Source organism: Nakamurella sp. GG22 (assembly GCF_052976845.2).
In genome coordinates, this window is the sequence record NZ_JBRIIO020000007.1 from 57672 (window position 1) to 170034 (window position 112363).

Sequence of the window (112363 nt, forward strand, 5' to 3'; positions counted from 1 at the left end):
CTGCCGCCTCGCTATCGTCTGGACGGCCCCGGCGCCCGCGCCGACGCCTCGGAGGCCTTCCGCGACCAACTGGCAGCCTCCCCACGACCGGCCGTGGAGCCCGAGGACATAGCAGCACTCGCCGGGGTCGGGTACGGCGATCTGCTGCCCGTGATCACCACCGCGCCTGGGTTCAGTGGTGCCTGAACTGGCTGGCGGTGCCTGATTGTCGCGGTGACAAGAACGACGGCGCAATCGCTTTCGAAGGCAACGAGCCACTACCGGAATCATCGCGTGCGATCGACACGAGGCAACCGCGTTGGGCTAATCGACTCCATACGTCGTCAACGTTCGTGCGGTGCACACAGTCGGGGCGTTCAGGTAGCCGATAGCGATCTTGACTGCATGTCCACATTCGACGCCGCGTGTGCGCTTGTAGTTTTAGTCGTCCGACAAAAGGTGCGTTGCAATTCTTCTTGACCAACGCCGCATCGTGCCTTGACGGATGGCGCGCCGGTATGGGTCTGGCGCTCAGCGATCAAAGTTGCGTGCGCGATCAGAAGGGACACTCGACGATGACCACAGCATCGCGTAAGAGATTTCTGAACGTCGATGAGGCGGCGGAGTATCTCCAGACGACGAGGAGGAACATTTATCGACTGGCCGAACAGAATAGACTTGCGCACCACAGGATCGCCAGACGGCTCCAGTTCACCGTGAGTGATCTCGAGAAGTACATTGAGTGTCAACGGGTCGAGGCCCGGTCGTGGGACGTCTGAGCGGACAGATAATTGGCGGCTCCTTCGTGAGCCTTGCAGGAAAGTCAGGGGTCCACACAATTTCTTGCACCGGCCACCTTGCCAACGACACGTTGAGCTGCTTACCGAGCCCAGTCGCTCCGTTAAGACCCCGTGGCTTTGAAACGGCTCGTGTCCGACTTCCAGCCGGCTCTGAGTGCGGTCACGCAGCATCCATAAATCCCAACATCGCTCGGTCACGACTCATTTAACCCGAATCCACCGACCGGCTTGTTAGTTGATCATGGGGTTGGGGAGTTGATCTTGGGCTGGGTTTGATTCTGGTTCGGGCGTGCCTGGTCTGCCGGTCTGCCGGCTTCTCCTGTTTCTGATAGGGAAATGGGCGGGTTGTCAGGCGGCTGTGGCGGGTGGTCCGCAGGTTCGGGTGAACAGTTCGGTCCAGCTGGTGTGCCAGGGCCACCGGGTCGGTAGGTGCAGGGTCAGCGTTCGTGCGGAGCCGGCGATCCGGGCCGGGACGACGATCAGGGTGCGGCGGATCGTGCCGGTGGTCGCCTTCGCCAACTTTGGCCCGGACAGGGCTGCCGCCGCCCTGGTCAGGTTGAAGGCGATGACGGCCAGCACCAGCCAGGCGGAATTGGCTGCGAACGATTTCGACGGTAAATGGGCCAAGGCCGAGCCCTTGAGGTCGGCGTGGACCTGCTCGATGATCGCGTGCCTGCGGTGGGTCTTGTCGGCGGTCACGGTGTCCAGGGTGCTGGTGGTGAAGAACGCGTGGAACCGCCACGTGTCGAACAGGGTGGGTTGCCCCGCAGTGGCTTTCGGGTTGAGGTCCGGGATCCTGCGGACCACCAGGCGGCCCGGGACCTGCTCACTGTTCTTCCTCGAGGTGAACGCGGTGAACCCGATCTCGGCGACCTCGGCGCGGGAGATCCACCGACCCGAGGGTTCGTCGAACACTGCTTGCGGGTACTTGATCGTCGCCCACGCACCATCTGGGATGGTGCTGATCGCGGCTTTGATGTGTGTGCTCTGCCGCACCGTGATGGACACGTCGGCCTTCGCGCGGCGGGCCGCGGCGACCACTTTGTGGCCGTAGAACGCCGAATCCGCCCGCAGCAGCACCGGCCCGGCGGCGCCGGCGCTGCGGAGCCGTTTCACGGTGGCCAGGGTGTCGGCGACCAGCCGGGCCGCGCCGCGGGCGGACCCGCAGGACCCTTTCCGTAGGCGTTGCGCAACGATCACCGGCGCCGCTGTCGGCGTGCTGACCGTGCCGATGACGCAGTTCAATCCCCGCACCTGGGTGTAGCCGAACCCGGCGCCCTGCTTGGCGTGCCCGTGGACCTCGATGATCGAGTCGTCCATATCGGCCAGCGCGTACTCATCGATACCCGGCAGCAGCGGTACCAGCTGACCCAGCCCGATCAGAGTGCGGGACGCGACCGCGTCCAACTGCCGGACGTGACCGAACCGGAATGTCCGCAGGAACGACCCGAGAGTCGACGGTGCGTAACAGGCGTCGAAGACCCGGCGCATCCCACCGTGCCGAAGGATGGCCATGTCGTCGATGCTGTCCGCCCCGGCGACCATCCCCGCGACCAGCGAGGTGACCTTCACACCAGCGTTCGCGCCCTTGTCCGTCGGTACCGTCAACAACCGATCCGCCAGCGCTTGCAGACCCGCCCGGTCGGCCAAGGCGACCACCGGGACCAACCCGGCCGCGGCCAGCAGATTCGGCTCATCGAACACCGCGCGGCGCACCGGCCGAGCATGAGATGCTTTCACCTGCGAGATGCCCTTCGTGACGCTCGAACCGGGTCCTAGACAAATCCGATTCTTCCAGCGCACAAGGGCATTTCGCCTGTCCAGCCCACGACAACACCCAGGTCAATCGGTGGATCCAGGTTTAGCAGGGCGTCCAGCTTGGACGCCAGGTCTTCCGACCGTCCGGGGCGGACCTTGGCGTAGATCGTCATGGTGGTGACCACCGATGAGTGACCCAGATGGTGTTGGACGTCCTTGATGCTGGCACCGGCGTCGATGAGCAGTGATGCGCAAGTGGAGCGGAGGTCGTGGGGGGTCGCGGCGACCTCGGCCTGCTTGATTGCCTTGTCCCAGCTGTCGCGCATCCAGATCCGGTACCGGCGGTGAGTGCCGTGCTTGTTGGCGAAGATCACGGTGTCCGGGTCAGCCGGGCGGTCTGCCAGCCGCTGTGCCAGCTCGGCGCTCAGCGACGCCGGAAGCGTGATGGTGCGGACGGCGTAGGTTTTGGTCGGCCCGACAACCAGCCGGCCGTGCACTTCGCCGGCGCTCTCCCGGATGGTGAGGGTCCGGCCGACGGGGTCCAGGCTGCCTCGCCGCAGCGCCAGCGCCTCGCCGATCCGAAGGCCACCGTAGGCCAACAGCCGAACGATGGTCCTGTCGTCGTCCCGCTTCATCGCGGCGGCGATTTTCTCCACCTGGGCGGGGGTCAGCACGGGATGCTCACGGTGGGTCTTACGGGGCAGCGCTCCCCGTCGCAGCACGGCCGGATTGGTGGCGATGACTCGGTCCCGCACGGCCCGGTCGAGGACCCTGCGAAGCACGCCGTGGGCGCCGCCGATCTTGGCCGCGGACACCCCTTGAGCCGACATCTCGGTGATCCATTTTTCGATGTGGCCGGGGCGGATCCGCCGCACGCTGATGTTGCCGAAGGTGGGTTCGACCCGCAGTCTCCATGCGGTTTCGTAGTTCACCACTGTCGAGGCCTTGAGGCCGGCGATGCTGTGGATGTACCCGGGCCACCACTCGCGGAGTGGACGATTGCCGGCCCTGTCGTCGATCGCGAGCCCGCGGTCGAGGTCGGTGCGCTTGGCGTCCAGCCAGCGGCCGGCTGCGGTCTTGGTGGCGAACGTCTGGGGTGCGGGGGTGAGTAGATGCGTCTCCGGGTTGAGCCACTGGGCCTGATAGCGCCCTGACGGAAGCCGGCGGACAGCGCCCCAGCTCCGGCGTCCAGCCACGTAAGCTCTCCTGTGCGTGTCCGATGCTGCGTCCGATTGACCGATGCGAATTGCACGATAGTTGCACGACGTCGAGGTCGCTAGGGTAGCATCGAAGTATTAGTGCAGGTCAGAGGCACTGGCGCTCGTAGCTCAGCTGGATAGAGCAGGGGACTTCTAATCCTCAGGTCGCAGGTTCGAATCCTGCCGGGCGCGCTGCACCCGGGTCCCCGGTCGGCTGATCGCCGGAGCGCACCGATCGACGGCAGGGTCCGCGTTGTCACGGTGATCACGGCCACCAGGACGGCCAGCACGCCGGCCGTCAGGTACAGCGGTGCCGGCACCAACGAGTCCGCCAGGATCAGCACCGCCGCAACGCCTGTCGCCCAGGAGATGATCTTCGGTCGACCCGGATGCGCATGCAGGAAAGCGACGGCGACTATGTAAATCGCCACCGATACCGTGATCGCCATCGCGGAGACGGCCTCACTGATGCCTTCCGTCTCGCCCTGCTGGTACGACACCGCGACGACCAAGCCGGCCCCGGCGGCGGCGGCGGACGCAAACACGACGTAGTGGCCGTAGCCCCACAGGAACGTCGCTCTCGCCGAGTCGACCGCCCGACCTCGTGGTCGAAATACACCCACCACAGGCAGAACAGGATGACGACACCGGCCACCGCCCTGCCGATCAGCGTTCCGGCGTCGTCGTTCTCCTCGAGGGCACCCTGGAAGGCCAGCGTGGCCGCCGTCACCGACTCCCCCAGCACGATGACGGTGAACAGCCCGTACCGCTCCGCGATGTGGTGCGGGTGGAAGTTCGTCTGGAGGCCCGTTCGGCGACTGCGGGTACGGCGAGTTCGGCAATCCCCGCAAGAACGAACCCAAGGAAGAACAGCCCCTCCGGGGCGAGCAGCAGGAGCAGCCAGAACAGTTGGACCAGCGTCGCTCCGGCTGCGTACCGGCGGTTGGTCGCCCGTCTCGCCGGATCCGAGGCGGCCGCGCGCAGCCACTGGCTCACCAGCGCCAACCGCATGATCACGTAGCCGACGACGATGACGATGTTGCCACCGTTCTCGAATCCCAGCGGGATCCCGGCGGCCAGGACGAGCGAACCCGCGATCTGCACGAGCACCGTCAGCCGGTAGGGCACGTCATCGTTGTCGTAGGCCGATGCGAATCAGGTGAAGTTCATCCAGGCCCACCAGATGGCGAAGAACACCATCAGGTACTGCAGAACCCCTGTCGCGACATGGTTCTCGATGAAGACGTGATCGAGACTGGCCGCCGCCTGGACGGCACCCCACGCATGCGGCCAGCAGGCGGCCGCGGCTCAGCAGCTAAAAACCGCCGAAGTCACCGCCGCCGCCGAAGTCGCCACCGCCACCGAAGTCGCCACCGCCGCCCCAGTCGCCGCCACCTGAGGAGTCGCCGCCGGAGTAATCCCCACCCGAGTAGTCGCCTCCAGCGTCACCTGAGGCGTCGCCGCCACCATCACCGGCATCGGCCTGACCTGCGTCGTACCCCGCTTCATACCCACCGCCCCAGCCGATCCCGGCCATCCCGGCGAACAGCGTGGAGGCCACCAGGTAGGTCCCGACACCCCAGGCACCTGCGACCAGCGCGGGCTTCCACCACGGCTCGGAGTACCAGCCGCGGGGCACCGGCCGGCCGGCCACCATGCCGCCCGGGTAGTAGTGCCTGGTGCGGTCGCCGGGCTGCGGCGACGCCTCGTACTCGTGTCCTTCGACAGTGACGGCCCGGTCCTCGGACACCGCGCCGGCCTGCTGCTGGCCCGGGATGGCCGGCAGCTCCGGACCCGGGTCAAGACCGAGTGACGTCCGCGCCGCCCTGACGAAGTACAGACCCTCGTAGGCGGTCTGCTGGGCCAGCCGGTACTGCTGGATGGACTTGGCCTGTTCGACCTGCGAGCCGGCGGCGGTGAACCGCTCGGCGGCGTCCGCGAGCGCCTGGCGCGCGGCCGGATCGTCCTTGGGGTCGAGTGCGTACACCTGGCCGCCCAGCCGCTCGACCCACCGGCGGGCCTCCGCCTGCGCGTCCTCGAGGGACCTTGCGGTGCTCGCCCCCCGCTGGCGCTGGTACCAGATGAATGCCACCGCGAGGGCGGCGATGATGACAACCCACAGGAGCGTGTCCACGGACGTTCGTTCCCTTCTCAATGATGTTCTGCGGCGATGTGCTGCTGCGGCGCCCGGCACTGGGTGAGCGCACGGGGGCCGCTCGTCCAAGAACAACGACCGCACCGGGGCAATCGTTCCAGTCGCCGGGCCGCCCCGCCGGGGCGGACCCATCCGGCGGAACGCACAATCAGTCAGCGACGCCGTTTCCGGGTACCGAAGACCGAACGTCCGAGCGCCCCACCCAGCGATGTCCCCAGAGACTTCATGAACGAGGTCACCACCGGGTTGCTCAGGACGTCGCCGAGACCGGATGACGGCCGCTCCCAGCCGGTGCCCGGCGCCGGCGCTGCCACCGGAGGCTCGTCGAGGTAGGGGTTGTACGGCTCGGGCGTCAGCGACGGCCAGCCGTCCGGACCCAGCGTCGTGGCGGTCGGTCCTGCAGCGGTCCCCGCCGGACCGGGGGCGGGCTGTGCCGGAGCGGGCTGTGCCGAAGCGGGCGAAGTGGGAGCGGGCAGGGTCCCGGGGGCGGTGCCCGGACCGAGTCGCGCGGTGAGCATCTCGTACGCCGAATCCCGGTCGAGGTCCTGCCCGTACGTCGCCATCAGCGGCGACGCGGCGACGGCAGCGCGCACGGCGGCCGGGTCGGACGGTGCCATGAGGGACCGGGGCGCCCGCATCCTCGTCCAGGCAACGGGCGTCGGTGCGCCCTTCTCGGACAGCACGGTGACGATCGCCTCGCCGGTGCCAAGGCTGGTGAGAGCGCTGGACAGGTCGTAGTCGTCGGTGACGGGGTACGTCTTGACCGTCGCCGACAGCGCCTTCTGGTCATCGGGGGTGAATGCCCGCAGAGCGTGCTGGATGCGGGCGCCCAGTTGGGACAGCACCGGACCGGGCACATCGGTGGGCAGCTGCGTACAGAAGAAGACGCCCACTCCCTTCGACCTGATCAGCTTGGCCGTCTGCTGGACGGCCAGCAGAAACGCCTTCGACGCGTCGGCGAAGAGCAGGTGCGCCTCGTCGAAAAGGAAGACCAGCTTGGGTTTGTCGAGGTCGCCGACCTCCGGCAGCTCCTCGAAGAGCTCGGCCAGCAGCCACATCAGGAAGGTCGAGAACAGCACCGGATTCGTCTGCAGTTCCGCGACCTCGAACAGCGTGATGACGCCGCGGCCGTCTTCGGTCAGCCTCAGCAGATCTGTCACGGCCAGTTCGGGCTCGCCGAAGAAACGGTCGCCTCCCTGCGCGAACAGGTTGGTCACCGAACGCAGGATGACGCCGGCGGTGGCCTTCGACACGCCGCCGAGATCGCGCAGGTCCTGCTTCCCCTCGTCGCTGGTCAGGTGCATGATCACCGCCCGCAGGTCCTTGAGGTCCAGCAGCGGCAACGCCCGCGAGTCGGCCCAGTGGAATATCAGGCCGAGGGTGGATTCCTGGGTGGCGTTGAGGCCCAACACTTTTGAGAGCAGGATCGGCCCGAACGAGTCGATCGCGGCCCGGATCGGGACCGCGGATCCCTGGCCGGCCAGGCTCAGGAATTCGACCGGGAACGCCGCCGCCGACCAGTCGTCTCCGGTCTCCGCCGCGCGTTGACCGATCTTCTCGCCCGGCTCGCCGGGGCTGAAAAGGCCCGTCAGATCGCCTTTGACGTCCGGGATCAGGACCGGGACGCCGGCCGCCGACAACTGCTCCGCGATGACCTGCAGCGTCTTGGTCTTCCCGGTGCCGGTGGCGCCGGCGACCAGACCGTGCCGGTTGAACGTCGCCAGCGGGATGCGCACCAGCGCCGTGGGGTCGGCGACACCGGAGATGACGACCGACCCCAGAGCGACCGCCGCTGCCTGTGTCTGGTAGCCGGCAGCGATCCGTTCGGCGGCGGCCGAAGCCTCGGCCGGTGACGGCGTTGTCATGTTCCCCCCAGATCAGGCATCGCAGGCAGCGTAACGAGGCAGCGTCGTGTCGGCGCGCGCCGCCACCGGTGTCGGTGGGTGCGACTATCGTCCGAAGGGTGAATGACCGACTGGTGTGGGTGGACTGCGAGATGACGGGCTTGAGTCTGCGGACCGACAAGCTGATCGAGATCGCGGCTCTGGTCACCGACAGCGACCTGACCATCCTCGGCGACGGCATCGACGTCGTGATCCATGCCACCGACGAGGAGCTGGCCGCTATGCCGGAGGTGGTGGTCGAAATGCACGCCAAGTCCGGCCTCACCGACCGGGTCCGCGAATCAACGGTGACGCTGGAGCAGGCGGAGCAGCTCGTCCTGGACTACATCCGCCAACACGTCCCCGACCCGAAGACGGCTCCCCTGGCGGGCAACTCCATCGCCACCGACAGGGGCTTCATCAGTCGCGACATGCCTTTGCTGGACGAGCATCTGCACTACCGGATGATCGACGTGTCGAGCATCAAGGAGCTGTGCCGGCGCTGGTACCCGCGGATTTACTTCGGTCAGCCGCCCAAGCAGATGAACCACCGGGCGCTGGCGGACATCACCGAGTCGATCCGGGAGCTTGCCTACTACCGCGGAACGGCGTTCGTCCCGCTTCCCGGGCCCGGCTCGGATCAGGTGCAGGCCGTCGCGACCGAAGTCGCTCAGAAGTACTGAGGTCGTCGCAGACGAGCGCCGGATGCGCGGCGGAATGCCGCGGGTCGAGCATCGGTTAGACTTTCTCGGTCCACGCGCCGCCCAGCCCTCCGGCTCGGAAGCGCGGGGCATGGTGGGCGTAGCTCAGCTGGTAGAGCTCCGGCTTGTGGTGCCGGTGGTCGCGGGTTCGAGCCCCGTCGCTCACCCACCACCGTCAGGCCCCCGACATCGTCGGGGGCCTGACGGCTTTCCGGGCGCAGGTCCGTCCGCCGTCGTCAGACTTGTGAATCTTGCCGACACGCCGGCGTCATCAGCGCCTGGCAGGGTCGCTGGGTCACCATCAGCGTTCACGGCGCCCGCTTGTGGGCACCGCTGCACCGTCACCAACAGCACCGGAGGTCAGCCGTGGTCGGATCCGGCAGCGCCGTCACCGTCATCTCCGGGTGCGCGGTTGCGACGGTGGACGCCAGTGGCACCGAGCACCGAACCGGTCACCTGGTCGTGGAGGGTCGCCGGATCACCGCCGTCGGGGCCGGGCCCGCTGACCCCGTCTGGCGGGCGCGGGCAGATCGATGGGTGGACGGCTCCGGCATGCTGGCCACACCGGGCCTGGTCAACACCCACCATCACCTCTACCAGTGGATCACCAGGGGCTACGCCCAGGACGACACGCTGTTCGGCTGGCTGACCACCCTGTATCCCGTGTGGGCCGGGATCGACGAGGAGACCGTCGAGGCCGCCGCCGCCACCAACCTGGCGTGGATGGCGTTGTCCGGGTGCACGCTGACCACCGACCATCACTACGTCTTCCCGCACGGGGGCGGAGACGTGCTCGGCGCCAGCATCGAAGGGGCGCGAACGGTTGGCCCGCGCTTCCACCCGACCCGCGGCTCGATGGATCTCGGGTCGTCGAAGGGCGGCCTCCCGCCGGACTCGGTCGTCGAGGACACCGACGTCGCGCTGGCTGCCACCGATGACGCGATCGGCAGGTGGCACGACGGCTCACCCGAATCCATGCTGCAGATCGCAGTGGCGCCGTGCTCCCCGTTCTCGGTGACCACCGCACTGATGAAGGGGGCCGCGGAGATCGCAAGATCCCGTGGCGTCCGAATGCACACCCATCTGTGCGAAACGCTGGACGAACAGAGCTTTTGCGTCGAGAAGTACGGCCGCACACCGGGTGAGTACGTCGAGGACCTGGACTGGCTCGGCCCGGACGTCTGGTTCGCGCACGTCGTCCACCCCACCACCGAGGACATCGCCAGGTTCGGCGCGACCGGAACAGCCGTCGCACACTGCCCCACGTCGAACGGCCGGCTGGGGTCGGGCATCGCGCCGATCGCCGACATGCTCGCCTCCGGAGTGCCCGTCGGTCTGGGTGTCGACGGCTCGGCGTCCAACGAGTCCGGGCGGATGGACGAGGAACTGCACCAGGCGTTGCTGGTCGCCCGGCTGCGCGGCGGATCGACCGCGATGAGCGCCCGGCAGGTGCTGAGGATGGCAACCATGGGCGGAGCCCGCGTCCTCGGACGGGACGGCGATCTCGGCTCGTTGGAGGTGGGGAAGCTCGCGGATGTCGCGCTGTGGCGGGTGGACGGCCTCCCGGGTGCCGACATCGACGACCCGGTGTGCACTCTCGTCTTCGGCAGCCGGTCGCAGCTCGAACTGCTGTTGGTCGGCGGCCGGTCGATCGTCGAGTACGACCACCTCCTCACCGCCGACACCCGGGCTCTCGCTCGGCGGTCCGCCGCCGCCTCGGCCACACTCCGGGAGCGCTCCCGACGCGGATAGGCACGCGACCATCACCTTTCGCACCGCGACAGATCACGGTTCGGGCACGTTCAGCTCCGATCACGGCGACTCGGCTACCGTCCGAGGATCGAAGGGAGGTGGGTCGATGACGCTGACGCGCACGCGCCGGACCGCACTGATCTTCGGTGCGGTGTGCGCGGTGATCGCCGGGACCGTGTTCGTCGTGTCCCAGGCGTCCCGGTCGACTTTTCCGGGAACGGACGTCGAGTACTTCAGTGCAACCTCGGAAAGCGACTCCGAGGACTGCGGTCACTATGCAGGCGACCTGGAGTCCCTGGTGAAGGGCACCCAGCTGATCGTTCTCGCGACCGTCACGTCGGAGCAACCGCTCTTCGAAGGCGTTTACGGAACCGACCTGCCCCAGGAGGTGGACGGAGAGTTGCCGGCCCGTCGCGGCGATTACCTGCCGAGGCGGCTACAACTCGACATCGAGCAGGTGCTGTCCGGCTCGGTGCCGGAAACACTCGATGTCCGCGGCGAGGGCTGGGTCGCACGGAACGACAGCGACACCTGGCATCGACACATCATGTACGGCAGTCCCTTCTTGAACGTGGGAGAGCGGGCGGTGGTGCCGATGTACCGTATGGCCGACTATCCGAGCGGGCAGCCCATCTACGCGGTGTCCTGCACCGGCGCCTTCGTCATCGATGACGGCGAAGTCCAGCCCCGGGATCATGGTCTGGAATTCAAGGACGACGGCGTCTATTCGATGACGGAACAGGAATTGGTGGCCGCAATACAGAAACTGGCCGGCTGAGCATCCGGACCGACGAGTACTAGTGCCATCGTCGCATTGTCGTTGCTACCGAGTGTGTTTCAGGCTGAGCAGGTCACGACATCCCGTCGTCAGGCCCACTCAGGAGGAAATGCCATGAAGCTCCCCACCGCTCCCGCCATCATCGTGGCGACCTTCGCTGCAACGCTGTTCGCCGGCGCGTTCGCCGGACCTGCCCTCGCTCAGGGCGGCAGCGGCGATGTACGCGCCTCCGGGCAATGCTCGGCCGCCAGCACCTGGAAGCTGAAGGCGAAGCCCGATGACGGTCGCCTGCAGATCGAGATGGAGGTCGACAGCAACCGGGTCGGTCAGAAGTGGGCGGTCAGCCTCACCGACAACACCGTCCGCATCTTCGCCGGGAACCGGGTCACCACCGCGCCCAGTGGTTCGTTCAGCGTGGAACTGAGGGCCGCGAATCGTGCCGGTTCCGACCGGATCGTCGGTACAGCCCGGAACACCGTCACCGGCGAACGCTGCACCGGCGTCGTGCGGATCTGACGGTCGGACCTGCGGTCCCGGGCGAGCGGGTGTCGCCCGGGGCCGCACTGTCATGCCCGCAACCGTCGGTGCGAACCAATTCGATTCCACCGAAACCCGTGACCCGCCCGACCATTCGGCCTAGGTGGCCTCGGGCGATTCGACCGGCAGGTTGTCGCGGGCCCACATCGCCGCGCTGGTCCGGTCCGCCACGCCGATCCGCCGGAACAGGTGCCCGACGTGCACCTTGACGGTCCGTTCGCTGATGCCGAGCGATCTGCCGATGAGCTTGTTCGGCAGACCTTTCGCGACAAGCTCGAGGACCTGGCGCTCACGGACGCTGAGGTCATCACCCGGTGCCGGCGCCGCAGAGGGCAACAGAACCCGTGCCACCCGTGGATCGATCGGGGCGTGACCCTGCGCCGCCGACCGAATGGCGGACAGGACCTCACGCGGATCGGAATCCTTCAGCAGGTACCCGACGGCACCGGCCGCGAGCGCCTTGGCGACCTGGGCCTGATCGTGGAACGACGTCAGCACGACAACGAACGACTCCGGTCGCCGCTCCAGGACCCGTCGGGTCGCTTCGATGCCGTTCATCCCGGGCATCGACAGGTCCATCAGGATGACGTCGGGTTCGAGCTCGACCGCGAACTCGATCGCCTCCTCGCCACCGGTGGCCTCGGCGACCACGGTCAGATCGTCGGTCGAGCCGATCAACGCACTCAGGCCCGCCCGGACCAGCGGGTGGTCGTCGACCAGCATCACCGTGATCATCAGATCGCCTTCTGTATCGGACGCGCGCGTTTCGGACGAGCCTGTGTCCGTAGAGCTGGGGTCGGTGTTGTTGTCCGGGTGGTGCTGCCGGCGGGCGCGCTCATCGCACCGGCACCGTGAGCTGCCAATGGGTTCCGGCACCAGGCGCACTGGCCAGCCGTAGGATCCCGCCTGCCTCCGCGACAACGTCGCCCATGATCCGCACTCCGAAATGTCCTTCCTCGGGATGAGTCAGCACCCGCTCGGCGTCGAAACCGACTCCGTCGTCCTGGATGTCGAGCAGGACACCCTCCTTCGTCGCCCGCAGGCGCACCGCCACCTCCGTCGCCGCGGAATGCCGCACCGCATTGTGCAGGCATTCCTGCGTCACCCGGAAGATCAAGCGCTCGCCGGTGGCATCGAGCCCGGGTGTCGGGCCGATGTCGACCGACACCGACATGCCGCGCGCACGAACGCTCGCGGCGAGATCTTCCAAGGCCGCGGCCAGTCCCGCGGTCGCCAGGCTGGCCGGGTAGATGTCGACCAGCAGCGAACGCAGGCCGCCGATGCTCGTGCGGACAGTGGCGGCGGCGCCGCGCAATCCTTCTGCCAGCGCGACCTGGCCAAGGGCCGCGGCCCGTTCCGCGGATCCGGCCACGGTGAACGATGTGGCCGCGAGATCTTGGACGACGCCGTCGTGCAGTGCACCGGCAATGCGCCGCCGCTCTTGGGTGGAGACGTCAAGGGCCTGTTGCAGCAACGCTTCTCGCTGCGCCTGGGCCTGGTTGAGCTGATCCAGCAGTCGCCACAGCACCGGCAGCAGGAGCACGACCAGCACCAGGATGCTGCTCAGGGTGATACCGGCAAACCCGCGCCAGAGTTGGCCGCTGCGCTCGGTCACATCGTCGTAACGGAAATAGGTCTCGAACAGCAGGGGCGTACCGGACGGCGTCCACACCGGTCGGTAGGCCTCGAGGAGTTTGCCGTTGCCCTGCTCGTAGCGATTCTCCGGCGCCTGCAGATCCGAGATGTCGGCGCGGGTGGCGGGGGTGGTGAACACCTCCCGCTCCTCCTGCTCCAGGGGGAAGGTCTCCCCGATCAGCGCCGGTTCGTCGGAGTACACGATGCGGCCCTGGGCGTCCCAGATCTTGACCCGGACGATCGAGCCGCCGAGGACGTGTTGACGAACGACGCTGTCCATCGTCGCGATCGCCGCCGGGTCTCCGATCACCAGGCCGTCGGCGAGTTCGGGTTGCACGACGGAGTCCGCCAGGAGGTCTGCGGTCTTCGCGGCGTCGTTGACCGCCTCGGCTTCGGCCAGCCGACGTGCCGCCACCACGCCGACGAGACCGACGGCGACGATCACGATCACCGCGCCGACGATGACCTGGATGATGACGCGTCGCCGGCGAACCGGGACGTCGGGGCGCACGGGACTGCCCGCCGCGACAGTTGTCCACGGCGGGCGGGTCCGAGATTCAGTCGTGCTCATGAATGACCGGCACGGTCATCCCCTCCACGGCGACCGCCGCCGTCATCGTCAGAGCTGTCGTCGGTGCTGTCATCGGTGCTGTCGTGGGCGGCACTATCGTCGCTGCCACTGCCATTGTGACCGCTGTCGTCGCCGCTGCCGTCATTCGTGCTGTCGTCGCTGCCGCCCGAACGGCCGCTGCCGGATCCCGAGCCGTCCCCGTTGCCGCCGCCGTTGTGACCGGATGCGTCATCGCCGGGTTCCACCTCGCCACCGGACCGCAGGCCACCGTGGTCGTCGCCCGGCTCCGCCTCCCGCGAGTGGTCTTCGGTCGATGCCGGGTCGTCATCGGAGCTGGTGGCCATGCTGCTGCCGTGGTGCCGGCCATGGGCTGTCGGTGAGCTGGTCGGTGCAGTGCTGGACGTTTCAGTGGTCGACGGCGCTGTCGTGGTGGACGGCGCGGTGGTCGTGCTGTCGTCCGAGCTGGTGATCTGCTCCGGGGTTCGCGAGATGGAGCTTCCGTGGTCGTCGAGCAGGGTCGCTCTGGACGGTATCTGCACCGGCACGCTCTCCCCGAAGGATGCGTTCCCGATCAGCCCGAGGGCGGCGGGGACGGCGGCGACGATGGCAATTCCGGTGGTCAACAGAAGGCGCTTCATGAGAAATCCTCTCGGTTGTGTGTCTCCTTTCTCCCTCGGCGGATGGGCCGCCCGCCATCGGACCTTGGTACTAGTACCGCATCCCCTGCGCTGCGCCGGGGGGATCGAGGCGGTTCGGGCCCCGGACGGTGCCGAAATAGTTCATCGTCATCGCGGTGCGGACCTCATCGAGCGTCCGGGAGGCCACCGCCGTCGCCCGCGCGACCCCGTCGAGCAGCACGCCGTCCAGGTGTGCCGGGTCGGCCAGCAGCTCGAGACGACGGCGCCGCAAGACGCGCAGGGACTCGTTGACCACCTCGATCACCCTGGCTTTGAGCGCGGCGGCACCACCGTCCCCGATCCCGTCCGCGACCCCCAGCGGCGATGAACCGGACATCGCCGCGACGATCGACAGCAGGTTCGCGACCTGCGGCCGGGTCTGCGGCTCGAAGGTGATCCGCCGGATGCTGTCGGTGCGGGCCGCCCGGATCGCGGCGGCGGTGGCGTCCTCCGAGTCGCCCAGGAGGATGGCGTTGCCGCGGGTCTTCGACATCTTCGCCCCGTCCATCCCGAGCACCAACGGGGTGTCGGACAGCAGTGCCTCCGGCTCGCCGAACACCGGCCCGTACCTATCGTTGAACCGGCGGGCGATCACCCTCGAGAGCTCCAGGTGCGGCAGCTGGTCGCGGCCGACCGGCACGACATCGCCGTGCAGGCCGAGGATGTCGGCCGCCTGGTGCACGGGGTAAGTCAGCAGCAGGGCGCTCAGAGCTCGCCGTGACGCCAACGATTCGGCCTTGACCGTCGGGTTGCGATGCAGCTCGGCGTCACTGACGAGGGACAGGAACGGCAGCATCAACTGGTTCAGCGCCGGGACGCACGAGTGCGGGAAGATGACCGACCGGTCGGGGTCGATACCGGCGGCCAGATACTCGGCGACCAGATTCCGCACCCGCTGGCGGAGCGGGCCGGGCGACTCGCGATCGGTGATCACCTGGTAGTCGGCGATGATCACGGTGACGTCAGCGCCCTGCTCCTGCAGCCGAACCCGGTTCGCCAGCGTCCCGAGGTAGTGCCCCAGGTGCAGCGGACCGGTCGGTCGGTCGCCGGTCACGACGTGGAGGCCCGGCCGCGCGTCGGGGCCCGGGTTGGGCGCCTCGGCGGTCAACATGGTGCTCATCGGTGATGAGATGGTCATGGTCAGCTCCCTGAATCGGGGCTGCCGAACGCGCGGCCGGCTGTCCGACGCCGAACTCGGCGGGACATGGCGCTGGTCGGAGGTCGACCCGGCCGCTCGTGCGGCGGCCGGAGGTCGTGGACATCGCGGAACGCCGTCAGGCGGTCCGCCACCAGTTCAGGTGCGGGGTGAGGTTCCGAGATGTCATGGGAGCGAACGCTATCAGGGCGGGGCAACCCGAACCACACCAATAATCCGGCGAAACCGGACGGGCGGGATCCACCGCTGGACCGCAGACCGTTAACGGCAGTAACCTCGCGCCTTCGGCCGGTTTGTGACCGCGGTCACTCGATCGCCGGCACCCGGCGCCTGGAGGTGACGGATGACCCGTAGTTCGTTCCGGATGCTCCCTGTCCTCGTCGCGATCGTGACCGCACTGGGCACCGCACCATTGCTCTCCGGCACTGCGCAGGCGGTGAATGCGGCGTCCCCGACCACGGCCGGACATGCCCATCCACCTGGCCCCCCGCTGCCGAAGGTGCCGGTGATGACCGGGCGAGGCGGCGCGGTGGCCAGCGTCGACGCCGACGCCAGCCGGGTCGGGATCGAGGTCCTCGCCGCCGGCGGCAACGCCGCGGACGCTGCCATCGCGACGGCGGCCGCACTCGGCGTCACCGAGCCGTATTCGGCGGGCATCGGCGGCGGCGGTTTCCTCGTCTACTACGACGCGAAAAGTCGCGCGGTGCAGACCATCGACGGCAGGGAGACCGCGCCGGCGAGCTTCAACCGTGGCACCTTCACCGACTCGGCGGGCGAGCCGCTCGCCTTCGCCGAGGTGGTCAGCTCCGGCCTGTCCGTCGGCGTGCCGGGGACCCCCGCGCTGTGGCAGAAGGCTGCGCACAAGTTCGGCACCCGGTCGCTGCGGGAGCTGCTGCGACCGGCCGAACGGCTCGCACAACGTGGTTTCATCGTGGACGAGACGTTCGCGCAGCAGACACGTGACAACGAGACGCGTTTCCGCCGCTTCCCGGAAACCGTCCGCACGTACCTGCCCGGCAACGCGGTGCCGGTCGTCGGCAGCACCTTCCGGAATCCCGACCTGGCCCGTGCCTACCGGACGCTGCGACTGAACGGCGTCGACTCCCTGTACGAGGGCCGACTCGGGCGCGCCGTGGTGGACGCTGCTCGCCGGCCGCGCACCGCGGAAGGGGTCGACGTCTTCCAGGGGCAGATCACCCGGCGCGACCTCAGCCGGTACCGGGCACTGCTCCGCGAACCCACCCGCAGCACCTACCGCGGCCTGACCATCTACGGCATGCCGGTGCCCTCGTCGGGCGGCATCACCGTGGGCGAATCGCTCAACCTCATCGAGGCGTACGACCGGCAGACCGGCCAGGAACTGTCCGACGTCGGACAGGTGCAGTACCTGCACCGCCTCGCCGAGGCCAACGCGACCGCGTTCGCCGACCGGAACAGGTGGATCGGCCACGTGCCGCGGGTGCCTACCCGCCAGCTGCTGTCCCAGCGCTTCGCCGACGAGCGCGCCTGCCAGCTCTTCGATCCCGACGTCGCGCATCCCCGTCCCATCCCGTTCGGGCGACCCGACGGTCGGTATTCGGATTGCACCCCTGCGCCCGCCTCGGCGCAGGCGGCCCAGGAGGAGCACGGCACCACGAACCTGACGGTGACCGACCGCTGGGGCAACGTCGCGGAGTACACGCTCACCATCGAGGCGACCGGCGGGTCCGGGATCACCGTGCCCGGCTACGGGTTCCTGCTGAACAACGAGCTGACCGACTTCAACTTCGTCCCGACCACCGCAGGCGTTCCCGACCCGAATCTGCCCGGACCCGGGAAGCGGCCGCGCTCGTCGATGAGCCCGACCATCGTCATGGACCGGCACCGGCCGGTGCTCGCGCTGGGCTCGCCGGGCGGAGCGACCATCATCACCACGGTGACCCAGGTGCTGCTCGGTCATCTCGACCGCGGGCTGCCGCTGGTCGACGCGATCGCGGCGCCGCGGCTGTCGTCCCGGAACGGCGCGAGCAGCCAGGCGGAGCCGGCGATCTTCAACGGCCCGGACGGCGCCGGCCTCGTCGCGTTGGGCCACACCCTGGCGGTGACGCCGGAGATCGGTGCCGCGACAGCGATCCGGCTGCTTCCCGGCGGGCGGTTCGAGGCCGCGGCCGAGACGACCCGGCGCGGTGGCGGGTCGGCGATGGTGGTGCGCCCGGACTGACCTGCGGCGGTCACGGCCGCCGGGGCGCAGACATGGATCGACCGCACCGCCGTGGATGGTTCCACGGCGGTGCGGTCGGGTCATGAGACGGCGGAAGGTCAACCGCCGTGGGTCACCTCGACGAGTTGGGCGGACTCCTCATCGGTGAACAACCGTGACCTGATCAGGAACCGTTGCCCCGTGGGCGATTCCACGCTGAACCCGCTGCCCCGCCCGGGAACCACATCCACAGTGAGGTGCGTGTGACTCCAGTACGCGAACTGCGACTCCGACATCCAGAACGGGATGGTCTGCGGCAGTCCAGCATCCAGCTCTGCCAGCAGCACATCGACTGCGCCCGTTCGGAACTCGCCCTGCGGGTAGCACATCGGCGAGGACCCGTCACAGCAGCCTCCGGACTGATGGAACATCAGCGGCCCATGGGTCTCCGTCAACTCGGCGAGCAGGGCGACCGCCTTCTCGGACAGCTCGACACGAGCGATCCGGGACCCCGACGCGGCCTCCGCCGGCATCAGAAGAAGCCCTGGGCGTTCTGCGAGTACGACACCAGCAGGTTCTTCGTCTGCTGGTAGTGATCCAGCATCATCTTGTGGTTCTCCCGACCGATGCCGGACTGCTTGTAGCCGCCGAACGCGGCGTGCGCCGGATAGGCGTGGTAGCAGTTCGTCCAGACCCGGCCCGCCTGGATCCCACGACCCATGTTGTAGGCGGTGGCGTTGTCGCGGGTCCACAGGCCCGCACCGAGTCCGTACAGGGTGTCGTTGGCAATCTTGAGCGCGTCGGCCTCGTCGTCGAACGAGGTCACCGCGAGCACCGGCCCGAAGATCTCCTCCTGGAAGATCCGCATCGAGTTGTCGCCCTGGAAGATGGTCGGTGTCACGTAGTACCCGCCGGCCAGATCGCCGGACATCTCGGCCCGGTGTCCGCCGGTCAGCACCTTCGCGCCCTCGGCCTTGCCGATCTCGATGTAGGACAGAATCTTCTCGAGTTGGTCGTTGGACGCCTGCGCACCGATCATGGTGGTGGTGTCCATCGGGTTGCCCTGGATGATCTTCTCGGTGCGCGCCACAGCGTCCGTCATGAACTCGGAGTACATCGAGGACTGGACCAACGCGCGGGACGGGCAGGTACACACCTCACCCTGGTTGAACGCGAACAGGTTGAAGCCCTCGAGGGCCTTGTCGTAGAAGGCATCCCGGTCGCGCAGGACGTCGGCGAAGAACACGTTGGCCGACTTGCCGCCCAGTTCGAGCGTGACGGGAATCAGGTTCTCCGACGCGTACTGCATGATCAGCCGGCCGGTGGTGGTCTCCCCGGTGAAGGCGATCTTGCGGATGCGGTTCGACGACGCGAGCGGCTTCCCACATTCGACACCGAAGCCGTTCACGATATTGAGCACGCCCGGCGGCAGCAGGTCGCCGATGATGTCGATCAGCAGCATGATCGATGCCGGCGTCTGCTCGGCCGGCTTGAGGACGATCGCGTTGCCGGCGGCCAGCGCGGGGGCCAGCTTCCAGACTGCCATCAGAATCGGGAAGTTCCAGGGGATGATCTGCCCGACGACACCCAGCGGCTCATAGAAATGGTAGGCGACGGTGTCCTCGTCGATCTGCGACAGCGAGCCCTCCTGGGCTCGGATGACACCGGCGAAATAGCGGAAATGATCGATGGCCAGCGGAATGTCGGCCCCGATCGTCTCCCGGACCGGCTTGCCGTTGTCCCAGCTCTCGGCAACGGCGATCTTCTCGAGGTTCTGCTCGATGCGGTCGGCGATCTTGTTGAGGATGACGGCGCGCTCTGCCGGAGCGGTCTTTCCCCAGGCGGGAGCGGCCTCGTGGGCTGCGTCCAGCGCCAGCTCGACGTCCTCCTTGGTCGACCGGGCGACCTCGCAGAACACCTGACCATTGACCGGGGAGACGTTCTCGAAGTACTGGCCCTTCACGGGGGCGACCCGCTCGCCGCCGATCCAGTTGTCGTAACGGGATTCGTAACTGACGACGCTGCCGGGCTGTCCCGGGGGAACGTAAACGGTCAAAGTCGACCTCCTTGTCGATGCACGGCCCCGATCGAGCCGTCCTGTGCTGTGCACCGTAGGAACCCGACAGTTGCGACAACGTTGCGACGCAGGTCACTGGAGTTGCGGCCTCGACGTATCACGCGGGTGACGCAGCCCCTCTCACCCACTGCTCACACACCATGGGGGGAACCATGACGGCTGCACCAGCTGCCGCGCCATCATTGCGAAGACTGATCGGTGACGACGCGGCTTACGCCGCTGCGGAGCTGGCCGCCGGTCACTCGATCGGCCATGCCTTCGCCAATTTCTATGTCATCACCACCCGCGCCGATCGGGCCACGGTTCGCGGGATCAATCTGATGAAGGGCCGCCCACCGGACCAGGTCGGCAGCATCACCGCTCCGCCGTCCCGGATCCCCGACGTCTGGGACTTCGGTCTGCTGCCGGAGGGCCTGACCCGCCGCTCCGTTCTGCAGGTCATCGACAGCTTCTTCGGGCTGGGACCGTTCGGCTTCCTCGGCCCGGCCGCCCGGCACGTGCCCGACCACCTGACGTTCCCGGTCGGCGACGTCCGGACCGCACAGGTGATCGCACCCGGTTACGCGTGCCCGTCGAACGATCTCCTGCTGCGTTCACTCCAGGAAACCGGGGACGACTTCCTGTACATCACCTCCGCGAACCGCTCCCGGCACCTCACCGGTGCGGATGACTCCCCCGCCCACTGGACGGCCGCGGGGCTCGACGCGGAGTTCGGGGAGGAGCCCGGCTTCGTCCTGCTGGAGCACCCCGACGAGGTGGCGGCGCGAGCGAGATACACGCGCTACCTCCCGATGTCGACGACGATCCTCGGCTTTCAGCGCATCGTCCGGGTGCCCGGCGACCCGCGGCCGCAGCTGATCCTGGAGCGTCACGGGTCGCTGCACGTCGACGACGTGCGGGCAGTGCTCGACGGACTCGGCTTCGGTCTGGTGCTCGGCCCGAAGGCACGGACCCGGCTGACCCAGCGCGACTACAGCGAGCGGTTGTCGGACCGATGAGCCATCGGATCGGCCTGATAGTGCCCAGCTCTAACGTCACGATGGAGACCGAGGTGCCCGAGTTGCTCGGCCGGCGACCGGAACGGTTCACCTTCCATTCGGCCCGCATGCGGATGACGACGGTCAGCGCCGAGGCGCTCGCCGCGATGGACGCCGGGAGCGACCGCTGCGCCGTCGAACTCGCCGACGCCCAGTGCGATGTGCTGGCGTACGCGTGCCTGGTGGCGGTGATGGCCGCCGGACCGGGAGCGCACCTGCGATCCGCCGACCGTCTCCGTGCCGCCTCCGGGGGCACCCCGGTGGTCACCAGTGCCGGGGCGCTGATCGACGGCATCACCGCGCTCGGCGCGCGCAGGGTGGCGATGATCGCGCCGTATGCTCCCCCGCTGACCGCAAAGGTCGTGGACTATCTCGCCCATGCCGGGATCGAGGTCGTCGATGCGATCAGCCTGAACGTGACGGACAACCGGGCCGTCGGCCGGCTGGACCCGCAGCAACTCGTCACCCTGACCGACCGGCTGGACCTGACGAACGCCGACGCAGTGGTGCTGTCGACGTGCGTGCAGATGCCGTCGCTGGCGGCCATCGAGGCGGCGGAGCAGCGAACCGGGCTCTCCACGTTGTCGGCGGCGACCGCGACGGTGCGTTCGTTGCTAGCGGCACTCGATCTCGAACCGTCGGTCCCTGGTGGCGGGGCACTGCTCTCGAGCGGCGTGCCCACGCACGCGTGACCGGCCGGCTCCGCGTTGCCGACCGCTACAGACCGAGCGAGAGGTCCATCCGCCGGAGCTGCTCGGTCAGCACGGGCCGGACCGCGGGATCCGCCAGTTCGACGGCATGCCGCCAGATCAGCACGTCGTCCCGACCGCTGGGGCCTTCGGCGAAGGCGAGCACTGCCGCAGCATCGTCGGAACGCAAGACGGCAGAACGCATCTCGCGTCCCAACTGGTCGCGCTCGGACAGCACTTCCGGCGACTCCGATGACGGCAGGATCGGGCCGGAATACTGTGCAACAGCCCCGGGGACGTCACCGGCAGCCAAGGCCGCGCGGACGGCGCCCGCGTCGGTGCGCAGTCCCGCAGCCACCCGGTACGGCCGCCCGGCAAGCCCGATGCCCGGCAGCAGCGAACGGAGCCGGCTCAATTCGGCGCGGACGGTGACGGCGGGGACGTCACGCTCGTGCAGGGCAACGGCCAGCTGGTCGGCGGTGTAGCCCTCCGGGTGGCGGGCCAGCAGGAAGAGCAATTCGGAGTGCCGGACGGACAGTTCCGTTGCGCCTTCGGCTTCCGCGCCCGAGCCGTCATTCGACAGCAGCGCCCGGTCCCTGCCGAGAACGCGCAGCGAGAACGGCGCCGTCGCCACGGCGGGCGAGGAAAGTCTGGGCGGGGTTGACACCGACACCGGCCTCGCCGGTGTGGACAGTGCGCGGATCCGCAGTTCGGTCTCAGCGGCGGCGACGGCGGCGCGGACCAGGCCCAGCACCGCGGGGGCGGCGACGTCGTCCCGGCCGGTGATGTCCAGGGCGCCGAGAACCCGGCCGGTGGTCGGATCATGGATCGGCGCAGCCGTGCAGGACCAGGCCGCGACATTGCTGGCGTAGTGCTCGCGGGCGAACACCTGCAGCGCGTGATTGAGCCTCATCGCCGCCGCGGGAGCGTTGGTGCCTGTCGTCTGCTCGTCCCAGCGGGAACCGGCCACCCAGTTCATCCGCTCCGCCTCGCGGCGCAGCGCCGCGTCACCCTCCACCCACAGCAGACGCGCGTCGGCGTCCGCGACCACGACGATCGCGCCGGCATCCTCCGCCTCGTCGATCAGCAATCGGCGGATCAGCGGCATCACGGCGGCCAGTGGATGGGCGGAGCGGTACTCCTCCAACTCGCTGTCGACCAGGTCGACAGAAGGCAGCACGCCGTCCGGGCTGACGCCGCTGGCCCTGGACAGCCGCCATGAGTCGGCGACCACCGGACGGAGGGTGGCTACCGAACCGGTGGAGATGAAGGCGTTGTAGGCGCGTTCCAGCGCACCTCGGTGACGGCGCGCGTTCGCACCACTGGGTAGCGCCGAATAAGGTCCGATGGCGCCGGAACTGGTCAACATCCGCGTGGCCCGGGGCGGTCGGCCGATGGAAGTCCGATCGCGACCACCACCTTCCTCGAGCACGGGCAGGCGACAGTGCGCTCCCCGGAGTGACCCCGCTCACCTTACCGTCTGTCCGCTTGATGGGCTCTGGCCTGCGGATTTAGTCGGGCGGGGGCGAGCCTGTACAGTCAGTGCCGGTTCAGCCGCGAGGTCGGGCCATGCGCCATTAGCTCAATTGGCAGAGCAGCTGACTCTTAATCAGCGGGTTCGGGGTTCGAGTCCCTGATGGCGCACTTTTTCTGCAGGTCAGGGGCCACCGATGATCGGCTGGCCACATCACTCGCATTTCAGACCTCACTTTTGATTGAGGCGAACTTCGGCTGTCTCCCAGCCACGAGCCGACGGTTGACCGGCCGCAGCGCCTAGGAACCGATCGTTCAGACTGTTCGCGATCGAGCCGGATTCCTCGCGGGTTACGCCTGACGCCGACGCTCAATCCTGACATCGCGGCCGCGAGCTACCGCTTGACCAGGAACCAGTGCGCGGCGGGCTCCGTGCGCGCCGCAGCAGACTCCGCCCGGTGTTCCACGGTCGCGTCGAAGTCCGTCATCCTGTTCTCGTGCTGTGCGATGTGGTCCGCCCAGGTCGGCACGCTGAACTGCTCGATAAAGGAGTCAGGGTCCCGGCCGTCCCGGTACAGCTCCCAAGTCGTCGCGCCGGTCCGCAGCCTGGACCGCTTCACATCCGTCATCGCGGTGAAGAACTCGAGTTGTCGGTCGGTCGGGACGTGGTAGCGCTGGCTGACGAGCACCGGGTCCGCTTCGGCCCCGTCGAGCAGGGTCACCTCCGGCAGCGGCCACACCTGGCCGGTCTCGCGCGAGCCGATGTCCCGGTCCAGCAGGGGCCAGCGCCGAGCCGTTGCTGCCCCGGCGAGCAGCAGGATGCCGGCGGTGACAAAGGTTGCGGTCAGACCGATCCGGTTGGCCAGCGCACCCCAGGCGATGGCCGCCAGCGTGAAGGTGCCGTACAGCACGACCTGGTAGATCGACAGTGCCCGGGCGCGTACCCAGGCCGGGAGGAACGCCTGGGTCGCGGCATTCATCCCGGCGATCACCGCGATCCAGGCCACCCCGCCGACCAGCAGCGCCGCGATCACCACCGGCGTCCAGCGGACGGTGCCCACGACGATCATCGAGAGCCCGAACACGACGCCCGAGGCCGCGACGATCGCCGTTGCGGAGAGTCTGCGGCGCAGCTGTGGCATCAGTAGCGCACCGGCCACAGAGCCCACGCCCGCCGCGCCGAGCAGTACCCCGTAGCCGGCGGAGCCGAGTCCGAGTTGATCGTGCGCGAGTGGCGCGAGCAGGGACCACACCACGCTCGCCGGGAACGCGAACAGCACCAGTCGCAGCAGGATCCGGCGCACCCGCGGCGCGTTCCGGACATACCGGCCGCCGGCCTGGAGACCGGAAAGGAACGCTTGCCGTGCGCCGGTCGGTACGGGTGGTGCCGGCGTGAACACCAGCGCCACCCCGAAGACGACGAAGGTCAGCACGTTGAGACCGAAGACCCCGCCGACCCCGATCACGGGCACCAGCGCACCGGCGATGGCCGGTCCCAGCGAGCGGGCCAGGTTGATCCCCAGGGAACTCAACGACGCGGCGGCGCGGATCTCGACCCTGGGCACCAGGTCCGGGACGAACGCCTGATACGCGGGGAGTTGCGCGGCGGCACCGCAGCCCAACAGGAACGTGAAGGTCAGCAACAGGATTGGACTGATGGCGCCGGTGATCGTCAACAACGTCAGGGCCGCGGCGATCGCCACCTGGAATGCCTGCAGGTAGATCAGCATCCGGCGCCGGTCGACGAACTCGGCCACGACACCCGCGGGCACGGTGAGCAGCAGGACCGGCAGGCTGGACGCCGTCTGGACCAGGGAGATCACCAGGTTGCTGGCGTCACCCTCGACCAGCAGCCATTGAGCGCCGACGGTTTGCATCCAGGCGCCGAGGTTGCTGACCAGCGACGCGATCCACAGCCACCGAAAGGCGTTGCGGCGCAGCGGCGCCCATGGCGAGTCGGCGGTGGCCGACGGCTCGGGTGGGTCGGCGACAGGAGTTGACATGGGGTGTTCTCCCTTTCCACGCGCGCGCCGCACGTCCCGCACCTCTCAGCCGGCTGAGGGGGATTGCCGAAAGCCGATCAGGTTCCCGAACGGGTCGAGCACCTGGCACAACCGCTCACCGCTGAAGATCGTCTTCGGTCCTCGGTGTGCCACCCCACCGCGTTGGACGCAGTGCGCGACGACCCCGTCCACGTCGTCGACATCCCAGTACGCGACGGACCCCGCGGTGCGCGCCGCGCTGTTGAATTCGTCGGCGACGTGCACGGTCAGCCGGGCGGTCCCCACCTCGAACATGGCCAGCTGTGAACGGGTTTCGACGGGCTCGGTGTTGAGCAGGTCGCGGTACCAGTCGATGCCTGCCGGCAGGTCCGCGACAAAGTAGAAGACATTGACCACGGGCCTGATCAGGGGCATGCGCAGATCGTAAAGTGGGTCCGCGCCGGCTTGACGATCGGGTAAGAAACGTCGGGATCGCCGGACCCGGGCAAATCGCCCACCACCAGGTCGGCATCGTCTCCGGCCGACACCGCAATCGCTCCACCAACAACGCTCACCGCACCGAAGACGGCCGCTGGGTCGCCATCTCGGCCACCACCACCAGACAGACCACTCAGGGCTCCCGCCCCCGGCGCGCACTGTTCCCGGAGTTGAGAAATCGGCCCACCGCGTTGGCCGTGCGGTGGCCAGACGCCATGGCGCCCTGGATAGAGGGCGTGTCCTGGTGGTCGCCACACAGGTAGATACCGTCGCCCAGATCGACGTCACGGCGCAATTGAAGGGGCGGTCTCGTCAACGGTAGGGCGTTCGAGATGTCGTGTCTGACAAGGAGTTCCCACTCCGTGGTCGCGGTTCGCCAGAGGCGGCCGGCCTCGGCGAGAGCTTGGCGATCCGTGACGCCGGCGGCGGTCAGCGCCGTGAGTTGGACGAGGCCTCGGCCGGGTGGGGCATAGCTGGGCGCGGCCGCCGACACGACTGCGGTGTTCGCCACCGGACCGCCGCGGCCGTCGACGCACAGCAGCCGATCGTGCGGGATCCCGGTTGGTGCGCCATCTCCGGGAGTCGCGAACCACCAGGTGGTCAAGCTCCCGGAGATCCGTGCCGGGGTCAGGTTCATCGCGACGGCGGACGGCAGGTCGGTGGCCACGACGACCACCCGAGCCCGCACGGTGCCGTCATCGGTGCGCACCACCGGACCCGGACCGACCCCGAGGACCTCGGTCGCTGTCTCCACCGGGGTGCGCAATCGGCCGGCCAGTTGTTCGGGAAGTGCCTGCATTCCGGCGCGCGGCAGACCCGGTGTGCCCAGCAGGAAGGACCGGATGAGCAGGCGGACGAAATTGGCCGATGCCTGACCCGGATCGTCGGCGAGGACGCCGGAGAGGAATGGTTCGAGGACCTCCCGGCGCAATTTCCCGGTGACACCGACTGCGTCCCAGGCTGCCGAGAGTGACTGGTCACCCACGCGGAGGCTGCGTTGCGGTGCGATCACCGAGCCGGTCGCCCACCGCAGCAACCCCACGATGTCCCGCAGATCCACCAGTCCGCTCCGCAGCGTCGCCGGCAGCAGGCGAGGGGCGCGACGCGGGTCGGCCAACACCACCCAGCGCTCACCCACATCGACGCGGACACCTGCCCCGAACTGTTGCAGTTCCAGAGCAGCAATGTCGATCATGCGCTTGACCTGGGGGTAAGCCGGATTGAGCAGCTGGAATCCGGCGTCGCAGCGGAATCCGTCGATGCAGTCGGTGCGGATGCGGCCGCCAACGTGATCGGCTCGTTCCAGGACCCGTACCTCCAGCCCGCGGGCTGCCAGTTCTGTGGCGCAGACAAGTCCGGCCATCCCTGCGCCCACCACCAGCACGTCCGGCCCAGGTCCCATCGGTCCAGAGTGCCATCGAGCTTCCGGGTAGCAATGGTGACGCCCGGCCGCGATCGCGTGCTCGAGCGGGTCACTGTGCGCCCGGTCGGCCCCCGGCCACCGTCCGCGCCAGGTGGCCAACCCGGTCCCGACCGACGATTCTTGCGGGAGCTGATCGGGATTGTGAGCGGCGCGTGCCGCCGACCACACGTCCCGGCTGATCGAGAGGGGCCGGGGTGCAGACGCTCAGCCGGGCGGCCCGGGTGGCCGTGATCGGTGCCGGCCCGGGTGGTTTGGTGTCGGCGAAGCACGCCATCGAGGCCGGTTTCGAGGTGAGCGTGTTCGAGGCGTCCGATCAACTGGGCGGGCAGTGGAATACTGCCGCAGCGCACAGCGGCATCTGGCCGGGCATGCGCACGAATACCAGCCGGGCAATGACCGCCTTTTCCGATTACCCCCAGCACCTTCACTCGATCTGCATCCCGCCGCCGAACAGATCCACGATTATCCGCGCGCCTACTCCGACGCTTTCGGGGTGACCGACCGCATCCGATTCAATACCCAGGTCGGCGACATCCGGCCGACCTGGTGGGTGGACGGCGAGCCGTTCGATGCGGTGATCGTCGCATCCGGGCGGTTCCGCGCTCCGGTGCTACCGGTCGGCCTGGACGGCTTCACCGGCGAGCTGTTGCACGCCTTCGATTATCCCGGTGCCGATCATTTCCGCGATCGGCGAGTGCTCGTCTACGGCAACGGCGTGAGCGGACATGAGATCGCCTCCGACATCGCGACCGTCACGGATGTTGTCTCCGCGTATCGCAAACCGCGTTACGTCCTGCAGAAGAACGTGGCAGGAGTGTCGTCGGACTGGCAGTGGTACACCCACATCGGGGCGCTGCGGCGCGCTGCCATGCCACCGTCCAGTTACGGATCCCTGCTGCGGGAACGGGTGCTACGCGTCGCCGGAGATCCTGCCGACTTCGGCGCTCCCGGGCCGAGCGCGGATTTTTTTGTCGCCGGACATTCGCTGTGCCAGGACTATCTCGGCCAGGTACAAGCCGGGACAATCCTCTGCCGGCCCGCCATTGTGGAGGCGCGAGGGAATCAGGTGACCTTTGCAGACGGCAGGGTCGAACCCGTCGACGCAATTGTCTGCGCAACCGGCTACCGCCTCGACATCCCCTACCTGTCCCCGGATGTCTGGTCGGTCCTCGGACCCGACCTGAGGCTGCACCACCGCACGATGCATCCGGCCCTGCCGCACTTCGGCGTTGTCGGACAGTTCGCCCTGCAGGGGCCGTACTTCCCTCTGCTCGAACTGCAGGCCCGGTGGATCGTCGGGGCATGGTCAGGGGACGGTCCGGCGCTGGACGAGCGGGCAGCGAATGCCGGCGTTGACTCGCCTCCGCCCGCCGTCGACTCACACAACGTCCTGGCACTGACGCTGGCCGAAGCGGCGGGAGTGGCGCCGGACGTGCGGGGACGTCCTGACCTCGCCGAGCCACTGCTGTTCGGGCCGATGCTGCCGCCTCGCTATCGTCTGGACGGCCCCGGCGCCCGCGCCGACGCCTCGGAGGCCTTCCGCGACCAACTGGCAGCCTCCCCACGACCGGCCGTGGAGCCCGAGGACATAGCAGCACTCGCCGGGGTCGGGTACGGCGACCTGCTTCCCATGATCAACACCTGATCAGGTTCCAGTGATGCCTGAGCGGGCGGGCGGCTACTGGATTCTCGTATGGCGACAACAACGACGTGTCGTCCCCGTCACCCGCAGGCCGCATTCCCTGCGTCGGTCCCGTCAAACCCTCGCGTCGGCCGACCACGCCACACCTCGCGTTAGCGCTGTTAGCAACACGAACTGCTAACCTGCTAACAGTACTTGCGAGGCAATCACCACCCTCTCCAATGACGACGCCGATGTCGGCAGCTACAGCTGCCGGTCCGGCGTCGTTGCTTTTTCACCCGCCTGTGGGCGTCCGCCTGCACATCGACTTGCTTGACGCGCCCCTACTTCCGGGCTTGTCGAGTCCTCGAATCGGCGGCTTTGCCCGACAACCGGAGGACCTCTATGAGCGCGGCCACCAGAACACCCACTGCCACCCTTGCAACAACTGCCATTCGTGCGACAAAAATCGGATCCGCCGCCACGCGCGGACCAGCCGCCACGCCTGACCTGGCCCCGAGCCTGCACGTCCACCGGGTCGGGACCGGTGAACCCCTGGTGTTGCTGCACGGGCTGGGCGAATCCCACATCGGCTGGCGACCGGTGCTCGACGCACTGGCCGAGGAATACGACGTCATCGCCATCGATTTGCCGGGTTTCGGGCGCTCCCCCGCGCTCCCCAGCACCATCTCTCCGACCGCGGTGAACCTTGCCAGGGCCGTCGAACGAACGCTTGATGACCTCGGGGTCGGCAGCTTTCACGTCGCCGGATACTCCCTCGGCGCCCGGGTCGCGATCCAGCTGGCCGATTCGGGCCGCGTCCGGTCCGTGATCGCGATCGCTCCTGATGGGCTCGGCACCCCACTGGAACGCGTTCAGGGGTTCGTCGCGATGCTCGCCGGCCGCGGCGTCGCGATGGCCCTCGCGCCGGTCGACGGTTGGTTCCCGGCCGGCCGGTCGTTGTTCCTGGCCGGCACCCGGAGCCTGCCGTGGCAGATCGGCCCCGCCGACGCGAAGCAACTGCTCGCCGATTTCGCCGATGCACCGGCCTACGACGCCACCAACTGGGCGTCGCTGTTCGACATGCCCACCCACCTCGACACCATCACTCAGCCGGCGTTGTTCCTGCAGGGCACGGCAGACCCGTTGATGGCCCCGCAGATCTCCCGGTACGTCAGCTTCATTCCCGGTGCGAAGCTGATCTACCTTCCCGGGCTCAACCACGTCCCGATCTCCGACGATCCGAAATCCGTTGCGCACCACATGCTCCGATTCCTCAGCGAGGCCGAGGCGCGCACCACCCCGGCCGGCGCATGACGTCACACGCCGGCCTGGTACCGGCAACCGCACCTGGAGATGACATGAGCGTTGCCCAACACGCCGATGCCGCGGTCGACCGCAGGACGGCGTCCCAGGCCTACCGCGCACACGCCGGCCGTTACGACCAACGCACCCGGATTTTTCACCACTGGCGCGAGCAGCTCATCGCCCACCTGCCCGTCGAGCAGGGCGCCACCGTCCTGGACGTCGGCTGCGGAACCGGCCTGTGCCTGCCCGGGCTGCAACAGAAGGTCGGACCCGCAGGCCGCATCATCGGCATCGACGCCTCCCCCGACATGCTGGCCCTCGCTGCCGACAGGATCGCCGACAATGGTTGGCAGAACGTCGATCTCGTCACAGCACCGGTCGACGAAGCGGTCATCAACGGCACCGCGGACGCCGCACTGTTCTGCGCCGTCCACGACATCATGCAGTCACCGGCAGCCATCGCCAACGTCTTCGGGCACCTCCGCCCGGGCGCGGCAGTCGCGGCGATCGGCGGCAAATGGCCCGCCCCCTGGCTGTGGCCGTTGCGCGCCTGGGTGGCGGACCTCCACGCACCCTTCATCACCGATTTCACCGGCTTCGAGGAGCCCTGGCGGCTGCTCGCCGACCACGTCCCGAACCTCACGGTCCGGCAACTCGGAGCGGGCACCGGCTACCTCGCCTACGGGCACACCCCCGGCACCTGACACCTGGCAGCTGACACCTGGCGGAGCGGGATCAGAGGCGAGTCGCGCTGTCCGGCGACGGGACCGCGAAAGCCCGGCGGAAGCGGTCCAGCGCCAGCAGGGAATCTCCGGAGGCAAATGCCTCGAGACCGACTACTCCGTCGTAGCCCAGTCGGTCGAGTGCGACGGCTATCGCGGGATAGCTGATCTCACCCGTCCCTGGTTCGCACCGTCCGGGGACATCGGCGACCTGGATCTCACCCACCACGGGCAGGCAGCGCTCGACGAGTTCGATGAGATTCCCCTCGCCGATCTGTGCGTGGTACAGGTCAAGATTCATTCGCAGGTGAGGACTGTCGACGGCCTCGACCAGGGCGAGCGTGTCCGCTGCCCTGGCGAACGGGGTGCCGGGGTGATCGACCGCGGTGTTCAGATTCTCCAGGGTGAACACTTTGCCGGCCCGTTCGCCGAGCTCGGCCAGCCGGGTCAGCGTGCGCGCCGCGGTCAACCACATCGTCGGGGAGACGACAGCGCTGGAAATGACCGGCAGGCCTTTGTCGTCAAGGCCCGTGCCATGCACGTTGAGTCGCGGGCAGTTCAGCCGCTCCGCAACCTCCAGTGATCGCTGCGCTGTGCGGAGGAGTTCCGCCGCGCCGTCCGCGTCGGCCAGGGTGCCGGTCACATAGCCGGTCATCGAGGAGAACGTCGCGCCGGTATCGGCCAGGGCGTTGATGTCCTTCTTCGTCCAATCCCAGATCTCCACCTCGAAGCCGAGCTCGTCGATACGGCCTATGCGCTCGATGATCGGGAGGTCGAGGAACACCATCTCGGCGGACACCGCGAGTCGGTAGGTCACCGCGCCAACTCCGCGACCGAGACCGGCAGTCCCGACTCCACCGACGCGGCCGCGGCCAGCGCGATCTCCAGTGCAGCGAGTGCATCATCGCCGTCGACCAACGCCACGCCTCGGGTGCGAACGGTCTCCGTGAAGGCTGCCAGCTCTGCGGTGTAGGCACCGGACAGCAACTCTTGATCGCTGCGGACCGTCTCGGCCAGCTCCCCAGCAGCAGCGGAGAACACCATTCCGGTCCGCCGTCCACCGCCCATGGTCGCCATGCCCCCGGAGCCGAAGACCTCCCCGCGGACGTCGTACCCGTAGGCCGCCTCGAAGCAGGCTTCAGCCGTGCCGATCGCGCCGTTGTCGAAACGCACCGTCACCACTGCGGTGTCCAGCAGGCCGCGGTCCTTCCACTCCGGTTCGACCAGAGCCGTTGCGGTGGCGAACACCTCGACCGCATTGGCGCCGGGGTTCAGGAACCGCAGCGCGTCGAAGTCGTGGATCAGCGTCTCGAGGAAGATCGTGTTCGGCGCCACCCGGGCCGGGTCGAACCCGCCCGGATCTCGGGTGACCGACCGCAGCAACCGCGGGGAACCCAGGCGGCCGTCGTCGAGCAATCCTCGCGCGGCCATCCAGTCGGGGGCGAAGCGACGATTGAAGCCCACCTGCAGGACCACGCCCGCCCCGCGGGCGGCCTTGATCGCCCTATCGGCGTCAGGCAGCGTCAGGGCCATCGGCTTCTCGCAGAACACCGACTTGCCGGCGGCTGCGGCCGCCACCACCAGATCGGCATGGAAACGGGCAGGCGCGGCGATGACAACCGCATCGATTCCCTTATCGGCGAAGACACCGGCGGGATCGGTGAAGAACTTCGGCGCCCCCAGCGAGGAGGCAAGCCTTTCCGCAGCGCCAGGCGCGGGATCCGCGACCGCGGCGAGCGCCACACCGGGCAACCTGCGGGCCAGGGTCTCACCGTGGAACGAACCCATCCGACCGGAGCCGATCAACGCCACGCGGAGCGGGCCCTGGTTGATTTCGGACATGCTGTTTCCTCCTTGATTGCGATCAGAACTGCCACGGCCAGGTGCCGCTGCGGTTTCCGGCACCGCCACATAGAACGTCGGTCGCTGTGAGCGGCCGGTGCCGACCGCCTGGAGTGATCGCCGGCCGACCCACATGAACTCATTGGCATAGAACGTTCTATATCGCGCTAAGTTAGATCTCCTGGAATCACTTTGTCAAGACATGCGCAGTGATATCGTCTGCAACGTTCTAGCATGCCGACCGCCGGCCGGGGAGGAGGCAACCAGTGCACAACCCGCGAGGTCCGCGCGCCAAGCGCCCAACGCTTGCAGATGTCGCTGCTGCGGCGGGGGTATCGGTGCCGTTGGTGTCCATCGTGATGCGCGATGTGCCTGGGGCCAGCGCCGTCACCCGGGAGCGGGTACGAAAGGTCGCCGACGAGCTCGGCTATCGCCCTGACCAGCGCGCCCGCCTGTTGCGGCAGCAGCGAAGCAGGTTGCTGGGCGTGACCTTCGAGGTCGAGCAGGCCTTTCATGGAGACCTCATCGGCGGCATCTACGCCGTCGCCGAACCGGCGGGCTACGAGGTGGTCCTCAGCGCCATCGGACCCACGCGGCCCGAGGCCCGGGCGATCGACGCACTTCTCGATGATCGCTGTGAGGCGGTCATCCTTCTCGGGCCCCGGTCGGCCACCCGGGCGTTGGCTGCCTTGGCGGCCAAGCTCCCGGTCGTGACCGTTGCTCGCACCGTCCGATCCGGATCGGTCGACACCGTCCGCACCGATGATCACTCGGGTATGAACGCAGCCGTCGGTCACCTGGTGGAGCTCGGTCACCGGCGCATTGCCTACCTGGATGGCGGTAGCACCCCCGGAGCCCCCGAGCGCCTTCATGCGCTGAACGCGGCTGTCGCCGAACACCTGCCCGCCGACGGCGTGCGGATCGTCCCGGCCGGTCCCGGCGAGGAGGACGGCGTCACCGCGGTCGACCACTTGCTGGCCACCGGAGCACCGCCCACCGCGGTCATCGCCTTCAACGACCGCTGCGCCATCGGCGTCATCGGGGCGCTGAATCGCGACGGAATGAGGGTGCCGCAGGACATCTCGGTCATCGGCTACGACGACAGCAGGCTCGCGCGAATCTCCTACATCGACCTGACGACCGTCGGGCAGAACCCTCGGCAGCTCGCCCAACTCGCCGTCCAGCGAGCGATCGACCGCCTCGACAACCGACCGATCGACCGCCGCGACCAGGTGGTCACACCGCAACTCGTCATCAGGTCCACCACTGCCCCGCCGCGCAGTGGGAACCCAGCTCCGCCCGGCCGGGTGGCTATGCGGCGGCGAGGGCCTTCGCTTTGATGTGATCGAACTCTGCCTGCGTGATCGTCCCGCTGTCCAGCAGGCTCTTGGCCGACACAATCTGGTCGGTCGGATTTGTCGAGGAGCCGACCGCGACGGACTTGATGTAGTCCGCCTGCGCTCGCTGAATATCCTTCGCCTGCTCCAGTTGTCGCTCGTGCATGCCACTTCCGCGCGCGATCAGGTATACCAGGATGCCGAGCCAGGGAACGATGATGACGAAGAGCACCCAGAAGGTCTTGGCCCCACCGCCCATGTCCTTGCTGCGGAAGATGTCGCCGAAAATCCAGAACAGGCACATGAACCAGGCGAAGAACAGGAAGAATTCGAACAGCGCCAGGAGGAACGATCCGTTGTCGTCGAACATCGGTCAGCCTTTCATGGCAGGACAGTGGTCCGCGGATCCGCGGCTTGTCATGTGCATCGGCTGGAACTATGCCACCACAGGTGGGCATTAGGTTGCGATCCGGACGGTGCGTTGCGGCCGGCCCGGAAACCGTGAGCGGGCGAACCATGATGGCCGCCGAGTGACGTCCATCGGTGCCGTCGGTCAGGCCCCGAGGAGATCCCACTTGTTGCCTGCTATGTCACGGAAGACAACGACCCGGCCGTACTGCTCGGACCGTGGCTCGCCCAGGAATTCGACGCCCGCCGTCGCCATCTTCCGGTAGGCAACGTCGAAGTCGTCCACTCGGAGGAAGAATCCGACCCTGTCTGCCACCTGCCGGCCGACAACCGACGCCTGTTCCGCGCCGTCCGCCTTGGCAAGCAGAATGCCCGTGGCCGAATGCGGCGGACGGACGACCACCCATCGTTTGGCCCGCCCTTTGTTGGTCGTCGCCGGCGAATCCTCGACCAGTTCGAAATCGAGAACTCCGACAAAGAACTCGATCGCCGGGTCGTACTCATGGACGACGATTGCCATCAGGTCGATGTTCACCGGTCTCTCCCCGTCTCCCCTGCCGCTCATCCCAGCCGGTCCAGGACCAGATTGTGCAGCGCGTCCATCAGCGCGTCCTCGCGTTCGGTGTGCGCGGTGCAGGTGACCGCGGCGCCCCGTCCCGGGTCGATGATGACGAACTGACCGTACCGGCCGTGCAACTGGTAACGACCGTCCCGCTGCAGCCACACACCGAGGCCGTACCGGCGATCATCCGGTTCACCCGACGATTGGGCCGGCCCCGTGGAGCAGTCGACGGTGTCGGTGCTCATCCGCCGGACGTACGCGGCCGGGATCAGCTGCCGGCCGTCGGTCCAGCGGCCCTCCCGCAGCAAGAGCAACGCGAAGCGGGCCAATTCACCGGTGCGCAGGAACAGGTCACTCTCGGCCAGCGGATAGCCCAGCGGGCAGGTGTGCCAGGCCGGATGCGGCAACCCCAGCGGGGTGAACAGCCTGGGGAGCAGGTAATCGCGCAGGTTGGCGCCGGTGGCCCGGACGATCACCCGGCCGACCGCGTACGGTCCCGACCCCGTGTAGGTGAAGCGGGTGCCCGGTTCGGCGACCAACGGTGCCGCGACGATCTCGGTCAGCAAGTCAGGTGCAAGGACGGGCTGGTCGGCGAACCAGGCATGGCTGGTTCCACTGGTCATCGTGAGCAGCTGGTGCAGGGTGACCCGCTCGAACCCGTCGGCGGCCAGCGGACGCAGCTCCGGGAAATGGTCGAGGAGCCGGTCTTCCAGCGTGAGCCGACCCTCTGCCTCGGCCAGGCCCAGTGCGACGGCGGTGAATCCCTTGGACACCGAGTACAGGTTGACCCGGTCATCGGAACGCATCCGGTGCACCAGCGACGACCCCTTCGCCGGCTGCGCCTCGATCCCGTACACACCCAGGGCATCGGTCTCGTTCGAACGAACGAAGTCGGCCAGCAGATCGGTGCTCATCGGTTCCTCTCGTCTCGTTTCGGTTGGGCAGCCCGGATGCTCCGGCGGAGACGTCAGTATCGGGCGGGAGGACGACACCGGGGAGAGGGGCGTCCGACCCTAACCACACGAAGCGGCGGGACCGCTCGACCGGGCGCCGACGTGGTCACCCCCGGCCCGTCTGCTTGCACCCCTCCCACCGGGGTACATGTCCCTCGACGACATCGCAGCACCGCGACCTCGAATGTGCGTCCCGATGTCGACCCGAAACTGCCTGCTGTCCGGACTGTCTGCTGCCCGTCCAATCGCCGTACAACGCACAAGAATGTGGAGATTCGATGCCGAACGATGCCAGCCCGGCCACCCCCGCGACGGTGACGGACGGGGGTGACGCGACGATTACATCCGCACAGGAAGTCGCAAACGGTTCATCCGGGACACCGGCCGCCACCGCGCCGGCAGCCAGGAGCCTCAGCTATGCGGTCGATATCGTGTTCTGCATCGATGTGACCGGCAGCATGACGCCGATCCTGGATGCCGTGAAGGCCAACGCATTGCGGTTCTACGACGACGTCCAGGCCAACCTGACCGAAAAGGGCAAGAATGTCGACGAGCTCCGGGTTCGGATCATCGCGTTCCGCGACTTCGCCGCCGATCCCGAATCGGCGCTGCAGGAGTCGTCGTTCTTCCAGCTCCCGGATGAGCGGACGATATTCAGCGCCTTCGTCGACAGCCTGATCCCGGAAGGGGGCGGCGACGCACCGGAATCCGGATTGGAAGCCGTCGCGCTGGCCATCAACTCGCCGTGGACGTCGCGCGGGGACCGGCGCCGGCAGGTCATCGTCGTGTGGACCGACCAGCCTGCCCACCCGCTGAACTTTGCGGTCCTACCCGCGGGCCTGGCCAGCTCGGTGCCCACCAACTTCAGCGCCCTCACCGACCTGTGGGAGGACCCGCAGGGACCGCTGGGTGCCAGCAGCAAACGGCTCATCCTGTTCGCGCCGGACGGACCTGGGTGGAGCGACATCTCCGCGAGTTGGGAGAACGTGGTTCACCACCCGTCACAAGCGGGCGGGGGCCTGTCCGACGTCGACTACGGAACCATCATCGACTCCATCGGCAACTCGGTGTGAGTGCCGGCTTTCCTCCGGCCGAATCGGTCGTCCCTGCGAACAGCGACGGGACACTCGAGCCGCCGGTGGTGACGGACGCGCCACTGGGTCGGCTCGTCGACCTCGAGCCCGCCGACGAGACTGCGAGCGCCGCGAGCGCTACGAGCGCCACGAGCGCCACGAGCGCTGCCGAGTCTCGACCAACCGTGGCCTCGCCGTGGTCGATTCCCGGCAATCCGGCTGAACGTGTTGCGTTCAGCTTCAACCTGGGCAAGATCGCCGGCGAGGGCGAGGATGCCGACCCGATTCTGTACGAGGCTCGAGACCTGGGCCTGGTCGGAGTCTTCGACGGTATGGGCGGCGCGGGCGGTACTTCGTACGACACGGCGGAGGGTGCGCGCACCGGCGCCTATCTCGGGTCTCGCACCGCGCGGGAAAGCGTTGCTCAGCGAATGCTGGAGCTGCTGGCGGGCAATGGGCATCTGGACGGACCGACAGTCGCATCGGACCTCCACGACAGTATCGAGGCGGCCCTGCGCACCCGATTGGCAGAACTGCACGCGCCACGCAGCAAGTTGCGGTCGAAACTGTTGCGGGCGCTGCCCACCACGATGGCGATCGCAGCGGTGCGGAGCTCCGGGAGCACAGATCTCTGGGAATGCCGGCTGTTCTGGGCCGGCGATTCCCGGATCTACATGATGAGTCCCGAACGCGGCATCGCTCAGTTGACGACCGATGACATCAAGGACCAGGGCGACGCCATGGCAAACCTCCGCCAGGACTCGACGATCAGCAATGCGATGTCGGCCGACACTGCCTTCGCGGTCCATCACGGTGACCTTGCGCTGAGCGCTCCGTTCGTCGTCGTCGCAGCCACCGACGGCTGTTTCGGTTACCTCCCGACGCCGATGCATTTTGAGTGGCTTCTGCTGTCGACGTTGCGCGACGCGCCGGATCCGGACACATGGTCCCGGTTGCTGCAGGCGCGGATCTCGGCGATCAGCGGGGACGACGCCTCGATGGCCCTGCTCGGCATCGGTACCGACCACCAAGGGTTTCAGTCGATGTTCGCTGATCGCACAGCCCTCGTGGCCGAAAAGTGGGTAACCCCGCTGGACCGATTCGACGCCGACGTCGCCGATCTCGAGCAGCGACTGAACGACCTGAGGGAGCGGCAGGTCAAGCACAGCGCCGAACTGTGGGCCGCGTACCGGCCCGATTACGAGCACTACCTCGCCGTCGACACAACGCCAGCCGTCGACACAACGCCGGCCGTTGACCGAGCCGGGAAGGACTCCTGATGAGGACCGGAGACACCATCGGCGGATACACCCTGCTCGAGGATTTCAGGGTCGTCGGCGCAGGCTTGAGCGAGTGGACATTCGCCGCCCGGGACGGCCGGGAATTCTTCCTCAAGCGATTTCTGAGTCCGACATACCCGGATGACGCGGCTCCGGGCAGTGCAACCACCAAGGCCCGGAAACGCGCACGGTGCGCCGCATTCGAGGCGCATCACCGCGGGATCCAGGCCGCACTCGCTCCGATCACCCGTTACGGGGGCAATCTCGTGGCGACGCTTGATTTCTTCCGGGAGGGCGCGAAATACTACAAGGTCACAGAGAAGATCGACCCCGCCGGCCTGGATACCGCATCCGTTGCCCGCCTGGACTTTCCGGTGAAACTCGTCCTTCTGAAGACAGTTGCACACAGCCTCCGGATCCTGCACGACCTCGACATCGTGCACAGCGACCTGAAGCCGAGCAACGTCCTCATCAAGGCGACGGAATTCGGGTACACCACCAAGTTGATCGATTTCGACAATTCCTACATCGTCGGGAGTCCACCACCACCTGACGAGATCGTCGGCACGATGAACTACTACTCACCCGAACTCGTCCGATACATCCAGGGCGACGCCGACGGAACAGCATTGACCGAGGCCTCCGACGTTTTCGCCTTGGGTCTGATCTATGCCGAATACCTCATCGGTGCACCACCGGCGTTCGATCCTACCTACCGTGGGGCAGCGATCGCGGTGCTGAACGGAGCGACGCTCACGCTTCCGCCGGCAGCGGCCCCGGAACCGATAGCGCGACTGGTTGCGCAGATGCTTCTCGCTGATCCGACCGCACGACCCACCGTCGAACGTGTGCATTCCACGCTGATGGAATGGCGCAGTGGCGTCCCGACCACGGCGGCGCCGTTGAGGCCACCCCCAGCGACTGGCCCGCCCGGCGCTGCGAGTGCGCTCCGCGGAAAGGGCCTGCGCCTCACCGGTATCGGTCGCCGAGCGAGCACCGGCGGGACGTCGCCGGCCACCCCCATCACTGCGTCGCCCGTTCCGGTCCGTGACGCAGATGTCCCGGCTCCCGCGACGGACAGCAGGGCCGCAGGCAGGCTGGGCGGATTGGTCGGCACACTCCTCAGCAAGCTAGAGGAGCGTCGATCCCGGTGAACGCCATGTGGCGCTGCGGAGTGTGCGAAACCGTCAATCAGGGAGGCCGAACCTGCAGCGCCTGCGGTGCGAGCCTGACCCGCCGTTCGACTGTGGCGACGGTCGCGCGGGCCAGAGTGTCGGCGCCCGTTCCACCACCGCATCCTCCTGCACCCGTCCCTGAGCCGGTACGGCGAGCGATCAATCGTGAGCCCGTCGCCGAGGAGGAATGGGAAGAGTACGAGAACAGTGTCGACGTCCTGCCATTTCCAGGCGGCTGCCTCTTCACCGTCGGGCCGAAGAGATCCTCCTGGTGAGGATCGCACCCCAGGGCTGACCGGGGCCAAAGGGAAAAAGATGATTCCCGCACCATCAGGCTCTCGGCCGCGTAACGTGATTGACCGTCTTGTCAGCCGAACGGCACGGCCAGTTGTGAAAATCACGCACACGGGTGAGTGCCGGGTGACAATACCCGCCAAGGCCTACCGGGTACTTACTGCAGGTAAATGGCGGTGCAGAGTCGGGGGTTCCCGGGAGCTCACCTGCAACGATCGGGTGAGACTGGCTCAGAAGAGGATCGACGCGCCGGAGCCTGTTGTATCTTCAGCGAGCCGACAATGCCGGGTCGGGGGCACTGAGATGGTGCCCGCCGCCATCCATTTGGGTTTTGCCGAAACCAGGGACGTCGAGCGACCTCGGCGAGAGGTCGAGAATCGCCGTCGCGGGTGAACCAGAAATGATGGTCGGGTGAACCCGGCCAGATCCGGCTTGTCGTCGTCCTGAGTCAGAACCAATTCCTCCTCCTCCGGCGATCGGAGTGGGGCAGCGAATCGCGTTTCCGCAGGGATCAGTTGCACGAACTCAACTCGATGGCGTCGTATCAGCGCCGCCGCGGGTCGGCCAGGGGAGATCGAATGAGAACGACGTATCGCAGAGCAGCGAAGAGCGCGGCGCTGGGCGCGGCAGCGCTGGTGGTGTTCGCGGTACCGGCCGCAGCGGCAACTGGAACCGTGCAGGCGGATCTGCAGCCGGTGGCGGGAAACGGGGTCGCAGGGAGTGGAACCGCAATGGTCACCATCGAGGACACGATGCTCACCGTGGACATGGGCGCGACCGGTTTGTTGGCCGACCAGCCACACGCGGCGCATATCCACTTCGGCGCCGACGCTCGGCACGAGTGCCCCAGTTCCAGTGACGACACCGACGGTGACGGCCATCTGAACACCACCGAGGGTGGCCCGGCATACGGGGAGATCGTCGTGTCCCTGACGAAGACCGGAGACACCTCGCCCAATTCGGCGCTGGCCGTCGATCGCTTCGACACCGCACCGGGCGGGACGATCCAATACGAGCGCGGCTCGATCTCGGTCACCGAAGCTGTGGCGACGGATGTGATGAGCGGCGAGGCAGTGGTCGTCATCCACGGCGTCGACTACGACGGCGATGGCAAGTACAGCGGCGACAAGAAGTCAGAGCTGGACCCGTCATTGCCCACCGAGGCCACCGACCCTGCTCTCTGCGGGGTGCTCGCCGTGTCGCAGATGGGCGACATGCCGGCCGGCGGTGTCGAGACCGGTGGTGGGTCGACGGCCGGGGTGGAGAACATCGCCCTGATCACCATCGGCGGATTGGCACTTGTCAGCGGGGTGGCGTTGTTCCTCGGACGCCGACGCGCAGGCGGCACCGACAGCTGACCGCACCGGGGGCGCCGGGCGGCAGGGAGTGCTCCTGCCGCCCGGCTTCGCGGCATGGTGCGTCGGCGGCAGGGTGCGTCGGCGGCATAGCGCGTCGGTGGCCGAGTGCGTGGCGGCATGGTGCGTCGCGGCATAGTGGAGTGTCATGCAGACGGCCTGGGATCCGGCGACGCCAGGGACGGTGCTGCTGCCATCGGGCCGGCTGATTCGCGGACGCGGACTGCGCCGGTCCTCTCCCCTCGACCAGGTTCCCGATTTTGCTGTCCACCTGCTCGGCAGACGTCCGGCACCCGTGGAGTGGGAGATGCGCTGGGTGCGCTGGCCTGATTTCTGGATTCCCGTGGATCAGCGGGATGCACGGGATGCGCTGCGAAAGGCCTGGAACCGCGCAGCGGGTGAGCGGGTGGAGATCGCCTGCATGGGCGGGCATGGACGGACCGGCACGGCGCTCGCCTGCGTGGCGGTTCTCGACGGTGTGCCGCCTCAGGAGGCGGTGACCTTCATCCGGGGCCGGTATGACGCACGCGCCATCGAAACTCCATGGCAGCGATGGTTCGTCAGCCACTTCGCGGATCGAGCTACCACCTGATCAGCGACAGAACCGCTCATTCGGGGCTGTCGGAATCCTTGCCGTCGGGCATCTCGGCATCGGAGATCTCCGCGTCGGAGATGACTGTCGGTTCGTCCAGCACGCTGATCGCGATCCCGTACGGCAGGAACCTCACTCGCCGGCTGCTGTCGGTGTTGTGCTTGTTCGCCCGCAGGGCGTCGAGTTCGGTCGCGTAGACCTGCTCGACCTGCGCCCCGCCGCGACCGTCCAGGGAATAGATCGCCCAGACACCGTCGCCGGTGTCGCCAGTGGTCGTGCGCTCCGGCGCGGAGGCCGGGCGGCGGGCGGCCTCGGCGAAGAAGGCCGGGAGCCCGGCGCCTCCACCAGACCCGTCAAACATCTTGCCGAACTGGCCGAGTAGACCCCGGAGCTGCTCGCCGGCCCCCGGGAAGATGCGATCGAGGTCCTCGGGGTCGAATCCGAACGGGTCGTTGTTCGCCATGGCAATCCTCCTGGTGACACCATTCCGCAGCGTCTGCTGCCCCATCCAGTGTGCGCCTCGGCCCGGGCGGTGGACAGGCAGGTGATTCAAGGGCCGACATCGACGCCGCTCATCACGCAAAGTACGACAGCGACGGCCCGGCCATCGTCGGCACCATCGTCGGCACCGTCGTCGGCACCGTCGTCGGCCCGGAGGCGCAGGACGTGACCATTCGCCTGCTCCCCCGCCGTGCCTGAACCTGACGGCACGGGGCGTCCTATCCAAAGGTGAACACGTAGCCGCGAGCCCCGGGCCGGTCGAACGTCACCTGCACGGTGCGTTCGCGGGCCTCGTGCGGTACGCGGATCAGCTGGTACAGCCGACCCTCCAGCAACACGCCATTGCCGTCCCCGTCGACATCGATGCCGTGCGCGGCCCCGGGAGGTTGCCCGTCCAGCAGCACCTGGAACGGGATCGGCTCGCCGGACCCTTCGAGTACCAGATGCACGTCCCGCGCGTCGAAGCGGTACGCGATGCTCCCGCGGGGTCGGGTCAGCGTGACCTTCTCGCGCGCGATCACCCACTCCCCATCGAGCGCCCAATGGTTCACCTCAAGGTCGTCGGGCATCGCGGCGGTGAACGGCTCGTCGAAGACGGCTCCGCCCGCCGACGCCAAACGCTCGCCCCGGCCGTAGCCGAGATAGGTTTCAGGGCTTCGCAAATGCTGCCAATCGGCTTCCGCCTCGACGCCGACCCCGTCGACCGCCACCGGTGCGCGGGCGATGCCGAGCAGCCGTTGGATCATCCTTTCGGACTCCTCGTACCGTCCTTCGCCGAAATGCTGATCGCGGATGACGGCGTCGGTGTCGACGAAGTAGAGCGCGGGCCAGTAGTGGTTGTCGAACGCCCGCCAGACGGCGTAGTCGTTGTCGATCGCGACCGGGTAGTCGATCACCCGGTCCTGCGACGCCCGTCGCACCAGTTCGATGTCGTGCTCGAAGGAGAACTCCGGCGTGTGGACACCGATCACGACGAGACCGTCGTCGCGGTAGGCATCGGACCAGGCGCGGACATACGGCAACGTGCGCAGCCAGTTGATGCACGTCAGGGTCCAGAAATTGACCAGCACCACCCTGCCGCGCAACCCGGCGGCGTCCAGCGGCGACGAATTCAACCATCCGGTCGCACCGTCGAGCGACGGCAACTTCCTACGACCGAACACCACGGGCCTCCACGGTGTCCGACCGGCGCTCGACCGGCCGGCTATTTCCCGGATCGTTCGGGTGCGGCTGCAGCGGCGTGACCTCATCGGTCCGCCATACCCGGAGCGGCATCGAGGCGAGAACGCGTTCCAGCTGATTACTGTCGGTCGCGGCGAACAGGCCGAGTGTTCGCCATTCTCCGGGGTGCAGCGGCGGCCGCCATAGTCGTACGAGGTGCCCTTGGCGAGCCAGTTCGCGCGAGCGGGCTGCCTCCCTGGCGCGGGTGTCGTCCACCTCGGCGGGTGACGTGCCCTCGGGGACAACGGTGGTCATGGTGACGAGGTACTCCATGCTGAGCCGCCTCCTGCGGTGTCTGGCACCGGATCGGTCCACTACGTCCGATACATCGATGGCCCTGTGATCGGCGCTGCCACCGCTGAGGATTCCAGCCGGACCAGGCAGATCGCGCCCGTGAACACCCTGGTCGGCGCCCGGGAGCTTGACAACTGCCGGGTCGATGGGGTCTTTCACCCGAATGTTCCCAGGTCTAAGCTTTCCGGCGATGGCCGCCAACCGGGCGCTGCGTTTCGTGGGTCGGCTCAGCGAGCGGGATGCGCTGAACCGGCTGCTGGCCGATGTGCGGGCGGGCCACAGCGCTGTGCTGGTCATCCGGGGCGAAGCCGGCATCGGAAAGACCTCGCTGCTCCGATACGCGATGGGCCAGGCCGCCGAGGACCGTGTCGCGCAGATCGCCGGCATCGAGGCCGAGATGGAGTTGCCGTTCGCCGGCGTCCATCAGTTGTGCGCCCCACACCTCGACCGGATCGGCGCGCTTCCCGACCCGCAGCGAGCTGCGTTGAGCGTCGCACTCGGCCTGACCGCCGGCGAACCCCCCGATCGATTTCTCGTCGCGCTCGCGGCACTGAGCCTGCTGTCTGATGTTGCCGAGGAGCGGCCGCTGCTGTGTGTCGTCGACGACGCACAGTGGCTGGATTCTGCCTCGGCGCAGGTGCTCGGATTCGTGGCCAGACGGCTGGTCGCGGAGTCGGTGGCGATGATCTTCGCGGTTCGGGAGCCGAGCGAGGAGCCCGAGCTTGCCGGCCTGCCGGAACTCGTGGTCGGCGGCCTGGACGAAGAGGATGCGCGAGCCCTGCTGGCCAGGGTCATCCCCGGCAGACTCGACGAACGGGTCCGCGATCGGCTGATCGCCGAGACCCGGGGAAATCCCTTGGCGCTGCTGGAGCTTCCGCGCGGGATGAGCGCCGCTGAGCTGGCGGGAGGCTTCGCGTTGCCCGACGCCGCCGCCCTCCCGGGTCGGATCGAAGACCATTACGTTCGGCGTGTCCTCGCGCTGCCGGCGAGCACCCAGCGCCTGATGCTGTTGGCGGCCGCGGACCCGGTCGGCGACGCGACGATCCTCTGGCGCGCTGCGCAGGCCCTGGACATCGACAGGGCGGCAGCCGAAGTCGCCGTCCGCGAGCAGTTGCTGGAGATCAAGGGACGGGTGAGATTTCGGCATCCGTTGGTCAGATCGGCGGTCTACCGTGCCTCGCCGCCGGCCGACCGCAAGCTGGTCCACGACGCCCTCGCCGCCGCCACCGATGCCCGTACCGACCCCGATCGGCGGGCGTGGCATCGAGCGCACGCCTCGAACGCTCCCGACGAGTCGGTCGCCGACGAATTGATCCAGTGCGCCGCGGGAGCGCAGCGCCGCGGCGGAATCGCCGCCGCGGCAGCTTTTCTCGAGCGGGCCGTGATGTTCACCGTGGACCCGGTGAAGCGGGCTGCGCGCGCGCTGGACGCGGCACAGGCGGAGGTCCAGACCGGCGACTTCGACGCTGCCGAGTCACTGCTCGCGAGCGCGGAGGCCGGCCCACTGGACGAACTCGGCCTGGCACAGGTGGAACGCATGCGCGCCCAGATCGCGTTCGACATGCGGCGCGGTCGGGACGCCCCCCGGCTGCTGCTGCGGGCCGCCCAACGACTCGAGCCGCTCGACGCCGAACTTGCCAGGCAGACGCATCTGGACGCCCTGGTCGCCGCCATGTACGCCAGCCGGTTCGCCGCGGGCTCCGATGTGACCGACGTGGCGATCGCCGCCCGGTCCGCACCGCTCGGGCCCGAGCCCCTTCCCGCGAGCCAGCTGCTGCTGCTCGGTTTCGCGACCAGGCTGACCGACGGGTGCGCGGCCGCGGCGCCGACCCTGGGCAGGGCCGTCCGCGCCTACCGCCGCGAGGAGCGGCAACTGGACCGGATGTGCCTTGCCTACAACATCGCCGCGGAGGAATTGTGGGACGACGAGGCCTGGCGCGAGCTCGCGTCCAGTCAGGTCGAGCTCGCCCGTGCGACGGGCACATTGCTGTTGCTTCCGTACGCGTTGGACTATCTCGCGGGCGCGCTCACCCAGGCCGGCGAACTCACATCCGCGGCACTGCTGCTCACCGAGGCGGAGGGGCTGGACGGCGACGTCAGGGCGGAGTTCCCGCTTCGGATCGCGGCATGGCGTGGCCAGGAGAGCACCGCGCTCGCACTGGTCGACAGGATGACCCACGGCGCGCACGCCCGAGGTGAGGGCGTCGCGATCGCCGGCGCCGCCTACGATCTGGCCGTTCTCTACAACGGGCTCGGCCAGTACCCGCAGGCACTGGAAGCTGCCCAGCAGGCCTGCGACTCCGACGACATCGTCGTCTCTTCGTGGGGTCTGTACGAGCTGGCCGAAGCCGCCTCCCGATCCGGACGACCGGATATCGCACGGGACGCCGCGCAGCGTCTTTCGGAACGGACCGCGGCGAGCGGAACCCCGTGGGCATTGAGCGCCGGTGCCCGATCGTGTGCGCTGGTCGAGGACGGCGATGCAGCGGAACAGCTCTACCTGCAGGCGATCCTGTTGCTGACACCGACCCGGATGAGGTGGTACCTGGCCAGGGCACGACTGAGCTACGGGGAGTGGTTACGCCGGCAGGGTCGACGGACCGACGCCCGCGAGCAACTGCGGGCTGCGCACCGGATGTTCACCGAAATGGGCGGCGAAGGATTCGCTGAGCGCGCCAGGGTCGAATTGCTGGCCACCGGCGGAACGGTGCGCAAACGCCTGGCCGACACCCGCGATGACCTGACCACCCAGGAGAGACAGATCGCCCAGTTGGCCCGCGACGGGCTGTCGAATCCCGAGATCGGTTCCCGGCTCTTCCTCAGCCCGCGCACCGTCGAGTGGCACCTGCGAAAGGTGTTCACCAAGCTCGGGATCCGGTCGCGCCGGGAGTTGGCCGCGGCCCTGCCCGTTTCCGCATCCGAGATGGCCCACGCCTGAACTCAGCCGTCGGGGGGGCCGTCACAGAAATTGTCGGACAACGACACCCTGTCGACGGCGGACTTTGTCTTGACGATCACGTCATGATCAAAGCGGTCCAATCTGTCCGCCATGGCGGCGACCTCGGCGTCGAGTCGATCGTCGGCGATCAGCCGGTTGACGTACCCGTACCGCTCCGCCCGCGGTCCGTCGAGATCATCGGTCAGCAGCAGGATCTCCAGTGCCCGAGCACGGCCGACCAGACGGGACAGGCTGGCCAGGCCCCCCGTGGTGGCGCCGACACCGAGCTCGAACCGGCCGAGCAGGGTGTTCTCACGGGAGGCGAACCGGAGGTCACAGGCCAGCACGAACTCACTCCCGGCGCCCTGGGCGCGACCCCGGATCGCGGCCATGCTGATGACCGGAGCACGGGAGAGCCTAACCAGCACGTCGACCCACGCCGGCGTCCCGGTTGGGCCGTTGCCGAGTGCTCCCGTCCTGCCCTGGTCGTGCTCGATGTCCTCCTGAGTGAGATAGAAGTCGGGGTTGGCGCTGTCGAAGACGACGACGTTCAGGTCGGGGTCCTGCTCGATCAGGCCGACCAGCTCAGCAAGCTCGGCGACCGTCGTCGCCGTGACGGAGTTGATCGGCACATGGTCGAACGTCACGCGGCAGTAGCTTTTGCTGCGGCGGTCGATGTTCAGGTGCTTCCAGGACCGCGATGCCGGCGCAAGGCCATTGTCGGAATGGCCGGAGATGCTGTAGCTCATCGGTGCACTCCCTGGAGGCGAGTGATGGGTATCCGTCCCGATCACGCGGTCGGGACGACGTGCTTGACCTCGGCCATGTAGCGGCCGGCGATCGCGACGGCATCCTCGGGTGAACGGCCGAGTTCCCGCGCGTTCAGGTAGGCCGCATACCAGTCCCACCAGTTGTGCGGCGGTGTGACGGCCTCGAAAAGGCCGTGCTGCTCGGCTGTCTCGTGCAGTAGATCGGCCAGCGCGGTGACCTCCATGTCAGTCCTCCCAGACCCGGCCCGGCAGCCGGCCGGTGATCTGCTGGAGCAGCCAACCGTTGCCGTCCGGATCGTCGAACGAGGCGTAGGTGAAGTAGGACCCGCCGTGCTCGGTGTCCGGACCGGGCACCCGTGAATCGAATTCACCGCTGTGACCGGGTCCCCGGTCGTAATGAAAGACCTCACTGACGTCGGCGCCCCGGCTGATCAGGTCCGCCCGGGCCGCTTCGACGTCCTCCACCGCGAGATACAACCTGGCCACGGAACCGGGCTCCGCCGTCGTGAGTCCGACGCCGAAATGAATTGAGGTCTGCGATTGGGGCGGGGTGAACTGGACGACGCGGAAGCCGTCGCCGGCGGAGATGTCGGCGTCCAGCCGCCAGCCGAGCCGCTGGTAGAAGCTCTTCGACCGCTCGACGTCGGAGACGGGCAACGTCACGACCTCGAGCCGCAACGGGACGGGTGCGGCGACGGGCTCGGCCGTCGTGCTCTCACTGCTCACCTGCGTCGTGCTCATGGCGACCTCCAGAAGGGTTGTGGTGACGACAGCATCGGTCGCGGCGGCCGCCGGTCGCGCCCGTGAGGTCACTGGTGGACACCCGGGCCGATCCACACCAGTGACCGGACCCGGGTGTCCACGGGCGCGAGCCGGCCACCCGTCACGGCACTGTTCGAGCAGTGTCATCACCAACCGGACAGGAGCTGACCATGCACGACCACTTTCCCGCAGGTGAGGATCCCGCGGAGTACGACGTGATCGTTCTGGGCGGCGGCGCCCCCGGCGAGCACTGCGCCGCGGCGCTGGCTGCCCGCGGACTGCGGGTGGCCGTGGTCGAACGGGAACTGGTCGGCGGCGAGTGTTCCTACTGGGCCTGCATCCCGTCCAAATCCCTGTTGCGACCGGGGGAAGCGGTGCACGGCGCACAGGAGGCCGGTGCCACCGCGCAGGTCGATGTCGAGGCCGTCCTGGCCTGGCGGGATTTCATGGTGTCCAACTACTCCGATGCCGGGCAGCAACGCTGGCTCGCGGAGCACGGGATCGATCTGCTCCGCGGGAACGGCCGGCTGGCCGGACCGGGCGTCGTCGATGTCGACGGAGTCCGGCACACCGCTGCGGACATCGTCGTGGCGACCGGCTCCACACCGATCGTGCCGGCGATACCGGGACTCGCGGATCTGCAGGGGGTTTGGGGCACCCGGGAAGCCACCGGTATGAAGGCCGTCCCGCGCCGCCTGCTGGTGGTGGGCGCCGGGTCGGCGGGAGTCGAACTCGCGCAGGTCGTCCGACGGCTGGGCGGTGAGGTGGTCCTGATCGCGGGCGGCGACCGCATCCTCCCCCGTGAACCCGCACAGGTGGGCGCGGCACTCGGCGAGGCACTGCGCCGGGAAGGCATCGAGCTGATCCTGGGCATCCACGTGAGCGGCGCCCGCCGGGACGGCGACGATTACGTCCTGCGGTTCGACGACGGAACCGAAGTACGCGGTGACAAACTCCTCCTGGCCACCGGGCGACGCCCCCGCGTCGACGGCATCGGCCTCGAGACGGTCGGGGTCGCGGCCGATCCCCGCGGTATCCGGGTCGACGATCACCTCCGGGCCGGTGAGCGAATCTGGGCGATCGGTGACGTCAACGGGATCTGGCCGCTGACCCACGTCGGCGAGTACGAGGGTGACGTGGTCGCGGCCAACATCGCCGGCGCGATGCTGCCGGCGAACTACGAGGCTGTCCCGCGGGTCACCTACACCGACCCGCAGGCGGCAGCGGTGGGCGCCACCGAGGCGAGATACACGGTCACCACGCCGATCTCGGCCGTTCCGAAGATGGCCACCTACACCCACGCCTACGCCGAGGCGTCCGGTTTCCTGACCCTGCTCAGCGACGGCGAGCGACTCACCGGCGCCTACGCGGTCGGACCGGAGGCCGGTGAATGGCTGCAGCAGGCCACGCTCGCCATCCGCGCGCACATCCCGCTGGAGGTGCTGGGCGACACCATCCAGCCGTTCCCGAGCTTCTCCGAGATCTACAACGCAGCCATCAAGGACCTCCGGATGGAGATCGCCGACATGCCGCGGCCGATCCGGCCGATGGACGCCCAGATGGCCGGTCTCCCCGCCTGACCAACGCGCCGCTTGACCAACTCGCCGACTGACCAACCCGCCGCCTGGCCAACTCGCAGCCTGACCAACTCGCAGCCTGACCAACTTCTGGAGGAACCATGAGCAGCGCGACGACCGCCCGATCGACGCCCACCCGATCGACACCGTCTCGATCGACCCCCACCCGATCGACCCGGCACCAACCCGCCCTGTCCGGACAGACCGTCGTCGTCATCGGCGGCAGTGCGGGTATCGGCCTGGAAACGGCCCGCAGAGCCCGTGACGAAGGCGCCGAGGTGCTGCTCACCGGACGTGATCCCGAACGGCTCCGCCGGGCGGCGATCGAGGTGGATGCCCGGGACAGTCGCGCGTTCGACGCCAACGATGCTCCCTCGCTTCAGCGGTTCTTCGAGGAGATACCCGGCCAGATCGACCACGTGATGGTGACCGCCGGCGGCCCGCACTACGGCCCGTTGCTGGGGATGAGCGCCGAAGAGGTACGGCAGGCGCTCGGCGAGCACGTGGTGCTCGCACTCGAGGTCGCACGGCATGCCGTCGACCGGATGCGCCCTGGGGGCACGCTGCTGTTGATGGGCGGGACCGGCGGCCGCCGGGTCAGCCGCGAGCTGGGGATCGCCTCTGCGGCGACCGCGGCGCTGCCGCCGTTCACCGCGGCGCTCGCACTCGAAGTCGCGCCGGTACGGGTCAACCTCATTGCCGCCGGATTCGTCGATACCCCGCTGTCAGCAACCCTTCTCGGCGATGCGCTGGACGACAGGCGGGCGGGGCTGCGGGCGACGCTGCCCATCGGACGGGTGGTGCAGCCGGCCGATGTCGCGGCTCTGGCCGTGCACATCATGACGAACACGGCGCTGACCGGGGCGACCTACGACATCGACGGTGGCCAGCAGTTCGTCGCGGGATGACGGGCCCGACGAGCGTGTGCAGATCTGGGACAACGGCGACGGGAGGAGACGCGGATGCCGTGGTTTCCTGAGTTCTACAGCGCCGTCGAACTGGCACGACGGCAGACGCACGCCGCCGGCCAGGCCGACCCTGTCGGCCAGTACTTCAGCGCGGTGACACGCGGCGACACCCAGCTGCTGGAACGGGCCTGGCCCGGCGAGGTCGTGGTCTTCGATCCGCGGGCCGGAAAGGTTCGCGGCCACCGGCAGCTGCGGCGGTTCATCCACCGGAATCAGCTCTGGCTGTCGGAGCGGAACGCCCGGACCGAAACGATCGCCAGTACCCGCTTCGGGAACCGGGCGGTGGTCGAGTTGCTCGTCCACATCGACGGTGACAGCGGCCGGTCGGAGTGGCCGGTGGCCGTCGTCGCCGAGTCCCCCGACACCCTGTCCGTGGTGTTCCGCACCTATTGCAGTCAATGGCCTGTCGACGGGAGGCGCCATGTGCGGGCGCCGATCCTGACATCAGGACCGACCCGTGCCGGTGATGTCGTCGGCCGATTCCGCGCCGCTCTCGACGCCGGTGACGTCGACGCCGCGGTGAACTGTTTCACGCCGGACGGGTACGTCCGGGAATCCACCGGCCCGCACCCCATTCACCGGGGCAGCACCGCACTCCGCTCCTACTTCGCCGCGGCCTTCAGCGCCGGCGGCGGCATCGGCATGCAGGACATGGCCGTCACCGACGACGGGACACGCTCCGCCGTGGAATACAACTGCGTCCGCTGGGGCAGTGAACCGCTTCCACCGCAGGCGGGCCTGGCCGTTCACCAACGTGGCCCCGGCGACCTGCTGACCGCCGTCCGCATCTATGACGACGTGCAACCACCCAGCGCCCTACGCTGAACGGCAATCCCGATCGAGAAAGGCAGCAATTCTTCGTGAACAATGGCCGACCTGTCGAGAACCCAGCGGAGAGAACGCTCTTCGAGACGATCAGACAGACCTATGCTCTCGCGCTGGAGCCAGAACAGCACGCGATGATCCGGCAGTTGAGGTCTCACCTGCCGACCGTTCCCGTCGACGAACGGAACGCGCTGATCGCCGACATAGAACGGTCGGTCGGCCAGAACATCGAAGAAGAACTGGAGTACTGACCCGGAGTCGGGATCGTCATCCGCGGTAGGCGGTGAGGAACCTGTCGCGGAAGGCGTCCATCGGCCACACCGGCGCGTCCGGTGCGGGCCGGAGGCCGTCCTGCCAGCCCCAGGCGGAGATGCGTTCCAGCACCGCAGGATCGTGGGTGATGATCGAGATCGGAACGTCGTGCGACGTCTTCTCGCCGCTGACGGTGCTCGCCGGCTCATGGTCCCCCAGCACGATCAGCACCAGGTTCTCGTCACCGTAGTTCTGCACGAACGAGATCAGGGTGTTCATGGTGTAGCGAATGGAATCCGCGTAGGCCGCGCGGGTCCGGGCCTGGTCCTTCGAGATGACGTCCGGCGATTCGCCCTGTTCCGGCATGCCGTTGAAGACCGACCCGTCACCCACTTTGCTCCAGCCGATGAGGTGCGGGATAGGCGCCCAGGGCCAGTGACTGGACACCAGATCTATCTCGGCCATCACCGGGCCGCGGTCGGGCCGCGCCAACTCGAGCCGCTGGAATGCCGACAGGACGTACTGGTCGGGCATCGAGGCGTAGCTGAAACTCGGGCCCCGGTAACCGACATTGGTTTCGTCGTAGATTTTGTCGTACTGGTAGAACGCCGCTCCCTCCGGCCATTTCTTCTCATTGGACGGGACGTCGCCGACGGTGCGCCAGCCCGCGCTCTTGAAGGCCGACGCGAGGGTCACCCGTTTGCTCGAGATCAGTTGGTCATAGCGCTGCTGGTTGTCGATCCACAGCCCGGACTGCAACGTCGCATGCGCGAGCCAGCTCAGGCCGCCGAACGTCGGCGAGTGCAGGAACGCGCTCTGCGCGGTGTATCCTGCCTGGCCAAGCGCCTTGGTCCCGGCGTCGAGTGTCGATCCGATCTGCGGCGCCATGGTCGGGTTCTCCAGAGCGACCCGGCCGTAGGCCTCGACGAAAGCGATGATCACGTCCTTGCCCTGCAGGCCCGCAAGCAATTCGCCCGTTCCCGCGGCAGCGGCGGCCCCCGGCGGAGTCGGTGGGGTAGTGGAGGCGCTGCCGCTCGTCGGCGGGGCCGCGGACGTCGTCGCGGGCGCCGCTGCAGGGCGGACCGGGACGGCCGGCGCGGCTGTGCCGAACTGGTCGTCCGCGACGGCCGCGGCGAACACGTCGTGATCGGCGATGCCGGCGCGGACGAGGTTGACCTGTTCCACGGCGAAGTCTGCCGTGGCGGTCGAGGCGATCGACGTGCCCGAAATGATCTGGACGCCGAGCACTGCGCAGAGCACCCACACCGTGCAGGCAGCCGTCACAGTCCGGATCGACGCCGCGCGGTGGCCGGCCACGACGCGCGAGAGCCGCATCGCGGCGAGCGGAGTCAGCACGATGACGGCAACGACCAGCAGCACGACGAGCACGACACCGATCTGACCCATCCCGTCGCTCAGCAGACCGGCCGCGGATGCGAGATAGCCCCAATCGGTCACCGGGTTGAACGGCCTGTCCAGCGCCACCGAGAAGCCCACGTCGATCAGCTTGACGATGATCAGCACACCCAGGACGGCACCCAGGACAAGGGCAACCGGCCTCCTCGCCCTCGCCGGCAGGACGAGGATCAACGCGGCGAGCAGTAGTCCTTCGAGCGGCAGGCGAACAAACGCGCCGAACGTCAGATCATGCATCTCGCTCGGCGCGACGAGGGCGAACCAGATGAGCAGCGCGGCGAGCACCGTCGTCACGGCAGCCGCCACCCGACGGGCCGGACCACGCTCCATTGCCACCCGCCGCCTCCGAAATCACCATGGACAGCGATGACACGTCGCCGGCGGCCATCCGGTTCAGTTCATCGCGGGCCGGGTTCGCGTTGCGACGAATCTTGCCAGTTGCTGCACGAACTCGTTCGGTCGCCGCAGGCGGACGGGGCCGATACCGGTCAGCAGCGCGTGCACCCCGCTCGGGTCGATGTACCGCAGTGATGCAACGTCGAGGTCCCGTGCGCCCGTCGCGGCGGCGTGTTCGACCACCGCCAGCGCGGCAGCATGGTTGTTGGCGTCCCATCGGCCGGCCAACCTCAGCCATCCAGCGCGCGGCTTCGTGATCCGCAGCGACCCGTCGTCGAACACCGCGGTATCGGGAATCTCCTCGGCGTGCACCACCCTGATCTGCTCGACTTCCTGGAAGGTGAGCTCGTCGCGGAGGTACGGGCACAACACGCTCAGCGGAGTGTTCCGGACCAGGTCTTCCAGAGCCCGCTCGTGCGGACCGATACCCACCCCGGTGTAACGGCCGGTCAGCCGGAGCCCCCGGTAGCCAGCGTCCAGCGCTTGCTCGACCTGATCGGCGAGTTGACTGATCGCCGTCTCCGTCGGCATCTCGAAGAATGCCCGCGCCGCCGCCTCGCCCATGACGACGAGTTGCCCGTCAGCCATGGCGGGGTCGGGATCGACCCCGTCCTCCTCGCGCAGGCGGCGCAGCAGGTCGGTCAGTTCGTTCGGCCGCAACCCTGCCAGGACCACCTGCTCCTGACCCTCGATGCCGTCGCCGACGAATCCGGCCATCGCCTCCCAGCGCTGCTCGGCCGATGTGACAACTGCACAGCTGTGCATTCGGGCGCTACCCGCGTCAGTGATCACGAATTCCTCGATTTCCACGTCGCACAGCCTGGACCCCCATGATTGTCAAGTGACCTGCAGTAATTCATGACACCACGCCAATTATCCGACACAGTTGGTCGCCGAATTCCGCGCACAGTTTCGGACGATGTCCGAGCATCCGCGGGACACCACATCCATCACGCCGCCCACCCCGTTCACCGAGCTCGCGCCGGTCGAAAAAGGGCAGCCGATCAACAAAATCCGGCTTCTGGGATGCGACGCGGTCGTAGCCTCCGGTCCTGTTTTTTGGGGACCGTGTTCCTCTAAACTATGAGGTCTCAGAAACTAAGTCAACCATCGGAGGGGCGGCGCACCTCGTGACGGAGGCGGAGCCCGAACCAGCGGAAACCGCTGCGTCGAAGCCACGGCCGCGACTGCTCGAGTTGCTGCGCCGGAGCGAGAGTCCCTTGGACGTGTACGAACTCGCCGCGGCGACCGGGCTGCACATCTCGACCGTCCGGTTCCACCTCGAGGTGCTGGCGAAGTCGAAACGGATCACGGTACGGACGACGCCGAGGGCGACCCCGGGCCGGCCCAGGACTGTCTACGAGATCGCTCAGGAAGACACCGCGCCGGACGGATACCGAGCGCTTGCCGCCGCTCTGGCCGCCGGCGTGGGTGGTACGTCGCGAACGCGGAGTCGGCGCGCAGACGAGACCGGACGGAAGTGGGCCACCACCCTGGTCGACCGGGCCCCGGTAGCCATCTCATCCGATGCCGCCGCTCGGCAGATCACCGACCTGCTGGACGACATGCACTTCGATCCGGAACTGGCCGAGCAATCGCCTGACACCCGGGACCGGGAGATACGGCTTCGCGCCTGTCCCTACCGGGACGTCGCCCGCGAGCACCCCGATGTGGTCTGTTCAGTTCACCAGGGCGTGCTGAACGGAGTGCTGACTCAATTGGGCATGCCCTTCGCGTCGGCCCGGCTCGTCCCGTTCGTGCGGCCGCACCTGTGCCTCGCTTACCTCACCGCCCCCGACCCGGCACAGGAATCAGCCGGCAACGCGAGCTGACCCTCAGCCGGCGGCAACCGGCCGGGGCACCGCGGCGGCGCCGTGCCGGACCTGCGCGATCGGCAGTCGCAGCGACCCCGGCGCGCCGGCCGGGACCGCCGGGCGCGCGGGCGAGACCGGCTGAACCGCAACGTAGCTCGAGCCAAGCGGGGGCCGAGGATCGGGCTCACCCCGGTTCGGCCAGAGAGCCATCGCGCGCTCCGCCTGCGCGGTGATGGTGAGCGACGGGTTGACGCCCAGGTTGGCCGAGACAGCGGACCCGTCGACGATGTGCAGGCCGGGGTGACCGAACACCCGGTGATAGGCGTCGATCACGCCATGTTCGGCGTCGGCGCCGATGCAGCAGCCTCCGACGAAGTGGGCCGTCATCGGCGCGTCCATCAGATCACCCAGTTGACCCATCGGCGTGCCGTCGATGTGGGCCGCGATGCGCCGCGCCGCCTCGTTGCCGGCGGGGATCCAGGTCGGGTTCGGCTCACCGTCGCCCTGCCGGGAGGTGAGCTTCCACCTGCCCAGCCGGGTCCGCACTCCGCTGACCGTCAACGAGTTGTCGACCGACTGCATGACCAGCGCGATCGCCCCGCGCTGCGACCACCGTCGAACGTCGAGCGAGCGGAGGGCATCCGACGGCCGGGCGGCGACCGCGCGCAGCCAGACCTTCCACCGGGGCGTGCCTGCCTGCCCATCGGTGAGGACGGTGCTCAGCAGTCCCATGAGGTTGCTGCCCCGGCCGTACCGAACCGGCTCCACATGGGTCTGCGGATCCGGATGGAAGGAGGACGTGATGGCCACGCCCCGGGTGAAGTCGACGTCGCTGCGGCGGGACACAGCACCGACCAGCGACTCCGAGTTGGTGCGCGAGGAGTAGCCGAGCCTGGCCGACAACGCCGGGAGATGACCGTCGGCGCGCATCCGGTGCAGCAGCTTCTGGGTGTTGAAGGCCCCGGCCGCCACCACGACCTGATCGGCGGTGAACGTTCGCCTGCCGCGCGGCAGCGGGCCGGTGCGAACGGTGTCGACCGCGTAACCGCCCTCCGGGCGCGGCTTCACCACCGAGACCGTCGTCATCGGGAAGACCGCCGCACCCGCGGACTCGGCGAGCCCGAGATAATTCTTGGGGAGAGTGTTCTTCGCGTTGTGCCGACACCCGGTCATGCACTCACCGCACTCGATGCAGCCCGTCCTGGCCGGCCCCTTCCCGCCGAAGAACGGGTCGGGCGTCGTCCGGCCGGGCGCAGCACCGAAGTAGACGCCGACCGGGGTGAGCCGGAAGGTCTCGCCGACACCCATTTCTGCCGCCACCTCTGCGAAGGTGTCGTCCAGCGGCGACCGGTGCGGGACGTCGTTGACGCCGAGCATCCGGCCGGCCTGGTCGTAATAGGGCCGGAGTTCGGTCGACCAGTCGGCGATGCCCGCCCACTGCGGATCGGCGAAGAACTCCGCCGGCGGGACGTAGAGCGTGTTGGCGTAGACCAACGAGCCGCCGCCCACCCCTGCCCCGGCCAGCACGACCGCGTCCGGCAGCAGGTGGATCCGCTGGATGCCGTACAACCCCAGTCGTGGAGCCCACAGGAACTTGCGCACCCGCCACGAGGTTTTCGCGAAGTCGTCGTCGGCGAATCGGCGTCCCGCTTCCAGAACGCCGACCCGGTAACCCTTCTCGGTCAACCGCAACGCGGTGACCGACCCGCCGAATCCGGAACCGATGACAATGACATCGAAGTGCAGGTCCGGTTCGGTGGCTCCGGCCGACTGTGTGCCGGAGCCACGCCCGGTCGCTCGAGCGCTCATCCACCCAGCCTAGCTCCCTTGTTACTAGCCGGTAACTTGAAGTTCCTGAGCAGTCGCCGGCGCGGTGCCGTAGTAAGTGACCCTCAGCAATTCCTCGAGTTCGACCAGCAACGGCATCCTCGGATTCGTCCGCATGCAGACGTCCTGGAAGGCGATGTTCACCAACTCGGGAATAGCGGCCAGGAATTCCGCCTCGGGCACCCCGGCCTGCCGGAGGGTTCTCGGCATTCCCAGTTCATCGATCAGGGAATCGACGGCATCGAACAACCGCCCCCGGCGTTCCTCGTCGTCCCGCCCGCCGAAGATGATGCGTCCCATCCTGGCGTACTTCTCCGGTGCGACGTAGGAGGAGTAGCCCGGAGCCGGCATGAACTTGCTCGGCAGTGAAGCGTTGTAGCGCAACACATGTGGCAGCAGCAGGGCGTTTGCGCGACCGTGCGCGATGTGGAACCTCGCGCCGATCGCATGAGCCAGCGCGTGGTTGACGCCGAGGAAGGCGTTGGAGAAGGCCAGGCCGGCCAGCGTCGAGGCATCGGCCATACCGGTCCTGGCCTCGATGTCGGTGCCGTCCCGGAACGCCCTGGGGAGCCACTCGAAGATCATCGACACGGCCTGCACGCAGAAGGCGTCGGTGTACGGCGAGGAGAAGATCGACACCGCACCCTCCAGCGCGTGGGTCAGCGCGTCAAGGCCGGTGTCAGCGGTCGACGACGGCGGCAGCGACACCATGAGCGTCGGGTCGACGATCGCCTTGTCCGGCAGCAGGCAGTAGTCGATCATCGTCACCTTGCGATGGTCGTGGGTGATCACCGCGCCGGGCGAGACCTCAGAGCCGCTCCCCGCTGTCGTCGGTATCGCGATCAGCTGCAACACGTGCTTGTCCTGCGGATACTGGGCGACCCGCTTGCGCGGATCGAGGAACGGCAGCGTCAGATCGTCGATGGACAGTTCGGGGTGCTCGAAGAACAGCCGCATCGCCTTCGCGGCGTCCAGCACCGAACCGCCGCCGATGGCGACCAGCGCGTCCGGTTCGTAGTCCCGAACGATCGCGACGCCGGCCATCACCGTGGCGAAATCGGGCTCCGGCAGGATGTCGTCGAAGATCTTGACGTGCGCTCCCCCGAGGTGCGAGCGCACCTGCGCCACGATCCCGCCCGCCTCCAGCACGTGGTCGGTCACCACGAGCACACGTTCGAACCGTTCCTCGTCCAGCGCCTCCAGTGAGCCCGACTTGAAGTAGATGTCAGCGGGGACCCGGAACCACTGCGGCGGCGTCTTGCGACGGGACACCGTCTTGATGTTCAGCAGGTTCTTGTAATTGACGTTGTCCGTCGTCATGGAACCGCCCCAGGTACCGCAGCCGAGCGAGAAGGTCGGCGGCAGCGAGTTGTACACCCCGCCCAGCGCACCGACCGCCGTGGGCGCGTTGACCAGGATGCGGCCGGTCCGGACCGCCGACGCGTACCGCTGGATGACGTCCTCGTCACGCGCGTAGACGCTCGAGGTGTGCCCGAGCCCGCCGTGCTCGGTGACCACGACCGCACAATCGATGGCGTGCTGCACATCTCGGGCCCGGACGAGACCGAGAACCGGCATCAGCTTCTCTTGGCGGAGCTTGTGCGCGACCAGCCCGTCGAGGTCGGCAGGCAGCTCGGCCAGCAGCACCTTGACGTGCGGCGGAACCTCGAAGCCGACCCGTCGGGCCAGCTCCGGCGCGCGTTGCCCGAGGGCCTTCATGTTGACCTTGGTGCCCCCGCCGTTCGCGGGGTCCCCCTCGAAGACGAAGTCGGCCAGCGCCACCGCCTCCTGCTCGTTCATCAGGTAGGCGCCCATCCGAACGAACTCGGCGACAACCTCGTCGTAGACCTCGTGATCGATGATGATCGTCTGCTCGGCGGGACAGATCACCGAGGCGTCGAAGGTCTTCGAGATCAGCACGTCGACGACGACGCCCTTGAGGTCGGCCGACCTGTGGACGTAACACGGCGCGTTCCCCGGCCCGACCGACAGGCATGGCTTACCGGCCTCGTTCGTGAGCTGGACGATCTTCGGCCCGCCCGTGGTCCACAGGAAGTCGACATCCGGGTGCCGGAAAAGGTAATGGGTGACGGCGTTCTCGGGCATCGGCACGACCTGGATCGCACCCGCGGGCAGGCCCGCCGCCTCGCCGGCCGCGACCAGGATCTCCACCGCGCGCAGTGCGCAGCGGGTGGCCATCGGATGCGCCCGGAACAGGATCGCGTTTCGGGTCTTCGCCGCACAGATCGCCTTGAACAGCACCGTCGACGTCGGATTGGTGATCGGCGTGACCGCCACGATCACCCCGACCGGCTCGGCGATGAACTCCAGACCGTTCTCCTTGTCGGCGTCGATCACGCCGACCGTCTTCTTGTCCTTCAGGTAGTCGTTGAGGAACTCGGTGGCGACGAAATTCTTGATCACCTTGTCCTCGAAGACACCGAAGCCGGATTCTCGCACCGCCAGCATGGCCAATTCGGAGGCCGCACGGAGACCAGCCCTGACCATCGCATCGACGATCCGGTCCACCGCCGCCTGGTCGAGTCGGCGGAACGCCTCGGCCGCCAGTCGGGCCCGCTCCACCTGCGCGTCGACGACCTCCCTGACGTTGTCCGTCATCGCCGCCGATACTGCCTTCATCGCTGCGGCTGCCTGTACCGCTCCTGCCTTGGCTGCTGTTCCTGCCTGTACTGCTGTTCCTGCCTGTACTGCCATGTCGTCACACGCTCCTTCCGCGGGTCGTCGATGCCCGAGGGTGCAGCGGGCGCGGCGGAGCCCAGAACCTCCATTGCACCTGCTCTGGTGGGTCCGCGGCAGAGCCGGAAGTCCCCACTACCGGCTTACGTTTGTCGCGCATGCATGGCCTCAGGCTCGGTCCGTTTGATCTTGCGAATGACCAGCCGGGCGAGGTGATGCCCGCGGCGCATCACGTTCTCCCTGGTGTCCATGTGTCTATGCTCGCCACCGTGGACGTCCTTGTCGGAAGTCAGGAACTCACCCGGCTGCTCGGGGTGAAACGCGCCCGGGTGTACCAACTGAGCAACGCCCCGGACTTCCCCCGCCCCGTCGCCGTCCTCGCCATGGGCAGCATCTGGCGCCTGGCAGACATCGCAGCATGGGCAGATCACCGAGGCCGCACCCTCGACCTCGGCGCACTCGACACCGCCCCCGAGAGTGACAACGGCTGATCACTGAGTGCAGAGGAAGCCCTATTGGGTACTGACAACTGACGACCACGCCGAGGAGCCACCCGTGTCGCAGACCTCATCCCGGATCAAGGCGATCCTGCCGACGTCCAGTCGCAGTGTCATCGGCGCGACCGCAGCCACTGGTCTACTGACCGCGCTCGCTTCGATGCCCGAACGCCTGGGCCGGCTCCTGCGCGACCGTTACCCCATGGTGGCGGTGACGGGCATGACCGGCGTCGGCAAGAGCCAGCTCGTCGACCGGCTGACGCACCGCTCCGCCGGCGAGGCCGTGGCCGAGGTCGGCTCGGCAGTCATGGAGCGACGCACCCGCCGCGGGGCCAAGCTGCACGGCTTCCGGTTCCTCGTCGTGCCGGGCGACAATGCCGCCACCCGGCTCGGAGCCCTCGACGAGGTCTTCCATGATGAGCCCGTCGACGGCGTCATCCACGTCGTCGCCAACGGCTACGCCACGCCGCGTCGCGCCGCCGGAACCACCGGCGCCGCCTCGGCGACCCGCGAGGAGCAGCTCGCCCTCGAGCTCGAGGACTGGGCCATCACCTCGCACCTGATTGCGTCGATGGCCGTGCGCCGCCACAAGCCGATCTGGCTCATCATCGCCGTCACGAAGACCGACCTCTACCCGGACGACATCGACGAGGTCGTGCGCAATTACTCCCCGGGCAGCGGCTCGCCGTTCGGCGACAAGGTCGACGCCCTGCGGGCCCTCGCCGGCGGAGCGAAGCTCTCGATCGACGTCTTACCGGTCTCGAGCCAGGGCGGCGACAAGAAGGCGATGATCTCCAACAAACGCGCCGGCGCCATGGTCGACGCCCTCGCCGACCGACTGGGCCAGCTCAGCGGACACGCCTGAGCCATATTCTCTGAGCCAAATCCTCTCTGGGCCATATTCTCCGGGGATGCCGACATCCAGCGGCGACTTCGAGCTGACGACCGACGAGCTGCGCGGCGTCGTCGCGTACTCCGTCTCGTGCGCCGAGCCCGTCCTCTTTCTTTTCGAGAGCGCTGAGCCCGACGACCCACGGCCGGCCGCCGCGCTCGATGCCGCTCGCGCCTTCGCCGGTGGGGCACCCCGCTCCCGCCTCCAGCGGACCGCGGCAACCGACGCGCACCGCGCCGCCAAGGAGTCGTCGACCGCGCCCGCCCGGCACGCGGCCACCGCTGCCGGTGATGCGGCCGGCGCGGCCTACCTGCACCCACTGGCCAAGGCGACGCAGGTCCGGCACATCCTCGGCGCGGCGGCCCACGCCGCCCGCGCGGCCGAGCTGGCCCGCGGCGACGACACGGTCGTCGCGGAGTACGTCATCACGGCCGCCGCGAAGCGGGCCACACCCGTCGTCCTCGATGTGCTGAACCGCTACCCGCGGGCGCCGCACGGACGCACCCGGGTCGCGGTGCTCATGACGCGGCTCGACAGCTTGCTCCGGGACCCGCCGCCCCCGCCGCGCGTCGTCGACGACCCAGGCCCCTTCTTCCACGGGACCCGCGCCGACGTGGCTGTCGGCGACCTGCTCACGCCGGGATGGCGCTCCAACTACGGCTCGGGCCGTCAGTCCAAGCACATCTACATCACCGCCAGCCTCCAGGGCGCGCCGCTGGCGGCCGAACTCGCCCGCGGCGACGGTCCCCCGCGGGTCTACCGGGTGGAGCCGATCGGTTCGATCGAGGACGATCCCAACGTCACCGACAAGCGCTTTCCCGGCAACCCGACCCGCTCCTACCGCACGACCGAGGCATTGCGGGTCGTCGAGGAAGTCATGGACTGGGAGCCCGCGCCGCCGGAAATGGTCCGGCACATCCGGCACAGCCTGGGCCAGCTCGCAGAGCTCGGAATCGAAGCAATGGACGACTAGGTCCCGCCGAGCGGGCCATTGGCCTCTGCCGAACGGGTCGGCCGGTCGCTACCGTGCGCGAGGGGACCGAAGAACTCCGGACACCGTTGGCGCCCGGACGCGGAGAAAGGGGGTCGCTATGACTTCCCTCGTCACTGGGCGAATCCCTGGGCGAACCCCGATGAGCACGCAGGACGCCCTGTGGCTGACCATGGATCGCCCGAACAACCTGATGATCATCGACGGGGTGCTGATCCTGGCCGAAACCCCCGGTTATCACACCGTTCTGGACGTTGTCCGGACCCGGGTCAGCGATCGTTTCCCGGTGTACCGGCGCACCCCGGTGCGCTCGGGCACCGGCTGGGCGTGGCAGGACGACCCGGATTTCGACGTGACGCGACACGTTCGGAGCGCCCGACTGACCGAGCCTGCGGACCTCACCTCCCTGCAGCGATTCATGTCGGCCCAGCGGGCCAGGTCGCTGCCACGGGACCGGCCGCTGTGGATCGTCTTCGTGATCGACCGGGTGCTCCTCGACGACGGGACGATCGGCAGTGCCGTCGTGTGCCGGTTCCACCACGCCATGGCCGACGGTGTTCGGCTGACCCAGGTCATGCTCAGCATGTGTGACAGCGCGGCTCAACGGACCGGCAGTCGCCCCGCAGTCGGCGCCGTGGTCTCCCGCCGGAGCGCGGGCGGCGGCCTCGCGCTGCCGTTTCCGTTGCCTTCCCCCGTCTCGGACGCCGTCGGCATGACGCTCGACGCCGCCAGGGCGGTACGGAACGGCGTCGCCGGCGCTGTGGACCTGGGGGCCCGGGTCACCGCAGGTGTCGCACGGGGCGTGCTGAGCGCGGCGGTCCACACCGTCACCCACCCGGTCGACACGGTGTCGGCGCTGCCCGCGGCCGTGGCGGCGACGCCGCGGATCGCCTGGTACCTGACCCGGTACGGCGTCGAGACCGTCGACGAGGGCCTCGGCTTCGCCGTCCACCCCGGCCGCCTGGTCGACGCCATCGCCTTGCTGGGTGACGAGGACAACCGTGCCGTCAACGACGTCTCATCGGTGACCAAGCTGCTGCTGTCGGACAGTTCTCCCACCGTGTGGTCGGGCAAACCGGGGCGGCCGAAGGCCATCGCGTGGTCCGCCCCGCTCTCGCTGCCCGACATCAAGGCGGTCAGCCGGAGCCAGGGCGCGACTGTCAACGACGTGCTGCTGGCGGCCGTGGCCGGTGGGGTCCAGCGCTACCTCGGCGTGCACAACGGCCGGGCGCGGGAGATCCAATGGCTGGTGCCGGTGAACCTCAAGCCCTTCGCCGACAACCTGCCCGAGGAACTCGGCAACTACTTCGCGCTGGTGATGCTGCCGATGCCTCTCGGAGTCGCCGATCAGCCCACCCGGATCCGGCAGATGCGCAGTCAGATGGAACGGATCAAGCATTCAGACGAGGCCGTGTTGACGTTCGGCCTGCAGCGCGCGATGTCGGTCTCGCCCGGCCAGGTCCAGTTCTTCCTGACCAACTTCTTCGCGAACAAGACCGTCGGCGTGCTGACCAACGTCCCGGGACCGACCGGGCTGCTGAGCTTCGCCGGAAGCCCGGTGGTGCAGATCGTCGGGTTCGCGCCGTGCTCGGGCGACCAACCCATCGCCGCGACGATCTTCAGCTACAACGACACCGTGACCATCGGATTCGCCACCGACGCCGGCCTGGTCCCCGACCCGGAGGTCCTCGTCGATCTCGTCGCGCGGGAAGCAACCGCCATGCGGTCGCTGCTGGTCAGCCGAGAAGGCGCTTGAGGAAGGAACCCTCCTCGGCGGCCACCTTCCCGGCCTGCTCGGCAGCGAACCCCGCGGCCATCCCGCCGACGAACGGGATCGACACCTTCACCTCGCCGTCCACGACATAGGTGACGCCGTCGGGTACCTCGCGCAGTGTCATGGTGCCGTTCACATGGACAGGGGCACCTTCGACGGTGATCTCGAACCGGCCGTCGTACCCGCCCGCGGCGGGCGTCCACCGGTCCACCTGGTCGTACATGTTGCTCGGCGACATGACCTTCGTCATGAACCCCGGTAGGTCCACCGAGACCCTGCGACGCGCGTGGATCAGGGTTCCTCGACCGTCTTCGCCGGATTCGACGGACACCTCCGTGTTGCCGAGGGACTGGTATTTCTCTTGCGTCGTGGCCGGATCCACCATGGCGGCGTAGACCGGCCCCAGATCGGCCGGCAGCACCGTCTCCACGTGAAATCTCGCCATGTCCCTGACCCTTCGCCCGCCGGTCGGACCTCGAACCGGCGGCGGGGTCAACGTACGGCAGAGAAGCCGCGGACTGCCTGTTGCAAAATTCTTCCGGCATGGTGTCCTATCGGGTCCCACACGTTCGTGGACTGGGTGAGGCAGCCGCGGGGGCTGACCGCAGACACGACAAGGAGACGACGATGAAGCTCACCGTCAACGCATTCCTGAGCCTGGACGGCGTCATGCAGGGACCTGGCGGACCGGACGAGGACCGCTCCGGCGGCTTCGACAGGGGCGGGTGGGTGGTGCCGTTCGTCGATGAAGACTTCGGCGCCATCGTCAACCGATGGTTCGCCGACACCGATGAGGTACTTCTGGGCCGGACGACCTACGACATGATGTACACCTTCTGGTCGCAGGTGACGGACCCGGCCGACGTGGTCGCAACGGTTCTCAACAACCGTCCGAAGCACGTCGTGTCGACCACCATGCGCAACGCGGAATGGCACAACACCTCCGTGATCGCCGGCGATGTCGTCGCCGCGGTCGAGCAGCTCAAGGCGAAGCCGGGCGGCGAACTGCAGGTGCACGGCAGCTGCGGCCTGGCCCGCACCCTGCACGACGCCGGAATCGTCGACGAGTACCGGCTGATCATCTTCCCGGTCGTGATCGGCGACGGGAAGCGGCTGTTCGGCGAGGGCAGCGTGCCCGGAACCTTCACCACCGTGAACTCGGCGGTCACCTCCAACGGCGCCGTGAGCCTGACCCTCCGGCCGGCAGGTGGGCTCGGTGTCGGCGACATCGAGGTCGTCGACGGCAGGGAAGTCATCCAGAGCAGCTGAACGCCCGCTCGTCACCGTCCGCGCCACCCCGCCCACATCACCCCACTAACCCAACCGAGAAGCACCACCCGACAAGCCCCACCCGACACACATCACCCGACACACACCGAGGAGCACACCATGGCCCAGTACCTGCTTTCCGTGCACGGCAGCGACACCGACGAGATCCCCGACGACGTCCAGGACATCTTCGAAGCCGTCGATGCCTTCAACAAAGAGGTTCAGGCGGCGGGATCCTGGGTGTTCGCCGGTGGTCTCAACCCGGCCTCCACCGCCACCGTCATCGACGCGAGCGGCAGCGGTGAGCCGGTGATCACCGACGGGCCGTACCTGGAATCGAAGGAACACATCGGCGGATTCTGGGTCGTCGACGTCCCCGACCTCGACGCCGCCCTCGAGTTGGCCAGGCGTGGGTCCGCGGCCTGCCGGGGCGCCGTCGAAGTGCGGCCGTTCCAGCCCGAACCCGACGCCTGACGGATCGTGACGGCACCCGAGGGCGAGAAGCTCTCCCGCGGCGACCTCGACCGTGTCTTCCGTGAGGAGCACGGTCGGGTCGTCGCCACCCTGACCCGCCGACTGGGCGACATCGACCTCGCGGAAGAAGCCGCCCAGGAGGCCTACCTGATCGCCCTGCAACGGTGGGCGGACACCGGCTTACCGCCCAATCCCGGCGGCTGGTTGACCACAACGGGCTACAACAGGGCGATCGACCGCCTCCGGCGGGAGCGGACCCGCGATTCCCGAGAGACCCAGGCGGTGCTCATGAACGAGATCGTCGACGACGATCCGGAGCCACCGTCGTCCGTGGTGGACGACAGGCTGCGGCTGATGTTCACCTGCTGCCACCCCGCCCTCGCCACCGGCGCACAGGTGGCACTCACGCTGCGGCTGCTCGGCGGGCTGACGGTGGCCGAGATCGCCGGCGCCTTCCTCGTCGAGGAGGCCGCCATGGCCAAGCGGTTGACCCGGTCGAAGCAGAAGATCAAAGCGGCCCATATCCCCTACCGGGTACCGCCGGACGCCGAGTTGCCGGCGCGGCTGCGCGGCGTGCTCGGCACGCTCTTTCTCGTCTTCAACGAGGGTTACCTCCCTTCGGGCACACCGCCTGACGGCGGCCGGCCGGACGAGAGGCCTTCCGGCGCAACGATGTCGCAGGAGACGAGCGCTGTCGCCCCGGTCGCGGAGGCCATCCGGGCCGACCTCTGCGGCGAGGCGATCAGGCTCACCAGGATCCCCGCGACACTGATGCCGGACGAGGCCGAGGTGCTCGGACTGCTGGCGCTGATGCTCCTCACCGAGGCGCGCCGGCCCAGCCGGGTGGCCGACGGCGTCCTCGTCGCGCTCGCCGACCAGGACCGGTCGCTCTGGGACCGCGAGCTCATCGCCGAGGGGCACCGCATCGTCCGGGCCTGCCTGCGGCGTGGGCGCCCCGGCAGATACCAGATCCTGGCCGCGATCAATGCCGTGCACACCGATGCCCCGACGGCCGAGAGCACCGAGTGGAGCCAGGTCGTCGCGCTCTACGACCAGCTGCTCGCGGTGGATCCGACCCCGGTGGTGGCGCTGAACCGGGCCATCGCCGTGGCCGAGATCTCCGGCCCCGGAGCAGCTCTGGAGATCGTCGAGACGTTGCCGCTCGACGGGTACCACGCGTACCAGGCGACCCGCGCGGACCTGCTCCGCCGCGCAGGACGACCCCGGGAGGCCGCCACGGTGTACCGGAAGGCGCTCGACCTCGCCGGCAACCCGGCAGAGCGCGCCTTCCTCCGCAGGCGCATCGACGAAGTGCAACAGCACTGACCGGTGGCGGACAGCGGTTGTCCGCATCCCCTCCTACGGTGGGTGTCGACCGATCCGCGCCAGCCGTACCAAGGAGGAGCGATGGCCGAGCCGCGCAGCTACCCACCTGGCGTCACCTCATGGGTGGACGTCGAGCATCGGGATGTCGAGGGCGCCATGGCGTTCTACGGCGGACTGTTCGGATGGACGTTCGAGGAGGCGACACCGCCGGGCGTTCAGTTCCGGTACGTCATCGCCCGGCAGGGCGGTCTCGACGCCACCGGCATCGGCGGTCCAGCCGACCCCTCGGACGGATCCGCTGTGGCCGCCTCCATCACTCCGGCCTGGAACACCTACGTCGCGGTGCTGGACGCCGAGGCCACGGCGGCACGGATCGAGGCGGCGGGCGGGCGCATGCTGGAGAAGCCCACCGACGCGGGCGAGGGAGGGCGATCGGCCCGCTGTGCGGACCCGTCGGGTGTGCCGTTCCGGCTCTGGCAGGCCCGCCGGAGGCTGGGCGCGCAGACCGTGAACGCGCCCGGAACCTGGAACTTCAGCGACCTGCACGCCGCCGACCCGGCCGCCTCGGCGGCGTTCTACACAGCCGTGTTCGGCTGGTCCTTCGACGACCTGGGGTTCGCCACCTTGATCCGGCTGCCCGGCTACGGCGCGCACCTCGCGGCCACCTCGGATCCGGACATCTACGCACGGCAGGCCGCGGTGGATGTGCCCCCGGGTTTCGCCGATGCGATCGGCTGGCTGAGCCCCGTCATGCCGGACGAGAGTCCACACTGGCATGTCGCTTTCGCGGTCGCCGACCGGGACTCGATCGCAGCGGCGGCCGACCGGCTGGGAGCGACCGTCCTGAACACGGAGGACACCGACTGGACCCGAACCGCCCTCATCCGCGATCCGCAGGGCGCGGTGTTCACCGCGAGCCAGTTCACTCCCGGCGGCGGCTGACCCGGTCGGCCCACAGCTCGAGGTGCGGTTCTCGCGCCGCGTGCCATGCTCACTCCCATGCCCAGCACCAGTCCCGGTTATTCGATCACCATTCGTGCAGAGGCCCCTCCGGCCATCGGCGCGACCGCAGATCTCGCCGCCGCCGTACTGGCGGCGGGCGGTTCACTGACCGCCCTCGACGTCGTCGAGTCCAGTCCCACGTTCATCGTGGTCGACGTCTCCTGCGACGCCATCAACGCCGAGCACGCCGACGCCGTGACCCGGTCGATCGGCGAATTGCCAGGAGTGAACGTCCGCAAGGTGTCGGACCGGACTTTCCTGCTCCACCTGGGCGGCAAGATCGAAGTGGTTCCGAAGGTGCCGCTCAAGCACCGCGACGACCTGTCCCGCGCCTACACACCCGGTGTGGCCCGGGTCTGCGTGGCCATCGCGAACAACCCCGCCGACGCCAGGCGGCTGACCATCAAACGCAACACCGTCGCCGTGGTGACCGACGGGTCCGCGGTCCTCGGACTCGGCAACATCGGGCCGGCGGCGGCCATGCCGGTGATGGAGGGCAAGGCCGCGCTGTTCAAGCAGTTCGGCGGTGTCGACGCATGGCCGGTCGTGCTCGACACCCAGGACACCGACGAGATCGTGATGATCGTCAAGGCCATCGCACCCGGCTACGGCGGCATCAACCTCGAGGACATCGCCGCGCCAAGGTGTTTCGAGATCGAACGGCGGCTCCGGGCAATCCTCGACATCCCCGTGTTCCACGACGATCAGCACGGCACCGCGATCGTCGTGCTGGCCGCGCTGACCAACGCCCTGCGGGTGGTCAAGAAGGAACCGAGGGACGTCCGGGTGGTCGTCAGCGGCGTGGGCGCGGCCGGCCGGGCGATCATCCAGTTGCTGCACCGACAGGGTTTCACCGACATCATCGGTTGCGACCGCAACGGCGCCATCCGCCCGGACAACCCGAATCTGGACGAGTACCGGCGGTGGATCGCCGACACCACCAATCCCCGCGGCGCGCAGGGAACCCTGGCCGAGATGATCGTCGGCGCCGACGTCTTCATCGGCGTCTCCGCACCCAACCTGCTGACCGGCGACGACATCGCGACCATGGCGGACGGGGCCATCGTCTTCGCGCTGGCCAACCCGGACCCCGAGGTTGACCCGTTCGCGGCCAGCAAGCACGCCGCGATCGTCGCGACCGGCCGGTCCGACTATCCCAACCAGATCAACAACGTGCTGGCGTTCCCGGGGTTCTTCCGCGGGATGCTCGACTCCGGCGCCCACGAGATCACCGACGACTGCCTGCTGGCCGCCGCGACCGCCATCGCGGACACCGTCGCACCCGATCAGCTGAATGCCAACTACATCGTGCCGTCGGTGTTCGACCCGGCGGTCGCACCGGCCGTGGCGGCGGCCATCCAGCGGGTCACCGCCCTGCGCTGAGTCAGGTCGCCGGCCGGGCCGCGCTCTCCCGAACGACGAGCGTGGGCCGCAACGGCTGGTACGACCCCGCCGAGCCGTTCAGCTCGGCCAGCAGCATTGCGATGCATTGCTGGCCGAGCCGGTCCAGCTCCTGCCGAACGGTGGTCAGACCGGGAATGAGGTGTCCGGCGCCCGGCATGTCGTCGAACCCGACGATCGAGATGTCCTGCGGGACACGGACTCCCCCGTCGTGCATGGCGCGGAGAAAGCCGAGGGCCATGAGGTCGTTGGCGACGAAGACAGCGGTCGGCACCTTCTTCCTGCGCAGCAGTTGCGTACCCGCCCGGTGACCGCTGGCCGCTGTCCAGTCACCCGCGATGGGCGGTCCGGGGCGGATGCCGTGGTCGCCGAGCTCGTCCCGCCAGCCCCGCACGCGCTCGATGGCGTCGAACCATGCGTTCGGCCCGGCGATGTGCCCGATGGTGGTGTGGCCCAGTTCGAGCAGGTGCCTCGTCGCCAGCCGCGCGCCGAACGCCTGGTCGATCGAGGTGATCCGCACACCCTCGGCCGGTTCGGCCCCGGCAGCAACCATGACGACGGGAAGATGGGTCTCGAAACGCTCCGAAACGTGCTCGGCGGCCGCCTCGGGGGCGATCACGACGATCCCCTCGACCCCCTGATCGACGAGGTCACCCAGGACCTCCTTGATGCCCGCCGGCTCGATGCTGTGCAGGGCGGCGACGCTCAGATAGAACCCCGCATCCCTGGCGGCCCGCTCCACGCCGATGAGCGTGCTGCTGGGCCCCCAGTGCGGGGACACACTGGTGATCACCCCGATGGTGTTGGACCGCCGGGTGACCAGCGCCCTGGCCGCGACGTTCCGGCGGTAGCCGAGTGCGGTGATCGCCTCCTGGACCCGTAGTCGCGTCTCCTCGCGAACGTTGGGGTGCGCGTTGATGACCCGGCTGACCGTCTGGTGGCTGACCCCGGCGAGCCGGGCAACGTCATACATGCCGGGTGGCCGGTCCGGCTGTTGGCTCGCCATCTTCGTCCTCATTCCGACGCCCCCACCGTCCGCAGGGACGCCACCACGTGCCGGCACATCACCTCATCGTCGGCGTCGGGCGATGAGCTGCTGGAGCACCACGAAGAACAACACCAGGACACCGATCATCACGCGCGTCCAGCCGGTGTTCAGGTCGCCGTCGAACTCCTTGTAGGCGTAGATCGTAGCCAACACCAGCACGCCGAGCATGGAGCCGAGCACGTAGCCCGAGCCGCCGGACAGCAGCGTGCCGCCGATCACCACCGCGGCGATGGCGTTGAGCTCGTAGCCGATGCCCGCCACAGGATCACCGGAGGCGGTGTAGAACGCGAACAGCACACCCGCGATCCCCGAGCAGAAGCCGCTGATCACGTAGACGCTGACCTTGGTGCGGTCGACCCGCAGGCCCATCAGTCGCGACGATGCCTCGTTCCCGCCGACCGCATAGACAGTCCGGCCGAAACGGCTGTAATGCAGGATCACGAACGCGACCACCAGCACAGCCAGCGCGATCAGCACCGATGGCGTGGTGTACACATCGGTGACCCGGACCCGGCCCCGCAGATTGACCGTCTGCTGCTCCCAGAGATTGATGTGCGTCAGATTCATGCTCTGGAAGAAGCCGTCGTTGATCGAGATCGAACGATCGGTGATCACCAGGCACAGCCCGCGGGCCAGGAACATCGCCGCGAGAGTCGCGATGAAAGGCTGGATCTCGAACCGACTCACCATGATGCCGACCAGCAAACCGAGCGTCGAGGCGGCCAGCAGGACCGTCGGGATCACCAGGAACGGTGACCAGCCGGCCTGCAGCAACGTCGCGGAAATGACCGAGCCGAGCGCCATCACCGCGCCGACCGAGAGGTCGATGCCGCCGCTGAGGATCACGAAGGTCATCCCGATGGCCAGCGGAATCAGGAACACGTTCTTCCCGATGAGGTCGAAGATCGCCTGACCGGAGGTGAAATTCGGGTAGAGCAAGTTGCCGACGACGAGCATGACGATGAGAAGTACGACAGTCACGCCGATCTGCGTGTACTGCTCGTAGCGCTGGCTGAGGCGGCGGAGGATCTTCGGGCCCGCGGGCTTCGGAGTGGCGGGCTTCGGAGTGGCGGCGATCGTCATGGCCTGGCCCCTGCGGACATCGAGGTGGAGGATCCGGACGCGGTGTCTTCCGGTGCGGCAACCGGCGTGTCGCCGACCGGCCCGGTCGGTGTGGTCGGGGGCGGCGCGCTGCCGCGGCGACTCGGTGGCCGTCCCCAGCGCAGCACGTTCAACAGCCAGGCCCGCACCCGATGCGACTGCAGCAGGCAGACGAGGATGACGACACATGCCTTGAAGACATCGGTACTGCGCGCCGAGATCGCGATCACCACGAACGCGTCCATGGTCTCGATGATGAACGCGCCGATCAGTGTACCGGCGAGCGAGAACCGGCCCCCCGCCAGCGAAGTGCCGCCGATGACGACGGCGAGGATCGCGTCGAGCTCGATGAACAGGCCGATGGAATTGGGGTCCGCCGACGTGGAGTTCGAGGTCAACATGAGCCCGGCGAGCCCGGCACAGAAACCGCTGAAGACATAGGCCAGGAAGATGATCGGACGGGCCCGGACACCGGCGAGCCGGCTGGCCTCCGGATTGACCCCGACGGACTCGATCAACGTGCCCAGTGCGGTCTTCCGGGTGAGCACCGCCGTCAGTGCGAAGATCGCGCCGGCGATCAGGATCGAGAAGGGCACCGCCAGCAGGTAACCGCCGCCGATCAATTTGTAGGCCGGGGAATTGTCCGGGTAGAGGATTTTCTCGCTGGTGATGATCTGTGCCAGGCCGCGGCCGGCGACCATCAGGACGAGGGTGGCGACGATGGGTTGGATGCCGAGCACCGAGACCAGGAACCCGTTCCAGGCGCCGGCGATCAGCGCCATCAGCAGCGCGACACCCACCGCGGTCAGCACCACCGTCACCGACGCACCGTCGGCCGAGGAGATGATGTACATCGATGCCCACGAGCCCGAGATGGCCGCGACCGCACCGACCGACAGGTCGATCCCGCGCGTCGCGATCACCAGCGTCATGCCCAGTGCGACGAGAACGATCGGTGCCGCGCGGCGCAGGATGTCGATGGGCGCGCCGTACAGATTGCCGTCCCGGGCGGTGATGTTGAAGAAGGCGTGGTTCCAGAGCAGGTTGGCCACGAGCAGCGCGATGAGCACGAGCCCCGGCCACAGCAGGCGACTACCGGTGATGCGTTTCATGCGGGCTGCGCCTCCGCTGCGATGATTCCCATGAGGTCCTCGACCGTCGTTCCCTCGGCGTTCACGATCTCGGCCACCTTGCGGCGGTCCCGGAGAATGCCGATGCGATGCGACAAGCGGAGGACCTCTTCGAGTTCTGCCGAGATGAAGATGACGGCCATGCCCTTGTCGGACAGGCCGGCGACGAGTTTCTGGATCTGTGCCTTGGCACCGACATCGATGCCTCGGGTCGGCTCGTCCAGGATGAGCAGATTGGGCTCGGTGAGCAACCACCTGGCCAGCAGCAGCTTCTGCTGATTGCCGCCGGAAAGGTTGCGGGCCAGCGTCTCCGGATCCGTCGGCCGGATATCGAGGGCCTTGATGTAGCGCTTGGCCATCTCGTCCTGCTGGCGACGCGGGATCGGTCGCGTCCAGCCGCGTTCGGCCTGCATGGCCAGCACGATGTTGGCGCGCACGCTCAGATCGCCGATCAAGCCCTCGGCTCGCCGGTTCTCCGAGGCGAAGGCGATTTTCCTGTCGAGCGCCAACCGCGGGTTGCGGAGCTTGATGTCCGCTCCGGACACGGTGGTCGTGCCGGAGTCGTTGCGGTCCGCTCCGTACAGCAGCCGGACGAGTTCGGTCCGGCCCGAGCCGAGCAGTCCGGCAAGACCGAGCACCTCGCCCGGATGGACCTCCAGGTCGAACGGATCGATGGAACCCTTGCGGCCAACGCCTTTGGCGATCAGGAACGCCCCGCCTTCCTTGCGCTCGGCGGCCTCCCGCTTCGTGCCCTCCTCGAGCGCCTCCAGGGCCGCCAGGTCCTTGCCGATCATCTTGGACACCAGTTGCAGCCGGGGCAGCTCGTGCGCCATGTACTCGCCCACCAGCTCGCCGTTGCGAAGCACCGTGATGCGATCGGAGATCTGGTAGATCTGGTCCAGGAAATGGGAGACGAAAAGGATCGCGACGCCCTTGTCGCGGACCCGCCTGATGACCTCCATCAGCTCGGCGACCTCCTTGACATCCAGCGAGGACGTCGGTTCGTCGAGAACCAGGACATCGGCGTTCACGTCGATCGCCCTGCCGATGGCGACCAGCTGCTGGATGGCGATGGAATGGCTGCTCAACAGGGAACCGGGATCGATGTCCAGGTTGAGGTCGGCGAGCACCTTGGCGGTGTGCTTGCGCATCTTCCGCCAGTCGATCATCCCCAGCCTGCGTGGCTCCCGCCCGAGCATCATGTTCTCCGCAACGGTCAGGTTGGTCACCAGGTTGACCTCCTGGTACACCGTTGCGACACCGGCCTTCTGCGCCTGCGCCGGCCCGTCGAACGACACTTCCGCGCCGTGCACCGTGATGGTGCCGGCGTCGATGGCATACACCCCGGTCAGCGCCTTGATGAGGGTCGACTTGCCGGCGCCGTTCTCGCCCATCAACGCGTGCACCTCGCCCGGGAAGAGCCGGAAGGAGACGTCGCTGAGCGCCTTGACCCCCGGGAATTCGATGGTGATGCCGGCCATCTCGACAACCGGCCGGTCTGCGGTGGCAAGCGGATCGCTCGGCATTCCCGCTCCTCTCGCCTTCGTGGACTTGATGAAGACTGCTTCCCGATCAAAAGAGATGGGACGCCCGAATCCAGAACTCCGGAGTCGAGCGTCCCATCATCTGGCTGCGATCGCTGCTCAGCGATCAGTGCTCACTTCTGCGATCAGTACTGCCGGCTCGGCAGTGCCTCGATGGCCTGCTCCTGATCGAAGCTGCCCTCGATCGTGATGATCCGGGCGGGGATCTCGGTGTCGGACAGAACGGCGCTCGACGCCTGCATCAGCTGCTCGCCCAGCAGTGGCGAGCACTCGACGATGAAGTTGATCTTGCCGGCCGCCAGGGCCTCCATACCTGCCTTCACCGCGTCAACGGTGACGATCTTGATGTCCTTGCCGGGCACCTTGCCGGCCGCTTCGATGGCCTCGATCGCGCCGAGTCCCATGTCATCGTTGTGCGCGTAGACGAGGTCGATGTCCGGGTACTTGGCCAGGAAGCCCTCCATGACCTTCTTGCCGCCGTCCCGGGTGAATTCGCCGGTCTGGGAGGCAAGGGTGGTGAACTTCGGGTCCGAACCGAGGATGTTCTCCCAGCCGGTGGCCCGATCGTTGGCCGGCGCCGAGCCGGTGGTGCCCTCGAGGACCACCATGTTCACCTTGTCGGTGTCGGCGAACTCCGTCTTTGCCCAGGTCGCCGCCTTCTCGCCCTCGATGATGAAGTCGGACCCGATGAAGGTCTTGTACAGGCTGGGGTCGGAATCCACCGCGCGGTCGGTCAGCACCACCGGGATGCCGGCGGCCTTGGCTTCTTCGAGCACGGCGTCCCAACCGGTCTCCACGACCGGCGAGAACGCGATCAGGTCGACACCCTGCGTGATGAAGGTCTTGATCGACGAGATCTGCTTCGCCTGGTCACCTTCGGCGGAGGTGAACTTCAGATCCACGGCGTTGGCCTCGGCCGCCGCCTTGATGGAGTCGGTATTGGCGCTGCGCCAGCCACTCTCGGAACCGACCTGGGCGAATCCGATGACGGCGCCGTCCAGCACCGCGGGATCGACCGGCGGCAGTTCGCCACCTGCCGCTGCGCCCGAGCTGCTCGCATCAGCGGGACTGCTCGCCGCCGGCGATGCTGCGGAACTACCGTCGGCCGAAGCGGCAGCGCTGGTGGACGCCGCCGCGCTGCTGGTGCTCGATGATGCGGTGTCGGCGCTGCTTCCGCAGGCCGCCAGGGCCAGGGCGGCGACTGCCGCCGCAGCGAGCACAGTCAATTTCTTGGTGACCACGGACTCTTCCTCCAACGTTGGATGACCCGGCCCGGAAGTGCCGATCGAACGATCGACCGCGCGACGTCGCAGTGCGCCGTCAGCGGCTCCGAGGCCCTGCATCGACTCCGAGGTGACCGCGCCGCAGATGAACTGCGGCAAGGTGTTCGGGCCGTCATGGGCCGACCTTCCGATCTCGGTTCCTCAAGACAAGGGCGGGAGTAGGACTCACCCGCGGCCATAGTGTTAACGCTCACACGCTGCCGCGTCAAGGGCTGAGGGTCACAATTGCGCTACGGAGTTGCAAAACCCTTCCAGCGGAGGGTGAATGCGTCTTGAATTCCCGCTCCTGTCGGGCGCGTCCGCCGGACCGAGCCCAACACTGCGGGACATGTCGTCACTGTTCGTGAACACCGTGGACGGCGGGGATGACGAACGGATGCCGACGGTCCGGATCGACACGTCATCGAGACCCGCCGCAAGGCTCTTCACTTTCCAGACTGTGAGCGCTAACATCACACCCGAACGTGGTCCGCGGTACGGCGATCGGGCCGGTTCGATACCGCCCGTCCCTGTGCGGTGCAGTCACCGCCGGGGATCGCCGGAGCAGAATCGCAGCGCCACCTCCACGCAACAGAGAAGGGAAAAGGGCGCCCCTCCGGGTGTCATTCAACGATGAATCAGTCCTCCCCCTCACGCCATTCGACCGATGCCGACCCGACCGACGCGCTCGTCGTCGGCGTCGACTACGGAACGCTCGCCGGCCGGGCCGTCGTGGTGCGCGTCCGGGACGGCGCCGAACTCGGCTCGGCCGTGTTCGACTACCCGAACGCCGTCCTCACCGACCGGCTTCCGGGAGGCACCGACCGGCTGCCGCCGGACTGGGCGCTGCAGGTCCCCGCTGATTACATCGACGTACTGCGGACCGCCGTCCCAGCCGCGCTCGCCGCGGCCGGGGCGCGGCCCGAGCAGGTGGTCGGGATCGGTACCGACTTCACCGCGTGCACCATGGTGCCGACGACCGCCGACGGAACCCCGTTGTGCGAACTCCCGGAATTCCGCACGCGACCGCACGCCTTCGTCAAACTGTGGCGGCATCACTCCGCGCAACCGCAGGCCGACCGCATCAACGAGTTGGCGGCGAAGCGCGGGGAATCCTGGCTGCCGCGGTACGGCGGACTGATCTCATCGGAATGGGAATTCGCCAAGGGCCTGGAATTGCTCGAGGGTGACCGGGAGATCTACGAGCGGATGGATCGGTGGGTCGAGGCCGCCGACTGGATCGTCTGGCAGTTGTGCGGCGAATACGTGCGCAACGCCTGCAGCGCCGGCTACAAGGGGATCCTGCAGGACGGCCGATACCCCGACCGGAATTTCCTGACCGCACTGAATCCCGATTTCGGCGACTTCGTCGACGACAAATTGACCGCACCCATCGGTCAGCTCGGCGCGGTTGCCGGCCGGCTGACGGCGCAAGCGGCGGAGTGGACCGGGCTGCCGGAGGGCATCGCGGTCGCGGTGGGGAACGTCGACGCACATGTCTGCGCCCCCGCGGCCGGCGCGATCGCCCCCGGTCAGCTCGTCGCGGTGATGGGGACGTCCACCTGCCATGTCGTCAACGGCACGGAGCTGCGCGAGGTACCCGGGATGTGCGGCGCGGTGGACGGCGGGATCACCGCCGGGTACTGGGGCTACGAGGCCGGCCAGAGCGGCGTCGGCGACATCTTCGGCTGGTTCGTCCGGGAGCAGGTGCCCGCGGCGTATGCGGCGGCCGCGACGGAGGCCGGTCAGTCGGTCCACGAGTACCTCACCTCGCTGGCCCAGCTACAACGCGTCGGGCAGCACGGCCTGCTCGCTCTCGACTGGCAGAGCGGCAACCGTTCCGTGCTGGTCGATCACCAGCTGAGCGGACTGGTGCTCGGCCTGACGCTGAGCACGAAACCGGAGGACGTCTACCGGGCGCTGTTGGAGGCGACCGCGTTCGGTGCACGGTTGATCGTCGAGAACTTCATTTCGGCAGGTGTGGACGTCACGGAATTCGTCGTCGCCGGCGGGCTGGCCAAAAACCCGCTGCTGATGCAGATCTACGCCGACGTCACCGGGCTGCCGCTGTCGGTCGCGGCGTCGGCGCAGGGGCCGGCACTGGGCTCGGCGATCCATGCCGCCGTCGCGGCGGGCGCCTACCCCGACGTCCCGGCCGCGGCTGCCGTGATGGGCCGGCGGATCACCGGGGTCTACGAGCCGATTCCCGCCAACGTGGCTGTCTACGACGAGCTCTACGCCGAGTACCGGCGGCTGCACGACTACTTCGGCCGCGGCGAGAACACGGTCATGCACACGTTGAAGAACATCCGTCGTGCCGCACTCGAGCCGGCCGCGGCCGATCGGGACGTGCTCGTATGAGGCTGAGCCCGGAAACCCAACAACACATCAAACGACTGCGGGTCGAGGTCTCGGGCCTGCACGCCGAACTCGTCCGGTGGGGCCTGGTGGTCTGGACCGCGGGCAACGTGTCGGCCCGGGTTCCCGGCGCGGACCTGCTCGTCGTCAAGCCGTCCGGGGTGGACTACCAGCTGCTGACCCCGGAGAACATGGTGGTCGCCGACTTCGACGGCCGGGTCGTCGAAGGTGACGCCGCGCCGTCGTCGGACACCTTCGCCGCCGGCTATGTCTACGCCCACCTCGATCGGGTCGGCGGTGTGGTGCACACCCACTCCACCTACGCGACCGCGTTCGCCGCGCGGCGCGAACCGATCCCCTGTGTGCTGACGATGATGGCCGACGAGTTCGGCGGGCCCATCCCGGTCGGGCCGTTCGCGATGATCGGTGACGACTCCATCGGACGCGGGATCGTCGACACGTTGCGCGACAGTCGATCTCCAGCGGTGCTGATGGCCAATCACGGCCCGTTCACGATCGGCAAGAACGCGCGGGCGGCCGTCAAGGCGGCCGCGATGTGCGAGGAGGTCGCCCGCGCGGTGACCGTCGCCCGACAGTTGGGCGAGCCGCACCCGCTGACCGACGAGGACATCGACGCACTGTACGACCGCTACCAGAACGCCTACGGACAGAAGCTTCTCGATCAAGGACGGCCAGCATGAACGCGACCACCCACGCACCTGCCGCTGCCGGCAGACAGATCTGGTTCCTCACCGGAAGCCAGGGGCTGTACGGCCGGGAGGTGGTCGACCAGGTCACCGCCCACTCCCAGCAGATCGCCGGTGCGCTCGAGGCCAGCAAGGACATCGGCGCGGAGATCATCTGGAAGCCGGTGCTGACCTCGTCCGACGGCATCCGCCGCATCATGCTGGAGGCCAACGCCGACGACGCCTGCCTGGGCGTCATCTGCTGGATGCACACCTTCTCGCCGGCGAAAATGTGGATCGCCGGGCTGGAGGCGCTCACCAAACCGCTGCTGCACCTGCACACGCAGGCCAACGAGGCGCTCCCCTGGTCCGAGATCGACATGGACTTCATGAATCTCAACCAGGCCGCGCACGGTGATCGCGAGTTCGGTTACATCCAGACCCGTCTCGGTGTGAGCCGGAAGACCGTGGCCGGGCACGTCAATCACCAGCCGACGCTGGCGGCCGTCGGCACGTGGGTCAGGGCCGCGCGCGGCGCGTCCACCCTGCGCTCGCTGCGCCTCGCCCGGTTCGGCGACAACATGCGCGACGTGGCCGTCACCGAAGGCGACAAGGTCGAAGCCCAGAGGCGTTTCGGTGTCTCGGTGAACACCTACGGGGTCAACGACCTCGTCGAGGTCGTCGACCAGGTCAGCGACGCCGAGGTGAACGCCCTCGTCAGCATTTACGAAGACGAGTACACGATCGCCCCCGCGCTCCGCGACGGTGCCCCGCAGCGCGAATCCCTGCGCTACGCAGCGCGGATCGAGCTGGGGATGCGGGCGTTCCTGCAGGCCGGCAACTTCGGTGCCTTCACCACCAACTTCGAGGACCTCGGCGGGCTGCGGCAACTACCGGGCCTCGCGGTGCAGCGACTGATGGCCGACGGCTACGGATTCGGCGGCGAGGGCGACTGGAAGACATCGCTGTTGCTGGCAACGCTGAAGTCGATGGACCACGGGCGCTCAGGCGGCACGTCGTTCATGGAGGACTACACCTACCACCTCATCCCCGGCGAGGAGCGCATCCTCGGCGCCCACATGCTGGAGGTGTGCCCCACCATCGCCGCCGGCAAGCCGAGTTGCGAGATCCATCCGCTGGGGATCGGGAACCGGGAAGACCCCGTTCGGCTGGTCTTCGACGCCGAACCCGGGGCCGGCATCGTCGTCGGCATCAGCGACCTCGGCGACCGCTTCCGCCTCGTCCTGAACGAGATCGATGTCGTCGCACCGGACTTCGAGTTGCCGAAGCTTCCCGTGGCGCGTGCCGTCTGGACCCCGCGACCGGACTTCCGGACGTCCACCCAATCCTGGCTGACCGCCGGCGGCCCACACCACACCGTTCTGTCGACCGCCGTCGGCACCGACGAGCTGGAGGATCTGGCCACCATGGTCGGGGTCGAACTGCTCGTCATCGACGCCGCGACCACCACCCGCTCATTCGCCAACGAGATCCGTTGGAATCAGGCGTATTACCGCCTGGCGCAGGGCTTCTAAGAGCTTCTGGGCCTTGTAGCAGGTGGGCTTCCACCACCCAGCCGGTCGGTCGGTCGTTGCGAGTGGCTGGTGCCCACGCGCCATCAGGTCTGAGCCAGCGAAGTGCTCCAAGTCAGAAATCAGGTTCCGGCCGGCCACTGGGGGCAGGTCGACTCGTAGGGCTTATCGGGAAAGAACTGCTCCCACTCCTCGACGGAGAGGTTTCTCCCTGCCGTCGCGCACGCGCGGTCGACCCACTTGTGCGTTCGCGTGTCCACGGTCCAGGTCCTGCCGTCGGTGGAGGCGATGACCAGGCCGGTGCTGTCCGGCCGATAGACGATGGAAAAGGTCGCGGTCCGGCTGGGCAGGGGCAGGCTGGCTTGGTACTCCCCGGTACGGCCGTCCCAGAGCCGGATCCGGTCTGCCTGCACGAGGGCGAACTGGCTGCCGTCGGGGGCGAAGGTGGGGCTCGAGCCCCAAGGCGTCTTCGAGTCCGTACCGACGTACTCCTGCTTGTCGACATCGAGCAGGCGCACCCGCCGGTCAGGCCCGTTCACGACCATGCGGGTGCCGTCGGGTGACATCACACCGTCGGGGTCCTCGTTCTCCAGCAGCCCGCGCGTCGCGGTCGCGAACACATCACCGGTCTTTGGGTTCATCCGGTAGAACGATCCGCCCGCGTTGAGGATGAACACGGAGCCATCAACGGGATGAGGCAGCAGGACCGGAAAGTCTCCCACGCGAATCTCCGGGTAAACCGGTCGCATCGACTCACTGCTCAACGTGACGAGCGAGGTTCCGTCGTGCGCGTAAACCTGCTTCGCGTCCGGACTGAAAGCGGCTGTGAGGCTTCGGTCGTTGACCTCGAACGGCTGGCTGCGTGCGACGACAGAGCCGTCGGAGGCGTTCCACACCGTGACGACATTGTCCGGGCCGATGGAGAGGAGCCAGTGGGCGTCGCGCGACCAGATGAAGGTCTCGTCACGGGTTCGGCGGGGCTCGGAGATTCCCCCGGTCGTGGTGTTTTCGAACCACAGCATGCCGGAGCGCGTCCGGGCGACGGTGTGGCCGTCGGGTGCGGGCAGGGACAGCGAGTACGCCTCGGCGGGGGCGCTGCTGTCCTCTCCCAGGGCGAGCTGGCGGCCACCCACGTTCCAGGCCAGCAGGAGCCCCTCGACTCCCACGGTGAAAAGTGTTCGGTCGTCGGCCGAGAAGGCGACCGCCAGAGGCCTACCCCCGACGAACCGATGGAGCTGATCTCCGGTTCGGGCGTCCCAGACGACGGCGGTCTCGTCGTCCGATGACGTCGCCATCAGCCGGCCGTCGTGAGAGAACACGACGTCGCGAACGAGGGCCGTGTGACCGGTCAGAGCGGGCCCTCGCTGTCGTAGGTTCACCGTGTCGAAACGAAGGACGCGACCGTGCATGGCCACGACCAGCGTCGACCCGTCAGGGCTGACGTCCACCGCGTTGGCACCGAGTTCCGCGACCAGTGGGCTTGGCGTCGAGGCGATCAGGCGTGCGGAGCCCACGTCGTACGCGCGGATCGGCCGGTCGCCCCGCGTGACGACGTAGAGCCGGTCGCCGTCGGGACTCAGGGCCGAGTGGGCGAAGTTTCGTAGCCGCACCTTGAACACCGGCCGGGACGGGTCTGCCAGGTCCCACACCATGGTGTCACCGTGCGCGAACGGTTCTGGACCGGACATGGATGGCTGCAGCTCGGCGACGATCCGGCTGCCATCGCGGCTGTATTCGACATCCACGTCGTCCGGGTCGACGTACGCCACGGCCGAGTTTGCGGGGATACCCCCTGGTTGGACCTGCGACAGCTTTCCGCTCGGCACGTCATACAGCCGAAGCGGCTGGTCGTCGGCGTGCATCAGGGCAACGGCGAGCTGCTCGCCGGCCGGGGAGAAGGCGGCGGAGCCACTCGACCCAGTGGCGTCCAGGAACGGCAGGGGTGCCAGGGTGGCACTGTCGAAGAGCCGCACGCCTTCGGAGAGGACGACACCGGCGACCAGCGTCCCGTCCGCGCTCACGGAGACCGACGGCATCCAGGCTGTCCCGGGGCGTCCGACCATCTCGCTCACGTCGCGCACCCCGGACAGCGCGCCCGCGCGGGTCAGCGCCGCCCCGAGGTTCTCCAGGGCCTGGGCGGACTCGTCGGCCCGTACACCCTCGACACCGAGGAGCAGACCGGTCGCGAGCTTCTCGTGCAGGACACCCTGAGCGCCGGCGCGACGGGCGTCCGCGAGGTTGGCAGCCTGCTCGGCGCGGTCTCGCTCGCGACCAGCGCGGTCAGCCGACCGTACGGCGACCAGCCCGGCGACCAGTGTCATGACCAACAGGACGCCGACACCGGCGAGGGCGCCGCGCAGCCGGCGGTTGACCCTGCGCTCGTGCTCGACCCGGGTCTCAGCCGCACGGATCTCGCTCTCGGCAAGGGCCACGGAGGCATCTACGAAGGCCACCTCGATCACATTCAGGTCGGGGTCAGCCCGGTCTCGCCATTCCACCGTGCGGCCGAGCCGGGCACCCCGATAGAGCTCGCTGTCCGGGCGGCCCATCGCATCCCACGCGTCGGCGGCGCCGGCAAGGTGCCTGAACAGGCGCTGGCCCTCGACGTCGTCGTCGAGCCAGCCTCGCAGCCTCGGCCAGACCCGTACCAGCGCCTCGTGCGCGATCTGGACCGTGTCACCGTCGATGCTCACCAGGCGCGCGTCGACCAGTTGCTCCACAAGCCGCCGGTGCTGGTCGTCGGCGGCTACTTTTGCGCGCGGCACCCGCGCCCGCACCGGGTCGCCGTCCTCGGTGGGCACCACCAGCCGCAGCAGCAGCGTCCGGAGGGAACTGCGCTGGGACGCGTCCATCGCGTCGTACAACCGCTCGGCGGAATTGGACACCGCGGACCTGATCCCGCCGGTTGCCCGGTAGCCGTCGACGGTCAGCGTCGGACCCTCGCGCCGCTCCCAGGTCGCGCGAAGCACGTGGGAGAGCAGCGGCAGGGCGGCCGGCTCACCCTCGACCTCGCGGACCAGGAGGTCGACCAGCCCCGGCTCGAGCCGCAGCCCGGCGCGACGGGCGGGGCCCTCGATGGCGCTGCGAAGGTCCGGCTCGGTCATCGGTCCGAGGAGGTACAGACCCTCCTCGAGGAGTCGTGCGATGTCCGGGTACGGCGCCAGGTCGCCGAGGTGGTCCGCGCGCATGGAGAGCACCAACGCGCCTCCGGCGGCCACGTGTGCCGCCAACGCGGCGAAGTACCGCTCCCTTTCCGCCGGATCCGGGCAGGTGGTCACTGCTTCCTCGGCCTGGTCGACCACCAGGGTCTGTTGTCCTCGACTCCGCAGCTCGCCCAGCGACTCGGTGGGTCGCGAGCCTGGTGTGGTCACCAGGACCGGTGTTCCGCTGCGCATCAATGCGGCGACAACTCCTGCCCGGACCAGCGACGACTTGCCGACGCCGGAGGGTCCCACGACCGCCAGCAGGCCCGAGTCCCGCAACCTCCGCAGGCATGCGGCGACGTCGGCCTCCCTGCCGAAAAACGAGTCGGCGTCGGCTGAGTCGTAGGGCAGCAGACCGCGGTAGGGGCAGCCGGCACTGACCTCCCGCTGCACGACCGGATCCAGAGACGGGTCCTGCCGAAGCACCTGCTGCTCGAGCTCTACCAGCTCGCGGCCAGGATCCAGGCCGAGCTCGTCGACGAGCCTCGTGCGTGCCTGCTTGAGTGCGGCCAGGGCCTCCGCCTGCCGCCCGGCCTGGTGCAGGGCGGTGGCGAGCAACGCCCAGCGCCGCTCGCGGAGCGGCGCCTGCGCGACCAGGGCGCGCGCCTGTTCCAGCACGTCGCGTGCATGGCCGGCGCGGATCTCGGCCTCCACACGCAGCTCCTCGGCGTCCATCCGCAGTCCCGCCAGCCGCGCCGCCTCGACGCGACCCGGTTCCCACTCGTCCAGGTCTGCCAGGGCCCGCCCGCGCCACAGCGCCAGCGCCTCCCGCACCAGGTAGGACGCCCGCTCCGGGTCGCCCCCAGCAAAGGCCTCCCGGGCACGCTCGAAGAGCCGCTCGAAACGCCGGTTGTCCACCTCCGCCTCGTTCACAGTCAAGCGGTAGCCGGCGGCTCCGGACTCGATGGCGGCCGCCCCCAGCCGCTTCCTCAGTCGTACGACGCATCCCTGGACGACCTTCGCCCACGATGCTGGCAGGTTGTCGCCCCACAGGGCGTCGGCCAACGCCTCGGTGCTGATCGGGTCGCCGGCACGCACGACCAGGGCCGAGAGCACCACCCGGTCCCGCGGCCCGAGCACGTTGCCCTGACCGTCGACCTCGAGCGGGCCGAGCACGGCGATTCCCACGGTTCCACTGTCGGCGCACGCCCTGAAACCGTCAACCGCGCCGATACCCGGCTGATACCGGTGCGACGACAAGGCGATACCGCTGTGGCGCACAACTGCCATCGCGGCCATCGCCGCCCTCGGCCCGTGCAGGCACGGGTCTCGAAACCGACAGGAGGCTCACGATGAAACCACGTCACACCAGCCAGGCCGGCCGTGCCCGGATGGCCCTTGGTGCTGCTCTCATGCTCGTTCTCCTGGCAGGGTGCACCCCCGCTGCGCCGTCGGCCAGCACCTCGCCATCCACGCCGATCCAAACGACAGCGACCTCTGCGGCACCTGCGACACCGGCGAGGTCTGCGACATCTGCGACGTCATCACCCAGCGCGTCACCCATCGATACGACGAACGGGACTGTGTACGAGTCGAAGCAGTACGGCTTCACCATCAAGCACCCGCCCGGGTGGTTGGTGGTGCCCGCCGAACGTGACTGGACGCTCGAGGCCGACGCCGGACAGCCAGGTTTTGGCGGCCGGGAAGAGTTCGTGACGCCTGCACACGACCTCTACGTGGCCGTGTGGTCGGCACCGGCAAAGGACACACCGGAGACCCCGGAAGGTGTCGCGGCCTGGGTGGAGCAGTACTGCAATCTGACAGGTAGAAGCTGCATTGACCTGGATCAGTCCGTGCCGCTGTGCAACGGAACGGACTGCGATCCTGGCCTGTTGGTACCGGAGGACGGTTTCGTCGAGGCCTACTTCACCGGCGGCAAACACACAGGCCGGATCGTCGCCGTGGAAGTCGGGCTACCGGAGTGGGCCGAGCCGGTCGCCGAGTTCGGTGGTGCCCGGCGGCTTCTGGAAGGCTTTCTCTCCGGGATGGGTGTTTGCCCCGCCCAGCCGGACGAGTCGCAGCCGGGTTGCGCCTGAGGCGACTGGACAAGCAATTCGGCCGCGCCGCGCGATCCCTGTTTCACCACCGCCGGGCACCTCGCGTCCGACGCCGGACCGGCCCCCGCCACTCGCCGATCCGGGATCTCCATCCGCGGCGAGCACCCATCCCGCGGCGGCAAGGAGGTCCTTACAGGAGCCCCGTTCCTGTCGGCGTTCGCGACCTTGAGCGACCGCCGTCTCCCGCACCTACTGCGACCGGAAACGGGCTCAGCAGAAAAGGCACAACGAAGCCCTTATCGCCCTCGCTCGGCGCCGCACTGACAAAGGCCACGGCCCCGCGGGAGCCGACCGCACGCCGACGCCACCCAGCCCGCTTTCCGGCGGTGGTGTGCGTACGGCACGATGCACTCGTCTCGAGAAAGGCGTCGCATGGGCACACGGGCACGGGAGATCACCCTTCGTTTCATGGCCGCGCCCACCGACGTCGCCACTCTCGGCGGCACGGCGATCGCCGGCGGTCGCGTGCTCGAATGGATCGACAAGGCCGCGTACGCGTGCGCTGTCGGCTGGAGTGGTGGGTACTGCGTCACCGCGTACGTCGGCAACGTCAACTTCGCGCGCCCGATCCACTCCGGCGACATCGTCGAGGTGGCTGCGCGCCTGGTGCACACAGGGCGATCGAGCATGCACATCGAGGTTTCGGTCGTCTCCGCGGACCCGCAGGAATTGGCCTACGCGTTCGCGACGTCCTGTACTGTCATCTTCGTCTCCGTCGGCGGCAACGGTCGGCCGATCGCCGTCGAGCCCTGGGTGCCCATCACCCCGGACGACCACCAGCGGTCGGCGACCGCCGTGGCCAAGGCCGGCGTGCGAGCAGCCATCGAAGCGGCGATGGCCGAACAGACCTATTCCGACCCCTCCACCGCACCCGCCTCCACTCTGCGATTTCTCGCGGCGCCGACGGACGTCAACTGGGGCGGCAAGACCCATGGCGGCACCGTGATGCGCTGGATCGACGAGGCCGCTTACGTCTGCGCGACGGCCTGGAGCGGCCGGAGCAGCATCGCCGCCTATTCGGGCGGGATCCGCTTCTACCGGCCCATCATGATCGGCCACGTCGTGGAGGTGCAGGCGCGACTGCTGCACACCGGCAGCAGCAGCATGCACGTCTCCGTGCACGTGCGGTCCGGCGACCCGAAGACTCTTGACATGCAATTGACCACGCACTGCCTGACCATCTTCGTGGCGCTGGACAAGCAGAGCCGCCCCACCCCGGTCCGCCGGTGGGAGCCGGTGACCGACGAAGACGTCCGCCTGGACTCCCACGCCCAGCATCTGATCCAGCTCAGATCGAAGCTCGCGCCTGTTCATCCGAACTGAGAGGCCCGTGGGGCGGTGACCGCCCGTGTCATCTGGCTCAGATACCCGCGGGGGTATACCATCGTCGGTACCGGGATGAGCCGCCCGACCGACCCCACCAGCTCTGGAGATGCCGATGTGTTCCCCCGCCCAATGTCCGCAGTGCCGGAAAACGACATGGCGTGGCTGCGGCCAGCACGTCGACATGGTGATGGCCGGTGTTCCCGCCTCGCAGCGCTGCACCTGCGAGCCAGCCCCGGCGAAGTCGTTCATGGATCGGCTCCGCGGTCGCTGAGCCGATCCACCGACCCGTTCAGATGAACAGAAGCTGCGCCCCGTCGGTCATCTCGATGAAGTCCGAGGCGCTGATGATGCCTTCGACCTCGTCGTAGAGGTCCTCCTCGGTCAGATGATTCATGTCCGCGGACATCCGGCAGGCCCACAGGTGGCCGCCGGACGCGACGATCTGCTCCAGGAATTCGGGGACCTCGGGCACACCGACGTCGGCGATGGACTTCTTCAGCTTCGAAGTCGCCATCGACGTCATCCACGGCAGTCCGCCGAGGCCCTGCGGCATGTGGATCGCCGGATTGCCGAGCAGGGTGAACTGAAGATGATCCATGGTCTTCTTGTTGATCATCTCGAAACCCCAGAAGGTGAAGAACAAATGGGTTTCGATGCCCTCGCCCAGTGCCGCATTGGCGAGAACAAGACCCGGATAGGCCATGTCGAGCGTTCCCTTGGAACAGATGATGGCCAGTTTGCGTCCTGCGCCCTCGGTGTCGAACTGCGGGACGATCGAAGGGGCTGATGCGGTGACGGTCATGATGGGCTCTCCTGTCGGGGATGTGATGGGCGGTCAGACGCAGCCGTGCGGCTTGGGCAGGCCGGCGATGTAGGCCATCTTCTTCGCAGGCTTCTGGGGGAACAGTTTGAAGAGTTCTTTGACCGGGATCCCGCCCGCTGTCGAGACCCTCCGGATCGTCGGCGTCTCGCCTTTGACCGCGTAGTCCTCGCGCAGGAAATTGATGGCCTTCCAATGCGCATCGGTGAGGTCGATTCCAATTTGCGCCGCCAGGGTGGTCCCCAGATCCGCGTCCCACTCCGAGGGGTCGGTCAGGAAACCCTCGTCGTTCACGTGGATCTGGTGTCCGCCCAGCGTGGTGACAGGCATGATGATTCTCCTTGCTGTTTCGAGGTTCTCTAGCTTTCGGTGTGCTTGCCGGCCATCGACATATGGGCGGGAAGCGGCATGGGCCTGCCGGGCAGCAGCACGTTCCAGTACATCCAGCGGAACGCGAGTTTCCCCGCATGGTTCGCCCGCGTCTCTTCCAGCAGGCTGAACGGGCCGATCACCGGCACCGGGTACTTGCCGGTCATGGGTTCAGTGTCGTAGTTGAAATCGATCAGCATTCCTTTGCCGGCACCGGATTCGATGAAGCAGTTGGCGTGGCCGTCGAATGAACCGCTCATCGGCTTGCCCGCGATCATTTCCATGAAGTTGTCGCAGAAGATTTCCACCGAGAAGTGCGCGACGGATCCGGCTTTGGACGCCGGGATGTCCGACGCGTCGCCGACGGCGAAGATGTTCGGATGGGTGGTCGACTGCAGAGTGTGCTTGTCGACGTGCACGTAGTTCAGCTCATCCCCCATTCCCGATCGGGCGATGAAGTCGGCGCCCATGTTCAACGGCACCGTCACCAGCAGGTCGAAGGGAATCTCGCGCTCGTCGTAGGAAACCAGGGCCTTCGCGTCCGGGTCGATGCGTTCGACGAGGAAGTCGGTCTCGACCGCCACGCCGCGCTCGTCCAGCATGGTGCCCAACCGTGCCGACGAGATCGGCTTGGTGAAGGCACCGGACAACGGGGTCACGTACACCATCTCGACCCGGTCCCTGATGCCGCGGCGCCGGAAGTAGTCGTCCGCGAGGAAGGTGAATTCCAGCGGCGCGACCGGGCACTTGATCGGCAGGTCGGTGATGTGCACGACACAGCGACCACCGTCGAACTCCTCGAGCGCCGTCGCCAGTGCCGTTGCGCCTTCGAGGCTGTAGAAGTCGAAGATGCTCTTTCGCCACTGCTCGCCGAGCATTCCGGGTGTCTGGTCCGGGCGGGGCGTCACCCCGCTGGCGATCACCAGGTAGTCGTACGGCAGCGACCGGCCGCCGGCGAGCGAGACGAACCCGCTGGCAGGGTCGATGACATCGACCTCGCCGACCACGAACTCCACACCGTCCGGTAGGAACGCGTGCCGGGACCTGGTGAGCTGCTGCGGACGGTACGTACCGAACGGCAGGAACAGGTACCCGGGCTGGTAGTGGTGGGCGTCGTCCTGGTCGACGATCGTGATGGACCAGTCACCGGCGTCAAGCTTTCGCCGGAGCTTGTTGACGATCATCGTTCCGGCGGTGCCGCCGCCCAGGACCAGTAGTTTCCTCACCACGACGCTCCTCAGTGGCACCCGGCGCATGCACCGGGTCACCCGTTGCTCTGATACCCCTAAGGGTATTTATCAACGGGCTACTCCACTACGGGCGAAGGTCCCGAACACCGCTCGGATTCAGCAGTCGCGCGATCCATTGAGCTCATCGCGACCGCTGTCAGCCCGCCATCTCCGTCGCGACGGCAGCCTGATGGGCGACCTCGTCGATCAGCTTCCCGTCCTCGTGATGGGTCGGCTGCTCAAGGAGGGTCTTGTGAAACTCACACAACATGGGTGAGCGCTCCGGGTCACCCCGCTCGCATAGCCTGGCGAGGCGGACAAGCGGAGGAGGCGGATGACCAGCGTCAAGGGCATGGTGTTCGTACCCGGCGGATCGTTCATGATGGGCAGCAGCGAATTCTACCCGGAGGAGCGGCCGCTTCGGGAGACGTCGGTGGCCGATGGTTGGTTCGACGAGCACCCGGTGACCAACGCCCAGTTCCGCCGCTTCGTCCGCGACACCGGTCACCTGACGGTGGCCGAAACGGCGCCTGACCCGGACGATTTCCCCGGCGCCGATCCGAACCTGCTGGTCGCCGGCTCGCAGGTGTTCGTCGGCACCCCGGGGCCCGTGCCGCTGGACGACTGGCAACGCTGGTGGGCATGGCAGCCGGGCGCCAACTGGCGTCATCCCGAAGGTCCGGGAAGCAGCCTGCACGGCCGGGAGCTGCATCCTGTGGTGCACATCGGCTTCGAGGACGCGGCGGCTTACGCGCAGTGGGCCGGAAAGAACCTTCCCACCGAGACCGAATGGGAGCACGCCGCCCGTGGCGGCACCGTGCAGGTCACCTACCCCTGGGGCGACGACTTCATGCCGGGGGGCAAGGTGATGGCCAACACCTGGCACGGCCGGTTCCCGTACGAGAACCTCTCACCGCACGGCTTTATGCGCACGTCGCCGGTGAAACGCTTCCCGCCCAACGGTTTCGGCCTGTTCGACGTGGTTGGCAACGTGTGGGAATGGACCCGCTCACCATGGACGTCGTCGCACGCCGGGAGCGATGCGGATATCGAGCAAACCTCGTGTTGCGCTCCGGCGCTTCCGCCGACGGCAGCACCGCTGACCGAAGGCGACCGGCGGGTGACCAAGGGCGGCTCGCACCTGTGCGCGCCCTCGTACTGTCACCGCTACCGCCCCGCCGCCAGACAGGCACACGCCGTCCGGAGCACCACCGGTCATCTCGGCTTCCGCTGTTCACTCGCCGCCTGAATCACCGATCGCCGCCCAGGCAGTGCGGGACCTTCGTTCCGTCGACGGCGGTCGCTCGGCACTTCCCGCGGGTTCTCAACAGGAGGATCGTCGTAGTCGCGTCCGAGGGTCAGCGGCAGCAGCAAGGGAGCCCATGATGACCACTGCAATCAGCCGGAACGTTCCTCCGCAAAAGCTCATCAACATCATCAACCCGGTCGTCAGGGCCATCGCCGGGTCGGCCCTGCACGGCACCGTCGACAGCGCTCTGCTCGTGCTGCACATCGTCGGCCGCCGGAGCGGCCGGCGTTACGACATCCCCGTCGGGTACGTCGATGTTGACGGGCAACGCATCGTCGTCACGCAGCATCTCTGGCGCGTGAACCTCCGTGACGCCACGGACGTCGAGGTCACCTATCGGGGCCGCCGCGGGGCCATGCGGGTCGAGTTGGACGAGAACCCCGCAACAGTCGCCGAGACCCTGCTCCGCATCATCGAGCGGGTGGGATGGAAGGCTGCCAGCCGGACCGTCGGCCTCAAGGTCACTGTCGGCCGGACTCCTACCGTCGCCGAACTCGAGGCGGCCACCCGCGAGTTCCACCTCGCCACCGTCACCCTCACGGACCGTTGACCGGATCGGGAATCACCGCGACTGATCGGCCGTTGCCGTCGTCGACCGGATGACGAGGCCCGGTTCGATGAGTGTCTTCCAGGCCGTGATGGACTGGTCCTCGAAACGCGCGAGCAGGGCTCGGCCGGCAGCAGCGCCGACGACGTCACTGCGGTCTTCGATCGAGGTGAGGTCCAGATACAGCGACTTGGCCAACGCCGAGTTGTCGTAGCCGATCACCGAGATGTCCGCCGGGACGCTCCGACCACGCTGCCGTATCTCAATCTGGTGGCGATGAGTGGGCCAACGAATGGCCGAAGAACTCCGCCTGGGACTTCGTCGCACTCGGCAAGGGCCACGACGTCGCGTTCTGGACCGAATTCCTCCGCGCCCTGCGCGAGGTCGACCCGAACATGCTGGTCAACATCGAGCACGAGGACACCGAACTCGGCCGCATCGAGGGACTCGAGGTCGCCGCGGCGGTGCTCAAGGACGCCGACGCCGCACTGGAGGCGTCTCTGGACGGGGCGCGGGCCGGCGCCTGACGACCGGCGCCTGATGGTCACGACTCGCCCGGTGGCGATCCCGTCTCGCGATCCGCGAGCTTCGCGGTCCACCGCTGTTCGACGCCCGTCAACCGCCAGTAGAGATACGAGCCGGCCCAGGCGATGACGAACAGCGCGACGATGATGTACCCGACGTCGTCCAGGGTGATCGCTGCGATCCAACTGGTGACCGGGTCGGTCAGCTCGGCTTTGTCGTGCAGCACGCTGATCACCTCGATGCCGCCGATGATCAGTGCGACCGCGACGGACAGGCCCGTGGTGGTCAGGTTGTAGTAGACCTTGCGGACCGGCCGGACGAACGCCCATCGGTAGGCGGCCTGCATGAACGCACCGTCGAGGGTGTCGAAAAGGCTCATGCCCGAGGCGAAGAGCAGCGGCAGGACCAGCACCGCGTACCACGGCAGGCCGGTTGCCGCACCGGCCCCGGCGAGCACGAGAAGGGAGATCTCCGTTGCGGTGTCGAATCCCAGCCCGAACAGGAATCCCAACGGGTACAGCTGGCCGGGCCGCGTGATGGCCTTCATCGCCGGCCGGAGCAGCCTTGCGAAAAGGCCGCGGGAATTGAGCGCTTCCTCGAGGGCCTCCTCGTCGTAGGCGCCGGTGCCGGCCTCCCGCCAGACCTGGTAGATGCTGTTCAGCGCGACGAGATTGATGACCCCGATGATGATCAGGAAGATGCCCGAGACCGACGTGCCGATGACGCCGAGGGTCTCGTGGACATCGGAATCCTCCGAGACGAGCGTGCCGACGAATCGCGCACCGATCGCGACGAAGACGGCCATCACGAACACGACGGTCGAATGCCCGAGGGAGAAGAACAGGCCGACGGTGACGGGCCGTTTCCCGTCAGCCACAAACTTGCGGGTCGTGTTGTCGATGGCCGCGATGTGGTCGGCGTCGAACGCGTGCCGGACACCGAGCAGGTAGGCCGTGATTGCCAACCCGATGCCGAAGATCTGGCCGTTGACCTGATGGTGACCGGGAATCACCGCGGCGAACAACACGACGAACGACACCACGTGCAGCACCAGCACCACCGACATCGCCCCGGCGATCCGTTTCCGCCCGCCGGGCGGCCCCCACCACGACGACCGGGCCGGGAGCGACGGAGCGGACCCGGGCGCCGATTCACCTGCCGGCATGCCGCCCCCTTTCCGGTGCCCGTCAGACCCGATGCCGGGTGTCGCGATTCCGGGTACAGCTAACGCCAGGGTGTGATCGGCCCGGCAACGGGCCGGTAGTGGTGCTGCGTGAACCGCTTCCAGCCGCGGGCATTGCGCGCCTCGACCACCCACTGCACACCGTCGTCGGCGGGCCAGTACGCCTGCCGCGCGATGCCGGCGGGCATCTCGAACTGGAACCCGATGGCCGATGGATCGATGTCGGCGACGTCGACCTGGACGCCCTCCGAATGCTTGCCATCCGAGGTGAAAGACCAGCAGGCGAGCGTTCTGTCACGCACACCGAACAGGACCGTCTCCTCGTAGGGCGGCCTCCTGCTGGCGCCGTCGGCGGGTCCTGTGAACACCCACCGGGCCGTCAGCTGCACGTACGTGCGGTTGAGGGTGCGGGCGAACGTGCGGCTGCAGCGCAACGCCCCCATCGGCGAGGAAGCCTGCGCCTCCCAGTCGCCGAGCAGTGGGTCCAGCGCGCCCAGTTTGCCTCTGCCCGGGCGCCAGGGCACCGCGGGCATCAGTCCCCTCCGGTGGTCGTCACCGCGCTCGCCCCTCGGATCAGCGAGGACGGGACCGTCGCAGCGGCGCTGTCACCGCGGTCGCGACCGCCATGGTCACCGCGCGGTTGGCGTCGAACAGGCCCTGCAGGAAATCGAAGTAGTAGCCCAGGGCGTTCACCGGATCCCACCACGCCGCCTGGCCGGCCGCCGGTGTTGCGACGGGAGCGGCAACGGAGGGCGTGGAAATGGGGGGCGCGGGAATGGCGCGGGCAGGGGTCTGGCGTGGGGCGGTCGGCGGACCGGCCGTGTCGGCGGGTGTGGACCGAGCTGTCCTGGGTGCTCCCGTCCTGGAATCGAGTGCGTCGGCGATCGTGCTGGACCGTTCCGGCGGCGTGCTGCCGGTGAACAGTCCGCCCAGGTTGGGCCGGCCGTTGGTCGTCATACCGCGACCTCCACCCGTCCGGTGCCCTCGCGCTCGGCGATGGCGGCCAGCATCTCCCGCGCCAGTTCCGCGTAGTCGGCTGCCAGTCCGGACGCGGAGGAATCACGGCTGAGCAGGCTGTCGCCGGTGTCGACCGAGACACCCTTGCGCAGCCGATTGATGCGCTTGGACTTGTCTTTTCGGTGCACCTGCTCGAGCTCGTGCGGCAGCAGGCCGCGACTGCGCATGTCGACGGCAGCACTTTCGAGGTAGCGGATCGAGGTGGTGAAGACCGGCGCGGCGCCGCCGAGCGTGTCGTCCAGCGCAGCCCGCACCCGTTTGATCAGCCGGGTGCTGCCCGCACGCACGCCGAAGAGCACGACGCCCAGCAGCGTCAGATCAGGGTTGAGGGCGCGGGCGGCGGCGAAACGCTGCGCGACGACGACCAGGCCGTCCAGGCTGGCATCGTCGGATCGCGTCGGGATGATCAGGTAGTCCGACGACGCGAAGACCAGCTCCTGCAGGATCGGCTCCCCGGGAGGGGTGTCGACCAGGACGAGGTCGTAGTCCTCGTCGGTCCCTTCCGGGCGCAACCGGTCGATGGCGGGACGCAGGCCCGGCAACGCCGCGCCGCGCGCACCCCGAGAAGTGAAGGCGGGCGCAACATCCCAGAGCGCCGGGCCACCCGCGACGACGTCGAGCCGGTCCCGAACGCCCCGGCTGACCTCCAACGGCAAGCCGTGGGTGATGGCCAACCCCAGGCTGTTGCCGTCCTGCGGGCCGTAACCCAGGTCCCGGCCCAGGTTTCCCTGCGGGTCGGTGTCGACCACCAGCACCCGGTGCCCCGCGGCGGCGATCTGGCCGGCCAGTCCAGCGGTCAGGGTCGTCTTGCCGACCCCGCCTTTGCCATTGGCGATCGCGACGACTCGTCGCATGCCGCACATCCCTTCAGGTCGAACCCGTGCCGGCATCGTCCCGCTCCCGGCCGCTCCGCCGGGCAGAGCCACGCCGAAGCAGGCCTGAGTAATGCAGCACAGGCACGGTCCCGTGCTGGCGCTGCGATCCTATGCCGTCGCGGCCGCCCTATGCTGACGCAATGGCGAAGCGCTCATGGTCAGAACTCGGTACCCCGGCGCGGGCGGCCATCGTGATCGGCGCCGCCATCGAGGCGGTCCTCACCACGACCGCGCTGCGCGACCTGCACTCGCGGGACAACTCGCGGCTGAACGGCCCACGCTGGCTCTGGCGGCTCGCGATGGTCGTGCAACCGCTGGGACCGATCAGCTACCTGATCCTCGGCCGCAAGCGCGGCTGACGGCCGGGTCGCCGCCGCTGCGACCAGTGCATAGCCTCTCCGGATGGTCGACTACTTCGCCGGTGACTCCCGGACCAATCACGAACGCATGCTGGCCGGCGATCTGTACATCTCCGACGACCCGAACATCGCCAGCGAGCAGCAGCGCGCCGTCCGGTTGTCCGCCGAGTACCACGCGGCCTATGTGCGGGACAGCGAGCACGCGCGGCCGATTTTGGTGGAACTGCTCGGTGCGCTCGGCGATGAGGCGCACATCCGGCCCCCGCTCTTCGTCGACTACGGCACCTTCATCACCGTCGGTGCCAGGACGTTCGTCAACTACAACCTGGTGGCCCTGGACGTTGCCCCCATCAGCATCGGCGACGACTGCCAGATCGGCCCCAACGTGCAGTTGCTGACGCCCACCCACCCGGTCGAGGCGCAACCCCGCAGGGACAAACTCGAGGCAGCGAAGCCGATCTCGATCGGCGACAACGTCTGGATCGGCGGCGGCGCGATCGTGCTGCCCGGGGTGACGATCGGCGACAACACGGTGATCGGCGCGGGAGCGGTGGTCTCGAAGGACATCCCGGCGAACGTCATCGCCGTCGGGAACCCCGCCAGGGTGGTCAGGTCGATCGAGTGACCCCGCCGCCGAACAGTCGCAGCGTCAGGTAGCCGGCGAGCGAGGCGACGACCGCGACCGGGAGCAGGTTCGCCGGCACCACCAGCAACACGAGGAACGCCGACGCTGCGACCCGGCGCAGAGTGGCGAACAGCACCCCTGCCGCGACGCCCGCGACCGCCACCACGGGGTTGAGCGGCGCCACCACCTGGGAGACCGACAGCGCGGCCGCAGTGGCGACGAACAGCATCGGATAGAAGTGGCCACCCTTCCACCCCGCACCGAGCAGCAATGCGACCAGCACCAGCTTGATGGCCGCCAGCGCGGCCAACTCACCCGCGGATCGGCTGCCGAGTGTGCTGACCACATCGTCGATGCCGTCCTCGCCGGAAAACAGCAGCAGCTGGTTCCAGGAACCCACCGCGCCGAGCAGGACCCCGCCCGCGACGGCGAGCAGGATCGGGTGTGGCAGGCGTTCGCGCAGCCAGCCGAACCAGCCGTGGATGTGCCGGTACACGAGCCCGATCGCCAGCCCGAGCAAACCCAACGGCACCGCCCAGAGGGCATCGGTGCCGTTCCGGGCAGGTTCGTACGCCGGCCAGTCGGCGACGATGGCGAAGCCTGGCGTCGGCACCATCGAGAACGCGAACAATGCCGCCAGCCCGCTGACCAGAGCCAGCAGCACCCGTTCGGCGCGCGGGATGGTCCGTGCGTCCGGTTTCTCCACCGCCGTGGCCGCGCCACCGAGCGGAGAGGCGAACAGGGCGGTGAACACCGCGGCGATCGCGATGTCCTGACCGACGCCGGCCGCCTCCTTGCTGAGCAACCGGGCGAGCGCGACTGCGATGCAGCCGCCCAGGAAGACCAGACCCAGTTCCGGGCCCAGCGCGCCGCCGAACACGAGCGAAACACCCAACAGGTAGAGCGCCTGCGGCAGCACCCGGATGTCGAAGCCGCGGCTGCCCACCTCGTGCGACAGCAACTCGTCGAGCGGCGCAGGGTGATCACCCAAGAACCGTTGGCCGAGCCCGACCAGTACGCCACCGACGGTGCAGACGGCCAATGCGTACCAGCGGGAGTCCACACCGAGTGCTGCGGGTAGGTCGTCCCAGAGCAGTGCGATCAGCTCGTTGATCACCCAGAAGAACCCGGCGGTGAGCCACCCCATCAGGAGTCCGCCGACGGCCGCGCTGATGATCAGCAGCAGCACCCGGCTCCGGCTCCCGGTGCGGCTCCTCGAACCGTCGACCATCTGCACCCCCACCGGACATCGGCCAGCCACCGGACATCGGATTTGCTGAGGACCGTACGCCCACTGCTGCGACGGAGGTGCTCGACAGAGCTGCCCGCAACGGCCGGCGGCTACCGTGCAGCGGTGCAGGTGACGACCGCTGACGAGCACGCCGACGACAGCCCCGGACCGACGGACGACCCCGGCCCCCCGGCGCTGGTCACGGTGCCCTGGCACCAGGACGGAACCGGCCCGGTCCCGACCGCCGACGGGCCGGTGACCAACCGTCCACGCAAGGTCGTGATCCGGACGATCAGCAAGGCGTGGGCCGATTCGCTGTTCGGGATGAGCTCGCAGGCCGCGTTCTGGTGCGCGATGTCGACCGCGCCGTTCCTGCTGGCGCTGCTCGGGCTGTCGGGGATCGTCACCCGCTGGTTCTTCGGCCCGGACACGATGGTCGAGATCCGTTCCCAGGCATCGACTTTCCTGAACACCATCTTCAATGAGGAGGTTGCCGACAACCTGATCGGCAACACCATCGACACGATCCTGAACAACCAGACCGAGGCCATCTCGGTGGGGTTGGTGATCAGCCTGTGGGCCGGCTCATCGGCAATCTCGGCCTTCGTCGAATCGGTGACGATCGCCTACTGCCAGCACGAGGCACGTCATCCGGTGATCGAACGGATCTTCGCGCTCGGCGTGTACATCGTCGCGCTGTCCGGCGAGATCGTCGCGGTGCCGCTGCTCGCGATCGGACCGGACCGGGTGCCCGCGCTGTTCCCCGACTCCTGGCAGCCGATGGTCTCGCTGATCCTCGGCTACCTGTACTACCCGGGACTGGCCCTGGGCCTGATCCTGCTGGTCGCCGTGCTCTACAAGGTCGCGCCACGGCACAAACACGCCTTCTACCGCGGGCTGCCGGGGGCGGCACTGGCTGCTGCGGTGTTCCTGGTGGCGAGCACCGGACTACGCCTGTACCTCTCCTACGCGTACAGCCACGGGCTGACCTACGGTGCGCTCGCGACGCCGATCACGTTCCTGCTGTTCTACTACTTCATCTCGATGTCGATCATCCTGGGAGCGCAGTTCAACAACGCACTGCTGGAGTACTACCCGCCGATGGCGCGGCAATCAGACAAGGTCGCACCCGCCGCTCAGCGCTGAGCCGATGGTCCGGACGGGTGCGCCGGCGTCTCCGGATCCACGGCAGCGGCTTCCGGTGCGCCGCCCAGCCGGTCGCGGAGGCGATTGCGGCGCTGCTCGTAATCGACATCGAAACGCTGCTGCGACCTGGCGAGCTTACCGCCGCTGTACCGTCGCCTGCCCCAGACCGATGTCGGCTTGGCAAGCCTGATCGCCCCCACCGTCGCAACGATCGGCACGACGATGCCGATCATGCCGGTGGCGATCTTGCCCTTGAGGAAACAGATCACCGCACTGACGAGGTGGACCGTGACCCCCAGGAGGTACAGCCAGGTGGCGACGTCGTCCGGCCTTGCCGCGCCGATTGGTGAGCCCTGCAGCAGCAGTGCGGCCCCGAGCGCCCCTGCGATCAGAATCGCATCGATCGACTTCCTGCCCTCAGCGCCCCAGTAGACGTCGTCGAGGTGGAACCACAGCGCGAACTCGTCGAGCGCAAGAGCCGCACCTATCCCGAAGAGCGCGGCCAGCACCTCGGTCCACGGCGACTCGGGACTGAACCGGAATTCGATCAACCCGGACACCAGCACCAGCAGGATGCCCCACACCTGATGGTGGACGTGCACCCCCGCGATGTAGATGTCCGACAGGCCCCCACCGCCCGCTTCGGTGGTCGGGGCGGGTTGGCTGTTCTTCGCGCGGATCCGCCGGGTGATGCCGCGGGTGATGGCGAACGTGACCAGGAAACCGATCAGGGCCCAGACCGCGGCCGCCCGACCGGTCTCGACCAGAAGCCGCTGATACCAGTCCACCGCTGCCGTCCCTTCACCCGTGCACCCGGGCCCAAGCGCATCACCGGGCGAAACCGATGAATGGGCACGAACCGGATTTCAGGGTAAGCGAAACGCGGGTGACGTCGTGGCCGCGGTGCCGCAGGATGCTCGGATGACCGACCCGATCCGGCGACCTCGCCGGAACAGGGTCACGCCGCTCGGCGACCTCGTGGCAACCGGTCTGCGCGGAAGCTGGCTCGGCAACCGCGGAATCCTGCACAGCGGCACGGACATCGTGAGCTTTCACCGCAGCAAACTCTGGATCATTTGCGCCCTGCAGTACCGGGACTGGCGGGTGCGGCAGTGGCAGCCCGGGCATTACACGGTGCTGTTCTTCCACGACGAGGCGCTTGCGCTCGCGGCAGGACACCGGCCGTGCGCGCTGTGCCGGCGTCCGGCGTACCGGGAGTACCAGCAGCTGGCCGGTGGGTCCCGGACGGCCGAGGACCTGGACGGCCGCCTCCACGCCGAGCGACTGATCCCGCGCAGCCACCGGCGGCGCCTGCACCCGACGGAATGGCCGGATATTCCGGTCGGCGGCTTCGTCCTGCTCGAGGACGGCCCAGCGCTCGTGGTGGGGGACGCCGTCGTGAGCTGGACACCCGGCGGGTACACCGTCGCGCAGCCCCGGCCGTCAGGCGGGCGCGTCCCGATGATCACGCCGCCGTCTTCCGCGCTCGCGTTGCGAGCGGGTTACCCGGTTCAGATCGATTCCGCGGCAACCGCTCTCGCGGGTCGGTGAACCTCGACCAGCGCGTCCTGTCCCACCTCCGCGACCGAGCGGTACCCGCACAACCCGAGGGTGAGGTCGAACTCGGCGAGCACGTTGCCGACCACCTCGCTGACCCCGGTCCGCCCCGCGAGTCCGAGCCCGAGGGCGTAGGGCCTGCCGAGGCACACCGCCGTCGCGCCGAGCGCGATGGCCTTGAGGACGTCGACGCCACCGCGGATTCCGGAATCCATCAGCACCGGGATCGCGCCGCCGACGGCGTCGACCACACCCGGCAGGCTGTCCAGCGCCCCGCGCCCACCGTCGACCTGGCGGCCACCGTGGGTGGACACGATCAGGCCGTCCACGCCCGCATCGACGGCGCGACGGGCGTCGTCGGGATGCTGGAGCCCTTTGAGCACGATCGGCAATGACGTCATCGCCCGCAGCCTTGGCAGGTCGGCCCAGTCCAGGGATGGGCGGGAGTAGGTCTCCAGGAAGGTCTGGACGGCGGCTCTCGCTGCGGGCAGGTTGCCGACCCGCCGCCCCGGTGCGGTGCTCGACATCCGGTTCAAGGACCTGATGAGGGACGGGATCTCACGGAGACGGGGGCGGGGCGTGGGCTGGTCGGCTGTCACCCGGTTCGCCGTCAGCTTCCGGAACACCGGATCGCTGGTGTACTGCGCGATCCCGTCGCCGAGCGCGAACGGGAGGTAGCCGAGGTTCAGATCGCGGGGGCGCCAGCCCAGCATCGTGGTGTCCAGCGTGACCACGATCGCGTCGCAGCCGGCCTTCTCGGCCCTCCCGACGAGGCTCGCGACGAGGTCTTCGGACGTCGACCAGTAGAGCTGGAACCAGCGCGGGGCATCCCCCATCACCGCGGCGCAATCCTCCATCGACCGCGACGCCTGGTTCGAGAAGATGTACGGGACACCATGTTCCGCCGCAGCGGCGGCCACGGCGACGTCGGCCTCCCGGTGCACGATTCCCAGCGCGCCGATCGGGGCCAGCAGCAGCGGCGCGGGCAGTCGCCGCCCGAACAGCTCGATGCCGGTGTCCCGGACGGACACGTCACGCAACATCCGTGGAACCAGTTGCCACCGGTCGAACGCCTCCCGGTCGGCCCGCATGGTGTGCTCGGAGCCGGCGCCGCCGGCCAGGTAGCCGTAGGCCCGCCGCGAGAGCTTCCGGCGGGCACGGCGATCCAGACCCGGCCAGTCGGTCGGCACCGCGGGCGTCGTCCCGAACACCCCACGGGCGTAGATCGCGGCCTGCCTGGCCCGGCCCACTCCGACCGCTCGTTCCGCCATCGGGCCATCTTCCCGGATCAGCCGGGAGAGTCCCCCTCACGGCGCAGGATCTGCGCGACCACCCGCATCAGCATCACCGACGAGATGACAAGACCGATGTAGCCGACCGCCAACAGACCCCCGACCTCCTGTTCGGGCCGGGCCAACGCCACCCCGCCGAGCATCAGGGCGGACGCCACCAGTCCGATACCGGCGACGCCGGCGAACATCGCGCGGTCCAGCCAGCGGCTCAGGTTCGCGCTGCCGGCGCCGGAGAAGGCATCAACCTGAAACCGCACCCGCCCCGAGCGGAGTTGCAGCGCAACGTCTTCGGTCAGCCCCGGCAAAGCTCGGAGGGCGGGCAGGGTACGCAGCAGCTCGCGTTGGAAGGCGTCCTGCGCCGTTGCCGGGGTCATCTCCATCGAGGCACCGAAGTGGCCGGCAGCCGCCGTCGCGAGATCGACCTTCGGGTCGAGCACTCGCAGTGTTCCCTCCAGGGTCACCAGCGCCCGCGCGAGCAGGGTGAGGGTGGGTGGCACGGGGATGTCGTGCCTGCCCATCAGCGAGATGATGTCCTGCAGGCTCCGCGGGTCGAACCCGCCGGAATGCAACTGCTCGCTGAGGACACGACTGAGTTCGGCTTCCAGCGCCTGGGTCTGGATCGCGTCACCGTCTGCGCCGGCGAGGGTCCGCAACGAGCGTGCGAGCAGCGCGGGCTGCCGGGTCGCCATACCGGCCGCCATCAATTGCAGCGCGTCCATCGTCACTGGGTCGATCAGGCCGACGGCGCCGAAGTCGATGAGCCACAGGGTTCCGCTGCCGTCGATCAGGATGTTGCCGGGGTGCGGGTCCGCATGGAAGACACCGGCCGTCATCACCTGGTTCAGGAAGGCTGCCAGCAACCGGTTTGCGAGTTCCGGCCTTGGCACACCGGTCGCGTCGACAGCCGCCGTGTCCGCCACCGAGCGGCCCTCCACCCGCGCGATGACCAACACAGCCTCCGAGCTCAGCGATGCCACGATCTCCGGCACCTCAACGCCGGCCCCCGTCGTCACGGAGGCGACGGCCCTGGCGTTGGCCGCCTCGTGCACGTAGCTCAGCTCCTGCTCGACTGACTTGACCAGTTCGTCGGCGAGGGCGACCAGACCGAGCGACCTGGCCGCCTCCGAGCGACGGACGGCCGCCCGGCTGGCCCAGCGCAACACGGCCGAATCCCGCGCGACGCCGACCTCGATGTCCGGGCGGCGGACCTTGACCACCACCCGCCGGCCACCGTGCAGCACGGCCGCATGGGTCTGTCCGATCGACGCGGCCGCCAGCGGTTCGTCGGAGAAAGCGGCGAACGCCTCGCTGATCGGCGCACCCAGCTCGTCCTCGATCCTGGCGCGGATCTGGTCCAGCGGGACCACTTTGACGTTGGACTGCAGGTCGGCGAGTTCGGCGATCAGCGGTGCCGGAAGCAGATCCGTACGGGTCGACGCGATCTGCCCGAACTTGATGAACATCCCCCCGCAGTCCTCCAGGAACCCGCGAATCCGCAGGCCACCTTCGGGGCTGGACAACGCGGCCTTCGATGCCAGCCGCGGACCCGCCAGGCCGTGCTTGCGGGCGATTCTGGACACCTCCCAGAGTCGGCCGCCGATGGTGGAGAACGTCCGCACCCGAGTACGGAGCCGGGTGCGACGACCGATTTTCCGCGGACGGAGGACCGCTTCCAGCGAGATGCTCACGACCATCGTCGCCAGCAACGCGAACCCGAAGGCGACGAGGACGACGTCGTCGGCGGTGGCATCCTCATCGCGTTGCAGGATGCCCGCGGCGACGACCAGTCCGGTCAGGCTGCCCAGCAGTCCGGCAGCGGCAGCACGGAAGAAACCGCGGCGGACACCGAGGATTCGACCGGAGACGAAGCCGACCCCGAGCACGAAAACGATGGCGCCGATGCTCTCCCAAAAGGACAAATCAAGTTCCAGGGACATTGCGCCAGCGTGATCACCGGAATGGCGGATGTCCAGTGATCTCCCGGCGAGTCGGGTCCCCCGTCACCGCACTGATTCGCGGTGGGCCGGATGGGGTACCGCTGGCGCAACAGCAGAACCTCGGCCGCTACAGCGGGTTGAGGTGATCAGAAGGAGCTGATATGGCGGCTGACAAAGACGTGAGCAAGGGCGACGAGGTCTCGTGGAAAACCCATGGGACGACGACGCACGGCAAGGTGGAGAAGAAGATCACCTCGGACACCGAGGCCGCCGGGCGCACCGTGCGGGCCAGTGACGACGACCCGCAGTACCTGGTGAAGAGCGACAAGAGCGGCCGGGAAGCGGTCCACAAACCCGAAGCGCTGCACAAGGACTCGTGATGACGACGCAGGGTGGGTCCAGCGGCTCGCGGGCCGCCGACGCCGGGAAACGTGCCGCCGACTCCGCCGAGGACGCGGGCCAGGAGGCGATGGCCAGTCGGCCGTTCCGCATCCTGCTCACCGTCGGCCTGATCGCATACGGGATCGTCCATGTGCTGATCGGCTGGATCGCACTCCAGCTCGCCTGGAGCGGGCTGACCGGCGGAGACGGCGGGGGCGAGGCATCCCAGCAGGGAGCACTGGCGGAGATCGCCGCGCAGCCGTTCGGCGCCGTCCTGTTGTGGATCATCGCCGTCGGCCTGCTCGCCATGACGATCTGGCAGATCGTGGAGGCCATCTGGGGCCACCGTGACCGTCCGGAAGGTTGGAAGCGGATTCGCAAGCGCCTCGGCTCGGCCGGCCGGGCCGTCGCGTACGCCACCATCGGGATCGCCGCCGTTCGCATCGTGCTGGGCAGCTCCGGTTCCAGCGGCAACAAGGAGGAAGGCTGGACGGCGCGGCTGCTGTCCGCCCCCTTCGGCCGGATCCTGGTGATCGCGGTCGCTGTCGCGATCATCGTGCTGGGTGTCCGGCTGATCCGGCGGGGCGTGAAGAAGAAGTTCACCGAGGACCTGGCGGGTGGCGTCAGTCAGGGCGTGGTCCGGCTCGGCCAGGCGGGGTACATCGCGAAGGGCATCGCCTTCGTCATCGTCGGCGGCCTGTTCGGCTGGGCGGCGGTGACCTACGACCCGGAGAAGGCGGGCGGGCTCGACGAAGCACTCCGCACCGTCAACGGGGCCCCGTTCGGTTCGGTGCTGCTCACCCTGCTCGCCCTCGGCCTGGTCTGCTTCGGCGTCTACTGCTTCGTCTGGGCGCGCCACCCGCGGGTGAGCACGGCAGGGAGCCGCGGCGCACGGTCGTGACACGGCGCTGAACCAGACTCGAGTGCCCGGTCTGGGGTGGCGGACGTCCTCTTTCGACCCCTTTCGCTGCGTTCCCGCGATCCTCGTGACAAGCTGACGCGACGGTCAACGACCGGCCGCCGTCCGCTGCCACCCGATGGAGCCAGTGATGTCAGATAAGAAGAAGGACGGCGACGACTCGCCGGGCAAGCCCCCCAAGATCAAGAAGAAGGCCTACGAGACCGAGTTGCGAAGGCTGCAAACCGAACTCGTCACGATGCAGCAGTGGGTCAAGGCCTCCGGCACCCGCGTGGTGGCGATCTTCGAAGGTCGTGACGCGGCCGGCAAGGGCTCCGCGATCAAGCGGATCAACGAGTACCTCAACCCGCGCAACGCCCGCATCGTGGCCCTCCCTGCCCCGACCGAACGGCAGCGCAGCCAGTGGTACTTCCAGCGTTACATCGAGCACCTCCCCGCGGCCGGCGAGATCGTGCTGATGGACCGCTCCTGGTACAACCGGGCGGGCGTCGAGCGGGTGATGGGCTTCTGCACCAGCGACGAGTACCGGCGCTTCCTGCACCAGGCACCGATCTTCGAGCGTCTGCTCGTCGAGGACGGCGTGCTGCTGCTGAAGTACTGGTTCTCGGTGTCGGACGTCGAGCAGGAACGGCGGTTCAAGTCACGCCTCACCGACCCGATGCGCCGCTGGAAGCTCTCGCCGATGGATGTGCAGTCGATCAGCCGGTGGGAGGACTATTCGCGGGCCAAGGACGAGATGTTCATCCACACCGACATCGCCGAGGCACCCTGGTACACGGTGGAAAGCGAGGACAAGAAGCGCTCGCGCATCAACGTCATCTCGCACATCCTGTCGGCCGTCCCGTACCAGAACCTGGCGCCCGAACCGGTGACGATCCCGGAGCGGCCGAAGTCCATCAGCTACGTGCGTCCGCCGCGTGACGAGTTCCGGTACGTGCCCGACCATGCCGCCTCGCTGGTGAAACCCGCCCTCTGACGCGTCTTTCAGCGACGATCGGGTGCGTCGCCGGGCCGTCGATGACGGCTCGGCGGCAAACCCAGCTCACTGCGGATGCGGGTCACCCGCTGCACCGCATCCGCGCGGATCGCCTGCTCGTCGATGGTGGTGAGCCGACCGTTCTCGAGCAGGCGGCGTCCCGCCACGAAGACGTCCGTGACGTCCGCCCCGCGGGCGGCGTACCCGAGAAACGACGTCGGATCGGGCAGGGGCGTCGCCGCCGGCCCGGTGATGTCCAGCAGGATCAGATCGGCGACCTCGCCGACCGCGAGCGTTCCGCTCAATCCCCCGCCGAGCGCGGCCGCCCCGCCGCCGGTCGCCATGGTGACCAGATCAGCCCCGCTGACCAGCGCAGGGTCGTGATGTTTCCCGCGCTGCACCAGCACCCCCAGCTTGATCTCCTCGAACAGATCGGCGCTGTTGTTCGACGCCATCGAATCGGTGCCCAGCGCCAGCGTGACGCCGGCCAGCCGGTACTCGGCAACCGGCGCGATCCCGGCTCCGAGCTTCATGTTCGACACCGGGTTGTGCGAGACGGTGACGTTCGGACCGGCGAGGAGACGGATGTCCCCCGGCTGGGCGTGCACGGCGTGGGCGACATGGGTCGGGCCTTCGAGCAGCCCGAGGCTGCCGGCGAGGGCGATCGGCGAGGCACCATGGCCGTCGATGCTGTCCCGCACCTCCGCGGCCGTTTCCGACAGGTGGATGTGCACCCCGAGGCCCGACGCCTCGGCCCGCTGTGCCACGTCGGTGAGCAGGTCCGGACCACAGCTGTAGGGCGCGTGCGGACCGTAGGCGACGCTGACCAGGTCGTCGCCGGCGAACTCGGCCGCCAGTGCGGCCGTCGCGTCGAGCACCTGCGCCCCGGTCTGCGGTGTCGCTGCGGGATAGCCGACCGCGTCGTACCCGAAGACCGCCGGCGCCGCCTGCACCCGCAGGCCGGCGGCGTGCACGTCGGCGAGCAGACCGCTGTCCCACAGGTACATGTCCAGGAATCCGACGGTGCCGCTCCGGATCATTTCCGCCATCGAGAGCAGGAGCCCGGCCCGGATGTCGTCGCGGGTCATCCTCACCTCGAACTCGCGCACGTGAGACAGCCACTGTCGCAGGGGCTCGTCGTCGCTGTGCCCGCGGAGCAGGCTCATCCCGGCATGGGTGTGGGCATTGATCAGACCGGGAGCGACCAACCGGTCCGACGCGTCGATGTCACCGTCAGCCAGCGGGCCACGCCGCGCACCGAGGTAGGTGATCCGCCCGGTGTCCGGCGAGAACGCCAGTTCGGCGGCCGGGTACCAGGTATGGGCAGCGGCGAGCACGGTCCCGCCGACGATCCTTGTCTCCCGGCTCACAGCACACTCCCGGTTGTACGTCTCGCAGCGGCGCTCCCGCGGTCGCCTACAGCGCCGACAGGCCCTGCCACTCGTCGTAGGACATTGCCCAGATGTAGATCTCGCCGTCCTCCGGCCCCAGCTTCACCGATGTCCCACTGACCTCGACAGGATCTCCCCAGATCGCAGACTTGTAGTACGCCTCCGCGTCGGCCAGCGACAGGTTGACACAGCCGTGGGTGACGTTGCTGCTTCCCTGCGCCGCCGTGCTGGCCGGGTTGGCGTGGATGAACTCGCCGTTGTTGCTGATCCGCACCGCCCACTTCTCGGGCTGGTTGGAATAGCCGTACCGGGGGTTGTTCATCAGCTTGGTCTCGAAGAACTCGTTGACGACGTGCGTCCCCGATCTCGTGATGAGGTTGGGATCGCCGGTGTCCTCACCGCGGCCGTAGGAAGCGGGGTACTTGGCGACGGCCTTGCCGTCGCGCTCGACCACCAGCTCGTGCGAGTTGACGTCGGCGATGACGACCTGATTCCGGCCGATGGTGAAATCGGTCGTGAGATCCGAGCCGACGTAAGCGTTGTCGGCAAGCTTGAGCCCGTAGATCTTCGCCTCGACATGGACCTTGGTGTCGGCCGGCCAGTAATCCTTGGTGCGGTAGTCCAGCGACCAGCGACCGTCGTCGTGCTGTACCCAACCCCAGGACCCGACCACCTTGGGCGTTGTCGTCACGGACACGTTCTTCTGGATCAGCGCCTTGTCCTGCGGCTCGACGCCGAAGGTCACGCTGATCGGAGCCGCCACACCGACCACGGCACCGTCGACCGGGTTGATCGTGTTGCGCACCTGGGTGTCGGTTCCGACCGTGGTGAACGTCCCCTTGACCGGGACCTTCTTGCCGTCGGTGCCCGTCGCCGTGCCGCCGAGGCTGTACGTCTTGCCGAAGCCGAGTACCTCGTCGACGGTGAAGGTGGTGCCGTCCTCGGAGACGGACGCGTCGACGAGTGTGCCCTCGGGGTTCTTCAACGTCACGTCGTCGAACGTCCCCTTGTCGACGGTGACCGCGATGGGTTGGGAGGGCGACAGCCCCTTGCTGTTCAGCGCCGGGCGTGCCGAAATCGATGCGACCGGCGGGACCACGACCGGGGAGGGCGGTACCGAGCTGGACGGAGCCGCCGGGGAAGCGGCGCCATCCGATGCCGGTGCGCCGGTTCCGCTGCCGTCCGGGATGGCATTGGCGGTCGAGGTGACCGTGGTCGTACCCGCAAGGGAGCCGCTACTGCAGCCGGCCAGCACGGTCACCACGGCCATCAACGCCGCCAACAGGGTCAGCAGACGACTCCTGCGCGAACGCCAGGGTGCTCGAAACATGTTTCTCCACCGCCCATCACAGGTCTCCCCGGGCGAGGAAGATCCCCCCACGCCGCGTCGGCCGATCCATTCCGGCCAGGGCCCAGGGTAACCCGAGGGCCCGACAGCCGTGCTCGACCCGGTGGTCGCGACCTAGCGGAACAGCCGCCTGACGACGACCAGTGCCACCAGCGCACCCACCGCCATCAACGCGTACTTGACCTTGGGGTCGGCGAGGGTGTCTGCCAGCGTCTGCCGGCCCTGCTCGACCACCCGCTTGGGGTTCGCGCGGGTGGTCAGCTCGTCGACCGCGATGGCGAGTGAGTCCCGGGCGCGCTCGATCTCGGCCTGGATGGTTTCCGCGTCGCGCGCCACTGCGCCTCCCATACTGTGGTGACTGACTTGTGGTGACTGCCTCGGTGAGAAGGTCCACGGACGTCCCGAATGCGGTCCGCGGGTGTTTACCCTAGCCGCATGGACAGCACACCCCTTGACGTGGGCGACGTCGCGCCGCCCTTCACCCTTCCGGACGCCGACGGCAACCCCGTTTCCCTGTCGGATTTCGCCGGCAAGCCGGTGATCGTCTACTTCTACCCGGCCGCGATGACGCCCGGCTGCACCACCGAGGCCTGCGATTTCAGCAGCGCACGGAGCCAGACCGACGGCGGCGGGTACACCGTGCTGGGGATCTCCCCCGACAAGCCGGAGAAGCTCGCCACGTTCCGGGACAAGGAGAGCCTGAGCGTCACGCTGCTGTCCGATCAGGACCGGTCGGTGCTCACCGCGTACGGCGCCTACGGCGAGAAGAAGCAGTACGGACGCACCGTGCGCGGCGTGATCAGATCGACGTTCGTCATCGGGCCCGACGGCCGGCTGCAGCAGGTGTGGCGCAACGTGCGGGCCACCGGGCACGTCGCCCGCGTCCTGAAGGAACTGGGTCTGGCAAGCTGACACCTGCCGTCAGCGGCACATTGGCGCTAGATGCAGTGGCTTTAGATGCAGTGGCGGGGCCGTAGCCCAATTGGCAGAGGCACACGGTTTAGGTCCGTGCCAGTGTGGGTTCGAGTCCCACCGGCCCCACCAGCACGACGGAGCGAACCTCGTTGTGGAGGACCCAGGAATTGAACCTGGCGAGACGCCCCGAGTGCGTATCCCCCTGGACAGCCGTACTGCTGGCTGCCCCGGAAATGTAACCGCTGCCCGAAATGCCCGCAACCTGGCCCGGGTGGCGACCCGCTCGGATGACGTGCCCCTGCTGGTCGCCATCTGCCGCGCAATCGGCAACACGCGGCCTCCGCTCCCCCGTCTTCGGCCGGTCACAACGGACGATAGGGATGCCTCCACCATGCCGGTGAGGGTCTCGAGCGAAGGCCGAACAAAGGCCAGTGGCAGCAAAAGGGGCGAGAAACATGACCGGACCGGATACCGCGAACCCGTCGGGTGGCAGCGACGGGGACTCGCGCAACGGCGTGGACTCGTCCAACGGAGGCGTCACCACCGTCGCCCCGTCGCAGTCCTACCCAGCCGCGACACCCTTCGCCGATGACGTCGCGAGCAGCCCGTACGGGGCGCAGTCGAGCTACCAGGCGGACCCGACGGGATCGTCGGTGATGACCGACAAGCCCGCTTCCAACTGGTCCGGCAGCCCCTACGAGCCGTTGCCGTCCGACCCGCCGACCGACTACACGTCCCCGTCACCGGACGCCTACGGCAGCGCCGCGCCGATGTACGGCGACTCCTCTCCCACCTACATCGCTCCGGCGGCGGACCAGCGCCCGGCGCCCGCGGCGGTGAGCGGAAAGCAGACCAAGTCCCGGGCGATCGCCGGGCTGGTCAGTGCCGCGCTCGGCACCCTGCTGGTCGTCGGTGGGCTCTATCTGGTCGGCGAGTTCGGTTTCCGCATCTACGACGTGATGCTGAACATCGGCGGCAGGCCGGCGCCGTGGGACATCGTCTGGACGTCGGTGGGTGCCGCGATGATCTTCGCTGCGGTGCTGCTGAACGGCTGGTCGCCGTGGGCGACCCTGCCCGCCGGCCTCGCGCTGACCTCGGTGGGTGTGTGGTCCATCGCCTGGTACGACGGTGCCGACCGGGTCGCCACCGCGATCGACCGGCTGTACGCCCGGCCGGAGATGGTCGTCTGGGGCATCACCGGTTGGCTGCTGGTGATCGGTCTGTTGCTGGTGGGGGCGAGCGGCGCGGCCATCATCGCGCGGGCTGCCGGGCGTCGCCGGGGTCTGCCGACCCGCTAACGGGCGTCGAGCACCGTCGTCAGCTCGGGAAGCATTGCGGCCAGCGCTCTTCCGCGGTGGGACAGCGCGTCCTTCTCCGCCGGAGACAGCTCGGCCGAGGTCCTGCCGTCCTCGGCGGCATCGCTCTCGTCGGGGACGAACACGGGGTCGTAGCCGAACCCGTTGACACCGGCCGGCTCTCGGACGACGCGGCCCCGCCAGACACCCCGGACGACGCGCGCAGGTTCGCCGGGCACCGCGAGGGCCAGGGCACAGACGAACGCGGCGCCGCGACGCTCGTCAGGGACATCGGCCAACTGGCCGAGCAACAGGGCCGTGTTGGCGTCGTCGTCACCGTGCCGGCCCGACCAGCGGGCCGACAGCACGCCTGGCATGCCGTTGAGCGCGTCGACCGCCAGACCGGAGTCGTCAGCGAGGCTGATCTCCCCCGTCTCGCGGGCGGCCTGTTCGGCCTTGGCGATCGCGTTCTCCTCGAAGGTCGCACCGGTCTCCGGCTCCTCGTCGAAAGCCGTGACATCGGCGAGTCCCAGGACCCGCACCCGGTCGCCGAGGATGCGTTGCAGTTCGGCCAGTTTCTTGACGTTGCGGCTGGCCAGCAGGACGCGACTCACGTGGTGGCCTGCCTGCTGGCCCCTGCGGCGACCGGTGATCCACCGGGTGCGACGGTGCCGCCCGCACCGGCCAGCGGTGCGGCCAGGGCGATCCGCTGCATCGCGGTCAGCTGCTCGATGCCGGCCAGCGCCGAGTCGATCATGGCGTTCAGCGTCGACCTCGCGAAGGTGGCTCCCTCCGCGGTGCCCTGTACCTCGACGAGGGTGCCGACCTCGGTGGCGACGACGTTCATGTCGACCTCGGCGCGGGCGTCCTCCTCATACGGCAGGTCGAGCCGGACCCGGCCGCCGACGACGCCGACCGATACGGCCGCGATCTGGCAGGACAGCGGCTGCGGGTCGTTGAGCCGGCCCTGCCCGCGAAGGAACGCGACAGCATCGGCGAGCGCCACGTAGGCGCCGGTGATCGCCGCGGTGCGGGTTCCGCCGTCGGCCTGCAGGACGTCGCAGTCGACGGCGATGGTGTTCTCTCCGAGGGCCCGGAGATCGACACACGCCCGCAACGAGCGGCCGATCAGCCGGGAGATCTCGTGTGTGCGGCCACCGACCCGGCCCTTGACCGATTCGCGGTCGTTGCGTTCGTGGGTGGCCGACGGCAGCATCGCGTACTCCGCGGTGAGCCAGCCCAGCCCGGAACCCTTGCGCCAGCGCGGCACACCGTTGGTCACCGATGCGGCACACAGCACCTTGGTGCCGCCGAACTCGACCAGCACCGATCCTGCCGGGTGTTGCTGGAATCCCCTGGTGAAGGTCACCGGCCGGAGTTCGTCGTCGGCTCTGCCGTCAGCGCGCGTCATGCGTTGCAGGCTAATCCCCCCGCGCGGCCGGCATGACCCCCGCTCAGGCCGGGAGGCTCAGGCCGGGACGCTCAGGCCGGCGACCGAACTGATCTCCGGGCCGAGGAAGCGCTGGCCGAGCCGGGCGAACGGCTCCGGGTCACCGGTGGCCAGGAACTCGTGCGGGGCGGTCGGTATCGTGCCCGGCGCCAGCAGGTCGAGCTCGGTGAGCCGGCGGTAGACGTCCTTGGCGGTCTCGTCCGCGCTGGACACCAGCGTCACGCCGTCACCCATCACCAGCGACAGCGCCCCGGTGAGCAGCGGATAGTGGGTGCAACCGAGCACCAGGGTGTCAAGACCGGTGCGCTGCAGCGGCGCCAGGTAGGCCTGGGCGAGTCCGATCACCTGCCGCCCCGACGTGATGCCGCGCTCGACGAAATCGACGAACGACGGGCACGCCACGGCGTGCACCCGAACTCCGGGGGCCGCATCGAAAGCGTCCTGGTAGGCGCCGGACTCGATGGTCGCCGAGGTGCCGATGACGCCGACGTCGCCGGTCCTGGTGACCGCGACCGCGCGCCGGACCGCCGGCCGGATCACCTCGACCACCGGCACGTCGTACCGCTCACGGGCATCGGCCAGGCACGCGGCGGAGGCGGTATTACACGCGATGACGAGCAGCTTCACGCCGCTGTCAACCAGCCGGTCACCGACGGCCAGCGCGTGGCGGCGCACCTCAGCGATGCTCAGTGGCCCGTAGGGCCCGTTGGCGGTGTCCCCGACGTACCGGACGCGCTCGCCGGGCAACTGGTCGATGATCGCCCGGGCGACGGTGAGACCGCCCACCCCGGAGTCGAAGATGCCGATCGGCCGGTCGTTCGGCGATCCGATGCTGCCGTTGGTCACCCGGAGGACGCTACCGGCCGATCCGGCTCAGCAGGCGCAGGTCAGGAGGTGACGGCAGCACGCGCGGCGGCCCGCCGTGGGCCGTCCGCCTTGCCGACCAGGAACGCGGCCAGCACTCCGCCGACCGCGCCGAACAGGTGCCCCTGCCAGGACACCGACACGACGCCGGTGATGTCGGCCGCGGCGACGGTGACGATGCCGGTCCAGAAGATGCTGCCGTAGACGGCGA

Annotated in this window: 104 protein-coding genes, 4 tRNA genes and 6 pseudogenes (2 of these 114 only partly in view); 57 read left to right on the forward strand and 57 right to left on the reverse strand. The window is 68.2% G+C overall.

The window, feature by feature from the left end; genetic code table 11:
• Together ACVBEQ_RS09770 and ACVBEQ_RS09775 are read left to right on the forward strand one after the other, a co-directional pair.
• On the forward strand, positions 1-186 hold the 3' end of the coding sequence (locus ACVBEQ_RS09770; RefSeq protein WP_447152942.1) for an NAD(P)/FAD-dependent oxidoreductase. It extends 987 nt beyond the left edge of the window; only the last 186 of its 1173 coding nucleotides appear in the window; its start codon lies beyond the left edge, outside the window; the stop codon is at positions 184-186.
• A gap of 368 nt (positions 187-554) precedes the next feature.
• Positions 555-758, forward strand: coding sequence for a helix-turn-helix domain-containing protein (locus ACVBEQ_RS09775; protein WP_447152943.1), 204 nt, complete (start codon positions 555-557; stop codon positions 756-758).
• Between the two features lie 369 nt (positions 759-1127).
• Here ACVBEQ_RS09775 and ACVBEQ_RS09780 read toward each other — a convergent pair whose 3' ends face one another.
• The gene (locus tag ACVBEQ_RS09780; protein WP_447152944.1) at positions 1128-2519 is read right to left on the reverse strand and encodes an IS1380 family transposase; all 1392 of its coding nucleotides are present in this window, start codon (positions 2517-2519) and stop codon (positions 1128-1130) included.
• 35 nt (positions 2520-2554) lie between these two features.
• On the reverse strand, positions 2555-3733 hold the full coding sequence (locus ACVBEQ_RS09785; protein ID WP_447152945.1) for a tyrosine-type recombinase/integrase: 1179 nt from the start codon (positions 3731-3733) through the stop codon (positions 2555-2557).
• A 121-nt stretch (positions 3734-3854) separates the two neighbouring features.
• Here ACVBEQ_RS09785 and ACVBEQ_RS09790 point away from each other — a divergent pair.
• Positions 3855-3928 (forward strand) — tRNA-Arg (locus tag ACVBEQ_RS09790).
• 134 nt (positions 3929-4062) lie between these two features.
• Here the strand turns inward: ACVBEQ_RS09790 and ACVBEQ_RS09795 are convergent.
• The 3 genes and pseudogenes from ACVBEQ_RS09795 to ACVBEQ_RS09805 form a co-directional block, all read right to left on the reverse strand.
• A pseudogene (locus ACVBEQ_RS09795) lies at positions 4063-4864 on the reverse strand (low temperature requirement protein A); the annotation flags it as partial.
• 187 nt (positions 4865-5051) lie between these two features.
• Positions 5052-5870: a hypothetical protein gene (locus tag ACVBEQ_RS09800; RefSeq protein ID WP_447152946.1), complete on the reverse strand. Its 819-nt coding sequence runs from the start codon at positions 5868-5870 to the stop codon at positions 5052-5054.
• A 173-nt stretch (positions 5871-6043) separates the two neighbouring features.
• Positions 6044-7756, reverse strand: coding sequence for a helicase HerA-like domain-containing protein (locus tag ACVBEQ_RS09805; RefSeq protein ID WP_447152947.1), 1713 nt, complete (start codon positions 7754-7756; stop codon positions 6044-6046).
• A gap of 98 nt (positions 7757-7854) precedes the next feature.
• Between ACVBEQ_RS09805 and orn the strand changes: the two genes are divergently transcribed.
• The 5 genes from orn (at position 7855) to ACVBEQ_RS09830 (ending at position 11521) form a co-directional block, all read left to right on the forward strand.
• On the forward strand, positions 7855-8457 hold the full coding sequence (orn, locus tag ACVBEQ_RS09810) for an oligoribonuclease (RefSeq protein ID WP_447152948.1): 603 nt from the start codon (positions 7855-7857) through the stop codon (positions 8455-8457).
• Between the two features lie 111 nt (positions 8458-8568).
• Positions 8569-8643, forward strand: a tRNA-His gene (locus ACVBEQ_RS09815).
• A 198-nt stretch (positions 8644-8841) separates the two neighbouring features.
• Positions 8842-10227 (forward strand): 8-oxoguanine deaminase, encoded by a 1386-nt coding sequence (locus ACVBEQ_RS09820; RefSeq protein WP_447152949.1) that lies wholly within the window; start codon positions 8842-8844, stop codon positions 10225-10227.
• A 106-nt stretch (positions 10228-10333) separates the two neighbouring features.
• Positions 10334-11005, forward strand: coding sequence for a hypothetical protein (locus ACVBEQ_RS09825; protein WP_447152950.1), 672 nt, complete (start codon positions 10334-10336; stop codon positions 11003-11005).
• A gap of 114 nt (positions 11006-11119) precedes the next feature.
• Complete coding sequence (locus tag ACVBEQ_RS09830; RefSeq protein WP_447152951.1) at positions 11120-11521, forward strand: hypothetical protein; 402 nt, start codon at positions 11120-11122, stop codon at positions 11519-11521.
• Between the two features lie 120 nt (positions 11522-11641).
• On the opposite strand, the gene ACVBEQ_RS09835 is transcribed toward ACVBEQ_RS09830, so the two are convergent.
• The 4 genes and pseudogenes from ACVBEQ_RS09835 to trpS all read right to left on the reverse strand — a co-directional run.
• Positions 11642-12277 (reverse strand): response regulator, encoded by a 636-nt coding sequence (locus ACVBEQ_RS09835; RefSeq protein ID WP_447152952.1) that lies wholly within the window; start codon positions 12275-12277, stop codon positions 11642-11644.
• Between the two features lie 100 nt (positions 12278-12377).
• Positions 12378-13748: a sensor histidine kinase gene (locus ACVBEQ_RS09840; RefSeq protein WP_447152953.1), complete on the reverse strand. Its 1371-nt coding sequence runs from the start codon at positions 13746-13748 to the stop codon at positions 12378-12380.
• On the reverse strand, positions 13745-14386 hold the full coding sequence (locus ACVBEQ_RS09845; protein WP_447152954.1) for a hypothetical protein: 642 nt from the start codon (positions 14384-14386) through the stop codon (positions 13745-13747). The genes ACVBEQ_RS09840 and ACVBEQ_RS09845 overlap by 4 nt, the downstream gene beginning before the upstream one ends.
• Positions 14387-14522: 136 nt before the next feature.
• Positions 14523-15536, reverse strand: a pseudogene (gene trpS / locus ACVBEQ_RS09850) (tryptophan--tRNA ligase); the annotation flags it as partial.
• Between the two features lie 388 nt (positions 15537-15924).
• On the opposite strand from trpS, the gene ggt reads away from it, so the two are divergent.
• The gene (gene ggt, locus ACVBEQ_RS09855; RefSeq protein ID WP_447152955.1) at positions 15925-17781 is read left to right on the forward strand and encodes a gamma-glutamyltransferase; all 1857 of its coding nucleotides are present in this window, start codon (positions 15925-15927) and stop codon (positions 17779-17781) included.
• 98 nt (positions 17782-17879) lie between these two features.
• On the opposite strand, the gene ACVBEQ_RS09860 is transcribed toward ggt, so the two are convergent.
• Both ACVBEQ_RS09860 and exaC read right to left on the reverse strand, forming a co-directional pair.
• Positions 17880-18293, reverse strand: coding sequence for a DUF779 domain-containing protein (locus ACVBEQ_RS09860; protein ID WP_447152956.1), 414 nt, complete (start codon positions 18291-18293; stop codon positions 17880-17882).
• Entirely contained in the window at positions 18293-19816 is a 1524-nt protein-coding gene (gene exaC / locus ACVBEQ_RS09865; protein WP_447152957.1) for an acetaldehyde dehydrogenase ExaC, read from the reverse strand. The genes ACVBEQ_RS09860 and exaC overlap by 1 nt, the downstream gene beginning before the upstream one ends.
• A gap of 173 nt (positions 19817-19989) precedes the next feature.
• On the opposite strand from exaC, the gene ACVBEQ_RS09870 reads away from it, so the two are divergent.
• Together ACVBEQ_RS09870 and ACVBEQ_RS09875 are read left to right on the forward strand one after the other, a co-directional pair.
• A complete protein-coding gene (locus ACVBEQ_RS09870; RefSeq protein WP_447152958.1) occupies positions 19990-20835 on the forward strand; it encodes a hypothetical protein in 846 nt (281 codons plus the stop codon).
• Complete coding sequence (locus ACVBEQ_RS09875; RefSeq protein WP_447152959.1) at positions 20832-21566, forward strand: maleate cis-trans isomerase family protein; 735 nt, start codon at positions 20832-20834, stop codon at positions 21564-21566. Before ACVBEQ_RS09870 ends, ACVBEQ_RS09875 begins: the two co-directional genes overlap by 4 nt.
• 25 nt (positions 21567-21591) lie before the next feature.
• On the opposite strand, the gene ACVBEQ_RS09880 is transcribed toward ACVBEQ_RS09875, so the two are convergent.
• Positions 21592-22932 carry a hypothetical protein gene (locus tag ACVBEQ_RS09880; RefSeq protein WP_447152960.1) on the reverse strand — a complete coding sequence of 447 codons (1341 nt, stop codon included), beginning with the start codon at positions 22930-22932 and terminating at the stop codon, positions 21592-21594.
• Positions 22933-23134: 202 nt separating this feature from the next.
• Between ACVBEQ_RS09880 and ACVBEQ_RS09885 the strand changes: the two genes are divergently transcribed.
• Positions 23135-23207 (forward strand) — tRNA-Lys (locus ACVBEQ_RS09885).
• Between the two features lie 224 nt (positions 23208-23431).
• On the opposite strand, the gene ACVBEQ_RS09890 is transcribed toward ACVBEQ_RS09885, so the two are convergent.
• The 3 genes from ACVBEQ_RS09890 to ACVBEQ_RS09900 form a co-directional block, all read right to left on the reverse strand.
• On the reverse strand, positions 23432-25039 hold the full coding sequence (locus tag ACVBEQ_RS09890; protein WP_447152961.1) for an MFS transporter: 1608 nt from the start codon (positions 25037-25039) through the stop codon (positions 23432-23434).
• Positions 25040-25084: 45 nt separating this feature from the next.
• A complete protein-coding gene (locus tag ACVBEQ_RS09895; RefSeq protein WP_447152962.1) occupies positions 25085-25453 on the reverse strand; it encodes a VOC family protein in 369 nt (122 codons plus the stop codon).
• Between the two features lie 196 nt (positions 25454-25649).
• A complete protein-coding gene (locus tag ACVBEQ_RS09900) occupies positions 25650-26918 on the reverse strand; it encodes an FAD-dependent oxidoreductase (RefSeq protein WP_447152963.1) in 1269 nt (422 codons plus the stop codon).
• Between the two features lie 215 nt (positions 26919-27133).
• On the opposite strand from ACVBEQ_RS09900, the gene ACVBEQ_RS09905 reads away from it, so the two are divergent.
• The 4 genes from ACVBEQ_RS09905 to ACVBEQ_RS09920 all read left to right on the forward strand — a co-directional run bounded on the left by ACVBEQ_RS09905 (position 27134) and on the right by ACVBEQ_RS09920 (position 30572).
• Positions 27134-27436: an FAD-dependent oxidoreductase gene (locus ACVBEQ_RS09905; RefSeq protein WP_447152941.1), complete on the forward strand. Its 303-nt coding sequence runs from the start codon at positions 27134-27136 to the stop codon at positions 27434-27436.
• Positions 27433-28584, forward strand: coding sequence for an NAD(P)/FAD-dependent oxidoreductase (locus tag ACVBEQ_RS09910; RefSeq protein WP_447152964.1), 1152 nt, complete (start codon positions 27433-27435; stop codon positions 28582-28584). Before ACVBEQ_RS09905 ends, ACVBEQ_RS09910 begins: the two co-directional genes overlap by 4 nt.
• A gap of 381 nt (positions 28585-28965) precedes the next feature.
• The gene (locus ACVBEQ_RS09915; protein ID WP_447152965.1) at positions 28966-29877 is read left to right on the forward strand and encodes an alpha/beta fold hydrolase; all 912 of its coding nucleotides are present in this window, start codon (positions 28966-28968) and stop codon (positions 29875-29877) included.
• A gap of 44 nt (positions 29878-29921) precedes the next feature.
• On the forward strand, positions 29922-30572 hold the full coding sequence (locus ACVBEQ_RS09920) for a class I SAM-dependent methyltransferase (RefSeq protein WP_447152966.1): 651 nt from the start codon (positions 29922-29924) through the stop codon (positions 30570-30572).
• Positions 30573-30603: 31 nt separating this feature from the next.
• Here the strand turns inward: ACVBEQ_RS09920 and ACVBEQ_RS09925 are convergent, their stop codons facing one another.
• A complete protein-coding gene (locus ACVBEQ_RS09925) occupies positions 30604-31377 on the reverse strand; it encodes a TIM barrel protein (RefSeq protein ID WP_447153084.1) in 774 nt (257 codons plus the stop codon).
• Positions 31378-31403: 26 nt separating this feature from the next.
• Complete coding sequence (locus ACVBEQ_RS09930) at positions 31404-32432, reverse strand: Gfo/Idh/MocA family oxidoreductase (RefSeq protein WP_447152967.1); 1029 nt, start codon at positions 32430-32432, stop codon at positions 31404-31406.
• A 266-nt stretch (positions 32433-32698) separates the two neighbouring features.
• Here ACVBEQ_RS09930 and ACVBEQ_RS09935 point away from each other — a divergent pair, with 266 nt between their 5' ends.
• A complete protein-coding gene (locus tag ACVBEQ_RS09935; RefSeq protein ID WP_447152968.1) occupies positions 32699-33772 on the forward strand; it encodes a LacI family DNA-binding transcriptional regulator in 1074 nt (357 codons plus the stop codon).
• Here the strand turns inward: ACVBEQ_RS09935 and ACVBEQ_RS09940 are convergent.
• The 3 genes from ACVBEQ_RS09940 to ACVBEQ_RS09950 all read right to left on the reverse strand — a co-directional run bounded on the left by ACVBEQ_RS09940 (position 33744) and on the right by ACVBEQ_RS09950 (position 35653).
• The gene (locus tag ACVBEQ_RS09940; RefSeq protein WP_447152969.1) at positions 33744-34139 is read right to left on the reverse strand and encodes an SHOCT domain-containing protein; all 396 of its coding nucleotides are present in this window, start codon (positions 34137-34139) and stop codon (positions 33744-33746) included. The genes ACVBEQ_RS09935 and ACVBEQ_RS09940 overlap by 29 nt on opposite strands.
• Positions 34140-34322: 183 nt before the next feature.
• Positions 34323-34742, reverse strand: coding sequence for a VOC family protein (locus ACVBEQ_RS09945; RefSeq protein WP_447152970.1), 420 nt, complete (start codon positions 34740-34742; stop codon positions 34323-34325).
• On the reverse strand, positions 34739-35653 hold the full coding sequence (locus ACVBEQ_RS09950) for a serine hydrolase domain-containing protein (RefSeq protein WP_447152971.1): 915 nt from the start codon (positions 35651-35653) through the stop codon (positions 34739-34741). Before ACVBEQ_RS09950 ends, ACVBEQ_RS09945 begins: the two co-directional genes overlap by 4 nt.
• A gap of 317 nt (positions 35654-35970) precedes the next feature.
• On the opposite strand from ACVBEQ_RS09950, the gene ACVBEQ_RS09955 reads away from it, so the two are divergent.
• From ACVBEQ_RS09955 to ACVBEQ_RS09975, 5 genes are all read left to right on the forward strand, one after another.
• Complete coding sequence (locus ACVBEQ_RS09955; RefSeq protein ID WP_447152972.1) at positions 35971-36765, forward strand: vWA domain-containing protein; 795 nt, start codon at positions 35971-35973, stop codon at positions 36763-36765.
• A gap of 68 nt (positions 36766-36833) precedes the next feature.
• Positions 36834-38045, forward strand: a complete 1212-nt coding sequence (locus ACVBEQ_RS09960; protein WP_447152973.1) for a hypothetical protein — start codon at positions 36834-36836, stop codon at positions 38043-38045.
• On the forward strand, positions 38045-39199 hold the full coding sequence (locus ACVBEQ_RS09965) for a protein kinase domain-containing protein (protein WP_447152974.1): 1155 nt from the start codon (positions 38045-38047) through the stop codon (positions 39197-39199). Before ACVBEQ_RS09960 ends, ACVBEQ_RS09965 begins: the two co-directional genes overlap by 1 nt.
• An 893-nt stretch (positions 39200-40092) precedes the next feature.
• Entirely contained in the window at positions 40093-40872 is a 780-nt protein-coding gene (locus ACVBEQ_RS09970; RefSeq protein ID WP_447152975.1) for a hypothetical protein, read from the forward strand.
• A gap of 145 nt (positions 40873-41017) precedes the next feature.
• Complete coding sequence (locus ACVBEQ_RS09975; protein WP_447152976.1) at positions 41018-41461, forward strand: protein-tyrosine phosphatase family protein; 444 nt, start codon at positions 41018-41020, stop codon at positions 41459-41461.
• Between the two features lie 16 nt (positions 41462-41477).
• Here ACVBEQ_RS09975 and ACVBEQ_RS09980 read toward each other — a convergent pair whose 3' ends face one another.
• A complete protein-coding gene (locus tag ACVBEQ_RS09980) occupies positions 41478-41924 on the reverse strand; it encodes a hypothetical protein (protein ID WP_447152977.1) in 447 nt (148 codons plus the stop codon).
• A gap of 50 nt (positions 41925-41974) precedes the next feature.
• Between ACVBEQ_RS09980 and ACVBEQ_RS09985 the strand changes: the two genes are divergently transcribed.
• Positions 41975-42160, forward strand: a complete 186-nt coding sequence (locus ACVBEQ_RS09985) for a hypothetical protein (protein ID WP_447152978.1) — start codon at positions 41975-41977, stop codon at positions 42158-42160.
• A 20-nt stretch (positions 42161-42180) separates the two neighbouring features.
• On the opposite strand, the gene ACVBEQ_RS09990 is transcribed toward ACVBEQ_RS09985, so the two are convergent.
• Together ACVBEQ_RS09990 and ACVBEQ_RS09995 are read right to left on the reverse strand one after the other, a co-directional pair.
• Positions 42181-43125: a redoxin domain-containing protein gene (locus tag ACVBEQ_RS09990; protein ID WP_447152979.1), complete on the reverse strand. Its 945-nt coding sequence runs from the start codon at positions 43123-43125 to the stop codon at positions 42181-42183.
• A 49-nt stretch (positions 43126-43174) separates the two neighbouring features.
• Positions 43175-43456: pseudogene (locus ACVBEQ_RS09995) on the reverse strand (muconolactone Delta-isomerase family protein); the annotation flags it as partial.
• Between the two features lie 211 nt (positions 43457-43667).
• Between ACVBEQ_RS09995 and ACVBEQ_RS10000 the strand changes: the two are divergent.
• A complete protein-coding gene (locus tag ACVBEQ_RS10000) occupies positions 43668-46415 on the forward strand; it encodes an ATP-binding protein (RefSeq protein WP_447152980.1) in 2748 nt (915 codons plus the stop codon).
• A 2-nt stretch (positions 46416-46417) separates the two neighbouring features.
• Here the strand turns inward: ACVBEQ_RS10000 and ACVBEQ_RS10005 are convergent, their stop codons facing one another.
• The 3 genes from ACVBEQ_RS10005 to ACVBEQ_RS10015 are packed head-to-tail and all read right to left on the reverse strand — an operon-like array spanning position 46418 to position 47926.
• Complete coding sequence (locus ACVBEQ_RS10005; protein WP_447152981.1) at positions 46418-47164, reverse strand: enoyl-CoA hydratase/isomerase family protein; 747 nt, start codon at positions 47162-47164, stop codon at positions 46418-46420.
• Positions 47165-47205: 41 nt separating this feature from the next.
• On the reverse strand, positions 47206-47409 hold the full coding sequence (locus tag ACVBEQ_RS10010) for a bleomycin resistance protein (protein ID WP_447152982.1): 204 nt from the start codon (positions 47407-47409) through the stop codon (positions 47206-47208).
• 1 nt (position 47410) lies between these two features.
• A complete protein-coding gene (locus ACVBEQ_RS10015; RefSeq protein ID WP_447152983.1) occupies positions 47411-47926 on the reverse strand; it encodes a VOC family protein in 516 nt (171 codons plus the stop codon).
• A gap of 191 nt (positions 47927-48117) precedes the next feature.
• Here ACVBEQ_RS10015 and ACVBEQ_RS10020 point away from each other — a divergent pair, with 191 nt between their 5' ends.
• The 3 genes from ACVBEQ_RS10020 to ACVBEQ_RS10030 all read left to right on the forward strand — a co-directional run bounded on the left by ACVBEQ_RS10020 (position 48118) and on the right by ACVBEQ_RS10030 (position 51317).
• Positions 48118-49527 carry a dihydrolipoyl dehydrogenase family protein gene (locus ACVBEQ_RS10020; protein WP_447153085.1) on the forward strand — a complete coding sequence of 470 codons (1410 nt, stop codon included), beginning with the start codon at positions 48118-48120 and terminating at the stop codon, positions 49525-49527.
• Between the two features lie 98 nt (positions 49528-49625).
• On the forward strand, positions 49626-50432 hold the full coding sequence (locus ACVBEQ_RS10025; RefSeq protein ID WP_447152984.1) for an SDR family oxidoreductase: 807 nt from the start codon (positions 49626-49628) through the stop codon (positions 50430-50432).
• 54 nt (positions 50433-50486) lie between these two features.
• Positions 50487-51317, forward strand: coding sequence for a nuclear transport factor 2 family protein (locus ACVBEQ_RS10030; protein WP_447152985.1), 831 nt, complete (start codon positions 50487-50489; stop codon positions 51315-51317).
• A 267-nt stretch (positions 51318-51584) separates the two neighbouring features.
• Here the strand turns inward: ACVBEQ_RS10030 and ACVBEQ_RS10035 are convergent, their stop codons facing one another.
• Entirely contained in the window at positions 51585-53315 is a 1731-nt protein-coding gene (locus ACVBEQ_RS10035) for an alkaline phosphatase family protein (RefSeq protein ID WP_447153086.1), read from the reverse strand.
• Between the two features lie 63 nt (positions 53316-53378).
• Positions 53379-54191, reverse strand: coding sequence for an MEDS domain-containing protein (locus ACVBEQ_RS10040; protein WP_447152986.1), 813 nt, complete (start codon positions 54189-54191; stop codon positions 53379-53381).
• 320 nt (positions 54192-54511) lie between these two features.
• Between ACVBEQ_RS10040 and ACVBEQ_RS10045 the strand changes: the two genes are divergently transcribed.
• On the forward strand, positions 54512-55213 hold the full coding sequence (locus tag ACVBEQ_RS10045) for a helix-turn-helix transcriptional regulator (protein ID WP_447152987.1): 702 nt from the start codon (positions 54512-54514) through the stop codon (positions 55211-55213).
• Positions 55214-55216: 3 nt separating this feature from the next.
• Here the strand turns inward: ACVBEQ_RS10045 and ACVBEQ_RS10050 are convergent, their stop codons facing one another.
• Complete coding sequence (locus ACVBEQ_RS10050) at positions 55217-57004, reverse strand: GMC oxidoreductase (RefSeq protein WP_447152988.1); 1788 nt, start codon at positions 57002-57004, stop codon at positions 55217-55219.
• A 24-nt stretch (positions 57005-57028) separates the two neighbouring features.
• On the reverse strand, positions 57029-59662 hold the full coding sequence (adhE, locus tag ACVBEQ_RS10055; protein ID WP_447153087.1) for a bifunctional acetaldehyde-CoA/alcohol dehydrogenase: 2634 nt from the start codon (positions 59660-59662) through the stop codon (positions 57029-57031).
• Positions 59663-59988: 326 nt separating this feature from the next.
• On the opposite strand from adhE, the gene ACVBEQ_RS10060 reads away from it, so the two are divergent.
• From ACVBEQ_RS10060 to ACVBEQ_RS10080, 5 genes and pseudogenes are all read left to right on the forward strand, one after another.
• Positions 59989-60210 (forward strand): helix-turn-helix transcriptional regulator, encoded by a 222-nt coding sequence (locus ACVBEQ_RS10060; protein WP_447152989.1) that lies wholly within the window; start codon positions 59989-59991, stop codon positions 60208-60210.
• A 64-nt stretch (positions 60211-60274) separates the two neighbouring features.
• A complete protein-coding gene (locus tag ACVBEQ_RS10065; protein WP_447152990.1) occupies positions 60275-61081 on the forward strand; it encodes a P-loop NTPase family protein in 807 nt (268 codons plus the stop codon).
• 46 nt (positions 61082-61127) lie between these two features.
• Positions 61128-61514: pseudogene (locus ACVBEQ_RS10070) on the forward strand (putative immunity protein); the annotation flags it as partial.
• A gap of 114 nt (positions 61515-61628) precedes the next feature.
• Complete coding sequence (gene arr / locus ACVBEQ_RS10075; RefSeq protein WP_447153088.1) at positions 61629-62081, forward strand: NAD(+)--rifampin ADP-ribosyltransferase; 453 nt, start codon at positions 61629-61631, stop codon at positions 62079-62081.
• Positions 62082-62241: 160 nt separating this feature from the next.
• The gene (locus tag ACVBEQ_RS10080; RefSeq protein WP_447152991.1) at positions 62242-63855 is read left to right on the forward strand and encodes a WS/DGAT domain-containing protein; all 1614 of its coding nucleotides are present in this window, start codon (positions 62242-62244) and stop codon (positions 63853-63855) included.
• On the opposite strand, the gene ACVBEQ_RS10085 is transcribed toward ACVBEQ_RS10080, so the two are convergent.
• Positions 63836-64318: a DUF2505 domain-containing protein gene (locus ACVBEQ_RS10085; protein ID WP_447152992.1), complete on the reverse strand. Its 483-nt coding sequence runs from the start codon at positions 64316-64318 to the stop codon at positions 63836-63838. The two genes, ACVBEQ_RS10080 and ACVBEQ_RS10085, sit on opposite strands and share 20 nt — an antisense overlap.
• Before the next feature lie 182 nt (positions 64319-64500).
• On the opposite strand from ACVBEQ_RS10085, the gene ACVBEQ_RS10090 reads away from it, so the two are divergent.
• The 5 genes from ACVBEQ_RS10090 to ACVBEQ_RS10110 all read left to right on the forward strand — a co-directional run bounded on the left by ACVBEQ_RS10090 (position 64501) and on the right by ACVBEQ_RS10110 (position 69327).
• On the forward strand, positions 64501-65142 hold the full coding sequence (locus ACVBEQ_RS10090) for a dihydrofolate reductase family protein (protein WP_447152993.1): 642 nt from the start codon (positions 64501-64503) through the stop codon (positions 65140-65142).
• 120 nt (positions 65143-65262) lie between these two features.
• A complete protein-coding gene (locus tag ACVBEQ_RS10095; RefSeq protein ID WP_447152994.1) occupies positions 65263-65616 on the forward strand; it encodes a YciI family protein in 354 nt (117 codons plus the stop codon).
• Between the two features lie 6 nt (positions 65617-65622).
• Positions 65623-66942 (forward strand): RNA polymerase sigma factor, encoded by a 1320-nt coding sequence (locus tag ACVBEQ_RS10100; protein ID WP_447152995.1) that lies wholly within the window; start codon positions 65623-65625, stop codon positions 66940-66942.
• An 81-nt stretch (positions 66943-67023) separates the two neighbouring features.
• Complete coding sequence (locus tag ACVBEQ_RS10105) at positions 67024-67884, forward strand: VOC family protein (protein ID WP_447152996.1); 861 nt, start codon at positions 67024-67026, stop codon at positions 67882-67884.
• 57 nt (positions 67885-67941) lie between these two features.
• Positions 67942-69327, forward strand: coding sequence for an NAD-dependent malic enzyme (locus ACVBEQ_RS10110; protein ID WP_447152997.1), 1386 nt, complete (start codon positions 67942-67944; stop codon positions 69325-69327).
• Between the two features lies 1 nt (position 69328).
• Here ACVBEQ_RS10110 and ACVBEQ_RS10115 read toward each other — a convergent pair whose 3' ends face one another.
• From ACVBEQ_RS10115 to ACVBEQ_RS10135, 5 genes are all read right to left on the reverse strand, one after another.
• Complete coding sequence (locus ACVBEQ_RS10115) at positions 69329-70351, reverse strand: LacI family DNA-binding transcriptional regulator (protein WP_447152998.1); 1023 nt, start codon at positions 70349-70351, stop codon at positions 69329-69331.
• 63 nt (positions 70352-70414) lie between these two features.
• The gene (locus ACVBEQ_RS10120; RefSeq protein WP_447152999.1) at positions 70415-71476 is read right to left on the reverse strand and encodes an ABC transporter permease subunit; all 1062 of its coding nucleotides are present in this window, start codon (positions 71474-71476) and stop codon (positions 70415-70417) included.
• On the reverse strand, positions 71473-72606 hold the full coding sequence (locus tag ACVBEQ_RS10125; protein WP_447153000.1) for an ABC transporter permease: 1134 nt from the start codon (positions 72604-72606) through the stop codon (positions 71473-71475). Before ACVBEQ_RS10125 ends, ACVBEQ_RS10120 begins: the two co-directional genes overlap by 4 nt.
• On the reverse strand, positions 72603-74150 hold the full coding sequence (locus ACVBEQ_RS10130; RefSeq protein WP_447153001.1) for a sugar ABC transporter ATP-binding protein: 1548 nt from the start codon (positions 74148-74150) through the stop codon (positions 72603-72605). Before ACVBEQ_RS10130 ends, ACVBEQ_RS10125 begins: the two co-directional genes overlap by 4 nt.
• A gap of 143 nt (positions 74151-74293) precedes the next feature.
• Positions 74294-75409, reverse strand: a complete 1116-nt coding sequence (locus ACVBEQ_RS10135; protein WP_447153002.1) for an ABC transporter substrate-binding protein — start codon at positions 75407-75409, stop codon at positions 74294-74296.
• Between the two features lie 654 nt (positions 75410-76063).
• Between ACVBEQ_RS10135 and araB the strand changes: the two genes are divergently transcribed.
• Genes araB through araA form a run of 3 tightly spaced genes read left to right on the forward strand, consistent with a single transcriptional unit; the run spans position 76064 to position 80009 of the window.
• On the forward strand, positions 76064-77791 hold the full coding sequence (gene araB, locus ACVBEQ_RS10140) for a ribulokinase (protein WP_447153003.1): 1728 nt from the start codon (positions 76064-76066) through the stop codon (positions 77789-77791).
• Positions 77788-78489, forward strand: coding sequence for an L-ribulose-5-phosphate 4-epimerase (locus ACVBEQ_RS10145; protein ID WP_447153004.1), 702 nt, complete (start codon positions 77788-77790; stop codon positions 78487-78489). The genes araB and ACVBEQ_RS10145 overlap by 4 nt, the downstream gene beginning before the upstream one ends.
• Entirely contained in the window at positions 78486-80009 is a 1524-nt protein-coding gene (araA, locus tag ACVBEQ_RS10150) for an L-arabinose isomerase (RefSeq protein ID WP_447153005.1), read from the forward strand. Before ACVBEQ_RS10145 ends, araA begins: the two co-directional genes overlap by 4 nt.
• 119 nt (positions 80010-80128) lie before the next feature.
• Here the strand turns inward: araA and ACVBEQ_RS10155 are convergent, their stop codons facing one another.
• Complete coding sequence (locus ACVBEQ_RS10155) at positions 80129-84337, reverse strand: nSTAND1 domain-containing NTPase (protein WP_447153006.1); 4209 nt, start codon at positions 84335-84337, stop codon at positions 80129-80131.
• A gap of 175 nt (positions 84338-84512) precedes the next feature.
• Entirely contained in the window at positions 84513-84764 is a 252-nt protein-coding gene (locus tag ACVBEQ_RS10160; RefSeq protein WP_447153007.1) for a hypothetical protein, read from the reverse strand.
• Positions 84765-84783: 19 nt separating this feature from the next.
• Here ACVBEQ_RS10160 and ACVBEQ_RS10165 point away from each other — a divergent pair, with 19 nt between their 5' ends.
• From ACVBEQ_RS10165 to ACVBEQ_RS10175, 3 genes and pseudogenes are all read left to right on the forward strand, one after another.
• Positions 84784-85245, forward strand: a complete 462-nt coding sequence (locus ACVBEQ_RS10165) for a hypothetical protein (protein WP_473163173.1) — start codon at positions 84784-84786, stop codon at positions 85243-85245.
• 42 nt (positions 85246-85287) lie between these two features.
• Positions 85288-85531 (forward strand): annotated as a pseudogene (locus ACVBEQ_RS10170) (IS110 family transposase); the annotation flags it as partial.
• Positions 85532-85638: 107 nt separating this feature from the next.
• Complete coding sequence (locus ACVBEQ_RS10175; RefSeq protein ID WP_447153009.1) at positions 85639-86589, forward strand: acyl-CoA thioesterase; 951 nt, start codon at positions 85639-85641, stop codon at positions 86587-86589.
• A gap of 292 nt (positions 86590-86881) precedes the next feature.
• Here ACVBEQ_RS10175 and ACVBEQ_RS10180 read toward each other — a convergent pair whose 3' ends face one another.
• Genes ACVBEQ_RS10180 through sqr form a run of 3 tightly spaced genes read right to left on the reverse strand, consistent with a single transcriptional unit; the run spans position 86882 to position 89007 of the window.
• A complete protein-coding gene (locus ACVBEQ_RS10180; RefSeq protein WP_447153010.1) occupies positions 86882-87394 on the reverse strand; it encodes a DsrE/DsrF/DrsH-like family protein in 513 nt (170 codons plus the stop codon).
• Positions 87395-87427: 33 nt separating this feature from the next.
• A complete protein-coding gene (locus ACVBEQ_RS10185; RefSeq protein ID WP_447153011.1) occupies positions 87428-87742 on the reverse strand; it encodes a TusE/DsrC/DsvC family sulfur relay protein in 315 nt (104 codons plus the stop codon).
• A 29-nt stretch (positions 87743-87771) separates the two neighbouring features.
• Complete coding sequence (gene sqr, locus ACVBEQ_RS10190; RefSeq protein ID WP_447153012.1) at positions 87772-89007, reverse strand: type III sulfide quinone reductase, selenoprotein subtype; 1236 nt, start codon at positions 89005-89007, stop codon at positions 87772-87774.
• A gap of 337 nt (positions 89008-89344) precedes the next feature.
• Here sqr and ACVBEQ_RS10195 point away from each other — a divergent pair, with 337 nt between their 5' ends.
• Positions 89345-90259: a formylglycine-generating enzyme family protein gene (locus ACVBEQ_RS10195; protein WP_447153013.1), complete on the forward strand. Its 915-nt coding sequence runs from the start codon at positions 89345-89347 to the stop codon at positions 90257-90259.
• Positions 90260-90395: 136 nt separating this feature from the next.
• Positions 90396-90869: a nitroreductase/quinone reductase family protein gene (locus ACVBEQ_RS10200; protein WP_447153014.1), complete on the forward strand. Its 474-nt coding sequence runs from the start codon at positions 90396-90398 to the stop codon at positions 90867-90869.
• A gap of 12 nt (positions 90870-90881) precedes the next feature.
• Here ACVBEQ_RS10200 and ACVBEQ_RS10205 read toward each other — a convergent pair whose 3' ends face one another.
• Positions 90882-91088: a substrate-binding domain-containing protein gene (locus ACVBEQ_RS10205; RefSeq protein WP_447153015.1), complete on the reverse strand. Its 207-nt coding sequence runs from the start codon at positions 91086-91088 to the stop codon at positions 90882-90884.
• A gap of 47 nt (positions 91089-91135) precedes the next feature.
• Here ACVBEQ_RS10205 and ACVBEQ_RS10210 point away from each other — a divergent pair.
• Positions 91136-91393: pseudogene (locus ACVBEQ_RS10210) on the forward strand (sugar phosphate isomerase/epimerase); the annotation flags it as partial.
• 17 nt (positions 91394-91410) lie between these two features.
• Here ACVBEQ_RS10210 and nicT read toward each other — a convergent pair.
• From nicT to ACVBEQ_RS10230, 4 genes are read right to left on the reverse strand one after another with little or no spacing between them, the layout of a single operon-like run.
• Entirely contained in the window at positions 91411-92556 is a 1146-nt protein-coding gene (gene nicT / locus ACVBEQ_RS10215) for a Nickel transporter NicT (protein WP_447153016.1), read from the reverse strand.
• Positions 92557-92615: 59 nt separating this feature from the next.
• The gene (locus ACVBEQ_RS10220) at positions 92616-93107 is read right to left on the reverse strand and encodes a hypothetical protein (RefSeq protein ID WP_447153017.1); all 492 of its coding nucleotides are present in this window, start codon (positions 93105-93107) and stop codon (positions 92616-92618) included.
• 40 nt (positions 93108-93147) lie between these two features.
• Complete coding sequence (locus ACVBEQ_RS10225; RefSeq protein WP_447153018.1) at positions 93148-93531, reverse strand: hypothetical protein; 384 nt, start codon at positions 93529-93531, stop codon at positions 93148-93150.
• A complete protein-coding gene (locus ACVBEQ_RS10230; RefSeq protein ID WP_447153019.1) occupies positions 93528-94445 on the reverse strand; it encodes a ParA family protein in 918 nt (305 codons plus the stop codon). Before ACVBEQ_RS10230 ends, ACVBEQ_RS10225 begins: the two co-directional genes overlap by 4 nt.
• Before the next feature lie 161 nt (positions 94446-94606).
• Here ACVBEQ_RS10230 and ACVBEQ_RS10235 point away from each other — a divergent pair, with 161 nt between their 5' ends.
• The gene (locus ACVBEQ_RS10235; RefSeq protein WP_447153020.1) at positions 94607-94825 is read left to right on the forward strand and encodes a PLDc N-terminal domain-containing protein; all 219 of its coding nucleotides are present in this window, start codon (positions 94607-94609) and stop codon (positions 94823-94825) included.
• A gap of 43 nt (positions 94826-94868) precedes the next feature.
• The gene (locus ACVBEQ_RS10240; RefSeq protein WP_447153021.1) at positions 94869-95450 is read left to right on the forward strand and encodes a sugar O-acetyltransferase; all 582 of its coding nucleotides are present in this window, start codon (positions 94869-94871) and stop codon (positions 95448-95450) included.
• Here the strand turns inward: ACVBEQ_RS10240 and ACVBEQ_RS10245 are convergent.
• Positions 95434-96681: a chloride channel protein gene (locus ACVBEQ_RS10245; RefSeq protein WP_447153022.1), complete on the reverse strand. Its 1248-nt coding sequence runs from the start codon at positions 96679-96681 to the stop codon at positions 95434-95436. The genes ACVBEQ_RS10240 and ACVBEQ_RS10245 overlap by 17 nt on opposite strands.
• Positions 96682-96804: 123 nt before the next feature.
• Here ACVBEQ_RS10245 and ACVBEQ_RS10250 point away from each other — a divergent pair, with 123 nt between their 5' ends.
• On the forward strand, positions 96805-97827 hold the full coding sequence (locus ACVBEQ_RS10250; RefSeq protein WP_447153023.1) for a YihY/virulence factor BrkB family protein: 1023 nt from the start codon (positions 96805-96807) through the stop codon (positions 97825-97827).
• Here ACVBEQ_RS10250 and ACVBEQ_RS10255 read toward each other — a convergent pair.
• Complete coding sequence (locus tag ACVBEQ_RS10255; protein WP_447153024.1) at positions 97818-98615, reverse strand: hypothetical protein; 798 nt, start codon at positions 98613-98615, stop codon at positions 97818-97820. The two genes, ACVBEQ_RS10250 and ACVBEQ_RS10255, sit on opposite strands and share 10 nt — an antisense overlap.
• Positions 98616-98748: 133 nt before the next feature.
• Here ACVBEQ_RS10255 and ACVBEQ_RS10260 point away from each other — a divergent pair, with 133 nt between their 5' ends.
• A complete protein-coding gene (locus tag ACVBEQ_RS10260; protein WP_447153025.1) occupies positions 98749-99378 on the forward strand; it encodes a hypothetical protein in 630 nt (209 codons plus the stop codon).
• Here ACVBEQ_RS10260 and ACVBEQ_RS10265 read toward each other — a convergent pair.
• Together ACVBEQ_RS10265 and ACVBEQ_RS10270 are read right to left on the reverse strand one after the other, a co-directional pair.
• Positions 99339-100655, reverse strand: coding sequence for an alpha-hydroxy-acid oxidizing protein (locus ACVBEQ_RS10265; protein ID WP_447153026.1), 1317 nt, complete (start codon positions 100653-100655; stop codon positions 99339-99341). The genes ACVBEQ_RS10260 and ACVBEQ_RS10265 overlap by 40 nt on opposite strands.
• Positions 100656-100672: 17 nt before the next feature.
• A complete protein-coding gene (locus tag ACVBEQ_RS10270; protein ID WP_447153027.1) occupies positions 100673-102613 on the reverse strand; it encodes an ABC1 kinase family protein in 1941 nt (646 codons plus the stop codon).
• A gap of 161 nt (positions 102614-102774) precedes the next feature.
• Here ACVBEQ_RS10270 and ACVBEQ_RS10275 point away from each other — a divergent pair, with 161 nt between their 5' ends.
• The 3 genes from ACVBEQ_RS10275 (at position 102775) to ppk2 (ending at position 104889) form a co-directional block, all read left to right on the forward strand.
• On the forward strand, positions 102775-102993 hold the full coding sequence (locus tag ACVBEQ_RS10275) for a hypervirulence associated TUDOR domain-containing protein (protein ID WP_447153028.1): 219 nt from the start codon (positions 102775-102777) through the stop codon (positions 102991-102993).
• Positions 102993-103895 (forward strand): DUF1206 domain-containing protein, encoded by a 903-nt coding sequence (locus tag ACVBEQ_RS10280; protein WP_447153029.1) that lies wholly within the window; start codon positions 102993-102995, stop codon positions 103893-103895. Before ACVBEQ_RS10275 ends, ACVBEQ_RS10280 begins: the two co-directional genes overlap by 1 nt.
• Before the next feature lie 148 nt (positions 103896-104043).
• Positions 104044-104889 carry a polyphosphate kinase 2 gene (ppk2, locus tag ACVBEQ_RS10285; RefSeq protein WP_447153030.1) on the forward strand — a complete coding sequence of 282 codons (846 nt, stop codon included), beginning with the start codon at positions 104044-104046 and terminating at the stop codon, positions 104887-104889.
• 8 nt (positions 104890-104897) lie between these two features.
• On the opposite strand, the gene ACVBEQ_RS10290 is transcribed toward ppk2, so the two are convergent.
• The 3 genes from ACVBEQ_RS10290 to ACVBEQ_RS10300 all read right to left on the reverse strand — a co-directional run bounded on the left by ACVBEQ_RS10290 (position 104898) and on the right by ACVBEQ_RS10300 (position 107964).
• Positions 104898-106259: an amidohydrolase gene (locus ACVBEQ_RS10290; protein WP_447153031.1), complete on the reverse strand. Its 1362-nt coding sequence runs from the start codon at positions 106257-106259 to the stop codon at positions 104898-104900.
• Between the two features lie 46 nt (positions 106260-106305).
• Positions 106306-107610, reverse strand: a complete 1305-nt coding sequence (locus ACVBEQ_RS10295) for a L,D-transpeptidase (RefSeq protein WP_447153032.1) — start codon at positions 107608-107610, stop codon at positions 106306-106308.
• 132 nt (positions 107611-107742) lie between these two features.
• Positions 107743-107964 (reverse strand): DUF3618 domain-containing protein, encoded by a 222-nt coding sequence (locus ACVBEQ_RS10300; RefSeq protein ID WP_447153033.1) that lies wholly within the window; start codon positions 107962-107964, stop codon positions 107743-107745.
• Between the two features lie 99 nt (positions 107965-108063).
• On the opposite strand from ACVBEQ_RS10300, the gene bcp reads away from it, so the two are divergent.
• From bcp to ACVBEQ_RS10315, 3 genes are all read left to right on the forward strand, one after another.
• The gene (gene bcp, locus ACVBEQ_RS10305; RefSeq protein ID WP_447153034.1) at positions 108064-108540 is read left to right on the forward strand and encodes a thioredoxin-dependent thiol peroxidase; all 477 of its coding nucleotides are present in this window, start codon (positions 108064-108066) and stop codon (positions 108538-108540) included.
• A gap of 55 nt (positions 108541-108595) precedes the next feature.
• Positions 108596-108672, forward strand: a tRNA-Leu gene (locus tag ACVBEQ_RS10310).
• Positions 108673-108998: 326 nt separating this feature from the next.
• Entirely contained in the window at positions 108999-109841 is an 843-nt protein-coding gene (locus ACVBEQ_RS10315; RefSeq protein WP_447153035.1) for a hypothetical protein, read from the forward strand.
• On the opposite strand, the gene rdgB is transcribed toward ACVBEQ_RS10315, so the two are convergent.
• The 4 genes in view from rdgB to ACVBEQ_RS10335 are tightly spaced (at most 57 nt apart) and all read right to left on the reverse strand, a layout consistent with a single transcriptional unit that may run on beyond the window.
• Positions 109838-110452 carry an RdgB/HAM1 family non-canonical purine NTP pyrophosphatase gene (gene rdgB, locus ACVBEQ_RS10320; protein ID WP_447153036.1) on the reverse strand — a complete coding sequence of 205 codons (615 nt, stop codon included), beginning with the start codon at positions 110450-110452 and terminating at the stop codon, positions 109838-109840. The genes ACVBEQ_RS10315 and rdgB overlap by 4 nt on opposite strands.
• Positions 110449-111249, reverse strand: a complete 801-nt coding sequence (rph, locus tag ACVBEQ_RS10325; protein ID WP_447153037.1) for a ribonuclease PH — start codon at positions 111247-111249, stop codon at positions 110449-110451. The genes rdgB and rph overlap by 4 nt, the downstream gene beginning before the upstream one ends.
• 57 nt (positions 111250-111306) lie before the next feature.
• Positions 111307-112134 (reverse strand): glutamate racemase, encoded by an 828-nt coding sequence (murI, locus tag ACVBEQ_RS10330; RefSeq protein ID WP_447153038.1) that lies wholly within the window; start codon positions 112132-112134, stop codon positions 111307-111309.
• A gap of 41 nt (positions 112135-112175) precedes the next feature.
• Positions 112176-112363, reverse strand: the end of a protein-coding gene (locus ACVBEQ_RS10335; RefSeq protein WP_447153039.1) for a rhomboid family intramembrane serine protease. 565 nt of this gene lie beyond the right edge of the window; the window shows 188 of its 753 coding nt (coding positions 566-753); its start codon lies off the right edge, out of view; it ends in the stop codon at positions 112176-112178.

Coding starts and splice junctions, on each gene's coding strand:
- ACVBEQ_RS10195 (WP_447153013.1), top strand. CDS start 89,345: ATGACCAGCGTCAAGGGCATGGTGTTCGTACCCGGCGGATCGTTCATG.
- ACVBEQ_RS09975 (WP_447152976.1), top strand. CDS start 41,018: ATGCAGACGGCCTGGGATCCGGCGACGCCAGGGACGGTGCTGCTGCCA.
- ACVBEQ_RS10125 (WP_447153000.1), bottom strand. CDS start 72,606: ATGAAACGCATCACCGGTAGTCGCCTGCTGTGGCCGGGGCTCGTGCTC.
- ACVBEQ_RS09880 (WP_447152960.1), bottom strand. CDS start 22,932: ATGTTGACCAGTTCCGGCGCCATCGGACCTTATTCGGCGCTACCCAGT.
- ACVBEQ_RS09945 (WP_447152970.1), bottom strand. CDS start 34,742: ATGAGCGGCAGGGGAGACGGGGAGAGACCGGTGAACATCGACCTGATG.
- ACVBEQ_RS09835 (WP_447152952.1), bottom strand. CDS start 12,277: ATGATCACGGTGATGCTGGTCGACGACCACCCGCTGGTCCGGGCGGGC.
- ACVBEQ_RS10005 (WP_447152981.1), bottom strand. CDS start 47,164: ATGAGCTACAGCATCTCCGGCCATTCCGACAATGGCCTTGCGCCGGCA.
- ACVBEQ_RS10020 (WP_447153085.1), top strand. CDS start 48,118: ATGCACGACCACTTTCCCGCAGGTGAGGATCCCGCGGAGTACGACGTG.
- adhE (WP_447153087.1), bottom strand. CDS start 59,662: ATGAAGGCAGTATCGGCGGCGATGACGGACAACGTCAGGGAGGTCGTC.
- ACVBEQ_RS09970 (WP_447152975.1), top strand. CDS start 40,093: ATGAGAACGACGTATCGCAGAGCAGCGAAGAGCGCGGCGCTGGGCGCG.
- ACVBEQ_RS10010 (WP_447152982.1), bottom strand. CDS start 47,409: ATGGAGGTCACCGCGCTGGCCGATCTACTGCACGAGACAGCCGAGCAG.
- ACVBEQ_RS09900 (WP_447152963.1), bottom strand. CDS start 26,918: ATGGGACCTGGGCCGGACGTGCTGGTGGTGGGCGCAGGGATGGCCGGA.
- ACVBEQ_RS10115 (WP_447152998.1), bottom strand. CDS start 70,351: ATGGCGAGCCAACAGCCGGACCGGCCACCCGGCATGTATGACGTTGCC.
- ACVBEQ_RS09775 (WP_447152943.1), top strand. CDS start 555: ATGACCACAGCATCGCGTAAGAGATTTCTGAACGTCGATGAGGCGGCG.
- ACVBEQ_RS10200 (WP_447153014.1), top strand. CDS start 90,396: ATGACCACTGCAATCAGCCGGAACGTTCCTCCGCAAAAGCTCATCAAC.
- ACVBEQ_RS10180 (WP_447153010.1), bottom strand. CDS start 87,394: ATGACCGTCACCGCATCAGCCCCTTCGATCGTCCCGCAGTTCGACACC.
- ACVBEQ_RS10110 (WP_447152997.1), top strand. CDS start 67,942: ATGCCCAGCACCAGTCCCGGTTATTCGATCACCATTCGTGCAGAGGCC.
- ACVBEQ_RS09895 (WP_447152962.1), bottom strand. CDS start 25,453: ATGCCCCTGATCAGGCCCGTGGTCAATGTCTTCTACTTTGTCGCGGAC.
- ACVBEQ_RS09925 (WP_447153084.1), bottom strand. CDS start 31,377: ATGGTGTTCCTCGACCTCCCGATCATCGAGCGCATAGGCCGTATCGAC.
- ACVBEQ_RS09830 (WP_447152951.1), top strand. CDS start 11,120: ATGAAGCTCCCCACCGCTCCCGCCATCATCGTGGCGACCTTCGCTGCA.
- ACVBEQ_RS10230 (WP_447153019.1), bottom strand. CDS start 94,445: ATGCGACGAGTCGTCGCGATCGCCAATGGCAAAGGCGGGGTCGGCAAG.
- ACVBEQ_RS10260 (WP_447153025.1), top strand. CDS start 98,749: ATGACCGACCCGATCCGGCGACCTCGCCGGAACAGGGTCACGCCGCTC.
- ppk2 (WP_447153030.1), top strand. CDS start 104,044: ATGTCAGATAAGAAGAAGGACGGCGACGACTCGCCGGGCAAGCCCCCC.
- nicT (WP_447153016.1), bottom strand. CDS start 92,556: ATGCCGGCAGGTGAATCGGCGCCCGGGTCCGCTCCGTCGCTCCCGGCC.
- ACVBEQ_RS10000 (WP_447152980.1), top strand. CDS start 43,668: ATGGCCGCCAACCGGGCGCTGCGTTTCGTGGGTCGGCTCAGCGAGCGG.
- rph (WP_447153037.1), bottom strand. CDS start 111,249: ATGACGCGCGCTGACGGCAGAGCCGACGACGAACTCCGGCCGGTGACC.
- ACVBEQ_RS10130 (WP_447153001.1), bottom strand. CDS start 74,150: ATGCCGAGCGATCCGCTTGCCACCGCAGACCGGCCGGTTGTCGAGATG.
- ACVBEQ_RS10245 (WP_447153022.1), bottom strand. CDS start 96,681: ATGGTCGACGGTTCGAGGAGCCGCACCGGGAGCCGGAGCCGGGTGCTG.
- ACVBEQ_RS10080 (WP_447152991.1), top strand. CDS start 62,242: ATGAGCACGCAGGACGCCCTGTGGCTGACCATGGATCGCCCGAACAAC.
- ACVBEQ_RS09860 (WP_447152956.1), bottom strand. CDS start 18,293: ATGCCGGCGGAGGCCGCGTCGGGGTCCCGGATCGCTCGTGTCGAGCTG.
- ACVBEQ_RS09875 (WP_447152959.1), top strand. CDS start 20,832: ATGAGCCATCGGATCGGCCTGATAGTGCCCAGCTCTAACGTCACGATG.
- ACVBEQ_RS10175 (WP_447153009.1), top strand. CDS start 85,639: ATGGGCACACGGGCACGGGAGATCACCCTTCGTTTCATGGCCGCGCCC.
- ACVBEQ_RS10275 (WP_447153028.1), top strand. CDS start 102,775: ATGGCGGCTGACAAAGACGTGAGCAAGGGCGACGAGGTCTCGTGGAAA.
- ACVBEQ_RS09890 (WP_447152961.1), bottom strand. CDS start 25,039: ATGTCAACTCCTGTCGCCGACCCACCCGAGCCGTCGGCCACCGCCGAC.
- ACVBEQ_RS09930 (WP_447152967.1), bottom strand. CDS start 32,432: ATGTCCGAAATCAACCAGGGCCCGCTCCGCGTGGCGTTGATCGGCTCC.
- ACVBEQ_RS09825 (WP_447152950.1), top strand. CDS start 10,334: ATGACGCTGACGCGCACGCGCCGGACCGCACTGATCTTCGGTGCGGTG.
- ACVBEQ_RS10240 (WP_447153021.1), top strand. CDS start 94,869: ATGGTCGACTACTTCGCCGGTGACTCCCGGACCAATCACGAACGCATG.
- ACVBEQ_RS09950 (WP_447152971.1), bottom strand. CDS start 35,653: ATGAGCACCGATCTGCTGGCCGACTTCGTTCGTTCGAACGAGACCGAT.
- ACVBEQ_RS10235 (WP_447153020.1), top strand. CDS start 94,607: ATGGCGAAGCGCTCATGGTCAGAACTCGGTACCCCGGCGCGGGCGGCC.
- ACVBEQ_RS09980 (WP_447152977.1), bottom strand. CDS start 41,924: ATGGCGAACAACGACCCGTTCGGATTCGACCCCGAGGACCTCGATCGC.
- ACVBEQ_RS09840 (WP_447152953.1), bottom strand. CDS start 13,748: ATGAGCACGACTGAATCTCGGACCCGCCCGCCGTGGACAACTGTCGCG.
- ACVBEQ_RS09915 (WP_447152965.1), top strand. CDS start 28,966: ATGAGCGCGGCCACCAGAACACCCACTGCCACCCTTGCAACAACTGCC.
- araA (WP_447153005.1), top strand. CDS start 78,486: ATGAACGCGACCACCCACGCACCTGCCGCTGCCGGCAGACAGATCTGG.
- ACVBEQ_RS09845 (WP_447152954.1), bottom strand. CDS start 14,386: ATGAAGCGCCTTCTGTTGACCACCGGAATTGCCATCGTCGCCGCCGTC.
- ACVBEQ_RS10085 (WP_447152992.1), bottom strand. CDS start 64,318: ATGGCGAGATTTCACGTGGAGACGGTGCTGCCGGCCGATCTGGGGCCG.
- ggt (WP_447152955.1), top strand. CDS start 15,925: ATGACCCGTAGTTCGTTCCGGATGCTCCCTGTCCTCGTCGCGATCGTG.
- ACVBEQ_RS10095 (WP_447152994.1), top strand. CDS start 65,263: ATGGCCCAGTACCTGCTTTCCGTGCACGGCAGCGACACCGACGAGATC.
- arr (WP_447153088.1), top strand. CDS start 61,629: ATGACGCGGCTCGACAGCTTGCTCCGGGACCCGCCGCCCCCGCCGCGC.
- bcp (WP_447153034.1), top strand. CDS start 108,064: ATGGACAGCACACCCCTTGACGTGGGCGACGTCGCGCCGCCCTTCACC.
- ACVBEQ_RS10160 (WP_447153007.1), bottom strand. CDS start 84,764: ATGGTGAAGCCGTACTGCTTCGACTCGTACACAGTCCCGTTCGTCGTA.
- ACVBEQ_RS10090 (WP_447152993.1), top strand. CDS start 64,501: ATGAAGCTCACCGTCAACGCATTCCTGAGCCTGGACGGCGTCATGCAG.
- ACVBEQ_RS10220 (WP_447153017.1), bottom strand. CDS start 93,107: ATGCCCGCGGTGCCCTGGCGCCCGGGCAGAGGCAAACTGGGCGCGCTG.
- ACVBEQ_RS10265 (WP_447153026.1), bottom strand. CDS start 100,655: ATGGCGGAACGAGCGGTCGGAGTGGGCCGGGCCAGGCAGGCCGCGATC.
- ACVBEQ_RS10015 (WP_447152983.1), bottom strand. CDS start 47,926: ATGAGCACGACGCAGGTGAGCAGTGAGAGCACGACGGCCGAGCCCGTC.
- ACVBEQ_RS10315 (WP_447153035.1), top strand. CDS start 108,999: ATGACCGGACCGGATACCGCGAACCCGTCGGGTGGCAGCGACGGGGAC.
- ACVBEQ_RS09920 (WP_447152966.1), top strand. CDS start 29,922: ATGAGCGTTGCCCAACACGCCGATGCCGCGGTCGACCGCAGGACGGCG.
- ACVBEQ_RS10105 (WP_447152996.1), top strand. CDS start 67,024: ATGGCCGAGCCGCGCAGCTACCCACCTGGCGTCACCTCATGGGTGGAC.
- ACVBEQ_RS09955 (WP_447152972.1), top strand. CDS start 35,971: ATGCCGAACGATGCCAGCCCGGCCACCCCCGCGACGGTGACGGACGGG.
- ACVBEQ_RS10035 (WP_447153086.1), bottom strand. CDS start 53,315: ATGGAGCGTGGTCCGGCCCGTCGGGTGGCGGCTGCCGTGACGACGGTG.
- ACVBEQ_RS10120 (WP_447152999.1), bottom strand. CDS start 71,476: ATGACGATCGCCGCCACTCCGAAGCCCGCCACTCCGAAGCCCGCGGGC.
- ACVBEQ_RS09940 (WP_447152969.1), bottom strand. CDS start 34,139: ATGTTCGACGACAACGGATCGTTCCTCCTGGCGCTGTTCGAATTCTTC.
- ACVBEQ_RS10025 (WP_447152984.1), top strand. CDS start 49,626: ATGAGCAGCGCGACGACCGCCCGATCGACGCCCACCCGATCGACACCG.
- ACVBEQ_RS10280 (WP_447153029.1), top strand. CDS start 102,993: ATGACGACGCAGGGTGGGTCCAGCGGCTCGCGGGCCGCCGACGCCGGG.
- ACVBEQ_RS10145 (WP_447153004.1), top strand. CDS start 77,788: ATGAGGCTGAGCCCGGAAACCCAACAACACATCAAACGACTGCGGGTC.
- ACVBEQ_RS10185 (WP_447153011.1), bottom strand. CDS start 87,742: ATGCCTGTCACCACGCTGGGCGGACACCAGATCCACGTGAACGACGAG.
- ACVBEQ_RS09870 (WP_447152958.1), top strand. CDS start 19,990: ATGACGGCTGCACCAGCTGCCGCGCCATCATTGCGAAGACTGATCGGT.
- ACVBEQ_RS10050 (WP_447152988.1), bottom strand. CDS start 57,004: ATGAGCGCTCGAGCGACCGGGCGTGGCTCCGGCACACAGTCGGCCGGA.
- araB (WP_447153003.1), top strand. CDS start 76,064: ATGAATCAGTCCTCCCCCTCACGCCATTCGACCGATGCCGACCCGACC.
- ACVBEQ_RS09805 (WP_447152947.1), bottom strand. CDS start 7,756: ATGACAACGCCGTCACCGGCCGAGGCTTCGGCCGCCGCCGAACGGATC.
- ACVBEQ_RS10270 (WP_447153027.1), bottom strand. CDS start 102,613: ATGTCCCTGGAACTTGATTTGTCCTTTTGGGAGAGCATCGGCGCCATC.
- ACVBEQ_RS09965 (WP_447152974.1), top strand. CDS start 38,045: ATGAGGACCGGAGACACCATCGGCGGATACACCCTGCTCGAGGATTTC.
- ACVBEQ_RS10030 (WP_447152985.1), top strand. CDS start 50,487: ATGCCGTGGTTTCCTGAGTTCTACAGCGCCGTCGAACTGGCACGACGG.
- ACVBEQ_RS10295 (WP_447153032.1), bottom strand. CDS start 107,610: ATGTTTCGAGCACCCTGGCGTTCGCGCAGGAGTCGTCTGCTGACCCTG.
- ACVBEQ_RS10225 (WP_447153018.1), bottom strand. CDS start 93,531: ATGACGACCAACGGCCGGCCCAACCTGGGCGGACTGTTCACCGGCAGC.